The 114,685-nt window shown below is 59.9% G+C and carries 108 protein-coding genes (2 of these 108 running past the window's edge); 59 read left to right on the top strand and 49 right to left on the bottom strand.

Annotation, left to right across the window (positions count from 1 at the left end; all coding sequences use genetic code 11):
* From proP to HF675_RS03520, 4 genes are all read left to right on the top strand, one after another.
* On the top strand, positions 1-1,380 hold the 3' portion of the coding sequence (gene proP, locus HF675_RS03535; protein ID WP_187044055.1) for a glycine betaine/L-proline transporter ProP. It extends 99 nt beyond the left edge of the window; 1,380 of the gene's 1,479 nt are visible here — the last part of the coding sequence; its start codon lies off the left edge, out of view; it ends in the stop codon at positions 1,378-1,380.
* 254 nt (positions 1,381-1,634) lie between these two features.
* Positions 1,635-2,273, top strand: a complete 639-nt coding sequence (locus HF675_RS03530; RefSeq protein WP_105232552.1) for a CatB-related O-acetyltransferase — start codon at positions 1,635-1,637, stop codon at positions 2,271-2,273.
* Between the two features lie 194 nt (positions 2,274-2,467).
* On the top strand, positions 2,468-3,217 hold the full coding sequence (locus HF675_RS03525) for a 3-oxoacyl-ACP reductase family protein (RefSeq protein ID WP_111736394.1): 750 nt from the start codon (positions 2,468-2,470) through the stop codon (positions 3,215-3,217).
* A 199-nt stretch (positions 3,218-3,416) separates the two neighbouring features.
* A complete protein-coding gene (locus tag HF675_RS03520) occupies positions 3,417-4,583 on the top strand; it encodes an MFS transporter (protein ID WP_111736393.1) in 1,167 nt (388 codons plus the stop codon).
* Between the two features lie 121 nt (positions 4,584-4,704).
* Here HF675_RS03520 and HF675_RS03515 read toward each other — a convergent pair whose 3' ends face one another.
* The 10 genes from HF675_RS03515 to HF675_RS03470 all read right to left on the bottom strand — a co-directional run bounded on the left by HF675_RS03515 (position 4,705) and on the right by HF675_RS03470 (position 15,453).
* Entirely contained in the window at positions 4,705-5,082 is a 378-nt protein-coding gene (locus HF675_RS03515; RefSeq protein WP_187044054.1) for a hypothetical protein, read from the bottom strand.
* A 268-nt stretch (positions 5,083-5,350) separates the two neighbouring features.
* Positions 5,351-6,109, bottom strand: a complete 759-nt coding sequence (locus HF675_RS03510) for a hypothetical protein (protein ID WP_158684839.1) — start codon at positions 6,107-6,109, stop codon at positions 5,351-5,353.
* 14 nt (positions 6,110-6,123) lie between these two features.
* Positions 6,124-6,984 (bottom strand): hypothetical protein, encoded by an 861-nt coding sequence (locus tag HF675_RS03505; protein WP_187044053.1) that lies wholly within the window; start codon positions 6,982-6,984, stop codon positions 6,124-6,126.
* 21 nt (positions 6,985-7,005) lie between these two features.
* The gene (locus HF675_RS03500) at positions 7,006-7,821 is read right to left on the bottom strand and encodes a hypothetical protein (protein WP_187044052.1); all 816 of its coding nucleotides are present in this window, start codon (positions 7,819-7,821) and stop codon (positions 7,006-7,008) included.
* A 62-nt stretch (positions 7,822-7,883) separates the two neighbouring features.
* A complete protein-coding gene (locus HF675_RS03495) occupies positions 7,884-8,720 on the bottom strand; it encodes a hypothetical protein (RefSeq protein ID WP_105232559.1) in 837 nt (278 codons plus the stop codon).
* A gap of 182 nt (positions 8,721-8,902) precedes the next feature.
* Positions 8,903-9,820, bottom strand: coding sequence for a hypothetical protein (locus HF675_RS03490; RefSeq protein WP_187044051.1), 918 nt, complete (start codon positions 9,818-9,820; stop codon positions 8,903-8,905).
* Between the two features lie 11 nt (positions 9,821-9,831).
* Positions 9,832-11,007, bottom strand: a complete 1,176-nt coding sequence (locus tag HF675_RS03485; RefSeq protein WP_158684842.1) for a hypothetical protein — start codon at positions 11,005-11,007, stop codon at positions 9,832-9,834.
* Positions 10,998-13,484: a fimbria/pilus outer membrane usher protein gene (locus tag HF675_RS03480; protein ID WP_187044050.1), complete on the bottom strand. Its 2,487-nt coding sequence runs from the start codon at positions 13,482-13,484 to the stop codon at positions 10,998-11,000. The genes HF675_RS03485 and HF675_RS03480 overlap by 10 nt, the downstream gene beginning before the upstream one ends.
* 185 nt (positions 13,485-13,669) lie before the next feature.
* On the bottom strand, positions 13,670-14,380 hold the full coding sequence (locus tag HF675_RS03475) for a molecular chaperone (protein ID WP_187044049.1): 711 nt from the start codon (positions 14,378-14,380) through the stop codon (positions 13,670-13,672).
* Positions 14,381-15,018: 638 nt separating this feature from the next.
* Entirely contained in the window at positions 15,019-15,453 is a 435-nt protein-coding gene (locus tag HF675_RS03470; RefSeq protein ID WP_187044048.1) for a DUF1090 domain-containing protein, read from the bottom strand.
* Positions 15,454-15,811: 358 nt separating this feature from the next.
* Here HF675_RS03470 and HF675_RS03465 point away from each other — a divergent pair, with 358 nt between their 5' ends.
* Positions 15,812-16,603, top strand: coding sequence for an ANT(3'')-I family aminoglycoside adenylyltransferase (locus HF675_RS03465; RefSeq protein ID WP_111738012.1), 792 nt, complete (start codon positions 15,812-15,814; stop codon positions 16,601-16,603).
* Between the two features lie 23 nt (positions 16,604-16,626).
* On the opposite strand, the gene HF675_RS03460 is transcribed toward HF675_RS03465, so the two are convergent.
* Positions 16,627-18,039, bottom strand: a complete 1,413-nt coding sequence (locus HF675_RS03460; protein WP_187044047.1) for a PLP-dependent aminotransferase family protein — start codon at positions 18,037-18,039, stop codon at positions 16,627-16,629.
* 111 nt (positions 18,040-18,150) lie between these two features.
* Here HF675_RS03460 and HF675_RS03455 point away from each other — a divergent pair, with 111 nt between their 5' ends.
* Together HF675_RS03455 and HF675_RS03450 are read left to right on the top strand one after the other, a co-directional pair.
* Positions 18,151-18,585, top strand: a complete 435-nt coding sequence (locus HF675_RS03455; protein WP_187044046.1) for a carboxymuconolactone decarboxylase family protein — start codon at positions 18,151-18,153, stop codon at positions 18,583-18,585.
* Positions 18,586-18,666: 81 nt separating this feature from the next.
* Complete coding sequence (locus HF675_RS03450; RefSeq protein ID WP_187044045.1) at positions 18,667-19,293, top strand: FMN-dependent NADH-azoreductase; 627 nt, start codon at positions 18,667-18,669, stop codon at positions 19,291-19,293.
* Here the strand turns inward: HF675_RS03450 and HF675_RS03445 are convergent.
* Entirely contained in the window at positions 19,265-20,212 is a 948-nt protein-coding gene (locus tag HF675_RS03445) for a zinc-dependent alcohol dehydrogenase family protein (RefSeq protein WP_187044044.1), read from the bottom strand. The genes HF675_RS03450 and HF675_RS03445 overlap by 29 nt on opposite strands.
* Positions 20,213-20,477: 265 nt before the next feature.
* Here HF675_RS03445 and HF675_RS03440 point away from each other — a divergent pair, with 265 nt between their 5' ends.
* Both HF675_RS03440 and HF675_RS03435 read left to right on the top strand, forming a co-directional pair.
* Complete coding sequence (locus tag HF675_RS03440) at positions 20,478-21,173, top strand: hypothetical protein (protein ID WP_105232568.1); 696 nt, start codon at positions 20,478-20,480, stop codon at positions 21,171-21,173.
* Positions 21,170-21,592 (top strand): hypothetical protein, encoded by a 423-nt coding sequence (locus tag HF675_RS03435; protein WP_158684845.1) that lies wholly within the window; start codon positions 21,170-21,172, stop codon positions 21,590-21,592. Before HF675_RS03440 ends, HF675_RS03435 begins: the two co-directional genes overlap by 4 nt.
* A gap of 111 nt (positions 21,593-21,703) precedes the next feature.
* Here HF675_RS03435 and HF675_RS03430 read toward each other — a convergent pair whose 3' ends face one another.
* The gene (locus HF675_RS03430) at positions 21,704-21,970 is read right to left on the bottom strand and encodes a DUF1883 domain-containing protein (RefSeq protein WP_105232570.1); all 267 of its coding nucleotides are present in this window, start codon (positions 21,968-21,970) and stop codon (positions 21,704-21,706) included.
* 244 nt (positions 21,971-22,214) lie between these two features.
* Between HF675_RS03430 and dauA the strand changes: the two genes are divergently transcribed.
* The gene (gene dauA / locus HF675_RS03425) at positions 22,215-23,903 is read left to right on the top strand and encodes a C4-dicarboxylic acid transporter DauA (RefSeq protein WP_105232571.1); all 1,689 of its coding nucleotides are present in this window, start codon (positions 22,215-22,217) and stop codon (positions 23,901-23,903) included.
* Positions 23,904-24,056: 153 nt separating this feature from the next.
* On the opposite strand, the gene HF675_RS03420 is transcribed toward dauA, so the two are convergent.
* Both HF675_RS03420 and HF675_RS03415 read right to left on the bottom strand, forming a co-directional pair.
* Positions 24,057-24,251 carry a ribbon-helix-helix domain-containing protein gene (locus tag HF675_RS03420; protein WP_105232572.1) on the bottom strand — a complete coding sequence of 65 codons (195 nt, stop codon included), beginning with the start codon at positions 24,249-24,251 and terminating at the stop codon, positions 24,057-24,059.
* Between the two features lie 65 nt (positions 24,252-24,316).
* Positions 24,317-25,102 (bottom strand): spermidine synthase, encoded by a 786-nt coding sequence (locus tag HF675_RS03415; RefSeq protein ID WP_105232573.1) that lies wholly within the window; start codon positions 25,100-25,102, stop codon positions 24,317-24,319.
* 312 nt (positions 25,103-25,414) lie between these two features.
* On the opposite strand from HF675_RS03415, the gene HF675_RS03410 reads away from it, so the two are divergent.
* Positions 25,415-25,750, top strand: coding sequence for a zinc ribbon domain-containing protein YjdM (locus HF675_RS03410; protein ID WP_105232574.1), 336 nt, complete (start codon positions 25,415-25,417; stop codon positions 25,748-25,750).
* A 47-nt stretch (positions 25,751-25,797) separates the two neighbouring features.
* On the opposite strand, the gene HF675_RS03405 is transcribed toward HF675_RS03410, so the two are convergent.
* Positions 25,798-26,955, bottom strand: coding sequence for a YbfB/YjiJ family MFS transporter (locus HF675_RS03405; RefSeq protein WP_187044043.1), 1,158 nt, complete (start codon positions 26,953-26,955; stop codon positions 25,798-25,800).
* Entirely contained in the window at positions 26,955-27,572 is a 618-nt protein-coding gene (locus HF675_RS03400; protein ID WP_158684846.1) for an NAD(P)H-binding protein, read from the bottom strand. The genes HF675_RS03405 and HF675_RS03400 overlap by 1 nt, the downstream gene beginning before the upstream one ends.
* Positions 27,573-27,683: 111 nt before the next feature.
* Between HF675_RS03400 and HF675_RS03395 the strand changes: the two genes are divergently transcribed.
* From HF675_RS03395 to HF675_RS03380, 4 genes are all read left to right on the top strand, one after another.
* A complete protein-coding gene (locus HF675_RS03395) occupies positions 27,684-28,472 on the top strand; it encodes a helix-turn-helix transcriptional regulator (RefSeq protein WP_187044042.1) in 789 nt (262 codons plus the stop codon).
* A gap of 76 nt (positions 28,473-28,548) precedes the next feature.
* The gene (locus HF675_RS03390; RefSeq protein WP_105232578.1) at positions 28,549-28,935 is read left to right on the top strand and encodes a thioesterase family protein; all 387 of its coding nucleotides are present in this window, start codon (positions 28,549-28,551) and stop codon (positions 28,933-28,935) included.
* Positions 28,936-29,095: 160 nt separating this feature from the next.
* On the top strand, positions 29,096-30,064 hold the full coding sequence (locus tag HF675_RS03385; RefSeq protein WP_187044041.1) for a hypothetical protein: 969 nt from the start codon (positions 29,096-29,098) through the stop codon (positions 30,062-30,064).
* 75 nt (positions 30,065-30,139) lie between these two features.
* Positions 30,140-31,051, top strand: a complete 912-nt coding sequence (locus tag HF675_RS03380; protein ID WP_111736385.1) for a lytic transglycosylase domain-containing protein — start codon at positions 30,140-30,142, stop codon at positions 31,049-31,051.
* Positions 31,052-31,114: 63 nt separating this feature from the next.
* Here the strand turns inward: HF675_RS03380 and HF675_RS03375 are convergent, their stop codons facing one another.
* Entirely contained in the window at positions 31,115-32,095 is a 981-nt protein-coding gene (locus HF675_RS03375) for a hypothetical protein (RefSeq protein ID WP_187044040.1), read from the bottom strand.
* Positions 32,096-32,099: 4 nt separating this feature from the next.
* Positions 32,100-32,882 (bottom strand): hypothetical protein, encoded by a 783-nt coding sequence (locus HF675_RS03370; protein ID WP_187044039.1) that lies wholly within the window; start codon positions 32,880-32,882, stop codon positions 32,100-32,102.
* 590 nt (positions 32,883-33,472) lie between these two features.
* Between HF675_RS03370 and HF675_RS03365 the strand changes: the two genes are divergently transcribed.
* The 11 genes from HF675_RS03365 (at position 33,473) to HF675_RS03315 (ending at position 45,299) form a co-directional block, all read left to right on the top strand.
* Positions 33,473-34,432, top strand: coding sequence for a sigma 54-interacting transcriptional regulator (locus tag HF675_RS03365; protein WP_232251601.1), 960 nt, complete (start codon positions 33,473-33,475; stop codon positions 34,430-34,432).
* 130 nt (positions 34,433-34,562) lie between these two features.
* Positions 34,563-34,820: a hypothetical protein gene (locus HF675_RS03360; protein ID WP_105232584.1), complete on the top strand. Its 258-nt coding sequence runs from the start codon at positions 34,563-34,565 to the stop codon at positions 34,818-34,820.
* Positions 34,821-34,885: 65 nt separating this feature from the next.
* Positions 34,886-35,239 carry an EscI/YscI/HrpB family type III secretion system inner rod protein gene (locus HF675_RS03355; protein WP_111736382.1) on the top strand — a complete coding sequence of 118 codons (354 nt, stop codon included), beginning with the start codon at positions 34,886-34,888 and terminating at the stop codon, positions 35,237-35,239.
* Positions 35,240-35,244: 5 nt separating this feature from the next.
* Positions 35,245-36,015 (top strand): type III secretion system inner membrane ring lipoprotein SctJ, encoded by a 771-nt coding sequence (gene sctJ, locus HF675_RS03350; RefSeq protein WP_111736381.1) that lies wholly within the window; start codon positions 35,245-35,247, stop codon positions 36,013-36,015.
* Positions 36,012-36,593 (top strand): serine kinase, encoded by a 582-nt coding sequence (locus HF675_RS03345; protein WP_111736380.1) that lies wholly within the window; start codon positions 36,012-36,014, stop codon positions 36,591-36,593. The genes sctJ and HF675_RS03345 overlap by 4 nt, the downstream gene beginning before the upstream one ends.
* Positions 36,580-37,194: a type III secretion system stator protein SctL gene (sctL, locus tag HF675_RS03340; protein ID WP_187044038.1), complete on the top strand. Its 615-nt coding sequence runs from the start codon at positions 36,580-36,582 to the stop codon at positions 37,192-37,194. The genes HF675_RS03345 and sctL overlap by 14 nt, the downstream gene beginning before the upstream one ends.
* 76 nt (positions 37,195-37,270) lie before the next feature.
* Positions 37,271-37,498, top strand: a complete 228-nt coding sequence (locus tag HF675_RS03335; protein ID WP_111736378.1) for an HrpF protein — start codon at positions 37,271-37,273, stop codon at positions 37,496-37,498.
* 78 nt (positions 37,499-37,576) lie between these two features.
* Positions 37,577-39,622: a type III secretion system outer membrane ring subunit SctC gene (gene sctC / locus HF675_RS03330; protein WP_111736377.1), complete on the top strand. Its 2,046-nt coding sequence runs from the start codon at positions 37,577-37,579 to the stop codon at positions 39,620-39,622.
* A 10-nt stretch (positions 39,623-39,632) separates the two neighbouring features.
* On the top strand, positions 39,633-39,821 hold the full coding sequence (hrpT, locus tag HF675_RS03325) for an HrpT family type III secretion system protein (protein ID WP_111736376.1): 189 nt from the start codon (positions 39,633-39,635) through the stop codon (positions 39,819-39,821).
* Between the two features lie 59 nt (positions 39,822-39,880).
* Entirely contained in the window at positions 39,881-44,860 is a 4,980-nt protein-coding gene (locus HF675_RS03320) for an AvrE-family type 3 secretion system effector (RefSeq protein WP_187044037.1), read from the top strand.
* A 16-nt stretch (positions 44,861-44,876) separates the two neighbouring features.
* The gene (locus HF675_RS03315) at positions 44,877-45,299 is read left to right on the top strand and encodes a type III secretion system chaperone (RefSeq protein WP_255427328.1); all 423 of its coding nucleotides are present in this window, start codon (positions 44,877-44,879) and stop codon (positions 45,297-45,299) included.
* Positions 45,300-45,318: 19 nt separating this feature from the next.
* Here the strand turns inward: HF675_RS03315 and sctU are convergent, their stop codons facing one another.
* Genes sctU through sctW form a run of 11 tightly spaced genes read right to left on the bottom strand, consistent with a single transcriptional unit; the run spans position 45,319 to position 55,806 of the window.
* Positions 45,319-46,413 carry a type III secretion system export apparatus subunit SctU gene (gene sctU, locus HF675_RS03310; protein ID WP_111736373.1) on the bottom strand — a complete coding sequence of 365 codons (1,095 nt, stop codon included), beginning with the start codon at positions 46,411-46,413 and terminating at the stop codon, positions 45,319-45,321.
* On the bottom strand, positions 46,406-47,221 hold the full coding sequence (sctT, locus tag HF675_RS03305) for a type III secretion system export apparatus subunit SctT (RefSeq protein WP_187044035.1): 816 nt from the start codon (positions 47,219-47,221) through the stop codon (positions 46,406-46,408). Before sctT ends, sctU begins: the two co-directional genes overlap by 8 nt.
* Positions 47,221-47,481 carry a type III secretion system export apparatus subunit SctS gene (sctS, locus tag HF675_RS03300; protein ID WP_015673951.1) on the bottom strand — a complete coding sequence of 87 codons (261 nt, stop codon included), beginning with the start codon at positions 47,479-47,481 and terminating at the stop codon, positions 47,221-47,223. The genes sctT and sctS overlap by 1 nt, the downstream gene beginning before the upstream one ends.
* Before the next feature lie 7 nt (positions 47,482-47,488).
* Positions 47,489-48,142 (bottom strand): type III secretion system export apparatus subunit SctR, encoded by a 654-nt coding sequence (gene sctR / locus HF675_RS03295; RefSeq protein ID WP_187044034.1) that lies wholly within the window; start codon positions 48,140-48,142, stop codon positions 47,489-47,491.
* Positions 48,143-48,146: 4 nt separating this feature from the next.
* Positions 48,147-49,199 carry a FliM/FliN family flagellar motor switch protein gene (locus tag HF675_RS03290; RefSeq protein WP_187044033.1) on the bottom strand — a complete coding sequence of 351 codons (1,053 nt, stop codon included), beginning with the start codon at positions 49,197-49,199 and terminating at the stop codon, positions 48,147-48,149.
* Complete coding sequence (locus HF675_RS03285; RefSeq protein ID WP_187044032.1) at positions 49,196-49,885, bottom strand: type III secretion system HrpP C-terminal domain-containing protein; 690 nt, start codon at positions 49,883-49,885, stop codon at positions 49,196-49,198. The genes HF675_RS03290 and HF675_RS03285 overlap by 4 nt, the downstream gene beginning before the upstream one ends.
* Positions 49,882-50,343 (bottom strand): type III secretion protein, encoded by a 462-nt coding sequence (locus tag HF675_RS03280; protein WP_160029849.1) that lies wholly within the window; start codon positions 50,341-50,343, stop codon positions 49,882-49,884. Before HF675_RS03280 ends, HF675_RS03285 begins: the two co-directional genes overlap by 4 nt.
* Positions 50,321-51,688, bottom strand: a complete 1,368-nt coding sequence (gene sctN, locus HF675_RS03275; protein WP_370569826.1) for a type III secretion system ATPase SctN — start codon at positions 51,686-51,688, stop codon at positions 50,321-50,323. The genes HF675_RS03280 and sctN overlap by 23 nt, the downstream gene beginning before the upstream one ends.
* On the bottom strand, positions 51,688-52,539 hold the full coding sequence (locus HF675_RS03270; protein ID WP_111736367.1) for an EscD/YscD/HrpQ family type III secretion system periplasmic domain-containing protein: 852 nt from the start codon (positions 52,537-52,539) through the stop codon (positions 51,688-51,690). The genes sctN and HF675_RS03270 overlap by 1 nt, the downstream gene beginning before the upstream one ends.
* A gap of 3 nt (positions 52,540-52,542) precedes the next feature.
* Positions 52,543-54,666: a type III secretion system export apparatus subunit SctV gene (sctV, locus tag HF675_RS03265; RefSeq protein ID WP_187044687.1), complete on the bottom strand. Its 2,124-nt coding sequence runs from the start codon at positions 54,664-54,666 to the stop codon at positions 52,543-52,545.
* 9 nt (positions 54,667-54,675) lie between these two features.
* Entirely contained in the window at positions 54,676-55,806 is a 1,131-nt protein-coding gene (sctW, locus tag HF675_RS03260; RefSeq protein ID WP_187044030.1) for a type III secretion system gatekeeper subunit SctW, read from the bottom strand.
* Between the two features lie 284 nt (positions 55,807-56,090).
* Between sctW and HF675_RS03255 the strand changes: the two genes are divergently transcribed.
* The 3 genes from HF675_RS03255 (at position 56,091) to HF675_RS03245 (ending at position 58,978) form a co-directional block, all read left to right on the top strand.
* Positions 56,091-56,663: an RNA polymerase sigma factor gene (locus HF675_RS03255; RefSeq protein ID WP_111736365.1), complete on the top strand. Its 573-nt coding sequence runs from the start codon at positions 56,091-56,093 to the stop codon at positions 56,661-56,663.
* A gap of 200 nt (positions 56,664-56,863) precedes the next feature.
* Positions 56,864-58,324, top strand: a complete 1,461-nt coding sequence (locus tag HF675_RS03250; protein ID WP_105232604.1) for a PAS domain S-box protein — start codon at positions 56,864-56,866, stop codon at positions 58,322-58,324.
* A gap of 15 nt (positions 58,325-58,339) precedes the next feature.
* Entirely contained in the window at positions 58,340-58,978 is a 639-nt protein-coding gene (locus HF675_RS03245; protein WP_105232605.1) for a response regulator transcription factor, read from the top strand.
* 66 nt (positions 58,979-59,044) lie between these two features.
* Here the strand turns inward: HF675_RS03245 and HF675_RS03240 are convergent, their stop codons facing one another.
* The 7 genes from HF675_RS03240 to HF675_RS03210 all read right to left on the bottom strand — a co-directional run bounded on the left by HF675_RS03240 (position 59,045) and on the right by HF675_RS03210 (position 68,143).
* Positions 59,045-61,546 (bottom strand): heavy metal translocating P-type ATPase, encoded by a 2,502-nt coding sequence (locus HF675_RS03240; RefSeq protein ID WP_111736364.1) that lies wholly within the window; start codon positions 61,544-61,546, stop codon positions 59,045-59,047.
* 55 nt (positions 61,547-61,601) lie between these two features.
* The gene (locus HF675_RS03235; protein ID WP_105232607.1) at positions 61,602-61,811 is read right to left on the bottom strand and encodes a heavy-metal-associated domain-containing protein; all 210 of its coding nucleotides are present in this window, start codon (positions 61,809-61,811) and stop codon (positions 61,602-61,604) included.
* Between the two features lie 234 nt (positions 61,812-62,045).
* On the bottom strand, positions 62,046-63,389 hold the full coding sequence (locus tag HF675_RS03230; protein ID WP_187044029.1) for a pyridoxal phosphate-dependent aminotransferase: 1,344 nt from the start codon (positions 63,387-63,389) through the stop codon (positions 62,046-62,048).
* A 62-nt stretch (positions 63,390-63,451) separates the two neighbouring features.
* The gene (locus HF675_RS03225) at positions 63,452-64,642 is read right to left on the bottom strand and encodes a cysteine desulfurase family protein (protein WP_105232609.1); all 1,191 of its coding nucleotides are present in this window, start codon (positions 64,640-64,642) and stop codon (positions 63,452-63,454) included.
* Positions 64,643-64,677: 35 nt separating this feature from the next.
* Entirely contained in the window at positions 64,678-65,625 is a 948-nt protein-coding gene (locus HF675_RS03220; protein ID WP_222618801.1) for a hypothetical protein, read from the bottom strand.
* Positions 65,626-66,206: 581 nt separating this feature from the next.
* Positions 66,207-67,115: an endonuclease/exonuclease/phosphatase family protein gene (locus tag HF675_RS03215; protein WP_105232610.1), complete on the bottom strand. Its 909-nt coding sequence runs from the start codon at positions 67,113-67,115 to the stop codon at positions 66,207-66,209.
* Between the two features lie 113 nt (positions 67,116-67,228).
* Complete coding sequence (locus HF675_RS03210) at positions 67,229-68,143, bottom strand: LysR family transcriptional regulator (RefSeq protein WP_105232611.1); 915 nt, start codon at positions 68,141-68,143, stop codon at positions 67,229-67,231.
* Between the two features lie 104 nt (positions 68,144-68,247).
* Here HF675_RS03210 and HF675_RS03205 point away from each other — a divergent pair, with 104 nt between their 5' ends.
* The 9 genes from HF675_RS03205 to HF675_RS03165 all read left to right on the top strand — a co-directional run bounded on the left by HF675_RS03205 (position 68,248) and on the right by HF675_RS03165 (position 77,711).
* Positions 68,248-69,276 carry an NAD(P)-dependent alcohol dehydrogenase gene (locus HF675_RS03205; RefSeq protein WP_222618799.1) on the top strand — a complete coding sequence of 343 codons (1,029 nt, stop codon included), beginning with the start codon at positions 68,248-68,250 and terminating at the stop codon, positions 69,274-69,276.
* Positions 69,277-70,239: 963 nt separating this feature from the next.
* Positions 70,240-70,773: a fimbrial protein gene (locus tag HF675_RS03200; protein ID WP_105232613.1), complete on the top strand. Its 534-nt coding sequence runs from the start codon at positions 70,240-70,242 to the stop codon at positions 70,771-70,773.
* Positions 70,774-70,831: 58 nt separating this feature from the next.
* On the top strand, positions 70,832-71,350 hold the full coding sequence (locus HF675_RS03195; protein ID WP_187044028.1) for a hypothetical protein: 519 nt from the start codon (positions 70,832-70,834) through the stop codon (positions 71,348-71,350).
* Between the two features lie 125 nt (positions 71,351-71,475).
* Entirely contained in the window at positions 71,476-73,992 is a 2,517-nt protein-coding gene (locus HF675_RS03190; protein ID WP_187044027.1) for a fimbria/pilus outer membrane usher protein, read from the top strand.
* A gap of 46 nt (positions 73,993-74,038) precedes the next feature.
* Entirely contained in the window at positions 74,039-74,770 is a 732-nt protein-coding gene (locus HF675_RS03185) for a molecular chaperone (protein ID WP_187044026.1), read from the top strand.
* Positions 74,771-74,881: 111 nt separating this feature from the next.
* Positions 74,882-75,355: a fimbrial protein gene (locus HF675_RS03180; protein ID WP_158684849.1), complete on the top strand. Its 474-nt coding sequence runs from the start codon at positions 74,882-74,884 to the stop codon at positions 75,353-75,355.
* A 44-nt stretch (positions 75,356-75,399) separates the two neighbouring features.
* Complete coding sequence (locus HF675_RS03175; RefSeq protein ID WP_370569838.1) at positions 75,400-75,951, top strand: fimbrial protein; 552 nt, start codon at positions 75,400-75,402, stop codon at positions 75,949-75,951.
* Positions 75,952-76,006: 55 nt separating this feature from the next.
* The gene (locus HF675_RS03170; RefSeq protein ID WP_187044024.1) at positions 76,007-76,954 is read left to right on the top strand and encodes a hypothetical protein; all 948 of its coding nucleotides are present in this window, start codon (positions 76,007-76,009) and stop codon (positions 76,952-76,954) included.
* 124 nt (positions 76,955-77,078) lie between these two features.
* Positions 77,079-77,711, top strand: a complete 633-nt coding sequence (locus HF675_RS03165) for a LuxR C-terminal-related transcriptional regulator (protein WP_105232620.1) — start codon at positions 77,079-77,081, stop codon at positions 77,709-77,711.
* Positions 77,712-77,862: 151 nt separating this feature from the next.
* Here HF675_RS03165 and HF675_RS03160 read toward each other — a convergent pair whose 3' ends face one another.
* Both HF675_RS03160 and HF675_RS03155 read right to left on the bottom strand, forming a co-directional pair.
* Positions 77,863-78,249: a hypothetical protein gene (locus tag HF675_RS03160; RefSeq protein ID WP_145961090.1), complete on the bottom strand. Its 387-nt coding sequence runs from the start codon at positions 78,247-78,249 to the stop codon at positions 77,863-77,865.
* A gap of 107 nt (positions 78,250-78,356) precedes the next feature.
* Positions 78,357-79,604 (bottom strand): CynX/NimT family MFS transporter, encoded by a 1,248-nt coding sequence (locus HF675_RS03155; RefSeq protein ID WP_187044023.1) that lies wholly within the window; start codon positions 79,602-79,604, stop codon positions 78,357-78,359.
* Between the two features lie 160 nt (positions 79,605-79,764).
* Between HF675_RS03155 and HF675_RS03150 the strand changes: the two genes are divergently transcribed.
* The gene (locus tag HF675_RS03150; protein WP_105232622.1) at positions 79,765-80,544 is read left to right on the top strand and encodes a helix-turn-helix domain-containing protein; all 780 of its coding nucleotides are present in this window, start codon (positions 79,765-79,767) and stop codon (positions 80,542-80,544) included.
* Here HF675_RS03150 and HF675_RS03145 read toward each other — a convergent pair.
* Together HF675_RS03145 and HF675_RS03140 are read right to left on the bottom strand one after the other, a co-directional pair.
* On the bottom strand, positions 80,541-80,987 hold the full coding sequence (locus tag HF675_RS03145) for a hypothetical protein (protein WP_145961089.1): 447 nt from the start codon (positions 80,985-80,987) through the stop codon (positions 80,541-80,543). The genes HF675_RS03150 and HF675_RS03145 overlap by 4 nt on opposite strands.
* Positions 80,980-81,600 (bottom strand): TetR/AcrR family transcriptional regulator, encoded by a 621-nt coding sequence (locus tag HF675_RS03140; protein WP_105232624.1) that lies wholly within the window; start codon positions 81,598-81,600, stop codon positions 80,980-80,982. The genes HF675_RS03145 and HF675_RS03140 overlap by 8 nt, the downstream gene beginning before the upstream one ends.
* Positions 81,601-81,715: 115 nt before the next feature.
* Between HF675_RS03140 and HF675_RS03135 the strand changes: the two genes are divergently transcribed.
* Entirely contained in the window at positions 81,716-82,303 is a 588-nt protein-coding gene (locus HF675_RS03135; protein WP_105232625.1) for an NAD(P)H-dependent oxidoreductase, read from the top strand.
* A gap of 47 nt (positions 82,304-82,350) precedes the next feature.
* Here the strand turns inward: HF675_RS03135 and cbpM are convergent, their stop codons facing one another.
* The 3 genes from cbpM to HF675_RS03120 all read right to left on the bottom strand — a co-directional run bounded on the left by cbpM (position 82,351) and on the right by HF675_RS03120 (position 84,219).
* The gene (gene cbpM / locus HF675_RS03130; protein WP_105232626.1) at positions 82,351-82,656 is read right to left on the bottom strand and encodes a chaperone modulator CbpM; all 306 of its coding nucleotides are present in this window, start codon (positions 82,654-82,656) and stop codon (positions 82,351-82,353) included.
* A gap of 1 nt (position 82,657) precedes the next feature.
* The gene (gene cbpA, locus HF675_RS03125; RefSeq protein WP_105232627.1) at positions 82,658-83,581 is read right to left on the bottom strand and encodes a curved DNA-binding protein; all 924 of its coding nucleotides are present in this window, start codon (positions 83,579-83,581) and stop codon (positions 82,658-82,660) included.
* A 68-nt stretch (positions 83,582-83,649) separates the two neighbouring features.
* On the bottom strand, positions 83,650-84,219 hold the full coding sequence (locus tag HF675_RS03120; protein WP_187044022.1) for an HdeD family acid-resistance protein: 570 nt from the start codon (positions 84,217-84,219) through the stop codon (positions 83,650-83,652).
* Positions 84,220-84,808: 589 nt separating this feature from the next.
* Here HF675_RS03120 and HF675_RS03115 point away from each other — a divergent pair.
* The 4 genes from HF675_RS03115 (at position 84,809) to HF675_RS03100 (ending at position 91,939) form a co-directional block, all read left to right on the top strand.
* The gene (locus HF675_RS03115) at positions 84,809-86,143 is read left to right on the top strand and encodes a TolC family outer membrane protein (RefSeq protein ID WP_158684851.1); all 1,335 of its coding nucleotides are present in this window, start codon (positions 84,809-84,811) and stop codon (positions 86,141-86,143) included.
* Positions 86,144-86,162: 19 nt separating this feature from the next.
* The gene (locus HF675_RS03110; RefSeq protein ID WP_111736354.1) at positions 86,163-87,416 is read left to right on the top strand and encodes an HlyD family secretion protein; all 1,254 of its coding nucleotides are present in this window, start codon (positions 86,163-86,165) and stop codon (positions 87,414-87,416) included.
* Positions 87,417-87,452: 36 nt separating this feature from the next.
* Complete coding sequence (locus HF675_RS03105) at positions 87,453-89,588, top strand: peptidase domain-containing ABC transporter (RefSeq protein WP_187044021.1); 2,136 nt, start codon at positions 87,453-87,455, stop codon at positions 89,586-89,588.
* 197 nt (positions 89,589-89,785) lie between these two features.
* Positions 89,786-91,939: a phosphocholine-specific phospholipase C gene (locus HF675_RS03100; RefSeq protein ID WP_187044020.1), complete on the top strand. Its 2,154-nt coding sequence runs from the start codon at positions 89,786-89,788 to the stop codon at positions 91,937-91,939.
* Positions 91,940-91,977: 38 nt separating this feature from the next.
* Here HF675_RS03100 and HF675_RS03095 read toward each other — a convergent pair whose 3' ends face one another.
* Positions 91,978-92,526 (bottom strand): Ail/Lom family outer membrane beta-barrel protein, encoded by a 549-nt coding sequence (locus HF675_RS03095; protein ID WP_111736351.1) that lies wholly within the window; start codon positions 92,524-92,526, stop codon positions 91,978-91,980.
* Between the two features lie 643 nt (positions 92,527-93,169).
* Between HF675_RS03095 and HF675_RS03090 the strand changes: the two genes are divergently transcribed.
* The 6 genes from HF675_RS03090 to HF675_RS03065 all read left to right on the top strand — a co-directional run bounded on the left by HF675_RS03090 (position 93,170) and on the right by HF675_RS03065 (position 100,513).
* Positions 93,170-94,105, top strand: coding sequence for an aminoimidazole riboside kinase (locus HF675_RS03090; protein ID WP_187044019.1), 936 nt, complete (start codon positions 93,170-93,172; stop codon positions 94,103-94,105).
* 185 nt (positions 94,106-94,290) lie between these two features.
* Positions 94,291-95,781: a carbohydrate porin gene (locus HF675_RS03085; RefSeq protein ID WP_187044018.1), complete on the top strand. Its 1,491-nt coding sequence runs from the start codon at positions 94,291-94,293 to the stop codon at positions 95,779-95,781.
* Between the two features lie 51 nt (positions 95,782-95,832).
* Entirely contained in the window at positions 95,833-97,203 is a 1,371-nt protein-coding gene (locus HF675_RS03080) for a sucrose-specific PTS transporter subunit IIBC (protein ID WP_105232635.1), read from the top strand.
* On the top strand, positions 97,203-98,612 hold the full coding sequence (locus HF675_RS03075; protein ID WP_187044017.1) for a sucrose-6-phosphate hydrolase: 1,410 nt from the start codon (positions 97,203-97,205) through the stop codon (positions 98,610-98,612). The genes HF675_RS03080 and HF675_RS03075 overlap by 1 nt, the downstream gene beginning before the upstream one ends.
* Before the next feature lie 21 nt (positions 98,613-98,633).
* Positions 98,634-99,677, top strand: coding sequence for a LacI family DNA-binding transcriptional regulator (locus tag HF675_RS03070; RefSeq protein ID WP_105232637.1), 1,044 nt, complete (start codon positions 98,634-98,636; stop codon positions 99,675-99,677).
* A gap of 17 nt (positions 99,678-99,694) precedes the next feature.
* Positions 99,695-100,513 (top strand): shikimate 5-dehydrogenase, encoded by an 819-nt coding sequence (locus tag HF675_RS03065; RefSeq protein WP_187044016.1) that lies wholly within the window; start codon positions 99,695-99,697, stop codon positions 100,511-100,513.
* A 65-nt stretch (positions 100,514-100,578) separates the two neighbouring features.
* Here HF675_RS03065 and exbD read toward each other — a convergent pair whose 3' ends face one another.
* Together exbD and exbB are read right to left on the bottom strand one after the other, a co-directional pair.
* Positions 100,579-101,001 carry a TonB system transport protein ExbD gene (exbD, locus tag HF675_RS03060; protein ID WP_105232639.1) on the bottom strand — a complete coding sequence of 141 codons (423 nt, stop codon included), beginning with the start codon at positions 100,999-101,001 and terminating at the stop codon, positions 100,579-100,581.
* Positions 101,002-101,004: 3 nt separating this feature from the next.
* Positions 101,005-101,982, bottom strand: a complete 978-nt coding sequence (gene exbB, locus HF675_RS03055) for a tol-pal system-associated acyl-CoA thioesterase (RefSeq protein ID WP_105232640.1) — start codon at positions 101,980-101,982, stop codon at positions 101,005-101,007.
* A 445-nt stretch (positions 101,983-102,427) separates the two neighbouring features.
* On the opposite strand from exbB, the gene HF675_RS03050 reads away from it, so the two are divergent.
* From HF675_RS03050 to HF675_RS03030, 5 genes are all read left to right on the top strand, one after another.
* Positions 102,428-103,405: a TRAP transporter substrate-binding protein gene (locus tag HF675_RS03050; RefSeq protein ID WP_187044015.1), complete on the top strand. Its 978-nt coding sequence runs from the start codon at positions 102,428-102,430 to the stop codon at positions 103,403-103,405.
* 33 nt (positions 103,406-103,438) lie between these two features.
* Positions 103,439-103,945 (top strand): TRAP transporter small permease, encoded by a 507-nt coding sequence (locus HF675_RS03045; RefSeq protein ID WP_105232642.1) that lies wholly within the window; start codon positions 103,439-103,441, stop codon positions 103,943-103,945.
* Positions 103,946-103,958: 13 nt separating this feature from the next.
* Positions 103,959-105,251, top strand: coding sequence for a TRAP transporter large permease (locus tag HF675_RS03040; RefSeq protein WP_105232643.1), 1,293 nt, complete (start codon positions 103,959-103,961; stop codon positions 105,249-105,251).
* A 223-nt stretch (positions 105,252-105,474) separates the two neighbouring features.
* The gene (gene metC / locus HF675_RS03035; RefSeq protein ID WP_105232644.1) at positions 105,475-106,668 is read left to right on the top strand and encodes a cystathionine beta-lyase; all 1,194 of its coding nucleotides are present in this window, start codon (positions 105,475-105,477) and stop codon (positions 106,666-106,668) included.
* 158 nt (positions 106,669-106,826) lie between these two features.
* Positions 106,827-107,486 (top strand): DedA family protein, encoded by a 660-nt coding sequence (locus HF675_RS03030; protein ID WP_105232645.1) that lies wholly within the window; start codon positions 106,827-106,829, stop codon positions 107,484-107,486.
* A 29-nt stretch (positions 107,487-107,515) separates the two neighbouring features.
* Here the strand turns inward: HF675_RS03030 and HF675_RS03025 are convergent, their stop codons facing one another.
* Positions 107,516-108,421: an AraC family transcriptional regulator gene (locus HF675_RS03025; RefSeq protein ID WP_105232646.1), complete on the bottom strand. Its 906-nt coding sequence runs from the start codon at positions 108,419-108,421 to the stop codon at positions 107,516-107,518.
* A 311-nt stretch (positions 108,422-108,732) separates the two neighbouring features.
* On the opposite strand from HF675_RS03025, the gene HF675_RS03020 reads away from it, so the two are divergent.
* The 4 genes from HF675_RS03020 (at position 108,733) to HF675_RS03005 (ending at position 112,605) form a co-directional block, all read left to right on the top strand.
* Complete coding sequence (locus tag HF675_RS03020) at positions 108,733-109,473, top strand: NADPH-dependent oxidoreductase (protein ID WP_187044685.1); 741 nt, start codon at positions 108,733-108,735, stop codon at positions 109,471-109,473.
* 3 nt (positions 109,474-109,476) lie between these two features.
* Complete coding sequence (yqhD, locus tag HF675_RS03015; RefSeq protein ID WP_105232648.1) at positions 109,477-110,640, top strand: alcohol dehydrogenase; 1,164 nt, start codon at positions 109,477-109,479, stop codon at positions 110,638-110,640.
* 397 nt (positions 110,641-111,037) lie between these two features.
* Positions 111,038-111,859, top strand: a complete 822-nt coding sequence (gene dkgA / locus HF675_RS03010) for a 2,5-didehydrogluconate reductase DkgA (RefSeq protein WP_105232649.1) — start codon at positions 111,038-111,040, stop codon at positions 111,857-111,859.
* Between the two features lie 143 nt (positions 111,860-112,002).
* Positions 112,003-112,605, top strand: a complete 603-nt coding sequence (locus HF675_RS03005; protein WP_187044014.1) for a transglycosylase SLT domain-containing protein — start codon at positions 112,003-112,005, stop codon at positions 112,603-112,605.
* 63 nt (positions 112,606-112,668) lie between these two features.
* On the opposite strand, the gene HF675_RS03000 is transcribed toward HF675_RS03005, so the two are convergent.
* On the bottom strand, positions 112,669-114,685 hold the 3' portion of the coding sequence (locus HF675_RS03000; RefSeq protein WP_187044013.1) for a YgiQ family radical SAM protein. The gene runs 161 nt beyond the window's last position; the window shows 2,017 of its 2,178 coding nt (coding positions 162-2,178); its start codon lies off the right edge, out of view — the gene reads right to left on this strand; it ends in the stop codon at positions 112,669-112,671.

Here is a 114,685-nt window from a genome sequence, read left to right as displayed (position 1 = left end):
AGTGATATGCTCAAACGAGCCGTCGGCGCAGCCGCGCTGGGCAATGCCATGGAATGGTTTGATTTTGGCGTTTACAGCTACCTGGCGTTAGTCATCGGTAAAGTATTTTTCCCCAACGCCAGTACGGCGGCACAGTTGATCGCCTCCTTCGGTACCTTCGCCGCCGCCTTCCTGATCCGCCCGATCGGCGGCATTGTGTTTGGCAGGATGGGCGACCGGATTGGCCGGCAAAAAGTCCTGGCCATCACCATGATCATGATGGCTATCGGCACCTGCTGCATCGGCCTTATCCCCAGCTACGCCTCCATCGGCATTCTGGCCCCTGTGCTGCTGCTGTTGGCTCGCCTGCTGCAGGGCTTCTCCACCGGCGGTGAATACTCCGGCGCCGCCACCTTTATCGCCGAATACTCGACGGATAAACGCCGCGGCTTTATGGGCAGTTTCCTGGAGTTCGGCACCATCGGCGGCTATCTGCTCGGCGCCAGCCTGGTGACCATCCTTACCTCCACGCTCTCTGAACAGGTGATGCTGGACTGGGGCTGGCGCATACCGTTCTTTATCGCCGCGCCTATGGGGTTAATCGGCTTTTACTTCCGTCTGAAACTGGAAGAGACGCCGGCCTTTCAGCAGCATATGGCGCAGCAGGAGGCGCTGGAGCACAGCAAGCCGCACCTCAGCCTGCTGCAGATGCTGAAGAAGTACCGTTCTTCGATCCTGAAGTGCGTGGGGCTGGTGCTGCTGTTTAACGTGTCCAACTATATGCTGACCTCCTATATGCCAAGCTACCTCAGCGGCATTCTGGGACTGGGGCAGCTTAGCAGCCTGCTGCTGGTGATGGTGATCATGTTCGTCATGATGCCGCTGACGCTGTTCTGGGGTTACACTACCGATCGCATCGGCCGTCGTCCGGTTATCGCGCTGGGCGCCGCCGGGCTGATTCTGCTCTCTATCCCGGCCTTTATGCTGCTGGCTTCCGGCAATCTGGTGGCGGTGTTTGGCGGCCTGGTCATCCTGGGCGTGCTGCACTCTTGCTTCAGCGGCACCATGCCGGCCACGCTGCCCGCGCTGTTCGTCACCGACGTACGCTACAGCGCGCTGGCCATCGGCTTTAACCTGTCGGTTTCGCTGTTCGGCGGCACCACGCCGCTCATCACCGCCTGGCTGGTAGATACCACCGGCAACATCATGATGCCGGCCTACTATATGATGGGCGCCGGAGTTATCGGCATTATCACCGTGCTGACGCTGCGCGAAACGGCCAAAAAGCCGCTGCGCGGTTCCCCGCCGACGGTGGCCAGCAGTAAGGAAGCCCATAATCTGGTGAAAAAACTGCGACTGCGGCGCAAGGCGCAGCGCCAGTCTGAAGCCAGCGCGTCCTGAACGGCGGCTGACCGCTTCCGAGGCTAAAAAAGGCCGCCGATGAACATCGGCGGCCTTTTTATTTCAACCCGGCGGATTATCATAGTAAATCGTGTGGTTACTGCTACAATGCCCGCCGTTTTGGAGGAAGAGATGGTTATTAATCCGCGATTAAAACGAGCGCTTATCGCTTGATCCGGCAGTGTTGGTGAACGGAAACACTGCCACAGACAACACGTTCCGTGGCCTTTTCAATGTATTAATCGAGAAGTCCCATGTTAGAGAAACACTGGTCAAAGACCGAACTTTTACACCAGACGGTGACCAACCCGAATATTATCGTCAAAGGCAGCCACAGTTATTACAGCGACTGCTGGGACAACGGCTTTGAGCGCGATGTGGTGCGCTATCTGCACGGCGACGCCTACAGCCAGCAATGGGAACCGCTGGGCAAGATAGACCGCCTGCTGATTGGCAACTTTGTCTGTATTGCCGCAGAAGCGGTGATTCTGATGGGGGGCAACCACACCCACCGCACCGACTGGCTGAGCCTCTACCCGTTTATGGCAAGCATCCAGGCGTCTTACCAGTCCAGAGGCGATACGCAGCTCGGCGATGGCTGCTGGATTGGCATGCGCGCCATGCTGATGCCCGGCGTCACCATTGGCGAAGGGGCGATCGTCGCCGCCGGCAGCGTGGTAACCGGCGACGTTGCGCCTTACACCGTGGTGGGCGGCAACCCGGCCCGGCCGATCAAGCGGCGTTTTTCTGCCGAGACCATCGCGCGCCTGCTGGCGCTGCGTATTTACGATCTCCCGGAAGAAAAGATCGTCAACATCCAGCCCTGGCTGGCGAGCGATGATATCGCCGCGTTAGAGCTGGCGGTGGCTAACCTCACCGCCGCCGTTGATTAACCCTGCGGGTATCAGCGTCCGATAAAAAAATGCAGGCCTCCGGGCCTGCATGACTCCCCCTCTGCACGACACTACCAGCGAAACCGACCCGACGGAGAGATTTACGCGCGTAGCTCTTTCTGAACTGTCCCCGCCGGCCTCATCTCCGATACTGGCCCACAGTGTGTACGTTCACCCCTTTAAGGAGAAACAGCATGACGGCAACATTTCCTCTGCAAAACAAGGTCGCCTTTATTCAGGGCGGTTCACGCGGCATCGGCGCCGCTATCGCGCTGCGTCTGGCGCGCGACGGTGCGGCAGTAGCGCTGACCTACGTCTCCTCCGCCGATAAGGCCAACGCCGTGGTGGACACCATTACCGCCGCCGGCGGCAAGGCGCTGGCTATCAAGGCCGACAGCGCCGACGCCGAGGCGCTGCGCCAGGCGGTGCAGCAGGCGGTGCAGCACTTTGGCCGGCTGGATATTCTGGTGAACAACGCCGGGGTGTTTGCCATGGGCGGCATCGAAGAACTGACGCTGGACGATCTGGATCGCACGCTGGCGGTTAACGTGCGCAGCGTCTTCATCGCCAGCCAGGAAGCGGCGCGCCATATGAACGACGGCGGCCGCATTATCCATATCGGCAGCACCAACGCCGAACGTATGCCGTTTGGCGGCGGCGCGGCGTATGCCATGAGTAAATCCGCGCTGGTCGGCCTGACCAAAGGTATGGCGCGCGACCTCGGCCCACGCGGTATTACCGTCAATAACGTGCAGCCCGGCCCGGTGGATACGGATATGAACCCGGACGACGGCGAGTTCGCCGAACAGCTGAAGCAGTTGATGGCCATCAACCGCTACGGCAAGGATGAAGAGATCGCCAGCTTTGTCGCCTACCTGGCCGGCCCGGAAGCCGGCTATATCACCGGCGCCAGCCTGACCATCGACGGCGGCTTCGCGGCGTAACGGTCATACACAGCGGCTCGCCCGGGCCGCTGTGCTCCGCCGGTCCATCTTGCGGAAAATGCCCTTTTCTCCTTCTATTGTGCGCAAATAAGCAAAAATCTTTTCGCCCGCCGCCAGCTTATCTTTTTTGTGACCGATGTCATACTTTCGCCCCTTTCCCCTCTTTCCGCGCTTTGGCAGCGGCTAACGGAGTTGTTACATGAAAATTAATTATCCCCTGCTGGCGCTGGCGGTGGGCGCGTTCGGCATCGGCACCACCGAATTCTCGCCGATGGGGTTGCTGCCGGTGATTGCCGAAGGCGTGGACGTCTCGATTCCCAAAGCGGGGATGCTGATCAGCGCCTACGCCATCGGCGTGATGATCGGCGCGCCGCTGATGACCCTGCTGCTATCTCACCGGGCGCGCAGAAACGCGCTGATGTTCCTGATGGCGATTTTTACCCTGGGTAACGTGCTGTCGAGCATTGCGCCGGATTACACCACGCTGCTGCTGTCGCGCATCATCACCAGCATGAACCACGGCGCGTTCTTCGGCCTCGGCTCGGTGGTCGCCGCCAGCGTGGTTGCCAAAGAAAAACGCGCCAGCGCCGTCGCCACCATGTTTATGGGGCTGACCATCGCCAATATCGGCGGCGTGCCGGCAGCCACCTGGCTCGGCGCCACCATCGGCTGGCGCATGTCATTTCTTGCCACCGCGGGGCTGGGGGTGATCGCCATGCTGGGCCTGTGGTTCTCATTACCGAAGGGAGAAGCGGGCGAACGCCCTGACGTGAAGCGTGAACTGTCGGTGCTGATGCGCCCGCAGGTGCTGAGCGCCCTGCTGACCACCGTGCTGGGCGCTGGAGCGATGTTTACCCTCTACACCTACATTGCGCCGGTGCTGCACACGCTGACCGCCGCCACGCCGACGTTCGTCACCCTGATGCTGATGCTGACCGGCGTGGGCTTCTCGATCGGCAACTACCTCGGCGGCAAATTCGCCGACCGTTCGGAAAGTAATACGCTGACAGGTTTTCTGCTGCTGTTGCTGACCGTCATGCTGCTGATGCCGCTGCTGGCGCGCAGCGAGATCGGCGCGGCGCTGGGCATGGTTATCTGGGGCATCGCCACCTTCGGCGTAGTGCCGCCGCTGCAGATGCGCGTGATGCGTGTCGCCAGCGAAGCGCCCGGCCTCTCCTCGTCGGTCAATATCGGCGCATTTAACCTCGGCAACGCCCTGGGCGCGGCCGCCGGCGGCGCCGTCGTCTCCAGCGGGCTGGGCTACGCTTTTGTGCCGGTGACGGGGGCAATCATTGCCGCTCTGGCGCTGTTCGTGGTGCTGCTGAACCGCCGGACGCGGGACGCGGTGGCGTATTCCAACGGCTAAGCGCGTTAAAAAAAGCAGAAGGGGTTGCCCCTTCTGCTTTTTCTTGCCGGTTACCACTGCGCCTTCATCAGGGCGCTTTTTATCACCAGCTCCTGCGCGCTGTGCACGTTAAGCCGCCGCATCACGCTTCTTTATACAGGCTGACCGTCTTCGCCTGAATGCCGAACTCGTGGACGATATCATGCGGGGGACAGCCTTGCAGCAACAGCCCGATGATCTTTCTGGTTCTGACGGAAAATGTCTCAACGCTGGTCAGCCGATATTCGCTGAGCCGCATACAATAAGACCGGCGGCGCAGAATAGATTTAAAACAGCGCGCCATTTCAGCTACCGCGAGCGAGGCATCAATAAAGCACACCCAGCGAATACCGGGAATACCGCACAGCAGGCGATAATAACATTTGTCGCCAATCACCACGCTGCCAGAATTCTCCTGCAACTTTCGGATGCAGCCAAAAAAATATCCCTGACCTCGCTGATAGCCCAGATATTCTGGCATCCACGCTTCCAGATCAGGCTCTTTAATAAATAACCCTGCCAGCAGCGCATTAAGGGCATAAATATAATGGCGATCGTTACCGTTCAGGGGAAAATAACGGGATGAGGCTGGTTATTATTCCCCTACGAATTTGTTAACAGCGTATCCATCGGCAATTTCCATCAGCATTGGCAATCTGTGCAATACACCGTGCATCCGTCGGCCCGCATTCTGGTTATTCAGGTTCATGGTTCCCAGTAAACCTGCCGGTTTATCTTGCCGGCAGGGGTTACAGCCAGGTGGCCGTCACGGTCAGGCTGCTCAGGTAGCGGTTATCCTCCATATCGGCCCGCGGAGCGGTCTGCGGATCGGTATAATTGTCCTCCAGCCAGACGTTAAACGGGTAGCGCCCCAGCTTATGGGCGGGAGCCGCGCCGGGGCGGAACATCAGCCGCATCTCACCGGAATCTCCCAGGCCATGCAACGGCATCACCTGCTCATTACGGTACTGCGCGCTGTCCGGCGGCTGCTCCAGCAGCAGATCGCTGCCGGCCGCCGCCTGCATCACCGACGGCACATAGGTGACGTAATACTCAAAGTAACCGCTCGTCTCTCCGGGTGTCGCCGGCGTCGCTGCGGGTATCAGCCCCATCCGGGCGTCTTTGTGCGGCTGGTTCAGCGTTAGCGGCGTATCCCGCGCGGCAAAGCTGATGCCAACGCCATTGCGCGCCGATGAGCAGTCCACCGGCTCCCCCGTCATCGGATCGACCTGATGCCACTCCGGGTTCTGAAACGCCACCACCACCTGACGACGCAGCGCCGACGGCCCGCCCACCACCCGGGTGCTGCCGTCCGGGCGCACCGTCAGGCCGGCGCGCCAGTTCAACGCCTGCTCGCCGCCGTCCACCGACAGCGTCAGCACGCAGGTCAGCGCCTGTATTTTCGCCTTGGCCGCCACACCTCTGGCCTGCTCGGCGCCGGCCGGCGGCAGAAAGCTGCACAGCACCCCGCCCAACAGTGCCCATCGCCATACTCGAATTCCATTCATCAGTCGCTCCGTGGCTATAAATAAGTGGCGGTTAGCGTCAGTTGGCCGCTAAAGATGGTGCCCGGCGGCGGCGGGTTAGCGCCCCAAAGGGTGGTGATCTCTATCGGGCCAGCAAAGAACATCATGAGCTGGGTGGTTGCAGATTTATCAGGCGTACCTACCCCCATAACTCCATCTGCTCGTATATAGCTATTTGGCCTGGTTCCGCTCGTTACAAAGACTCTTCCATCAGACTGTGCGTTAGAACTTTTTTTCTGCTCACGCCCCCATCCTGTAGGCTCTGCAGTACAATGTAAATATTTCCCATCATGTGTCAAATAGGTGCCATCATGACTGAACATCTCATACCATGCGATAGTGCAGTCCCCGCTATCCTGTGACATATAAAAGCCAACATCATAAGGAAAATAATAGGGGGTGGCGGCCTCACTGCCATCTGCATTCAGACGAGGCGCAGTCAACACCGCCGAAGGGGCTCCTTCCCGTACTTTCGCCCCCGCAAAACCCGCAGTCCCCGGTGTAACATCAAACCCGCCAACCATGACCACCATTTTTCCCTCTTTCGGGCAGTTCGGGTCCGCCGTCACGCTGACGTTAAATGTGGTATTGGTGGATACCTCCCCATTGCCACGCACCGGCGTCAGCATATATTTAGGCGCCGCCGGCGTGCCGATACTGACGTAGGACCATTCGCCAAAATCCAGCGTGGCGCCGTTGGCGCCGCCAAATGAAAAGGCGCAGGTGGACTCCACGATACGCGCCTTCAGGTTCAGCGTGGTGCCGCCATCACTGCCGCCAGCCGGACTCACCAGCACCGTGCCGCCGGTGGCCATCATCAGTGCGGCCAGCAGGGCGCGGCCCGTCAGTTTGCTCATCGTTTCCCTCTCCATTGCTCACTATCCATAGGTCGCCGTTACCACAAAGTGGCTGCGGTACTGGTTAACCCCGCTGTCATCCCCGCTGGTGCCCGTCAGCCGGTGCACGCTGGGTGCCGTCGGCCCCCGGTAATCCCGCCGCAGGTAGACCTCAAACGGGTACTCCCCCAGCGTAAAGGAGGGGGCGGCGCTCTCCGGCGCCCGGCGGATAATCACCTGGTCACCCACGGTACCGTCTACCCGCAGCACCGTCGCGCCGTTCATCGTCCCCAGATTGCTGCTCGGGAAGTCGACCGTAATCTTCTCCTGACCGCCGGCGGCGGTTTCCGCTACCTGACGAAACTGGGCTTCATTCACCGCCACGCCGTAGCTGAACCAGGTGCGGCCGTCGGTACTGAGTATTTTCCCTGGCCAGACGCCGCCGGCCTCTTCACGCACCGCCGCCCGCAGCGACAACGCCAGGCTCTCTGCCGCCAGCCGGCAACCGTTTTCAATCATGCTGCCGTCGCCGGCGGCCGGATTACGAAACCCGACCCTGAACGTGCGCTTTAACGCCGCCGCCGCACGCGTAATGCTGGCCTGATTGTCCCCGGCTCCGGGGTGGCTTTCCGCCTTTTCACTCAATCCCACTGCCCACACCAGCGCGCTGCCGTCGTTGTCACCATGCGCGCCGTCATTGCCCACCGCAAGCTCACAGGTCACCGGGCGGGGCATCACAATCAACTCCACTTCCCCCTGCGCCTGGGTCATCCCCGGCGGCGGCGCGCCGTGAGCGCTGCTGACCAGCCCAGCCGCCAGCAGGCAGCACAGCGGCTTGATTACGGCTCTGTTCATCATTCCTCCACCACCGGCAAAAGGAGAGGGGCTCTCCCCCTCTCCGTTCACTAAGCTGCCAGGGATCAGTTGTAAGATGCGGTCACGGTAAAGTGGCTGCGGTACTGATTCAGGCCGGTATCTTCACCGGTGGTGCCGCTGGAAGCGTGCACGGTCGGCGCACTGATGCCGCTGTAGTCTTTCTGCAGGTAGACTTCAAACGGATACTGGCCCAGACGGAACGAGGCATCGGTGTTGGTGGATGCTTTACGGATGGTCACGGTGGAGTCCGCACCGCCGTCCAGCGTCAGCGCCTTACCGCCGTTCAGCACGGTGGTGCTCGCCGGGAAGTCGATCTCAACTTTGCCGGCGCCGCCCGCAGCGGTTTCCGCCACGTTGGTAAAGGCGTTTTCATTCACGGCGATGCCGTAGTTAAACCACTTCTGGCCATCGCTGCTCTGCACCTTGCCCGGATAGGCGGCGTTAGGTGCCGTAGCGTCCAGCGCGTTGGCGCGCATGGAGATCGTCATGCTGTCTGCTGCCAGGGAACAGTCTTTATCTGCAACGGTGGCAGAGCCATCACCCACGGACGGGTTCTTAAAGCCGATGGAAACCAGACGCTTCAGCTTTGACTGCGCATCGGTGATGCTGGACTGGTTGTCGCCGGCACCGGCCGCCGATTCACCTTTCTCGGTCAGGCCGACGTTCCACACCAGAGCAGTACCGTCGTTATCACCGTGTGCACTGCCGTTGTCGACGCCGATTTCACAGGTAACGGTCGTTGGCACCACCAGCAGATCGATCTGGGATTCAGCAGTAACGCCGGTATTTGGCGTCGAGTCGGCAACCGCCAGGCCAGAGGTGCCCATCAGTGCTGCTACGGCCACGCTCAACGCCAGTTTTTTCATCATGATATTTTCCATTAACTAATTTCCTTTTAGAGTGTGTCAATAAACGGTTTTGCCCGGCTACTTCACTATCATCCCCCGGCCGAACTGCGGGGTAATGTTTTAAAAACATGCAGTTGCCGCTTCCCTACTGCCAATTCAGGCGTAGGCGTCCCCCCTGCGCCAGGCGTCGGCACAGTACGGTTATCTGTTTATGCTCAGTCGAAGCTGAGGGTCAGCGTCAGCGTGGCGGCATACTCCCCGCGCGGCACGTCGGTCTTCGCCTCCGCCCGGGAACCATGGTGCAGGCGGATATGCAGCGGCAGCGTCAGCGAGGTGGCACTCACCAGATTGGAAGGTAAATAGCCTTGCCCCGCCGGCGCCAGGTTCTGAATATCGTTAATCAGCGAGGTGGCATCGCTCCAGGCGCCATCCCACTCGCCGCCGCTCCCATTCACCTTCTCCTGCCCCCATTCATTGCTGAATAAGTAGGTCGAGTTATCCAGCTTCAGCAGGCAGTATTCCGCAGCGGTGCACTGCATAACGCTGCTCTCTTTTTTCAGCCGCAGCCGCCGCGGCGTGCCGGCACCGCCCACCACCGCATCCCCGGCCCCCACGGTGTAATACAGCCAGCGGCTGCTGCTGACGTCCCGCTCATCCCCCCAGCGCGGATCGTCGTTGCCCCAGTCGACCTCCGGCTGGGCGGACGGGATCCCCTGGTAGGTCATCGCCCCGATAAACGCACCGCCGACGCCCGTCTCCGCGCCCGGCGCCGGGTCGCTGTCCGTCTCGCCCGCCTGCAGCTGCAGACGCAGCTGCGACAACGTACAGTTGTTCAGCACCACGTTAATCAGCCCGTCCTGCAGCACCTCACCCGGCGACTTGCGCGCCCAGCGCCCGCCGGACATTTCGGTAAATCGCAGCGTATGGCTTCCCGCCAGAGGGCCGCCGCCGTTCTCCAACAGCCCGCCCTCAATGCGGCTGGTGCTCACCTCACAGGTGGGCACGTACAGGTGGCCGTAAAATGCCATGCCGTTGGCATGCTGTGATACGCCCCCCAGCACTTCCGCCTCCAGCGCCGCCCCCGCCGCCAGCGGCAAAGAACCCATCAGTACCGCCGCTGCTATCCCTTTCATCACATGGCTCCTTACTGGTAACTGAGGGTATACAACCCTCTGGCCGTCACCGGCCCCGCGTCTGCCGCGCTGACGGCCGTATCCGCCGGCCAGGCGTAGCCGGCCCGGAACTTCAGCGCGATATCCGGCGCATCCGCCGGCCGTGGCCTCAGCAACGGCGTACCGCTCAGCAACGATGTCTCGCTGGCGCCATCCCACTGCGCCAGACGCCAGGCGCTGTCGCCGCCGGGCCACTCGCTGGAGCGGTACCACAGCTGAAACCCCATCCGCCCGGGCGTGCCTTGCGCGGACTGCGCCTGCAGGATGCGGTCGCTGTCCAACGTACCGGTCAGCGGCGTGAAACGGATGTCCAGCCGGGTGTTCCCCACGCAGCTGAGGTTCAGGGTTCGTTCCACGCTGTCCGCCGGCGGCGCCGTAGTTATCCGGCTGCTGACGCTGGCCGGCCCGCCGGCAATCAGGCTGCGGGCCGGCAGGTTAAACACCAGCGCGCCAGCGCTGACGTTGCAAGAGGCCATGGTAGTGCTGGCGCTGACGGTAATCGCGTCGCGGTACTCCGCCATCACCCTGTCCCCTTGCCGGAACGTCACCACCCGGGTCAGAAACGGTCGGTTCAGCGTAGCCAACCCGCCCGGCGTTACCGAAGCATTTACCACCATCAGGCCCACCTCGACCGGCACCGCCGGCGTCTCGGAGCCGTTCTTGCCGATGCTGCGGCACTGGTACTCGCCCGGGCCGCCGGTCACCACTTCACAGTCGCGTCCCTGAGTGGGATCCTGCTGACGAATCATCACCGCAATGCCCGAGGACTCCCCTATCGCACGGCTCTGAAACACCCAGGACCGCTGCCTGGCGCCGGCGCCGCTTACCGCCTGCGACAGGCCGGTATCCAACACGCCGCGATCCACCTCCCACACTTCGTCGTAGGTATAGGTTGCAGACGCATCGCTGCAGGAAGGGCAACTTACCGCCGGCAGTGTCACCATCCGCGATACCAGCGGCACGCTGTCGCTCACCCGCAGCGGCGCCGTCAACGCCTGGGTACCAAACGCGACCGTATACAGGCGGGTCGTCGGCGCGGCTGCGCCTTCCGGCACCAGCCCACACAGCAGCAAGGATGTGACCGCCAGCGCCCGCAGGCCCGTCCGAAGCGGATAGCGCTCCGATGTGTAACCCTGATTCATCGACATTGTGCCGTTGCCTCCGCAAAAGTGCCGTTATCCTTCGCCAGACGGAACTCGGCCTGACAGCGTTCATCCTCATAGCGTCCCCAGGTGGCCGTCAGCGTCCCGCTGTCCGGCATCCCCGACAGATAGACCTGCCCGCGATCGGCCACAATGCCCGTTCTGACCGCATCCGGCAGCTGTACCGACACCATGGCGCCAAACGGTACCGGTTTACCGCTGCGCTGCAGCGTAATCAGCACGCGGCGGCCCACTTCGGCATTAAACCGGGCAGAAACCAGCGATCCTTTGGCAGGAATCAGCAGCTTGTTGGTTTCCTTCAGCTCCACGTTATCGTGCAGATCCTGAATATCCGCCGTGATCTCGTTGCGCTCATAAGGGATCAGGTTGGGCACCACCGCGTAGCCAAACCAGTCGGTGCGGATATTGCCGTGGGACACCTTCACCCCGGATGCGCCCGGCATCTCGACCAGCGCGCTGGCCCCTTCCAGCGACAGCGGCTGGGACAGCGTGGCGCCGTGCGGATGCACCACCACGCCGCCGCTCAGGCCATAGTTCCACTGCCGGCTGTTACGCTGCCAGCCATAGCCGCCGTTGATCATGCCGTAAGACGCGGTATACCCCAGGTTGAGGTTGCCGGACGCCCCCTGCCCCTGATTCCCCCAGCCCTGAGCCAGGGAGTAGCTCAGGCTGTCATCCTGTAACAATGACCCGCTGACGCCCATCTGGTGCTGGGTACGGGCGTTCTGCGCCGTGGTGGAGTAGTTCACCGACGACATACCCGAGCCAAACAGCCGGTTCAGCGGCATGGAGAGGCTCAGCGAAAAGCTTTTATCGGCGCGCGACAGATACGGCGAGGTGCTGTATCCGCCGGAAAGCGATACGGAAATGCCTTTCAGGCTGGTGCCGTAGCTCGCCGACCAGTTCTGCCCGTAGCCGGACTTATTCCAGTAATCATCCCGGCTGCCCGACAGGGAGAGCGAACCGTAGCTTCCCAGGCTGTGAGAAGCCGATATCTGCAGACGTGAACGCTGGTGGCCGCGCCGGTATCCCTCTTCCTGCGACAGCGCCTTTTTCGGCATTTGCTGTATATCGTTAAAGGAGTAATAACCACGGGTGGCATAACGGTACGCCATCAGGTTCAGCGATGTGGCGCCAAACCCTCTGGCCCAGGCGAAACGGTAGGCCTGACCCTGACTGCGTCCCCGCCTCGGCAGGTGCGTACTGGCATGGGTAACGTCCGCCGAAAAAGCCCCGAGTCGCGTCAGATATTGCCCAATCCCCAGCACCATGGACTGATAATCACGGGAAAGCAGTGCGCCGCCATACAAGGTGGTATTGACCCCCATGCCCCAGGCGGACGACGCCAGTGCAAAACGGCGTGACACGCCGTTACTGACGTCATTGCCCTGATGATAATCGCCCAGCGCCAGGCTGTAGCGAACCCGCCCCTTCCGTTGCAGCACCGGCACCGTGGCGGATGCCTGGGTAAAACGCCGTATGCTGCCGTCCGCCTCTTTAATCTCTACATCCACGTCACCCGCATAGGCCTGAGAAAAATCTCGTAGCTCGAACGGCCCCGGCGGCACGTTTTTCTGGTACAGCAGTTGACCATTCTGCCGCACCGACACCAGCGCATTGCCGTTGGCAATACCGCGAATCACCGGCGCATTGCCGTTGGCAATACCGCGAATCACCGGCGCAAACGCCCCCATCTCGGCGTTCAGCATGCCGTCATCCGACTGCATCATCACGCCGCGAAAGGGAACGCTGTCCAGAATGCTGCCGTCGGTCGAAGTCTGCCCCAGGGTAAACTGCCCGCCCTGCCAGAACCCATAGTCGTGCTGCAGCCAGCTGTTCAGGCTGTTCCAGCGCCCTTTGGCCCCCGAGCTGCGCGACCAGTTCATATCGTGGCGCAAACGCCAGCCCCACAGGTTCAGCAGCCCGTTAAGACTGACAAAGTCATTCTGGTTGCGGCCGTCTTCGTTGTTCTGCAAGGATCCCGAATAGTCATAATTCAGCAGCAGTGCGGGCATCCCCTGGTCCCACAGCGCCGGCGGCGTGCGCAACCAGCCCGGGGGCGCAACATACGCCTGAGGCACGATAATGCGCAGCTCGCCACTCTGAAAATCAAATGCCTCCTGAGACTGTGGCACCCACTCGCTCAGCGTATAGGCCCTATTTTCTCCGGCCGTTTTCATTTCCGGCGGGCGCACCGCCTGCAGCGCAGAGACAATCTCCGCCTGCGGTTGAATGCCCCAGGCGTTCAAATCCGCAGCGCGGATCGATGCCTGCAGGCGGCCAGCCTCTTGCGTGCGGGAGATAAAATCAACAATCCGGGTATCAACTTTTTTATCGTTAACAAAAACGGTGACTTCATACTGCCCGGGCAACATCCCCCCCGAGCGGGAGAAATAGTCCAGATTAAATGAAGACGAGGATTCTCCATCAGAGAACTTCAGAAACCCGGTATCAAAATTCAACGGTTCATCCTGCTGTGCGGAAACATTTCCGGCCAGCGCGGCCAATATGGCCCCCAGAAGAATATGCCCCTCAGGCTTTTTACGCAGACGCCAATCCCTTCCGATTTTTCCCGGCAGATTATCCATATCACTTTATCCGTTATCCGATCGTTCGTCCTGAAGCGAGAATTATCGTTTTATTTACGTCAGAAGGTTTTATTAATACGCGGCGTCTGACCGCCGTAGTCATTAATAACCTGATAGCTCAACGTGCCGTTCGACACCGACAAGGGTGACGAGATCTTGCCGAATGGCGGAATCATCGGATCGTTAAAGGCCACGCCTTTTCCATTATCGAGCAACACGTTCGTCACCGTCAGATAATAAGGCGTCGGGTTACTGAGCGTCAGCAACGCACCATTGCTTCGCACGGTTATTTTTTTATAAGCCTGCGCCACGGCGCGCTCTTCATTTAATGCATGCGGGCGATAGAATAATTTTATCTGGGTATTCAGCGCAAATTGCACCATGCTGCCTTTCCCCTCTTTAGGCTTTGGCGGAATGGCCAACGCATTAAAATAAAATACGGATTCCCGGTCTTCCGGCAATACGCCGCCAGTTCGGTTAATTCTCAATTGAACCGACCCCTTAGGATCAAGGCGATATAATGGCGGCGTTACCACAAAATGCCCACCCCCTTCGGAACTATCCGCAGAGGCCTCTTTGTTTTTTGATGTATAAGGCGAAACCCAGGAGCGCAACAGCCAGGTATCTTTCTCAGACGAGTTATTTGCGATCACCGTCGTCGTTTTATTTGCCGAATCAAAAATCACGCGGGTGGTGCCAAGATAAACACCGCCTGCAGCCTGCGCCAGGCCCGCAGTAAGTAGCAGCAATGCGCCAAGTGTAAATTTCATTATTTATTTCCCTTTGAAAACTAGCATCTCCGAGATGCCGTCAGAAAATTCTATTAATTACCACCTTATTTACCGAGATAATACTGTACAAAAGAAAAGCAATCAACATCGATAATCAATAAAACCACACTCAAGAGAATAACCAAACCCAAAGATAAGAATTTTCTTTAGGAATATTCGAAATAAAAAACAACTTTGAAATTGGCGAGTGATAAAAAAACCTGATAAATCAGCTCTTCAATAAAAAACCATAGATGAACCTAGAAAAACGCGAAAGAGGCAGGCAGTAAAAATAAAAAACAAAATTTTTCCCATGTTAGTTATTTCTCTACAGAAAAATCTCAGAAACGAGATAAAAAATAACCATAATGGCAAGAAGAAGTCTTGCTGTTAATTCAGCCGTGATAAGAATCAGTGTGGAAAAGGCAAAAGCGGGGGCAAGACGATCGTTGGTTGATACGACGAGGGGAGTTATACATGCTTATGGCGGACCTAGCATCAGAACGGGAATACCACGCAGAGGGGGAGAGACGGTAAGTCCGCCCGCACACGGCGGCGAACTTACCGCTTTCATGCTCCAGACGCCAGTCCGGTCGCTTTTAGCCGGCGGCAATATTTATCAGCAAGCGTGGGTGCCGTTACCAGCGCCGCGCTTCCGCCAGTTCCTGCTTGGCTTCATTCAGCTTATGGGCCTTGTTACGAACCTTTTCCATATCGCCGCTGGCAATCGCCCGATCGAGCTCGATTTCGCGCCGTCTGACTTTATCTTCCTTACCCTGAATTTTATCCTGACGATGACTGGCACCGCTGTAGCCATCAAGACGATGACTCGCCCCGCTATAGCCGTCAAGGCGATAGCTGGCGCCGCTGTAACCATCAGAACACGCCGCCTCAACCCGGGCCAGCGCCCGCTCCAGCCCTGCCAGACGGTTATGGTTGCCGTAGCGCTTGGCATATTCCATCTGCGTTTTGATTTTACTTTTCTTGATTTCACATCCCTGACGTCCCGCCGTTGCATTGGAGGAAAAAACCATCGCAACACAAACTAATAACAAGGAAGAAAGTTTTTTCATTTATCTGTCCTTAAATCCCCATCGGGATATTTATTCCTCGGAATAGTCCTTTTCTAACCTGGTGTTTATTTTTAACGCATAAAACAACGCACCGTAAATTTACTTGCTGACGCATGGATTTATACCCGAAAGTACCGAAAACTGCCAGAGAGCAAACATCACAACCTTCCCCCTGATTCATAAACAGTTATCAGGAACGTATTTATTTTTTATAAATAAACATGTGTTTCATAAAAATAAAATATAAACACTCAAGTAATATAAGGAGCGACGCCCGCCTGCATATCATCAGCAACCAACGCTACAATATTTGAACCAATAACACGTATTGCTAACCAATCCAGACAGGATGAACAGCATGACACTATCCCTGACAGCTCCCGTGCAACAGCAGCTGACCGCCGCCGTCGACCTTCTCACCCGCCAGCTTGACCGTAACCTGATGGCCGTCCACCTGTACGGCTCTGCCGTTGAGGGCGGGCTACGGCCCTACAGCGATCTCGATCTGCTGGTTACGGTGCGTGCGCCGCTGGACGACGCGCAGCGGGCGGCCCTGATGCAGGCGCTGCTGACGCTGTCTGCGCCGCCCGGCGCATCGGATACCAAGCGGGCGCTGGAGGTCACCGTGCTGGTGTATTCACAGCTGGTGCCGTGGCGCTACCCGCCGGTCAGAGAACTGCAGTTCGGCGAGTGGCTGCGCGAGGCTATTGGTGCGGGAATCTATGAACCGGCGCAGCAGGACGCAGATATTGCCATTCTGCTGACCAAAGCGCGCCACGCCAGCGTGGCGCTGGCCGGCGACGAGGCGGCACGGCTGTTTCCCCCTGTACCGCCGCGCGACCTGCGGCAAACCTTTCAGGATACGCTGACGCTGTGGCAGACAACCGCAGACCTGCAGGGCGACGAGCGTAATATCCTCCTGACGCTGGCGCGCATCTGGTACAGCGTTGTCCACGGCGATATTACCGGCAAAGAAGAGGCGGCGGACTGGCTGTTGCCTCGGTTGCCCGCCGACCATGCCGCCACGCTGCAGGCGGCACGGCAGGAGTATCTGGGGCTGGCGACGCAGGACTGGGCAGCGGTCATGCCGGCGGTAGAACGCTTTGTTCACTATGCCCAAGCGCAGATTGGCGCCCGGCTCGACGGATAACTGACGTTTTCGCCGCCCCAGCGCTACACCATCACCGCCTTAAGACGCCGCACCGCCGTATCTGCCTCTGCCGCCGTGGCAAAATTGGCAAACCCCATCAGCAATCCGCCCGCTTCGGAAGGCGTGGCCCGCCAGTCACTCAGCGCCTGCAGCCCCAGCCCGGCTGACTCGGCGGCGGCAACCAACGCCTTATCATCCTGTCCGGCCGGCAGATGCGCCAACACGTGGATACCGCCGGCCTGCGGCTGGATATGCAGCCGCTCGCCCAGCGTCTGCCGCAGGGCATCCACCAGATAGCCGCGCCGTGCGGCGTACAGCGCACGCATCTTGCGCAGATGGCGGCCAAAGTGCCCCTGTTCCATAAAGTCGGCCACCATTGCCTGCGGCAGAATGGAGCCGGGGCCGGGCAGATGGTTGACGCTGTCCCGAAAGCGGCTGACCAGCCCGGCAGGCGCCACCAGATACGCCAGCCGCAGGCCGGGGAACAACACTTTGCTGAAGGTGCCGGTATAAAGCACGCGCCCGTCGCGATCCAGGCTTTTCAACGCCGGCAGCGGCCGACCGTGGTAGCGGAACTCGCTGTCGTAGTCGTCTTCAATAATCCACGCCCGGCGGCGGCGCGCCCATTCCAGCAATTCCAACCGCCGCGGCAGCGACAGCGCCACGCCCGTCGGGCTTTGGTGAGTCGGCGTTACCACCGCGAAACGCGCGTCATCCGAGCGCAGCCGCCCGGCGGCCACGTTCAGCCCCTCCGCATCCACCGGCACCGCTGCCAGCCGCAGGCCGGCACGCTCCAGATACTGCCGGGCAAACAGGTAACCGGGGTCCTCAAACCAGCCGACGTCGCCCGCCTGCAGCAATGTATGGCGCACCAGCTCCAGCGCCCCGTGATAGCCTGCGGTAACAAACACCTGTTCATGCGTGCAGGCAATGCCGCGCGAGATGCCCAGATAGGCGGCAATAGCCTGCCGCAGCGGCGCATAGCCCGCCGGATCGGGGTAATACATCGCCTGCATCTCCCGCGAACGCAGGCTGCGCCCCGCCAGACGGGCCCAGACTTTGCGCGGAAACGTGTCCAACGCCGGCAGCCCCATCTGGAACGACAGCGAATCGCCGGTGACGGCATGCGGATGAGGCGAAGCGACAACCGGCGGTGCAGTGACCGCCAGCGGTTCGGCCAGCGTCCCCAGCCCCGGCGACACTACGGTGCCGGCCGCGCCGCGTGCGACGAAATAGCCCTCGTTCGCCAACATCTGGTAGGCGGTTTCCACCGTGCCGCGCGCCAGATTCAGTTCACTGGCGAGGCTGCGCACCGACGGCACGCGGTCCCCCGGGCGCAGCTTGCCGGCGGCAATCGCCTCGCGGTAGCGCCGGTACAGCTGCAGGTAGAGCGGTGCATCATGCTGCTGGTCAGGCCGCAACTGCTGTATATCCATCGCTAATGCCCCATCAATTCAGTCAATTCTTGCACCTATGTTATAGGCCATTGGTCACTTACAGTAGCGGCTATACCGTAAAGCGACGAGACTTTTTATCAGGAGACCACCATGAGCACACCAAAACGTCTGCCGTACCACACCCTTTCTCCCGACGCCTATCAGGGCCTGATCGCCACCAAGAACGCGCTGGAAAACAGCCCGCTGGGCAAAACGCTGATCGAGCTGGTCTGGCTGCGCATGTCGCAGATCAACGGCTGCGCTTTTTGCCTGGAGATGCACGCCAAAGCGCTGCGCGCCGGCGGCATGGCGGAGACCAAACTGGACGGGGTGGCAGGCTGGCGCGTCAGCGAACGCTTCAGCGCCCGCGAACGCGCCGCGCTGGCCTGGACGGAATCGCTGACGCACGTAGATACCACCCACGCCTCCGACGGCGACTTCGAACCGCTCCGTGCGCACTTCAGCGAAGTGGAAATCTCCGACCTGACCTTCGCCATCGCCCTGATGAGCGCCTTTAACCGTCTGGCGATCGGTATGCGCCAGTAACGCCGGGCACGGCTCTACGGCAGAGCCGGACAGAACTATGCTGATTAACGGGCGCTGCTGCTCACGATGGGAGAAGATACGATGAATATACTGCACATTGACTGCAGCCCGCGGCACGATTCGCACAGCCGCCGGCTTTCCGCCGCCCTGCTCGCGCGCCTGCGGGCCGCCACTCCTGACGCCGGCGTGACGCGCCGCGACTTGGGCCGCGAGCCGATAGCGCATGCCGACGCCGACTACGCCAGCGTTTTATCCTCACCCGGCGCGCTGGCGGCCGGCGCGACGGAAAGCGCGCTGCGGCTGTCGGAAACCTTGATTCAGGAAGTCGAGCGGGCCGACGCGCTGGTGCTGGGCACGCCGATGAACAATTTCACCGTGCCTTCGGTGCTGAAGGCGTGGCTCGATCAGATTCTGCGTATGGGGCGCACTATCACCACAACCCCCGACGGCGAGAAACTCGGCCTGCTGCAGGACAAGCCGGTTTATATCGCCATCGCCGCCGGCGGCGTGTTCAGCGGCGAACGTGCCAGACAGCCGGACTTTCTCACCCCTTACCTCACCGCCGCCTTTGGCTGCATCGGCCTGCATTCCCTGCAATTTTTTCCCCTGCAGGCAACGGCGTTTCTCGACCATGAGCAATTGGCGGCCGCGCAGGAGGCGCTGCTCGCCACCCTGACGCTCAAGGCTGCAGACTCATCACGGGCTTAATCTGTCGGCCCGGCTGGCGGTACAGCGCCAGCGCCTCCCGCCAGTCGGCCTGCGGAAAGATGTGCGCCTCGCCGCAGCGGCTTTCCGCCAGCAGCGGCCATATCCGCCCGAACAGCGCGTGCCACTGCGCCGCAGCGATGTCGGCCAGATAGTTGCGGATATGAAACCAGCGCACCGGCGGATAGTGGCGTTTCAGCGCGAATGTCTGACCGGAGAGCAGCCCGTAACAGACAAACAGCCCGTCCGGCCGCATCGCTTCCAGCAACTGCTGTGCCAGCACGCCGCCGGTGGCGTCAAACACGATATCCGCCGTAGCGGCCAGTTGGTCGATGCGCGCCCGCTCGCTCTGCGCCACGGGGGTAATGCCGCAGGCCGCCAGGCTGTCGGCATGCACCGGGGAACGGCAGATGCCCACCACCGCCGTCGCGCCACGCTGCAGCGCCCACTGGCCGAGCAGCCTGGCGCAGTCGGAACCGGCGGCGGTCAGCAGCACGCGGCGCCCCGCCGGGTTATACAGATCCAACATCAACAGCGCGGCCAGCGGATTGATATAGGCGCGGGACGCCAGCGGGTCCGCGATAGCCTCCGGCACCGGCACCGCCAGCGCCGCCGGGCAACTGACATAGCGCTGCCAGGTTCCCTCCCCCCGCAGCGGCAATACCCGTTTGCCCAGCAGATGCTCCGCCCCCGGCGTCGCCTCCGTCACCACGCCGATGCCCTCATAGCCCGCGACGGCGGGCGGCGTAACCCGGTGGCGGTAAGCGCCGGTGAGCGGAATCAAATCAGAGGCGTTCACCGGCGCAAGCCGCATTTCTACCCGCACGCTTCCCGCCGTCAGCGCGGCCGGCGGCGCGTGTTCCAGCCGGAGCACCTCTTCCGGTACGCCAAACTCCCGGTACCACAGCGCGCTGTTTACCATTCTTCACCTCAGTGATTAATCCTGTCGCCGGCCCTGCCGTCGTTGCGCCGCATCCTTCCACAGATTGAGCGGTCGGGCAATGGCGTTGCGCGTTCACTCTGTCGCAAAATAGGAATACAAGGCTAGTAAGTTCCGGACAAAAAACGGAAAATAAATTCGTCTCCTCCGGGTGCAAGGAATCACACTCAGACAATGTAGAGAGGATGCGTACTGAAACGTCGTAAGGCATAAGGAAGTTCGTGCAACAAGAAAAGGACATTCAAGAATGAGTAAGAGAAGTGAGATTATTGATGGCTATAAAGCCTCCACGGCAAATAGAGGTTTAATTTACACCGAAGTACTCGGTTGGATCGATCTAGGCCATGCTCGAGGTGATGACGTTAAAAAACTAATGGGTAAGTTGAGGGAAGGGGAAGCATCAGGTAAAAAGTATTATGATGTTAAATACATCCAGTCAATGCTGGCGCGCGGCGTTCTTCGTACTGGAAAGTATATTGAATGGCGCATAAAACGGGGAAGAACCTATTATGAGCAACAAAGTATTACGCTCGCAATGATGATGACGTGCGCACGAAAATTCGAAGCATTCCAGTCAGCATTCCCGAACAACCTTGTTACTGATAGTGGGTTCAGCGGTGAGGATTTAGTATCTGACTTATTGGGTTTCTACCGTGTAATGTCTATCCATAACCCATTCCATATTCTCCGCCCACTCAACAAGGATGAAGCCTTAAGACGTTGGGATCACTATGGTCCGATAGGCTCTTTTAAGAATGAGAGTTTTACACCGCTATTGTTTCCTGATCCGGCTAGATTTCCTCACGCCAAGCCATATTGGTCGGAACTCCCACCTTTTATGAAAACCATCATGCCTTACGGTGACTTTTCATCTGGGAATGTCTCTGTGTCTACAAATGACGGTACTTACATAAAAATAGGGAAAGTAGAGTCAAGACTATGAAAATATCAAAAAAAATAATCCTGAGTGTTGCTACCGTTGCTGCCCTATTTGCCTACTATTGGCCCACGATAACCATGAATTTCGCCAGCAGCGCGCAATATACCGAACAGGATGAAAGAGAATATGCGTTTTACACCCCTGAATTGCTCAAGAAAATGCCACGCATATCGGAGCGTTATCAGTTTGATTATACCAACGTCTCCGGGCCGCAGGCCCTGATATATACGGTGACATTTTATGGCGCCGATGACACCCGAAAAATCAGCGACTATCTGACCGCCGCCGGTTATCAACGGCAGCCTGAATGCCTTTTTGCCGGTGAATGCTGGACATCGGCTCACACCCATTATGCGGTAAGCGTAGTAAAGCCCGACGGTGCCAAAGAAGTCACGGTACAGGTCGAAGACAGCTCGCAGTAAACCATCAAGCCGGCCATATACAAGGGGCCGGCCCTCATGCCAAACCTTGCACTACTCCACAGGCCTGCACCACAGGAAAGGGAAGCGCCCTCGCGGTGCGAAGGCGCACGACTAATTAACCGGATAAATATTGATGCTGTGGGTAAGTGCGGAGTTAAACTGGCCGGCATCAATTGCGATGTGCCATACGCCGTCGTCAGGCGCGGTGAAGCGCGCCGGCAGTTCATCGAAATGGCCGCCATGATGACGTCCCGGCTGCCCGTGGGTATAGCGCGCAAACTCCGCATCATCCATCAGCAGGATGATGCACGGCCGGTCGCAGTGCACTTCCACCACGTCGCCCGTTTTCAGGTGTAACTGCGCATGCAAAAAATCCATACGTTCTCCTCATTCAGGGTAACCAGCCTTTTTTGGCTGTTTATTTCCCCCAACAATTAATAAGGATGCCCTTTACTTCCTCACTGCTTAGGTTGATCATAGCAGCGCAATATGCGAATAGCATTATAATAAAATTAACATATTGATTTCATTGCGGAGAACTATACACCCGATCGCCTGCAACCGAGACGGACCCCATCCGGCCCGCCATGTCGCTTTATTTTTGATTTGGCCATTACCTGAGATGAATACACACAAGATCAACCGCGTACGCCCCTTCAGCGCCCTTATTGCCGCCTGCTGGCAGGAACCCTACTCACGCCAGCGTCTGCTAAAAGACGTCATTGCCGGCGTTACCGTCGGCATTATCGCCATCCCGCTGGCCATGGCGCTGGCTATCGCCAGCGGCGTACCGCCGCAGTACGGTCTGTACACCTCAGCGGTTGCCGGCATCGTGATCGCCGTCACCGGCGGGTCGCGCTACAGCGTCTCGGGGCCGACGGCCGCCTTTGTGGTGATCCTGTATCCGGTTGCCCAACAGTTCGGCCTGGCCGGCCTGCTGCTGGCTACTCTGCTCTCCGGCATGTTTTTAGTGGTGATGGGGCTGACCCGCGTCGGCCGGCTGATTGAATATATTCCGCTGCCGGTCACGCTTGGTTTTACCTCGGGGATCGCCATCACCATCGCCACGCTGCAGGTGAAAGATTTTTTCGGCTTGCCGCTCGCGGCGCTGCCGGCCGGCTATGTGGATAAACTGGCCGCCTTGCTGCAGGCGCTGCCCGCCGCGGATATTGGCGATACGCTGATTGGCGGCGTGACGCTGCTGGTGTTGGTTGTCTGGCCACGGCTGGGGCTGCGCGTGCCCGGCCATCTGCCGGCGTTAGCGGCCGGCGCGGCGGTCATGGGGTTACTTAATCTGGCCGGTCATCAGGTCGCCACCATCGGCTCCAGCTTCAGCTACCAGCTGGCCGATGGCAGCCAGGGCGCCGGCATCCCCGCCATTTTGCCTCAGCTGCAGCTGCCCTGGACACTGCCGGCGGCGGACGGTCAGCCGATGACGCTAAGCTGGCAGACGCTGTCCGCACTGCTCCCCGCAGCCTTCTCCATGGCAATGCTGGGCGCCATTGAATCCTTACTGTGCGCCGTGGTGCTGGACGGCATGACCGGCAAAAAACACAGCGCCAACGGCGAGCTTCTGGGACAGGGGATCGGCAATATTATTGCGCCGTTCTTTGGCGGTATTACCGCCACCGCCGCCATCGCCCGCTCGGCGGCCAACGTGCGCGCCGGCGCCACCTCGCCGCTGGCCGCCGTGATTCACGCGCTGCTGGTGCTGCTGGCCCTGCTGCTGCTGGCGCCCTGGCTCTCCTTCCTGCCGCTGGCCGCTATGGCCGCCCTGCTGCTGCTCGTCGCCTGGAATATGAGCGAGGCCCACAAGGTAGTCGATCTGCTGCGCCGGGCGCCCAAGGATGACATTATCGTCATGCTGCTGTGCATGGCGCTGACGGTGCTGTTCGACATGGTGATCGCCATTACCGTTGGCATCGTACTGGCCTCGCTGCTGTTTATGCGCCGCATCGCGCGGATGACGCGCCTGAGCACGCTCAGCGATGACGCGGATGTATTGGTGCTGCGCGTGAACGGCCCGCTGTTTTTTGCCGCCGCCGAGCGCGTGTTCGATGAGGTGCTGGCACGCAGTACCGCGTATCAGACGGTAATCCTGCAGTGGGATGCGGTGCCGGTGCTGGACGCCGGCGGACTCAGCGCCCTGCAGCGCTTTATTGATGCATTGCCGCAGGGTAAGCAGCTGATCGTCACCGACATTCCATTTCAGCCGCTGAAAACGCTGGCGCGGGCACGCATACGGCCGATTGACGGCCGGCTCGCCTTCTATTCAACGCTGCCGGAGGCGCTGGCCGACGGGCAGAAATAATCACGGCGGCGGGGATGATAATACCGGATAAGAGAGGCCGCGCAGCGCCATGCGGGTGCAACAGGCAATCTGACAGCGCGTAACGGGCTACGGCGCCGACTGCGGCAGGCAGACGGAATCTCCCCTGCCGATCGGCGTAGGTTACCCGGACTATCAGCGCGTCTCGACCTTGGGGTTGGCCTGAGAAGTCTGGGAAGGGTAGTCAACGTGATGCTTGTGCAGGTAATCCCGGATCAATTGCCGGACCACCTGCGAGGGGGTAACATCTTGCTGTTGGCAAAGCGTCTCCAGAGCTTTCTTCTTCTCCGGATCGATCAAAACGGTTAAACGCGCGGTCTTCTTTTCCATGGTGTTATCATCCTGATTATGATAATCCAATTATAATACCATCCCGGCCAAACTTCGCCAGAAAACTACAGCCGCGTCAGATAACGCGCCAGATGGCCCACCTCCGCCACGCCGTCGCATCCCAAACGCGCCGCCTGCGTCCGCAGCGCTTTAAGCCGGTAAGCATTGGTGGCGCAGGTGGCGTAAATCACCACGTTGCCGCTGCCGGTTTCGCAGAAAAAGACGTCGGTAAACACCCGGTACAGGGCATGGTACAGCAGCGTCTGGCCGTGCGGCATTTCCAGGTAGTTGAGCACCAGCCAGCCGCCGTCGCACAGCGCGTCCCGGCAGCGTTCGAGAAACGCTTCGGTGCCCTGCAGCGGCGACATGCTGAATGCCGAATAAAGATCGGAGAAAATGACCCCGTAGCGTCGGCCCTGCGCCTGCTGCAAATAGCGCTCGGCATCGTCAATATGGTAGTTCACACAGCTTGTATCAGGCAGCGTGAAATAACTACGGGCAACCGCCAGCACGCGCGGACGCAGCTCCACCACATCAAGCCGCCTGGCGGGGTTGTAGGCATGCAGCGCCCGCAGCAGGCTGCCGCCGCCCAGCCCCAGCAACAGCACGTCGCCCTCTTCCTGCCAGCTAATCGCCATCAACATCGCTTGAATATAGTGATGTATCGGCACCTCAGGAGAACGCATGTTCACCTTGCTCTGCTCGTACAGATCGTCAAAACGCAGGATGCGATACTGTTTGTGTTCGGCAACGATAATATCGCCGTACTCATCCGCTTCGCGGTGGATTTCCTGCCCTGGCGGATCCCTGTCCAGCAGCGTTTGTAAAATATCGTCGACAATGCGAGTCACGGGGCCCTCTGATACTGCGCGCCCAACCGCCGGCGCAAAATAAACTCAGCCACGCAGAGACGTAAAAGATTCAACCCGACAAAAACCCGGTCAATCGATGCCGAACGGGTAGTCGCCGTCGTTACGCTGCCTGGCTCACGCTTACCTTTAAAGCACGCATGATAATACCAATAACATTATAATGTCATACACATTTAATGTTACCATTGCGCACATTATCTCCTGGTGCTGAAGATAACGATCGCAGCCAGAGAGAGTTACCCATTAACATATTGATTAGACTTATAATTAACGAAAATTGAGGCCATAACTATGCAACTTCCAGCCTGCCCGCAATGCCAGTCTGAATATACCTACGTCGATAACGGCCTGTATGTCTGCCCTGAGTGTGCACACGAATGGAACGACGACGAGCCTGCGGCCGATAACGATGCGCTGGTGGTGAAAGACGCCAATGGCAACCTGCTGGCCGACGGCGATGCGGTGACGGTGATTAAAGACCTGAAGGTGAAAGGCAGCTCATCCACGCTGAAAATCGGCACCCGTGTGAAAAGCATCCGCCTGGTCGAAGGCGACCACAATATCGACTGCAAAATTGACGGGTTCGGCCAGATGAAACTGAAGTCCGAGTTTGTGAAGAAAAGCTGATTACTCTCGGGCGGATAAAGGCGTACGCCGCTATCCGCCCGCGGCCATCAGTTCCGCTCAGCCGGGCGTCGTATCAGGGTCACCACGCCGATCCCACCGAGAACCAGCCCTGCCGCCGCCAGAAGAATCGCCTCATGCAGCGAGCCGAACAGCGCCACGCTGGCGGATGACACCAGCGGGCCAACCAGCTGACCGGTCGCATAGCCGGAGGTCAGAAGCCCTACATTTTTTGCCAGCGAACCGGAGGAGATTTCACGCGCAAACCTCATGGTCAGCTGCATAATCGACAAAAAGCCCAGGCCGGTCAGCACCGTCGAACACAGCAATCCCACGGCCCCCGGTAATACCACCGCCGCAGCCACGCCAAGCCCCTGCAGCACCATCATCGCCGCCAGGCTGATTTGCGTATTGAAGCGCGCCGCAAACAGGATCACCATCACCACGCCGGCCACCGCCGACAGGCCGAACAGCGGCCAGAAAAACGCCGCCAAATCGCCGCCCGGAAAGGCGCTGTGTGCCATCTGCGCCAGAAACGTCGCCGGTAATATGTAGCCGAACCCGGCCAGCGTATAGATAGCCACCAGTTTTTTCAGCTCGCTGCCAACCGGCTTCTCGCTTTCGCCCGCTCCCTGAGCCGGGCCGAATGTCGCCGGCAGATAGCGAAACGTCATCAGGCTGATAAGCAGGGCCACCGCGCCGTAGACATACCATGCGCTGGCAGAATCCAGATGCAGCAACCCCATGGCCCATGCCAATATCCCGCTGAGCGTAATGCCAACGCCCGGGCCGGTAAATACTGCGGCGGACAGGCGCGGAGCACGGTTGCCCGCCAGCGTCAGCTGCGTCCAGGAGGTGACGATGATCAGCGCCCAGGCGCCGCCGATGCCGGCGACCAGACGGAACAGACACTGCAGGACGAACGACGAGGTCGCGCCGGACAGTAAGGTCACCAGCACGGTGGCGCAGATGCCGGCCTTCAGATAGCCCGCATGCCCGCTCTTCATACGGCTGACGTGCAGCGCCCCGGCCAGATAGCCGATATAGTTCATCGCCGCCAGAATCCCGGCGCTTGAAAGCGTCAGGTAGCCGTCCCCGATCATCACCGGGATCTGCGGCGTCAGCGAAAAGCGCCCGATGCCCATTACGGTGACCAACGTCAGCAGGCCGGTGAGCATGATTTTAATATTATGTTGTCTGCTGCTCATTACACCGCACCGGTCACTTCGACAATCGCCTGTGGGTAGGCGCCGCGGCGGATCGCATCTGCCACAAACGCGGCGAAATCCGCGCGCGGAATCTCGCCGTACGGCAGCGCCGGCGCAGCCTGTACGCGTCCGGTCGGCTCGGCTTCCGTCAGTCTGCCCGGGCGGAGAATGGTCCACGCCAGCGTGCTGTTGACCAGCCAGGCGTCGGCCAGTTTTTTATAGTGCATATAGCACTCAAATCCCGGGGTGGTTTCCCGGCGGCGCCCCGCTTCGGGGAAAGCGGAAACCAGCACATAGGCGCCGACGCCGGCATGCATGGCCGCCTGCGCGGAATGAATCACCGCCTGATAGTCGACGGCGCGGATTTTCGCCTCATCGTCCGACTTCGCCCCGGCGGTGAACAGCACCACATCCACCCCCTCAAGCCACGCCTGATGCGTCTGTGCGCTGGCGGACGCCACGTCGCCCAGCACCACGTTAATGCCTTGATCGATTAACGGCCGGGCCTTATCCTCGCTTCTGGCCACGCCCGATACGCGGTGGCCGGCCTCATTGAGCAGGCGTGCCGTACGCTGGCCGATATCGCCGGTAATACCGTATATAAAGATAGATTTCATAAGGCTCCTGAGATTGCTGACGGTCTGTCTTACAGTAAGCATAAAAGCGCTGCCGGCCATGAAAAAGAGGGCCAGTTATCCTATGATAATTGGTCATACCCAGGAGTCAGCATGTCCAGAAACGCCGCCGTCAAAGATTTTCTTGTTAAACACCGCGCCAAACTGAATCCGAGCGATTACGGCTTCAGTCCGCTTAACCGGCGCGTCAGCGGATTGCGCCGGGAAGAAGTGGCGCAGCTGGCGGCGGTCAGCGTCAGTTGGTACACCTGGCTGGAGCAGGGTCGGGAGATCAGCATCTCGCCGGCGGCGCTTCAGCGTATCGGCAGAGTGCTGAAACTGTCGCCGGTAGAGCAGCAGTACCTGAATACCATGGTATTTGGCAACGATGCCCCCCATCAGGCGCCGATGCAGCTCCCCGCCGAGGTGATGGCGATGGTCGATGCGCTCAATCCCCATCCGGCCTTTGTCCGCCGCGATAATATGGACATTCTGTACTGGAATCAGGCCGCGCAAACGCAGATTTTTGACTGGTCCGCCATTGCCGAGGCGGATCGCAACTCGTTGAAGCTGATGTTCGTCTGCCCGGAGTACAAACAAAAGATTTATCAATGGGAGCAGGCCGCCAGACATACGATCGCTGCGTTCCGCGCCTATCAGGCCGCCGGCAATAACCGTGATGATTTCAGCGCGGTGATCGACGATCTGACGGCGAGAAGCAGCGAATTTCGCACCATGTGGGATTATCATGACGTCCGGAAAATCGGCACCGGCAACAAAGCCATTATCAATGACGATGGCCGCATCAGCCATTACACCTACACCTCCCTGGAGATCGAACACTCGCCGGGGCTCTACCTGATTTTCTATCTGGCAGCCGGCCCCACCGCTGATGCAGGTTAACGCCGCCGCTAAATCGTGATTTAATCCGGTAAAATCGCTTATATCCATTCCACATCAGGCACTAAGGGACTATTCAATGTATGTAAAACACTACGAAGTTGACGCAGCACACATCGATTTTCAGGGCGTGGTTGACGGTCTTTACTACCCCTTCTATATGGAGTGGACCCGCCACGCCTTTATGAAAGAGGCGCTGGGCATCGATATCGAAGAGGAGTTTAAGCAGGGACGGCTGTATATGGTGCTGGAGTACAACCTGCGCTTTCGCAAAAGCCTGACCAAGGGCGACAAGATGGAAGTCACCTGTGAGCTGGCGAAAAACGACAAGCGCAACCGGGTGAATTTCGTGCAGCAAATCCGCGTTGACGGCCAGGTCTACGCCGACGCCACCTTCGTCGCCACCTGCCTGGAGAACGGCCGCCCCAGCGTACCTGCGGTCATCGCCGAGTTTATCAACGCCTGATCCTCTGAAACCACGTAGCCGCAGACACGCCCTGCGGCCTCACGCTTCCCCGCCAACCCGGCTTCGCCCTGAATCATACCCGCAATTTCAGCCCGCCTCGGGAACCCGCCCCCGGTTTGCCGCCACTCACTATGGCCATTTACCAACCGAGGATCTCACCATGTCTGTCGATATCTCTTCCTTCTACCGCCCGGCAGCCGGATGGCAGAGCGGCCCGGCAATGGACGATGCCTGGACATCCGCCGAGCTTCCCCGGCAGTCCGCCGGCGGCGGCGCGGTGCAGTTCGCCACGCCGGGCGCCGGGAGCAGCGTCAATTTCGGTGCGCCGCTGACTGATGCCCTGCCGACGTCAACGGACGGGCAGCCCAACCCCGGCGACCCGCTCAGCCAGTTGATCGGCGCGCTGCTCAGTCAGGTGATGGCGGAGCTGGCGCGGAGGATGCAGGGCCAGAACGGCAGCGGGCAGGAAACAGCGCCGCAGAATACCGATACTGCCGCCCCGTCCGGCGGCGCGATGCCGCTGAATGAAACCAACGCCGCCAAACCGACGGCCCATGCTGCAAGCGCCGCCGACGGTCCGTCGGCCGGCAGCGGGCCGCGCACCTTCAATATCACCAATACGCAGGATCACGACATCAATATCGGCCAGTTTGATCAGCACAATCAGTTGGTCGGCGAGATCACCCTGAAGCCCGGAGAAAGCGGCCAGATGCGTTATCAGAATGACTTTACCGGCCTGCTGAAGCAGGCCGACGCCGACGGCAACTATCGGGACGACGCCAGCCGCCTGGAGTTCTATAACGGCTTCGTCAATACCAGCGATATCGATGGCCGCAACGCCGCCATTCACGCCACCGATCATCAGGGATTTGAAATCGGCGATCGGCAGAGCATTGCCGACCGCGCGCCGGCAGACATTGTCAGCACCGATTCTGCCGGGAATAAAACCATTGCCGGCTACTACGACGGCTCCAGCGAGACCATGCGCAAGGGCGGCCAGTTTATGACCGACATGCTCGGTACCGGCATGACCTATATGCACCCGGACGACGACCGGCTGCCGGAGGGCCAGAACCCGATGCGCCATACCGACGCCATGACGCTGGACGTCACCTTCGGCAAGGCCTGACGCACCGCCGGGCGGGACCCCGCGTCCCACGGCGGCCACTCAACCACGATACCCACCCGCACCAAGGAGACACCGATGCTCTCTGTATCATCCAACCCCGTCCCGCAGCCCTTCGGGCAGAGCGGAGACTTCAGCAACCTGAGCGATAATCTGTCGCAGAAACCCGTGCTTAACGCCTCAGACAGCGGCGCGCCATTGCCGATCAGCTACGGCGGCGCCCAAGGCACCAACATGGACAGCCTGCTCGGCGGCGGCGATATCCAACAGCAGCTGCAAAGCGCCATTTCCGGCACCCTGATGCAAATGCTGTTCAGTCAGCTCATGCCGCAGTTTATGCAGCTGGCGCAGCAACTGCTGTCCAACGGCCAGAACGGCGGGTCGCAGACGCCGCAGCAGCAGGGCAGCGCGTCAACGCCGGGCGTTACCCCGCAAAGCACGCCGGAGACAGCCAGCGGCCAGCCGACAACCGGCGCAACGGAGAACAGCACGCCGGCTGCCGGCAGCGGCAGTCTGCACCTGCCCGACGCGCTGAAGCCGTATGAAGCGGATATCCAGAACGCCGCCGATAAGACCGGCGTGCCGGCGGAAGTGTTAGCGGCGCAAATCTGGCAGGAGTCGCGCGGCAACCTGGGCGCCAGCACGGTGAACGGCGGCAACGGCCTGCAGGACAGCGGGCTGATGCAGGTCAACAGCAATACCTTTGCCGATCTGCAAAGCAAGAACCCCGGGCTGCTGGGGCCGGACGCCAACCCGAACAGTACCCGGGACAACATTATGGCCGGCGCGCTGTATATGAAAGAGCAGTTGAACGCCTTTGACGGCAACATGGGTGCGGCGCTGCGCGCCTACAATTCCGGCCCGAACAACGTCAACCTCAACGACCTGAGCGATATCTCCAAAACCGGCACCGGCGACGCCACCTACGTCGATAAGGTGCTGAACTTCGCCAATATCATCAAAACCGGCCAGGGCGAACTGCCGGCCTGATGCACGCAAAAAAAAGCCCCTGCACGTTGCCGTACAGGGGCGCTTTCCCCGGTGCCTTAACGGCTATTTCTTATTTTTCACGTTATCTATCACAATCTGCGCGGTGTCCGTCGCCGCCGTCATCGCCCAGCCGACCGGGCCACGAGCGGCGCTCATCGCCCCCTCGCCAATCCCCTTCAGCGCACCGGTAAACACATCACCCAGGCCACGGGCCTCGCCCATATTGTTGAACATCGGCGCCAGCACGGACTTCAGGATCGGAATATTGGACAGCGCCTTGCCGATCTCGCCCATCGCCCACTGGAAGTTATCCTTGTTGGTGCCGTCCAGCCGCACGTGACTGTCATTGGTCTGCGGCAGGTTGCCGTTGCTCGGCAAAGCCTTCAGCCCCTGTTCGGCGATATCTTTCAACACGCCGGCTTCGGTGCCGTGGCGGGCGTCGCCGTCCTTGGTGATACCGTCAATCTTGCCGTTGTCCGCCAAGTCGCCGCGGGAGCCGCCCTCGCGGTTATTCAGCCCTTTGATGCTGTTCAGCACCCGCGCCATATTGTAAGCGGCGTCGGCGCGGCTGGCGGGATCCGGGTTATCCTCGGTCCAGTCGCCAAAACGCTGCTTCAGCTCATCGCGCTTGATATCCTTCTGGTCACCGAGGTTCTTCAGCACCGGGTTGGCATCGATAATCTCCTGCGCGCTACGAGTATCCCCCGGCGGCCGTCCCTGCAGGTTGTCATCGGTCGGCGGCACGCTGGTGTCCTTTTCCGTCTCGCTGACGCCCTGGCCGCCAAACATCGCCGACATATCCGCCTGCGGGCCCTGCAGCAGCGACTGCAGACCGATCAGCATCAGCAACTGCTGGAACAGCCCGCCGCTCTGCGACATCGCTTCCGGCTGCTCCGCCTGCTGCGCCGGCGCATTGCCGAAATTCACCGTCCCGATGCGCAGCTGCGGCGTCTGCAGCGTTTCACTCAGGCCCTCTGCCGGGTTCTCCAGCGATTGGCCGGCCTGACGGGGAAACACCCCCTGGCCGGAGATATTGCTCACCATAACGTTAGCCTCCGTTGTTCTGCGTGCCGCCCAGTTTCGACATCAGCGCGTCCAACCCGACCATCTGCAGCACCGAACCCAGCAGTTTGCTCAGCATATTGCCGTCGCCCTGCTGCTGTGCCGGCTGAGCGGATCCGCCAGACTCTGCGTTGCCGTTCTCACCTGACGGCGCGGCCTTCTGCCCGCCGCCCGCCAGCTGCTGCATAATCTGCATCAGTTGCTGCATCATCTGCATCAGCTGCTGAACCAGGCCGCTCACGCCGCCCTGAGACTGCCCGCCGGAGGCCGGCGTCTCCGGCTGACTGCGGGCCGGCTGCGTTTGTCCACCGTTCTGACCGTTCTGCACGCCGTCAGCGCTCTGCGCGCCTTTGCCGCCCGTCAGTTGCTGGATCATCTGCATCAGCTGCTGCATCATTTGCATCACCTGCTGGATCACCCCGCCCACGCCGCCTGACGCTGACGACTGCCCGGCAGGCGCGCTGTTTTCCGACTGGCGCGGCGACTGCTCGGCCGGCTGCGTCCCATTGCCGCCCAACAGCTGCTGCAGCCCGATCAGCATCAGCAGTTTCTGCATCAGCCCGCCCTGCTGCGCGGGCTGCGCCTCTTCCCCGAGCGCCGGCATCTGCTGCATAAACGCCGCATTGTTGGCATTGCTGAATTTCACCGCACTGTTTTGCTGCGGCAGCGAGATGGCCTGTTCAATTTTTTCTACGTTTTCGTTGGCACGTTCGATCAGATTCCCCACCAGCGGCATGCCAACGCCTGAACCGGATATATTGAGTGTCATCAGGTTACCCTCCTCTGTTTTGCATCAAACCGGCACCGCCCGTTGCGGGCGCGCGGACGTTCCGTTCTCCAGCCATACTGCCAGTCAACCTCGCGTTCATAAGACCTCCGGTTAATCATTAAAACTGCAAAAGTATCGAGCTTTCCCCGCCAGAACATACTTACAATTTCCTGACATTTTTGGCGATTGATGGGCTGAGGCTCGCTAGCTGAGTGTCACGACGCCGGCTTGGGTTCCCTATTTGCCGAATTTCGGCGTGACGCAGGACGCAGACATAAAAAATTCATCTGACAGCGCAGTGATGGCGGGGCATACGCTCAAGCAGCGTACTCACGGGCGTTTCTGCGCCCCCTGTAGGGAAATGACTACAAAAAGCAGGAAAAGGACTACCGAACAATCATCCTGGACTGATAGCTGTAGGGGAAGGCAATAGAGGAAAGTAGCCAAACGCTAATACTTTGTAATGTTTTGTCAGTCTTGCGTCGTCAAAAAAAGATTCAGGAAGCTCAACAATTAAACCAGCGTAACCTGCGGGATCGCGCTGGTTTAGAATAATCGGAGAAGTTATGGTTAAGCCTGTTGATTCCAGAATGCCCGCTCGGGCACCGGCCGATTGCGCCAGGGAAAATCACGCCTCACACGCGTCCGCCTCCGGCGCGACGCCGCACGCGGCCGACGATATTCACAGTTACCTGCATAAGTTAACCAAAATCGTCGCCCCGCTGCACGTGGATATCCTGCTCGAAGGGGAAACCGGCACCGGCAAAGACACGCTGGCCCGGCGTATTTATGAACTCTCAGGCTGCAACGGACCGCTGGTTCCCGTCAACTGCGGCGCCATTCCGGAAAATCTGGCCGAAAGCGAGCTGTTCGGCGTCGAACCCGGCGCCTACACCGGCGCCAGTCACGCCCGCGCCGGCTATATCGAAACGGCGAACAACGGCATTTTATTCCTCGATGAAATCGACAGCATGCCGCCGACGGTACAGGCCAAACTGCTGCGCGTGCTGGAAACCCGCACCATTACGCGCCTCGGCAGCACCAAACAAATCAGCCTCAATCTGCGCGTGATCGCCGCCTCACAGACGCCGCTGGAGCAGTTGGTGGAGAGCGGCCGTTTCCGCCGCGATCTCTGCTTCCGCCTGAACACCATCAAGCTGGAAACACCCACGCTGCGCTCGCGTCCCGAACTGATTATTCCGCTGTTCCGCCGCTTCGCTCTCGAGTCGGCGCTGCGGCTCGGCATGCCGCACCCGCCGCGCAGCACCGCGCTGGACGAAGCGCTGCTGCTGCACTGCTGGCCCGGCAACCTGCGCGAGCTGAAGGCGGCGGCCGAACGCTTTATCCTCGGCCTGCCGCCGCTCAATCAGGCGCTGCCGCAGGAGAGCGGCACGGTCTTGCTGAAAGAGCGCCTCAAGCGCATCGAACGCAGCCTGATCCACGACTGTCTGAACCGCCACGACCACCGCATCGACGACGTGGTGCACGAGCTGGGCATCCCGCGCCGCACGCTCTATCACCGCCTGAAACAGCTCAATATTCACGCCTGACGAACCACGCCGCCGTCGCGCGGCGGGTCGCCGGAAAAAAAATCGCTCGCCGCCGGAACCGCCTCCTCTCTTCCGCCACTCAATCCGTGAAGTACCCGTATTATCATCCAATGATATGAGAGGAAACGTTATGAAATTGATGTCATTACCATCGCTCGGCACCACTCTGGCCAACGGCATTACCGGCGGCGCCGGCTTCGCCACCAAACTCGCCGGCGCCAGCAGCGGCAGCAGCTTTATGAGCCAGATGCAGGGCGTGCAGGCGGAAATGCAGCAAAACCAGGTCGACAAGGCCAAACTGGATGCGGAAAACCAGCGCATCAACGGCATCGCCGACAGCGCGGCCCAGGCTGGCTCCGCCGCCGCGCAGGTCAAAATTCAGTACTGATGCCGCGCCGGGAGGGCGCAGCCGCGTCCTCCTGCTTTTCCCCTCTTGCTACAGGCGAATCTGCGATGAAAATATCCCATAACGGCCCGTCACTGACCGGCGCCCCGCTCACCTCTCCGGCCGCCGACACCGCCGACGCCAATCAGGACGATATCCACGCCTTCAGCGCCGCGCTCAACGCGCCGGCCGGCGACGGCCAGGAGAGCCTGCTGAGCGGCCTCGGCGGCGCCATCAGCGATAACCAGCGCGCGCAGCAGCAGGCGTTCCGCAACCTGGAAGTCGCGTCCCGCTCCAGCAACCCGACGGACTTCAGCCAAGCGAACGCCGCGCTGTCCGATTACTACATTCAGAGCCTGATGAACGCCAAGATCATCGCCAAGGGCACGCAAACCCTGGATAAACTCACTAACCTACAGTAACGGCTATGGGACAATCACTGGTGAAATACCTGCTGGCAGCCGCGCTCGCCCTGCTGCTTAGCGGCTGCGGCGATGAAACCGTGCTCAACAGCAACCTGTCCGAGAGCGATGCCAACGACATTGTCGCCGCGCTGAATCACTACCATATCGCCGCCGACAAACGCGTAGAAAAAAGCGGCGTGTCCGTACTGGTCGCGGCGGCGGATATCGAACGCTCGGTGAACATCCTTGATGCCGCCGGCCTGCCGCGCAAGGCGCGCACCAACCTGGGCGAGGTATTTCAGAAAAGCGGCGTGATCTCCAGCCCGATGGAAGAGCGCGCCCGCTATATCTACGCCCTGTCGCAGGAGGTGGAGTCGACGCTGGCGCAGATTGACGGCGTGGTGGTCGCCCGGGTGCACGTGGTGCTGCCGGAGCGCATCGCGCCGGGAGAGCCGGTGCAGCCGGCCTCGGCGTCGGTGTTTATCAAATACGCCGATTCTCTGGATCCCGACAGCATTGAACCGCGTATCCGCCGTCTGGTGGCCACCAGCATTCCCGGCCTGGTGGGGCGGGACGATAAAGACCTGGCGATCGTCTTCGTACCCGCCAGGGCCTGGCGTGACCAGACGCCGGTGGTCAACCTCGGCCCCTTCGCCCTGACGCCCGGCCAGTATTCGCTGGTGAAAACGCTGTTCAGCGTGCTGAGCCTGCTGCTGCTGATCGGCCTCGGCATCGTCGCGCTGCGGCGCTCGGCGAAAAAAGGCGCAACGCCGAACGCGGGCAAAGCCTCATGAGCGACATCGATGCCACGCTGCGCTGGCTCGACTGGTGGCACAGCGGCTTCTGGCGCGACGCACACCCCAGCTGGCGTCAGGCGCTGCCGTTCCCCGCACCGGCCGCCGCTCTGGCGCGGGTGCGCGGCGCGGCGCTGCGTCGGCGGCTCGGGGTGGCGGACGCGGCGCTGCCTCGGCCGCAGCCGCAGTTGCTGACGCTGCTCGCCCTTGACGACGACGCCCGCTCGCTGCTGCTGGCGCTGGTTGCTGAAATCTGCACCGGCGGGACGGCGCTGCCCGGCGAACTGAAAATCTGGTGTCGCCGGCTGGCCAAAGGGCTGCGGCCGGAAAGCTGGCTGCCGACGCCGTCCGTCGGCCAGACGCCGGCGGTCACCAGCCTGACGCTGCTGCAGGCGCGCTACCCCGACTGCTGGCCGCGCCTGCGCATGGCGTTTGACCATCACGACGTCTGCCGCTGCCCGCCGTCATCGCCGGCGCTGGAACCCCGGCGGCTGCAGCCGCTGTGGGAGGCGGCGCTGTGGCAGTGTCAGCGCACGCTGACGGAAGACGGCGAGGAGCATCCGCATGTGGCAACTTAGAAAAATCTCTCTGCGCCAGCCGCCTGAGCCGCAGGTCGCCCTGCTCAGCCGCGACGCGCTGGCCATTAACCATCAGGCCGAAACGCTGATCGCCGACGCCGAACGCCAGGCGCAGGCCCTGCTAGACGCGGCGCAGACGCAGGCCGAAGCGCTGCAGCAACAGGCAGCGGCAGAGCGCGACGCATTACTGGCGGGCGCACAGGAGACCTTCTGGCAGCAGGCCCGGACGCTGTTCGCCGACTGGCAGCAGCAGCGCCGCGCCGAGCAGCAGCAGTTGCTCGACGCCGCCGACGCGCTGCTGGCGCAGGCGCTCGGCCGCCTGCTGGAGCAGGTGCCGCCGGCCGGGCAGCTGGACATTCTGCTGGAGCAGTTGCGCGCCAAACAGCCGTCCGCCGTCGCCGCCACGCTGTACAGCCATGGCGAACGACACGCGGCGGTGGCGCACTGGCTGACGCAGCGGCCGGAACTGCGCTGGCATCCGGCGATCGACGACTCGCTGCCGCCGGACACCCTGCTGCTGACCACCGAACAGGGCGAGCTGCATATCAGCTGGCAGGCGCTGCGTCAGGCGCTGGGTGCGGCGGAGAGCGTGGCCGGCTGAAGAATTTTTTGAAGGATGGAACCGCCGCGCGGCGTGTGCCACTCAACGAGGAACCTTACATCCAGAGGAGCCCGTTATGTATTCCGACGATTTACTGCAGCGCCGCCTGAGCAGCACCGCCAGCCGCAGCCACAACGAGACTTACCAGTTCGCCAAAGAGATGTCGGGCGAGCCTTACAGCCTCAGCGATATGTATGCCTTCCAGAACCAACTGCAGGATATGTCCAACACCAGCTGGGCCAGTTCGCAGTACACGCAGTTCAAATTCGGCATGCGTAAAGCGATTATCGACGCCATTAATTAACCCACACCCCGGCAGCGCCATGCTGCCGTTTTTTTATCGTCAGAGATCATCTCAACCATGGACTGCAAGGAGTAAGGAGTGGTGCTAACCCTGCCCGCGATACCTAACCTGCGACGTCTGGCGCTGGCGGCGCTGCTGCTGTGCGCCGGCCTCAATGCCGCACTGGCCGCTACGCCCGGCGAGTGGAAGAACGGCGCTTACGCCTATTCCGCCGACAACACGCCGCTGAGCATCATCCTGGAAGACTTTGCCGACAGCTTCGGCGTCACGCTGTATGACAGCTCCCTGCCCGAAGCCAATATCACCGGCAAGCTGCGCTCCGGCAGCCCGGAGGCGTTTCTTAACCGGCTGGCGCTGGAGTACCGTTTTCAATGGTTTGTCTATAACGACACGCTCTACGTCAGCGCGCAGTCGGCGCAGGTGTCGCGACGGCTGGAAATCTCCCCCGATGCGGCGCCGGATATCAAACAGGCGCTGAAAGGCGTCGGCCTGCTCGATCCGCGCTTCGGCTGGGGCGAACTGCCGGACGAAGGCGTGGTGCTGGTCACCGGGCCGCCGGAATATGTCGCCATGATCGCCGACTTCACCAAAAAATCGGAAAAGCCCAAGGACGATAATAAAGAGATGATGTCGTTCCCGCTGAAGTACGCCTCGGTGGCCGACCGCACCATCAAATACCGCGATCAGACCCTGCTGGTGCCGGGGGTGGCCACCATCCTCAATGAACTGCTGGGGCAAAACAGCAGCCCGAGCGCCAGCGGCATGAACAGCACTCAGGGCGGCGAAAGCGAAATGGACCAGATGCGCAGCCAGTCGCAGAGCATTCTGAACCAGCTGGTGGGGCGCGGCACCGGCCACGGCCGCGCCGGTGATAAAAATCCGCTCGGCAACATGGCGGGCAAAGTCTCGGCAGACGTGCGCAACAACGCCCTGCTGGTGCGCGATAAGCCGGCGTACCGCAGCGCCTATCAGTCGCTGGTCAGCATGATCGACGTGCCGCAGAAACTGATCGAGATCGATGCGCTGATCGTCGATATCGATCGCAGCGAGATGGCGCGGCTGTCGAGCAGCTGGGCCGGCCAGTTCGGCAACGTCACCGGCGGTTCGACGCTGCTCTCCGGCCCCAGCACGCTGTTCGTCACCGATTTTCGCCGCTTCTTTGCCGATATCCAGGCGCTGGAGGGGGAAGGCACCGCGTCGATTATCGCCAACCCGTCGATCATGACGCTGGAAAACCAGCCGGCGGTGATCGATTTCAGCGACACCGCCTTTGTGCGCGCCATCGGCGAGCGGGTGGCGGATATCCAGGCGGTCACCGCCGGCACCAGCCTGCGCGTCACGCCGCGCGCCATCGGCGGGAAGAGCAGCGCCAGCTCGTCGGTGCAGCTGATCGTCGACGTCGAAGACGGCAAGCTGAACAAAAACGACGACGGCGACGCCGAAGGCACCCGCAACGGCGCCATCAGCACCCAGGCGCTGGTGCAGGCGAAACGTTCGCTGGTGATGGGCGGTTTCCACACCAAAGAGAGCGGCGATCATGAACGGCGCATTCCGATCCTCGGCAGCATTCCGCTGATCGGCAAACTGTTCACCACCTCGCAGCATGAAACCTCGCAGCGCGAGCGGCTGTTTATCATCACGCCGCATCTGGTGGGCGATCAGGTGGATCCTTCCCGCTATATCGCCAGCGAAAACCGCGATCAGCTGAACAACGCCATGGGTGAGATCAACCGCCGCCACAAGTACACCGATATGAAGGGCATGCTGGAGTCTGCCCTGCGCGATCTGGCGGAAAACCGTCAGCCCAGCGGCATGACGGCCGGCGGCAGCGGCCAGACGCTGAGCACGCTGTGCCGCATCCCGTCCGGCTTCAGCAACGATGCGCAGCGCCACCAGTGGTACGGCAACCGTTCGGTGCAGATCGCCGTCGGGGTGATCACCAATACCAGCAACGTCACCCGACGCTTTGATGAAGCCGCCTGCCGCAGCGACCGCACCCTCGCCGTCGCCGCCTGGCCGCATTCACAGCTGCGCCCCGGCGAGTCGGTCGAGGTGTACGTCGCGTTTGAAAAAAATGCCGTGGTCAGGCCGGGACGCACCTCCCTGATCGCCAGCGCCCGCTAAGGAGAAGAACATGGTTATCCGATTTATCGCCGTCCTGCTGGCGGCCATGCTGCTCGCCGCCTGCGCCCCGAAAGCGCCGCCAGGCTGCGCCAGCGTCGACTGCCGGCCGCAGTCCGGCGACAACAGTCTGACCATCTGGTGGCAGCCGGACCTGCGCAACGGTCCGACGGATTACACCCGGGTACAGGTTAACCCCTGACGGCGGTTGCGGAGGCCCGCCCTCCGCACTCGGCGACTATCTGCGATAAAGGAGAGGCTATGACGACGTCAATCAGCGGCAGCATCGGCGCTTTATTCAATCGGGTGCGGCGGACGGGCGACGAAAACGCCGCCCGCAGCGGCGGCAACACCGTCCGCGGTAGCACCGCGCCGTCAACGCAGCGCGCGCCCCTGTCTTCACCATCCCGCCCTCCGGCCGGCCTGCGCCAGCGCCAGAACGCCGCGCCGCAGCTCCCTCAACTCTCCCGTGAGTCCGGCAACTGGGCGGTGCAGCTCAACGGTCGGCTCGGCGGCATCGACGGCGCCAGTGAAGAACCGCCGGCCGTCACACCGGAGGAGCAGACGACGCTGGCGCAAAAGCAGGCGCAGCGCCGGCGGCTGGAGCGCAGCACTCAACACCAGTGGCAGTCTCAGGCGCCCACCGCCCAGCTGACGGGGCTAAGCCGCCGGGATAACGGCACGCTGGATATCAACGCCGGCGAAGCCTTAGGCCCGCTGCTGGAAAACACCCTCAACGCCAATAACCAGCGCTACCGCTGGCATGGCAACGGTAATGAGCACGGCCATACGCTGCTCGACCGGCAAAACCGGCTGATTCATCTGCACGAAGATCCGCTGGCGTTTACCGCCTTCACCCACCGGCTATCGGTACCGCCGCAGCAGACGCCCGTCGCCGGCAATAACGGCAGCGTCAGCTGGGGCGGCGACGAGCCGAAGACGGTCGCCAAGCCGGCGCAGGCGCTGCGGGAAAAACTCACCGGTATCTACCACACCGGCCAGGACGAGCAAGCGTTGCGCCTGTACGGCGATCGTCTATACCAATACACATCGGAACTCCCTGCCGAATGGCAGCCGATGCATGGTATCGACGCCAAACCTTTCAGCCAGCTCAGCCGCCAGGGCAACGGCCAGCTGTTTGCGCTGCAGGACGATAAACAGCTGCTGAACCTCAGCACCGGCCGCACCGAACATACATTCAGTCAGAAAGTTTCCGCCTATGCGCTCAACCGCCACGGTGCGCTGCTGGCGCTGACGGCGGACAAAGCCGCCGGCAAACAACAGCTGCTGTTTCGCCCGGCGGGCGCGGACGGCGCGCCGCAGCCGCTGCAGTTGCAGCTGGCTCGCGAAGGCAGCGGCGAACCGCAGCCGTTTTATCCTGCCGCCATCGCCCTGCGCGGCAATGAACTGCTGGCGTTCGACGACGGCGGTCGCCTGCACCGCGCCGCGCTGCCGGACGGTGAAATACCGCCGACTCTGGAGCTGGAACAAGACGGCCGCGATACCCAAATTCGCCATCTGTTCTCCGACCCCGACGCACAGCTGACCGCGCTGCTGAACGACGGCGATGATCGCATCCACGCCGTGGTGAAGAACCGTCACAATCACGAATTCAGCTGCCAGCTGGACGACACCGGCGTCACCCCCGGCTGGAACCTGAGCGACAGCATGGTGATGGATTATCAGAAAGGGCTGCGCCTCAGCACACCGCTGCCGCACAACGTCGTCGATCTGGGCCGGCTCGGCAAGCTGGCGCTGATTGAAGGCAAGGTGCACTTTCGCGATGAAGTTACCGGCCACTGGGAGGCCAGCGGCGAAAAGGCCGAGCGTCTGATCCGCGGCCACGACGGCCAGGCGTATAAAGTGGAGGACGGCGAAGTCAAACCGCTGAAGATCAATCAGGCCGGCAACAAGGCTTCCCTCCAGAACAACCTGTTTCACCTTACGCGGGTACGTAACAGCGTGGAGGCCGATCTCGCCCTGACCGGGCTGGACAAAAACAGCAAGACCCAAACCGTCACGTCGCTGGGCAACGGACGTCTGGCCTCGCTGAACGAAGACGGCCGGGTGCAGCTGCACCAAATCATCCCCGGTCTGCGCCGCGAGCGCATGCCGCCGCGGCCGATTGGCAGCGAGGGACTGCCCGACGCCCGGACGCCGGACAACAGGCTGAAAGATCTGGCCGGCAATGCCAGCCATCAGCTGTTCGGCCTGACCGGCGGCGGACAGCTGTTCAGTCTGGCGCCGGGCAGCTGGCTGCCGCCGGCGCTGCGTCCGGGAGGCGGCCAACAGAATGAGGGCGCTACCGCCTGGCAGCCGGTGACGCCACCGCCGGATCTCGGCCGGCTCACCAGTCTGCACAACGATGCACAGGGCCGGCTGGTGGCGGCGGATGACAGCGGCCACTCCGCCACCTGGCACAACGGCAGCTGGCAGACCACCGACGATACCGCGCCGGCCTCCTACCAAAACGACGCCTCGCAGCAGACCTTCGACCGGCTGGACGCCAGCGGCAAAAGCGGCCGCATCCCCAAAACCGGCATTACCTATAAGCGAGAATATGAGGTGTTCGGCGCCAGCGGCAACAATACGCGCCAGGTGAACAATCCGTTTAAAAAGCGCATGCAGGCCTTCTTGTTCAAGCCGCAAGGCAAAATGCCGCGACCGCTGAAAAACCTCGGCAATGAAATTATCCACCGCGCCAGCGGCCGTGACGGGCTGAGACCCTGCTACCGGGCCCAGCAGCAGCTCTCCGTCGAGATCGCCGGCAAACCGGCGCCGTCCGCAGGCAGCACCACCGAACTCAACAGCCTGCCAACGTTGGAGACGCGCCTCGACGCGCTGGGGCTGGGACAGAGCGCCGATGCACAACACCAGCAGTTGCACAAAGAGATCGCCGGCTTCGGCGAGATGCTCGGGCGCAGTCTGAACCTGCACAGCGCCGCGGTGGGCAAACATTACGGCGTAGTGGATGAACACAACCGGGTGATCGACAACCCGCAAAAACTGCAGCACACCCGCAGCGGCCAGTTCAACCGCCACAGCCAGCGCGATCCGCAGTTGGCCGGCACCCTGCGGCATCTGCTGGGCAACCACGGTTCGCAATCGGCGCAGGACGCGCTGCAAACCCTGAGCGCCATGGAGAATAACCGCGTGGTGATCAACCACCTGAAGGACGAACGCGACTACCACGACGATATCGGCCTGCTGAAATCACGCCTGTTTCTCGATCTGCTGACGCAGGAAAAGCTGTACCAGGCGCTGAGCGACTGTCAGTCCGCCCCGGCGTCCGACCCGCAGCGCCTGAACACCCTGCGCGACACCGTGCGTAACCTCCGCGACGAACAGTGGGATCAGCACCCGGTGAAGAAACTGTCCGATCAGGGCTTCCAGAATACCCGCCAGCTTGAGGCCTATTACGACGGCATGAAAAGAACGGTCAAGGCCTTCTCCAAGCAGCACCACGGCACCTACGTCACCGCCAGCACGCTGTTCCAGACCGGCAACCGCGAGGAGCTGACGCAGCGGCTCGGCAAGGAGCTGCTGGCGCTGAAAAACGGCGAAGCGCTGACCTTCGGCAACGGCCACAGCGGCTTTGTCTCCAGCGTCACCCTTCCCGGCGACCAGATCATCGGCTCGGTCGGCGCGCGGGTGAATCTTGACCGCGACTACAGCCTGGCTTTTACCCGTGAAGAAACGGGACTGACGGTGACCGTCGCCCGCAACGGCGGCGGCAGCCTGAACGTGTTCGGCGCCGCCGGGGTCAACGTGCTGACCGGCCACCTGAATGAAGACAGCCTGAATTTCGGCCCGGACGGCAACCACAAACTGTCGCCGGTGGTGCGCTTCGGCGCATCGCTGCCGCTGAACCTGCAGCGCCAGTCGCAAAACAGCATGACCTTCAGCCTGAGCGATAACGAGCTGCCGCAGTTTCTGGAGCAGCTGACCACCAACCAGCTCAGGCCGATGGATATGCTGGACAAGGCCATCGATCACAAGGTGAAAAACGGCAACGTCTGGAACCTGAGTCTGGATATCAACGCCTCGGCGCAGGCCAGTCTCGGCCTGCCGATGACCAACAAAAACGAGACCGCCAACGTCGCCAGCGCGCGCCTCGGCGGCGGTCTGGCGGCGGGCGCCAATCTGCTGCACGGCCAGCGCGAACGCAGCGATGCGCACAATGCGGAGGGCAGCAAAGTCAGCCACAGCGACAACCGGGTACGCTATCTGAATCAGGGCAATCTGGACGCCCGCATTATGGTGCCCGTCGGCGTCAGCAGCAAAACCGAACATGCGCGCGAGCCGATTATGGCAACCAGTGCGCTGGCGGCGCGCTACACCTTTGACGGCCGCACCAAAAAGAAAATCAATATGGAGCTGGCGGAACCGCATACGCTGGATCACACCCATATCGACAAGATTGCGGAAACCCTCGGCAAGGCCTTCACCGGCCCGGCCGACGCCCGGGTGCTGGCCACGGTGCAGGACAGCGCCGGTGACACCTCGCCAAAGGCCAAGCTGGCGGTGTTGAACGACCACTTCCTCCAACATTTGCTTGGCGCCAAAACGCTGAACAACAGCCAGCATGCGGCGATCCGCGATCTGCAGAAACTGATCCACCAGCGCGAAGCCATGGATAACAAGGTGCCGCTGCCCGGCGCGCTGGAGTATCAATCCACCTACAACAACCTGGCCAAGCTGGACAGCAACAGCCTGCCGCACTGGATCCATGATGCTTTCCGCTTTGAGATGCAGGACGACAACCACGCCAACAGTAACGCCAACCGCATCGGCGCCATGATGGCGCAGGATCCGCGCCTCGCCGGGTTGATCGGCCAGATGCAGCTCAGCACCGACACCAAGGCGGAGGTGACGCTGGAACTGAAAGATGAAGACCGCAGAGAGCTGGTGGAAAGCTGGCTGCACGGCAATATCCAGCGCCAGGATCTCGAACGGCAGCTGCAGGATCGCAGCAAGATGCGCATCAAATCCATCGCTTTTGTCGAAAGTAAATCCAAGGGCGACGGCATCATGTCCCCACGCTTTCTGATCGGCGGCGGCAGTAATGTCAGCATCGAGAAAGAGCGCAAGCTGGGCAAGATCAGCTTCAGCTACGGCGTCGATCAAAGCGCGCCGCTGAGCTACAGCCTTGAAGGCGAACTCGCCGACCGTCAGAACGCTGCGTTAAGCGAACCGCTCAACCGGGCGTGGGCGCAGGGGCGACTGTTGAAAGATGCATAAACCCGAGGAGAGATCTGTGGAAACGCACTACATACAAAAACTGCTGGCCCGCTACGGCGCGAGCCTGCACACCGAACTGCACATGGAAAACGGCGTCTGCGCCCTGCAGGATGAGCGCGGCCGGGAGCTGGCGGTATTGGAACTGCCGCCGCCGGGCGAGATGCTGATGCTGCACTGCCAGATTCTGCCCGCCGATCCGGCCTGGCAAACGCCGGCCATGCTGCAGACGCTGCTGACGATGAACTTTGAGATCGGCGCGATGGACGGCTGCTGGCTGGCGCTGGATCAAGAGCGTAACCTGCGCCTGTGCGGCCGCAGCGCGCTGAGCCAGCTGGATCACGCCGGTTTTGCCCTGCTGCTCAACGGTTTTATCGAACGCGGCCACCAGGTGCGCGACTTTATACCGGATCTGCTGGAACGCCTGCGCCCCGTCGCCTGACCCCTGCCCCGGGGAGCCGTTACGGAAACGGCTCCTCTTCCAGCTCAATCACTTCGTTCAGGTAACTGTCCTCCAGCTCACGCAGCAGGCGGTAGACCTGCGCCACCGCCTTCAGCGTCTCACGCGGGATCCAGCTGCCTTCCGGCGTGGTGCGGTACAGCGTGCGCGTCAGCCAGATATAGCGCACCACCGGAATATGCGCGCGCTGCGCCTGATCCACCAGATAGTGCGCATCGTCACCGTGCGCCTTGAACACCAGACGCGGTAGCGGCGTTTCGCCGGGACGGTAATAAAGCCCGACCGCGTAGTGGGTCGGATTGACCAGCAGCACGTCGGCCTCTTCCACCGCCACGTTGCGCGCCGCGCTCGGCTCTTCGTTCAGGATATCCTGCGCCACCTGACGCCGGTGCCCTTTCATATGCGGGTCGCCTTCGTTCTGCTTATATTCGTTGCGGATATCTTCGTGGCTCATCCGCTGCTGCTTGAGGAAGAAGAAGCGCTGCACGCCGAAATCCATCAGGCTGAGCGCCAACAGCACCAGCAGCACCCGGCGCGCGCAGCTGATAAACAGCTGCAGCACGCCGTGCCAGAAACCGTCCAGCGTGCTCTGCGCCAGGCGCGCCAGGTTGCCCATCTCCGGCGCCAGCGACAGCCACAGCACCAGGCCGATGGCGGCCGCCTTGATAATGCTGGTCAGCAACTGCGCCATCTGCCGGCCGGAAAACATATTCTTGAATTGGTTCACCGGGTTGAGCGATTCGGGCTTCGGCAGCAGCGCCTCCACCGAGAACAGCGGGCCGAACTGGATCCAGCCCCCCAGCACCCGCAGCAGCAGCGCGATGCTGCAGACGATGGCGGAAAACAGCGCCAACACCAGCAGCGAGTCGGCGATCACCTCCTCCATCGCATGGCCGAACGGGTCACGCAGACGCAACAGCGGCAGCAGCATCATCGACTCCATGCGCTGCATGCCGCTCTCCACCAGCGCAAAGATCGTCTCCAGAATGCCGATCGAGATCAGCAGCTTCGGGATATCCTGACTCTGGCCGACCTGTCCCTTTTTCCGCGACTCCTGCAGCTTCTGCGGCGTGGCCTGTTCGGTTTTTTCAGCCATCGGATCCTCCCGCCGGTTGCAGCAGCGTGCCGAGAATGGCGCTCAGATCGCGCAGTTCAAACAGACGTTCGCCCGCCAGGTGGTTGAGCACCGGCAGGTACAAGACGAAAAACAGCAGCCCCAGCAGGCACTTCACCGGAATGGTCAGCACCGTGGCCTGAATCTGCGGGCTGTAGATGCTGATGATGCCGACGGCGAAATCCATCAGCAGCAGCAGCGCCACCAGCGGGCCGGCGTACAGCACCATATCGACAAAGGTGGTTTTCAGCAGGCCGAGCCAGACGCCCCAGCCCTGTTCGCCCGGCAGCGGCATCCACGCCAGCGCCGGCCACAGGCGGTAGCTGTCCCACAGCACCTGGGTGATGGTGCCCAGCCCCGGCCCCACCATCAGCAGCAGGATCATCGACTGCTGCATCAGGTGGCCCAGCGGCGTCACGTCCGCCCCCAACAGCGGGTTGAGCTGGCCGCCCATCAGCGCGCCGCGCTGGTTGTCAAACAGCGCCCCGACCGACTCCATCATCCAGAACGGCAGCCCGAGCACCAGCCCGAGCAGCGCGCCGAGGATCATCTCTTTCAGCCCCAGCGCCGTCAGCGTCAGCAGCGGCGGCGGGCCGGCGGCGATCTCGGCCTGCAGCGCCGGCGCGATAAACAGCGCCAACGCCGCCACGATCGCCGCGCGCGGCACGCCTTTGATCACGTTGAAGGAGAAGATCGGCGTCAGCAACACGCAGGGAAAGATGCGCGCCATGCCCAACAGCAGCGCCAGCAGATACTGAAACAGCTGATCCAGCAGGTCGCCCCACAGCATCAGCCGCCGACCCGCGACATCATGGCAAAGGCGTTCTGCGTCAGCTGCAGCAGCTCCACCCCGAGCCAGCGCCCGGTCAGCGCCAGCGTCACCCCTACCGCCACCAGCTTCAGGCAGAACGGCAGCGTCTGATCCTGCAGCTGCATCGCCGCCTGCAGCAGCGAAGTGATCACCCCCACCAGCACCGCGACGATCAGCGGCGGCGCGGAGAGCAGCACCACCAGCAGCATCGCCTGACGAAAAAAGCTCAGTATATCCATCGCCGCCTCACAGATAGCTATAAAACAGGCCGTCCAGCAGCCGGGTCCAGCCGCTGACCAGAACAAACAGCAGGATCTTCAGCGGCAACGAGACCGTCATCGGCGACACCATCTGCATCCCCAGCGCCAGCAGCACGTTGGAGACGATCAGATCCAGCACCAGGAAGGGAATAAAGATCAGAAAGCCGATCTTGAAGCCGTTCTGCAGTTCGGACAGCACGAACGCCGGGATCACCAGCAGCGGGCTTTGCGGCGTCAGCGACTGCGCCATCTCTTTCGGCCACATGCGCGCGGCGTTCTCCTGCAGGTGCGTCAGAATATCCGGGTCGGTATTGCGCGTCATAAACGCCTTCAGCGGTTCGGCGCCGTTGCCGAAGGTGTACTCCAGCCGCTCCATATTGCTGAAATCGAGCGGCATCGCCTTAAGCCGCTGGCTCATATCGTTAAACACCGGCGCCATCACAAACAGCGTCGCGGCGAGGGCGATGCCGTACAGCGCCATATTCGGCGGCACCTGCTGCACGCCCATCGCGTTGCGCGTCAGCAGCAGCACCATGGAAATCTTGAGAAAACAGGTACAGACGATCATCAGCATCGGCACCAGCGACAGCGCTCCCAGAAACAGCGCCAGCATCATCGGATTGAGCGACTGCGCTTCCATAGCCTTAGTGCCCCTGCCCCAGCGGATTGACGCTGCCCGGCAGCATATGGGTAATCTGCAGCCCCAGCCGCCCCTCCACATCCACCAGTTCGCCTTTCGCCAGCGGGTAGTCGCCGTGACACAGCAGCGCTTCGCCGGGCTGGACGTGATCCACCATAATGGTGGCGCCGGGCGCCAGACGCTGCAGATCGCCCACGGTCAGATGCAGATGCCCACAGCGCACGGTCAGCGCCAGCGGCAGGGGGTCGAGCGTCACGCCGGCCGGCTCCGCATCAATACGCCGTTCCATGCCGCTCTCGTCCTGTACGTCGCTTTCTGTCTCGTTGTCGTTGTAGGGAAATGTCACGGATGTTGTCTCCAGATCGGTAAGATAAAAACCAGTGCTTCGCCCTTCCGCGCCAACCAGTTCGCCCTGGGCCCGGAAGTGCGCAAAGCGCAGCGTCCCCGCACCGTGCGGGGTGAATGTGTCCTCGCGCGGCAGCAGCACATCGTCCGGCTGCAGGCGCGTCAGTTCCGCGAGGGAAAGCGTCAGCGCACCGACGCAAAACGGTAAGGTCAGCGGCAGCGCCGTCAGGGCGTCGTTGACGATGCCCTGCCAGCCCGGCGCCGCCAGCAGGGCGCACAACACCTCGGGCGCCGCCGTCAGCGCGCTCTGCGCCCGCAGGTCGCCCAGCGTCACCGTCAGCCGTACGCCAAACGCACCGGCGGGCGGTGCGCCGTCGGCGGCGTTCAGTTCACCGAACAGCGCACGGATTTGCGCGCTCAGCGCGTGATTGAACAGCGGCCAGTACCAGAGGTCGTCCTCGTCGCTGGCGGTTGGTAGTGCCGGGCAGTCGGACAGCAGCGCGCAGACGCCTTCCGCGTCGCTCAGCCACAGCGGGCCGGCCATACAGCGCAGCGCCGTTTCCGCCGCCTGCCGCTCGCCGGCGGCCGGCTCAATACGCAGTTCGCCGACGCTCTCGCCCAGCTGAAAAGCCAGGCGCAGCCCGTGGCCGAGAAGGCCGCGTAGCCGAGCCTCGGCGGCGCTCTGCCGCCGCAGCTTCAGCGGCGTGCTCATGGCTGATACCCCCGCTGCTCAAAGCGCAGGCGCACCCGGCACGCCAGACGGCGGCGCAGCGAGTGGCGGCAGCGCTCCTCATGGGCCGCCAGCGCCTCCAGCGCCGCCGGCGCAAAGCGCAGCGCGATGTCCCAGCCGCCCGCCGGCAGCGCCTGCAAACGGGCGTCCACATCCCCCAAGCGCGGCAATAGCAGCGTGACGGAGACCGGGCCGGCCGGCGGATTGACCAACGCCCGGTCCAGCTCATTCTCCAGCGGCTGCCACAGCGCCATCGGCGCGCCAGAGGCGGCGCTTTCCGGCGTCGCCGCAGCATGCGGGGTGGCGGCGGCGTGCGGCGCAACGTGCAGCGCACCGGGAAATGCCGGCGTATCGTGTTCCATCAGCATGCTGAACAGGTTGCCGTCCGGCGTCGGCGCGGAATTCTCTTCATCGCGCCTGGCCGCCGGCAGCCCGCCGCTCACCGGCCGTTCCGCCGTGGCGCGGCCGCGCTCGGCCACGTTCTTCGCCCCCGGACGCGCCTTGCGCAGCGGATGATGCACATCATGGGCCGGCCCGTGCTCGTCGCGCGGCTGGCGTGCCGCCGCATCCTGCCGCCGCTGCGCCGCCGGCCGCTGCGGTTCGCGCTCCCGCTCTTTTTCGCGTGCGCGGGCTGAAGCACGGTGTTCATGCTGCGTCGGGGAAATCATGGCGCGCCCCCCTCTTCCCGCAGCAGACACTCCAGTTTCTCCAGCTCGCGCTGGCGACGGCGCGTCTCGGCCTGCGCCGCCTGCAGTTTCTGCTGTTGCTCGTCACTGCGCCGCTGGTCTGCCAGCAGCTGCTGCCGGCCGGCGTCCACCGACGCCGCCGCGCTGCGTTCGTCCTCAAGGCCGTGCTGCAGACGCTCCAGCGGCTGCCTGCCTAAATAACGCTGGTCGAACTGCGCCCGTCGCTGCTGATAATCCTGCCGCGTGGCTTCCAGTTGGTGCTGCGTCTGCTGCAGCTGCCGCCGGCAGGCGCTGAGCTGCTGCTCTTCCCGCCGCTGCCGGCGCTCGCTGCGCTGCAAACGCTGGCGGCGGATCGGCAGCATCAGTTCCAGCGCCTGGCCAAGCGCCCGATCGCCGTCGTCCGGCGGCGGCGAGTGATCACTGTTTCTGTTCTGGCGCATAGCCGCTTACCTCCGTCAGTTGCTGCAAAGTCTCTTCCCAGTCGCAGGGATCGCGCGTCTCCTGGCGTAAAAAACCGTTGATCGCGCCCTGCGCCTCCACCGCGGCGTCGGTCATCGCGTCATGCCCCGGCTCGTATTCCCCCAGCCGGATCAGCATCTCCACCTGCTGCCAGGCGGACATCAGGCGGCGCAGCCGGGTGGCGTCGGCGATCTGCGCCCGCTCAGCCACGTTGCTCATGGTGCGACTGAGGCTGGCCAGCACGTCGATGGCCGGATAGTGGCCGCGCTCCGCCAGCCGGCGGGTCAGCACGATATGGCCGTCGATCAGCGAACGCACTTCGTCCGCCACCGGGTCGTTCATCGAATCTGCTTCAATCAGGACCGAATACAGGGCGGTAATGCTGCCCGTCATGGTCTGCCCCGCCCGCTCCAGCAGTCCGGGCAGCAGGGTATAAACCGACGGCGGCAGCCCGCCGCGTCCCGGCGGCTCGCCCAGCGCCAGACCAATTTCGCGCTGGGCGCGGGCAAAGCGGGTCAGCGAGTCCAGGATCAGCAGCACGCTTTTCCCCTGCGCGCGGAACGCTTCGGCAATCGCCGTGGCGGTAAAGGCCGCACGCGCACGTTCCATGCTGCTGCGGTCCGAGGTGGCGCACACCAGCACCGTGCGACTGCGCAGCGTCTCATCCAGCTCGTGGTCAAGGAACTCGCGCAGTTCACGGCCGCGTTCGCCGATCAGGCCGAAGACAATCGCGTCGCAGGGCGTGTTGCGCGCCAGCTCCGCCAGCAGCGTGGTTTTGCCGCAGCCGGCGCCGGCAAACACCCCGACCCGCTGGCCGACGCCAAGGGTCAGCAGCCCGTCGATGGCGCGCACGCCGGTAGGCAGCGCCCGGGCAATACGCGGACGCGCGGTCGGCGGCGGCGCATCGCTCACCACCGGCACGGTATCAACGCCCGTCCCCGGCAGCGCAAAGGCGCCAACGCTCTGTTCATCCAGCGGGCGGCCGAAGCCGTCCAGCACGCTGCCGAGCAGCGCATCGGACACGCTGATGCTGTGCGGCAGCCACAGCGGCGTCACCCGTGCGCCGCGGGCGATGCCGTCCAGCGGCCCCAGCGCCGACAGCAGCGTATGCTGCGGATTAAAGCCCACCACTTCCGCCAGCACGCTCTCCTGCGCGCTGCGCGTGATACGGCACAGATCGCCGATGCGCGCGCGCGGCAGGCTGCACTCAAGCAGGATGCCGCTGATGCCGGTCACCCGGCCGTAGGCCGTTACCGCATCCGCCTGCTGCAGACGCCGCCGCTGACGATCGGCCCATGCGGCGATCCCGCCAGAAAAATCCGTCATCACCATTTCACCGTCAGCGGATCGCGGCCGCTGAATTCGATCCGATCGTCGGTGATCGCCGCCAGCCGCAGGCCGGCGACCTCATCGCCGATAAACACCCGCTGGCCGTCTTCGGTGACGATATTGGCCCGCTGGCCGGTGGTGATCTGCACGATGCGGAACGGCAGTTTTTTCTCCTGCGGCCGCACCGCGGTTTTCACCGGCGCCGCCGCGCCGTAGTGCGCATAAAAGCGCGCCATCATGCGTTCGAACACCGCCATCTGCGGCTTGCTTAATTCGCCGCTCAGCAGCAGACCGTCGCCCTGCTTGCTGATGCGGACCTGTTTGAGCAGTTCGCGTTCGCGCAGCTGTTGCTGCAGCGGCGCGCGCAGCTCCTCCACGCTGTTCCAACTGGCGGTGCGCCCCTCGCCGGCGGAGGTCTGCGCCATCGTCGGCTGCAGGATCCAGCTGGCGACCGTGATGCTCAGCAGCAGGAACAGCCCCAGCACCAGCCCGCGCATCGCGCCGGACAGGCGGCGACGAGCCACCGGCGGTGGCGCGGAGTTTTCCTCCGGCGGGGCGGGCAGCGCCGCCGCCTCATGCCACGGCGTTTCGGCGCGGGCCACGCACAGCCAGACATCGGCCAGTTGGAACGGCGTATCCGCCTCCAGCGTCCGGCTCTCCTGCGACGCCGGCTCCGCAGCCAGCCGCCACTGCTCATCATCACGGCTCAGGAGGTAACTCAGGCCGGCCAGATCCACGCCGTCGAGGCGCAGATCGGCCTGCGGATCGCCGCCGATGCGCCACGACGCGCCGCTGAGAGGCAAGGCGGCGCCACAGTGGTAGCCGGACAGTACGCGCAGCTCAAACATCCGTTAATCCTCCCAGGGGGTAAGTGAATAGAATGCCGGATCGACGTCGAGACGCCCCAGCACCTGAACCGCCAGCGCCGGCTCCAGCTCGGCGAACGAGAGCACCGGCACCGCGTGGAAACGCTCCTGAATCAGCGCCCGCAGCGGCCCGCGCAGATCCTGCGCCGCCAGCAGCACCGCCTGTCTGTCCTGCCCCGGCGCGTAGGCCTGCTTCACCTCCTGATGAATCAGCTGGATCTGCTGCTGGCTCAGGGCGAAGAAAATATCGTTCTGGGTCTGGCGCAGGCTGTCGCGCAGCGCCTCTTCCAGCTCCGGCGTCAGCAGCCAGGCGTGAATGCCGTCCGGCTGGCCGTACTGATGGCAAAGGTGGGTCTTCAGCGTGACGCGCACCTGCTCCGTCAGCAGGTTGACGTCGCGTTCGTGCTGGCCGTGTTCGATCAGCGCCTCGCCGATGGCGCGTACCGAGCGCAGCGGGATGCGCTCCGCCACCAGCTTTTGCAGCACGCCGGAGAAACGCGTCAGCGGCATCACCCGCTGCAGCTCCTGCGCCAGCTCCGGCTGCTCGGCGTCCAGCCAGCTCATCAGCGCCCGCGTCTCCTGCAGGCCGATAAAGTGCGGGCTGCTGGCGTGGATGGCGTCTTCCATACGCGTCAGCAGCAGCTCACCGGCGCTGTGGCGCGCCAGATCCTCACGCGCCAGCAGCGGGTGGTCCGCCGCCAGCCACAGATAATCTTCCTCGCCGCGCGCCTCATCGCCGGGGGTCGCCCCGTCACGCTCCGCCTCGCTCAGGCTCTCCAGCTGACGAACGTCCAACGCCGTTAACGCGGTATTGAAGGTGCCGACCACTTTCGGGATCTCATACACCGAGAAGCGGAACTCATCGGTCGGCTGCTTATCGGTAAATTCGATATCAAACGCCGGCAGGGTAAAACCGAAGTGGTAAACAATGCGGTTGCGCAGCCGGCGGATCTCCTGCACCAGATCCAGCGTCTCCGCCGTGCCGCGCCGCGAAGTATGGAACTGGATCAGCCAGGGGCGCGTCGGGTTGAACTGGCGCAGATCCTCGCGGCCGTTCAGCTCCGGCGGGATCACTTCGTTTTCGATCTGCGGCTTCGCCAGCAGCATTTCCTGCCGCGCGCGCCACACCTGAAAACCGCCGCCGCCAAGGGTGATCAGCGCCAGCAGCGAAAACACCACGCCCGGCATGCCGGGCACCAGCGCGAAGCCGATCATCCCCATCGAGGCCAGGATCCACGCCTTGGGCTGGCTGGTCAGCTGCTCGGCGATCTCGCGGCCGACGTTCGGCGTTTCCGTACTGTCGCCTTCTGAGGAGACGCGGGTGATGATCATGCCGGCGGTCAGGGAGATCAGCAGCGCCGGGATCTGGGCGATCAGGCCGTCGCCGATGGTCAGGATCGAGTAGGTGTGCATGGCATCGCCGGGCGCCATATCCAGCTGCAGTACGCCGATGCTGAAGCCGCCGATCAGGTTGATACACAGGATCACCAGCCCGGCGATGGCGTCGCCTTTGACGAATTTCATCGCCCCGTCCATCGCGCCGAACAGCTGGCTCTCTTTCGCCAGTTCATTGCGGCGGTTGCGCGCCTGATGCACGTCAATCAGTCCGGCGCGCAGATCGCTGTCAATCGACATCTGCTTACCCGGCATGGCGTCCAGCGTAAAGCGTGCCGCCACTTCCGCCACGCGCTCCGATCCTTTGGTGATCACCAGAAAGTTCACCACCGTCAGGATCAGAAACATCACCATCCCCACCGCCAGGTTGCCGCCCACCACAAAGTTGCCGAACGCCTCAACGATATGGCCGGCGTCCTGCTGGATCAGGATCTGGCGGGTGACCGAGATCGACAGCGCCAGGCGGAACATGGTAGTCAGCAGCAGCACCGCCGGAAAGGTGGAGAACGCCAGCGGTTTGGGCAGATACATCGCCAGCACGATCAGCAATGAAGAGAGACAGATGTTGACGGCGATCAGCATGTCGATCAGCCCCAGCGGCAGCGGGACGATCAGCATAAACACCAGCGCCAGGGCGAACGCCGCGCCGACGATCTCCGAGCGCTGCATCGCGCTGATGGCGATTTTGTTGAGGATGGCAAATAGGCTGTTCATCATGCTCCCTTACGGCTTCGCTTCGCGCCTGGCCTGCCGGCGCTCATTCTTCAGCAGTTCCGTGTTGTGATTCGCCAGCAGCGTCAGCGCCGTCTGCCGACCGTCCTTGATCTTCCACAGTCCTATCGGCAGATCGCGCACCAGCGGCAGCACGCCGTTAAAGAAAATGGAGAGGTTGCGCGGCAGCGCATCGGTCACCACCTCGTGTCCGAGCTGGCTGAAGTCCTGCTGGAAAGCGCCGTTGTGGCAGATATGCAGCAGACGCCGCGCCAGTTCCACATGGTCCATATCGCCCAGCGCCATTTTGCCCGCCATCCGATCCAGCAGCGTCCGGCTCTCTTCCAGGGTGTGATTGACCTGTCCGGCCTCGAACAGCCCGGTCTGAATGTGGCGCAACGCCCCGGCGCCGATTGACGAGGCCAGCGCGGCGATATCGTCGGCCAGCGCGCGCTGCAGCGTGCGCAGCCCGATGCTGAAATCCTGCGGTTCGAAATGGCTCAGCAGCAGATCCACCATCGCCATCGCCGACTGCTGATGCACGATGCTGTCATAGTAAATATTGCGCAGGCTCTGTTTATGCTGCGGATTATCGGTCAGTTCGGCGATCGACCAGGCGGTATTCAGCCCGGCCCGCAGCCGTTCGCCGTGGTGTTGTTCCAGCGCCTCCAGATGCTGCTCCACCGTCTGTCGCAGCTCCTCATCGCCGTCGCTGCGCGCCTCGCGCTCCATCACCCGCAGCAGCAGGTCACAGCGCGCCGGATCGTCGTCCAGCATGGCAAGCAGATCGTCGGTTTCCGCCTTGCGCTTTAAGGCGTCGCGCAGCCGCTGCAGCGACGCCTGCTGGCGTCCCGCATCGCGCGCATCGAGCATCGCGTACATTTTATGCAGCTCGACCTTGTTCAGCAGATGGCGGTGACGCACGTGATGCTGGTTCTGCCGGCGCTGGTCCGCCTTCTTTTTACTTTCCGCCTTTTCGCCAAACATCAGCCCGGCTTCTTCTTTGATATCGTCGGCGCTGGCCGCGCCCGCAGCGACATGACCGGCGGCCCTGCCGCTGTTTTTATTCTGTCCGACCTCTCCCTGCTTCAGCAGGGCGCGCAGCGGGTTCGGCGTAAAGGCCAGGCTGGAGGATTTCAACATTGCCGGTTCCTCATCAAGATGACTCTCTTTCTGTGGAGCCGGAGCGCTTCAGGTTCCGAAAAAAATAAAAGAATTGAGTTATTGGAAATTCAAATAATAACCAAATGAAATTAGTGCCACTCTTTGCACAAATAATTTTGTTTTTTTGCACCTTTTTTCTCAGAACATTCTGAACATAAAAATAAAGACAAATAAAAACAACACACTATTTACGGAATAAGAGTGGCACAGCGCTTGCTATTTAAGAGTGAACTCACTGCGATTTTATTTAAGGAGAAATAAAAATGATGAATTCATTCACTGCAAACGCAATACCAACCAGCGCCATGGATATACCGGTGGACTGGGAAGGTATTTTCAAACAATCGAACAAAAAGCTGATTAATTTCATTCGAAGGAGAGTCGCCAGTACGGAGGATGTGGAAGACATCGCGCAAATGACCTGCCTGGAGGTGTTGCGTAACCGGCATAAATTTACCGGCGCCTCGCTGCCCGAAACCTGGATGTTCGGCATCGCCATTAATCTGATCCGTAACCACTACAAGCGTCAGCAAAACCGTTATCTGTTTGATACGCTGAACGACGAGGTGCTGGAAAACCTGCTGCACGACGACGATCCGAGCGAACTGACCGAACAACAGCGGCTGCTCAACCTGACCCTGACGTCAATTGACAGGCTGCCGGAGGAGATTAAACGCATGCTGACGATTTTGATCGGCGACGACGGCAGCTATCAGGATATCGCCATGCAGATGAACATCCCGATCGGCACCGTGCGTTCGCGCCTGTCGCGCGCCAGAGAAACGCTGAAAACCCAGGTATTCCACCGATCGCCGCCGATACGTCAGGGAAAATAGGCGCAGAAAATAACGTTCAAATAAAAATAATGAAAATCCGAACTAAAATAAATAACCACCGCGCGCCGGTTTAAAAGGGTGTGTATGGCGCGGCAGACCCTATTTTTTCAGAAACTGCTACGTTACTCTGCGTTTTAATACACGGCATTAGCCGCGCTTTCGTCATTACGGCAACGGCGCAATAACAAGGAGATGATCTATTGCAGCGTTTTTTCCACTGGCTCGATCCCTCGCTGACGGCAACGGAGTCTTTATCATCCATCGCGCTTAATCGCATTCACGATGCGATTTACCTGCTCGATCAGGATTTAACCGTAAAATACGTCAATGAACGTGCCTGCAATCTGATGGGATATAGCAAAAAGGCGCTGCTCAGCAGCAACTTTGCCGCCATCGCCCCCGAACTGGCGGATAAAGACGTCGCCGCGCTGTGGTGGAAACTGACGATGCGCCCGGAGGGCATCACCTTTACCTCCCAGCACCGGCATCGCAACGGCGAAATCATCGCCGTCCAGGTCAGTTCCAGCCGCTATCAGCACGGCGGCCGCCCGCATGCGCTGTGCATCGTCAGCGATGTCCGCGAACTGAAGAAGAAGGAGGCGATACAGCACCTGCGGGAGAAGCAGTTCCGCGCGCTGGTCGAGAACTCGCCGGATATGGTGGCGCGCTTCGATCTCTCCTTCCGCTGTATTTACGTCAATCCGCGCGTGCTGACGTGGTTTAACCGCACGGAGAGCCAGATTTCCGGCTGGCAGCTGACCGAAAGCGTGCCGCACCACAACGCCGGCATGGAGCTGCTGCGCCTGATCGCCCACACCATGAGCAGCTCCACCCCGACCGACGGGGAAATCGCGTTAGAGCATCAGAATCAGCAACGCGTGCTGCACGTGCGCAGCGTGCCGGAGTTTAATCTGGAGGGCGAACTGGAGAGCGTGCTGGCCATCGGCCGCGATATCACCGGCATCCGGCTGGCGGAGAAAGAGCTGCGCGACGCACACCAGCAGCTGCGCCTGCTGGCGCGCAATCAGGAGGCGCGGCGCGAGGCGGAACGCAAATATCTGGCCAGCGAAATCCATGACGAACTGGGCCAGCACCTGACCTCGCTGCGGGTCGGGCTGTCGCTGATCCGCATGCAGTCGCCGGAAAATAACGCCGCCGTGCATCTGCAGGTGGAAAATCTGATGCGTCTGGTGGACAGCACCATTCAGGTGGTGCGCGACGTCTCCACCCGCCTGCGGCCGAATATGCTCAATATGGGCCTGCTGCCGGCGCTGGAGTGGCTGCGCGATGAGTTTAACCGCCAGCAGAAGTGCCGCTGCATTCTGATCGCCACCACGGAGAAAAAACTGCAGCTGGATGACCCCAGCACCACCGCCGCCTTCCGCGTGGTGCAGGAGTCGCTGACCAACGTCACCCGCCACGCCAGGGCCAGCAGCGTCTATATCTTTGTGCGCCAGCGCGGCGAAAAGCTGGAGATCGAAGTAGTGGACAACGGCCGCGGCTTCGATCAGCAGCGCGTGCGCTCCAACGCCTGGGGGCTGCCGGGCATGAAAGAGCGTGCGGAAATGCTGCAGGGCTGGCTGACCATCGACAGCAAACCGGGCGAAGGCACCCGCGTACGGCTCAACTTCCCGCTCAACCGACAAAATTTTAATGAATAATAAAGCGAGAAATACATGACCCAGCCAATACGTTTAATGATTGCCGAAGACCACGCCATTATGCGTGAAGGCCTGAAGCAGCTGTTCCTGCTGGACGCCGGCATCAAGGTAGTCGCCGAAGCCGCGGACGGCGGTCGGGTGCTGGAACGCCTGCGCGCCGGCGATGTCGATCTGCTGCTGCTGGATATCTCCATGCCGGGGATCAGCGGCGAGGATCTGATCAACCGCATCAGCAGCCAGCACCCCGGGCTGAAGATCCTGGTGCTCAGTATGTTTAATGAGCCGCAGATCGCCCAGCGCATGCTGGAGCACGGCGCGCTGGGCTATATCACCAAAGATCGCAATCCGGAAGCGCTGCTGAACGCCATCCGCAGCGTCGCCAGCGGCGCGCGCTATATCGATCACGAGCTGGCGCAGAAGATCGTATTCGCCCAGTATCAGAGTAACAGCGCGCCCCACGAGAACCTGACCCTGCGCGAACGGCAGATTATGATTATGCTGGCCCACGGCGAATCAATTAACGCCATCGCCGACACCCTGGCCATCAGCAATAAGACGGTCAGCACCTACAAATCTCGCCTAATGAAGAAGATGGGCTTCACCGCCAATGCCGATATCGTCAAATATGCCATCAGCTACAACCTGGTGCAGTAGGACGCGGCAGAAAAAAATAAGGCACGCTGTCGCCAGCGTGCCTTTTGTTTGCCGTTATTGCCGGGTTCAGTGCCCGTCCGCCTGACGCAGCGGCGGCGTAAAGCGGCGCAGCCGCAGCGCGTTGCTCACCACGAACACGCTGGATAACGCCATGGCGCTGGCGGCAAATACCGGCGACAGCAGGGTGCCGTTCAGCGGATACAGTATGCCCGCCGCCACCGGAATCAACGCCACGTTATAGGCAAAGGCCCAGAACAGGTTCTGTTTGATATTCACCAGCGTGGCTTTCGACAGCGCAATCGCGCTGGAGACGCCGCCCAAATCGCCGGACATCAGCACCACGTCGGCAGCCTCGATGGCGATATCCGTCCCGGTGCCGATGGCGATGCCCACGTGCGCGGCGGCCAGAGCCGGCGCATCGTTGATGCCGTCGCCGACGTAGGCCACCGGCCCATACTCGGCGGCAAGGCGCTCAATGGCCGCGACTTTGCCGTCCGGCAGCACCTCGGCCACCACTTCATCAATCCCCAGCTGACGCGCAATCGCCTGCGCGGTGCGGCGGTTGTCGCCGGTGATCATTGCCACCTTCAGCCCCAGCTCGTGCAGCGCCTTAATCGCCGGCAGGGTGGTGTCTTTGATCGGGTCAGCCACCGCGATCATCGCCGCCAGCCGGCCATCGATGGCGACATACAGCGGCGTTTTGCCCTCATCGCCCAGCCGCGCGGCATCTTCCGCCATCTGCGCCACGTCCAGCCCCAACTGCTGCATATAGCGATCCGCGCCCACCGCGACGGTTATTCCCTCGATATCGGCGTTCACGCCAAAACCGGTAACCGACTCAAAGCGCGTAATGGTCGACAGCGGCACGTTTTCCTGCTGTGCGGCATCGACAATGGCACGGGCGATAGGGTGTTCCGATTTGTTTTCCACGGTCGCCACCAGCCCCAGCACCTGTGCGCGCTCAAAGCCGTTCGCCAGCACCAGATCGGTCAGCTCCGGGCGCCCTTTGGTGAGGGTGCCGGTTTTATCTACCGCCACCACGGCCGCATCCCGCAGCGACTGCAGCGCTTCCCCTTTGCGGAACAGCACGCCCAGCTGTGCGGCACGCCCGGTGCCCACCATAATGGAGGTCGGCGTCGCCAGCCCCATGGCGCACGGACAGGCAATAATCAGCACCACCACCGCATTCACCAGCGCAAACGACAGCGCTGGCGACGGCCCGAAGAACAGCCAGACCAGAAACGTCAGCAGCGCCACGGTCATCACCGCCGGCACAAACCACATGGTGATGCGATCCACCAGCGCCTGGATCGGCAGCTTGGCGCCCTGCGCCTGCTCCACCATGCGGATAATCTGCGCCAGCATGGTGTCGCTGCCGACTTTGGTCGCCTTAAACGTCAGCGAGCCATTCTGGTTGACGGTGCCGCCGACCACTTCGGCGCCGCTTTTTTTCTCTACCGGTACCGGTTCGCCGCTGATCATCGACTCGTCGACAAAGCTTTCGCCCTCCAGCACTTCGCCATCCACCGGGATGCGTTCGCCGGGACGGACTTCAATAATGTCCTCACGTTTGACCTCAGCGATATCCACCTCCGCCGCCTTACCGTCACGCAGCACGCGGGCGGTTTTGGCCTGCAGGCCGATCAGCCGTTTAATCGCCTCCGAGGTATTGCCCTTGGCGCGGGCTTCAAAGTAGCGCCCGAGTAAAATCAGCGCGACGATCACCGCCGCAGCTTCGTAGTAGACGTTGACCGTGCCGGCCGGCAGCCACTGCGGCGCAAAGGTAGCCACCAGCGAATAACCGTAAGCGGCGCTGACCCCGGTCGCCACCAGCGAGTTCATGTCGGGCGCACCGCGCAGCAGGGCCGGAATACCCTTCTGGAAGAAACGTAAGCCGGGGCCGAACAGCACGATCGTGGTCAGCACAAACTGCAGGTACCAGCTGTTCTGCGTGCCGATGGTGCGGTCGATCAGGGCATGCATGCCCGGCACCAGATGCGAACCCATCTCCAGGATGAAAACCGGCAGCGCGAAACAGACGGCCACCAGCAACGCCTTTTTCAGCGAGCGCAGTTCTGCCGCCTGACGCACCGCCTGATCGGCGGTATCGCTCTTATCGGCGGCGATCGTCTGCGCCTCGTAACCCGCCTGCGCGACGGCGGCGATCAGGTCGTCGGGATTCACCCCGGCGGCCACCTGCACCTGCGCCCGTTCGGTCGCCAGATTGACCGTGGCCTGCTCCACGCCGTCTACCGCAGCCAGCGCGCGTTCAACCCTGCCTACACACGATGCGCAGGTCATGCCGGTCACCGACAGGTTGATGGTTTCCAGCTCCACCGTGTAGCCCGCGTCATTAACCGCCTTGACCGCCGCCGCCACATCGGGCGCGCCGTTAAAGGTGACGAATGCGCGTTCGGTGGCCAGATTGACGCTGGCATCGGCAACGCCGGGCACCGCTTTGAGCGCGCGTTCCACGCGCCCCACGCACGAGGCGCAGGTCATGCCTACGACGGGGAAATTGATTGCCGTTGACGCTTTAGACTGGGATGCCGTCGAATGCGTGTTCATAAAAACTCCTCCTGCGACAGCGCCCTGTCATACCACAGGGCGCTCCTTTTACTGTTCAGTCAGACTCGACGCTGGCGTGGAAACCGGCCGCGGCCAGCTCGGCCATCAGTTCGGCGTCGTCAACGCGGCTTGCGATGATCACCCGCTTCGTCGCCGGATCGGCATCGACCTGCGCCTGCGGATCCCGCGCTTTGACGGTTTTGGCGATCGAGGCGGCGCAGCCGCCGCACTTCATCGTCGGAATATGCAGCTGTAGATGATTCATAAATGGCTCCTTGCGTAAGTTGATCTCCATCGTCAACCTTGACCTAACGTCAAGGTCAATCCTTTTTTACAAAGTATTTCTTTTTTTATTTGACGCGGCGGCGCTCAGAGAAATCAGCGCCGCGCGGGAGAGTGGCGTTACCAAACGATCCGTTGTTCGGCCGCAGCGATGTGCTCCTGCACTGCGGCCCATATTATTGAATGGATTAAACGTCAGCGGGCGTTATTCCCGCAGCTACTGCGCGTTTCTCAAGGCAATAATAGCATCTCTGACTCTGGGCAAAGCGTTTTCTATCTGTTCCGGCAGCACGGCGCATACTGCAGCCCTGAACCACCATTCGGCGCGCGTCATGCCAAAATAGCTAAAAGGCACAACCGCCAGGCCCGCATGGTCGATAAGATACCGGCTCACATCCTCGGGCGTGCGCAGTACCTGACCTGCAGGCGTAACCCGGCCCGCCAGATTAAACTGCATCGACAGATAAATGCCCCCCATCGGCGCCATAGCGTCTACCGGCAGCCCTTCCTCTTTCATCCGTTGCATGCCGCCATGCAGTAACTGCAGAAAGTTAAATATCCGGGGTTTAAACGTTGCCAGGTGATCCTGCAACAGCGCGTGATTATGCAACAATGCCGCCATGGCCAATTGTTCCGCCTTTGGTGCAATGGCGCCGATATGCTCAATCATTAATTTCATTTTATCAATGACGTCCGCCGGCCCCATTCCCCACCCCACGCGCAGCCCCGTCGCGGCGAAGGCCTTGGAACCGCCGTCGACCACGATCGTATACTCTTTTAACTCGGGCCTGAGCTGCGCCGGCTGATAATGCGGCAACGTCTGATAGGTCAGCATCCAGTAGACCTGGTCAAACACCATGTACAGCGGCTTCTGCCGGCCGCGGCGCCGTCGGTTTTCCGCCACCACCAGATCGCAAATCTCCTCCAGCGCCTGCCGGGAGAACATCGTCCCCACCGGGTTTTGCGGCGAACACAGGGCGATCGCCCGCGCATCCTGTATATGGGGCGCAAAATCCTGCGCCGTCGGCAGGAACTGATTTTCCGCCGTGGTTTCCACCGCCACGCCCCGAGCGCCGCACAGGGTCGCATAGTACATATTGTTCCAGGAGGGCGCGGGATAAATCACCGTGTCGCCGGGATCGGCCACCGCCAACAGCGCCAGATACAGTAAAGGACGCGCGCCGCCGGAAATAATAATTTCACTGTCGGGATCATAATCGACCTGGAAACAGCGTTTGGTCAGGCCGGCGATCGCCTCACGCAGCGGCAGTACGCCTTCTAACGGCGGGTAATCATGCTGATTATCCGCGTAGGCCTGATAAATGGCCTGACGCAAGACGCCGGGCAGCGGGAAGCGCGCGGGGTCAAAATCGCCGATAATCAGGTCGCAGATCGGCCGGCCGTCGTCAATCTGCCGCTGCACATAGGACGCCAGCTTGATAATGCCGGAATAGTCCAGCTCCAGCGCCAGACGCGACAGGCGCCCGGCGGACGCTTCGCACAGCCCCTGCCCGCCGGCGACATCGTCAATATTCGCGGGTTGGCTTAATATCTCATTCATAGATATGACCTTTATACTCGTGACAACCAATGACTCTTATTGCCTGATACGGGAGTGTGGAATTAATCGGCATAGGCTGACGACAGCATGCGCAGCGCCTGATTAACCGCCGCCAGAGCGACGTCGATATCTTCGTCCCTGGTCGGCCAGCCCAGACTGAAGCGCAGGGTAGCCTGAGCCAGCTCTTCTGACAGCCCCAGCGCGGTCAGCACATGGCTGGGTGACAGGCTGCTGGATGAACAGGCCGATCCGGTACTGACCGAAACGCTCTTTTTCAGAAGATTAAGCAGCCTGGCGCCGTCCACCTGTTTGAAAGAGATATTCGAGACGTGGGGCAGACGGGGAGAGCTTCCCCCGTTTATCTGGACGTTCTCCCACTGCGCCAGCGCCCTTTCCAGCCGGTCACGCTGGGACTGCGCCTTTGCCATCGCCTGCGGCAGACGCTCGGCCGCCAGTTCCGCCGCCTTGCCAAACCCGACGATGCCCGGCACATTCAGCGTGCCACCCCGAATACCCTGCTCGCTATTGCCGCCGGTAATCTGCGGATGAAGGTCGACAATTTTTTTGCCGTTTTTCCGCCGCAGATATAACGCGCCGATCCCTTTCGGCCCGTATATCTTGTGCGCGGAACAGGTAAGAATATCGATCGGGCACTGCTGCACATCGATCGGGATTTTGCCCGCGGCCTGCGTCGCATCTGACATAAAGAGAATGTTGTGCCGTTCGGCGATGGTGGCAATGTCTGCTATCGGGTTAATTACCCCCAGCTCATTATTGGCGTACATCACGCCGATCAGGATGGTTTCCGGCGTAATCAATGCCTCGAGCGCAGCGAGGTCGAAACGGCCATCCTGCAAAGGCTTGATTAAAGACACCCGGGCACCTTCACGCTCCAGATCCTTCAGGGTTGCCAGCGTTGCAGGATGTTCTATCGAGGAGGAAATAATATGATTGCCACGGGATTTGCAGGCCGCATACGCGCCGCGCAGCCCCAGATTATTACTTTCGGTGGCGCCGGAGGTAAAAATAATCTCGTTCGCCCGCGCATGAAGCAATTTCGCAATCTGCTCACGGCTGCGCTCGACCGCCAAGTGCGCTTTAAACCCCTGCTGGCTGGAAATACTGGCGGCGTTGCCAAAGTGATGACAAAAAAACGGCAGCATTTCCGCCAGGACTAACTCATCGCAGGGCGTGGTCGCGTTGTAATCGAGATACAGCGGCATATTCTGTGGGTGTGGTTTGTTTACAGACATCGACGTTTCCTTTTATTGATTATCGGGTGAAACGATCACGCTTCTGCCGCCAGCCGTTCGGCGCAGTGAGACGTCGAGTGGATGATGTAATCGTCGTCATCAAACGATGAAAGGAAGATGTTGGTAATTTTCACCGCTCTGTCGCCGATGCGCTCATTACGCAGAAACAGCTTCATCGCCACGTCTGCGCCGTTGATCACTTTGTTGTAGTCATCGGTTTCCGAAAAATCGATAATATGCAGCGCGTGGGCCTGCGGATGCAGTTTTGCCACGCGGTCATAAACGTCGCTGTAGTGCTGGGCCATGATCACCGGGCACTTTGCCGTCCATACGTCTTTTGATTTCGACTCGGCAAGCAGTACGCGCTGCCCTTCCTGATTAACAAAAAAGATTTTCGTCAGCGATTCCGCCTCTTCTATCTCCAGTTCAGGCAACGGCGTGGTTCGATGAAGATCGAGAATACGCCTTAGCGTCTGTATGCCGCGGTTTTTACAGGTTCTTTCACCCTGTATCATCATCCGTTCCCGCTTGACGATTTTAGACTGCGCCAAAATAGCGTCCAATTCCTTGGGTAACTCCCCGCTTTCCTCCGCATCATCCGTATTATTTAACTGCGTCGGGAGTATTTCACATGACTCGGCGCCGCATTGCAGCCCAAGGTCGTCGATTAAAATACCAAGAGAGATCTTCAAATTCTTTTTATGATTGACGATCGCATTACTGGCGATATCTAAAGCATGATGCAATGACTTTTTTGCGAACTCATTAACAGGGTAGCGGGGATCGTAATGGCCGCCTTCGAGATAAAATGCCGGTATTTTCGGCGTATAGTGATTAACTTCACGATGAATAACGCCAAGGATCTTATCTTCTAAATCACTTAATGTAAGATCGTTCATTTTCATTACCTTGCCCTTAATAAATTTAACGACAAACCCTGAGACAGCAAGCATATTGCCGCTGACGAATAATATAAAATCCATATCAAAACAATGATTTCCATTCATATACCAAATAGTAAATGACAGATATATCATTGACATACATATCGCATAGCGAATGTAAGTTTTAGCTTCCCTTTCTACGCGCCAACGTAAACCTTCCCCCTAGTGGAAGGTCAACAGGTTTAATCTTATGGAATCTAATATCATTAACCATTTGAAAGCCAAGGGGATATTAAAAAAATAAAAAATGACTCTTAAAAATATGTGATCAAGGCCAAATTAAATGCGTAATAAATTCATTGGGTCTACAAATTTTTTAACTCACAAAAAATCAAATAAAACCGTTAGTTAGATTAACACTCACCGCATAGCGATTGTTTTTTACCCTTTTATTAGGAATATTCGTAATTTTTATATCTTTAACGATCTTCTATCCATAAATACGGAAAGATCGCCGTCGGATAGATCAGGAATGGGGAGATAATGAAGACGCACAGCAAGACGGGTAAACCAATTCTGACGGGGCATAAATACATTCGGCATACAGAACGCAAACAGCGGGCGACAGCTTCGCCCGCTCACTACAAACACCGCTCTTCAGGCGTTTCAGAGCAGACCGCTTAGCGGTTGTTAATGATCATCTGCACCGGATAGTGATCTGAATATTGGTCGGTAAACGCATCGCGCAGCACTTTTACCTCCGCCACGTCGTTCTTCAACGCCGGGGAGACGTAAATGTAGTCATAGCGCAGCGGCGTCTTGGCCTGGTCATAGAAAATTTTCGTCGGCGCGGTGGCGATGAACGTATCCGGATACTTCTGCTTCAGCACGTCAATAAAGCCGCGCGACAGGATATTTTGCTGCACGGTGTAGTCCATTTTGCCGTTCACCAGGTTTTGCAGCACCGGCCGTTTGGCCTCTTTGTCCTGCAAATCCTTCACCATCTCGCTCTCGTTATAGCCGCTTTTATCCAGCGGTGAGAAGGCGTTGAGGTCGCCGGCGATAATCCACTTTCCGTTCGGGTCCGCACCGTATTTGATGGAATCCAGAATCAGGTTCATCTCATCAATCCGCTGTGAGGTGCGGAACGGGTTCATATGGGTGACCACAAAGTGATAGTGACCCACATCAGCAAACAGCGCGCCGTGCCAGAGGTTATCCACCACCTTGCGTACGTTGACGATCGGGTATTTGGCGGTGATCGCCGTCGGGAAAAATTCATCGTCGCCCGCCACCTTCGGCTCTTTCAGCAGCACCGCATAGCGGTGCCCGTAGCTCTGGGCGAAGGCTTCCAGCGTCTCGCGGGTAAAGTGGTTCATCTCCTGCCAGGCGATAATATCGGCATCCTGCTGCCTGGCCCATTCGGCAAACTTCTGTTTCCCCTTCGAGGTGTCGGACTTCATCCCCCAGTAGGCGTTATAGCTGATAATTTTCAGCTGCTGTTGTTGCTCCAACGTCTGCGCGGCACAGACCGGCAGTGAGCCGCCGAGTAAACCCAATGCGACCGCTGCGCTGATTATCGTTCTCATACTACGCTCCTTGTTGTTATATCAACATCACATTCCGTTAATGCCCACCTTCAGAAAGGCGATGATTTTCCACTCTATATACCACGCTACGTCTTTTTGTTTTGTGATACGCATTACTCTTGCCGCGTTTCTGCGGCCGTATCCAGCCGCATAAAATCAACAAACGCCCGCATCTGCGGCGTCATAAACCCATTACGCGGGTAGTACAGGTGAAACCCCGCGACCGGTTTACACCACTGCGGCAGCACCCGCACCAGCGTGCCCCGGTGCAGCGACGGCGCCACGCACTGCGCCTCCAGTAACGCCAGCCCCGCGCCCTGCTCGGCGGCAGCCAGCAGCAGATCGATATCGTTGGCCGTCAGGGCGGGGTCAATGTCCACCTCGACGTGCTCGCCGGCGCGACTGAGACGCCAGCGATACTGAGCGCCGTTGCCGCTCCAGCGGTAGTTGATGCAGCGGTGGCGGACAATCTCCTCCGGCGTCGCCGGCGGCGGCTGGGTCTGAAAACAGCCCGGCGCGGCCACCACCACCATCTGCAGATCCGCCGTCAGCCTGACCGCGATCATATCCCTCGGCACCCGGTCGCCCGAACGGATGCCGGCATCGAATCCCGCAGCGACAATATCCTGCAGGTTGTCATCCAGCAGCATCTCCAGCCGGATATCCGGATAGCGCGCCATAAAGCGTTCAATCGCCGGCACGATCGCCAGATGCCCGGCCAGACGCGGCATACTGATGCGCAGCGTACCGCGCGGCGTCAGCTGCGTCTCTCCCGCCCCCTGCACCGCACTTTCCAGCGCCGCCATCGCCGGCTCCAGCTGCGCCATCAGCCGTGAACCGGCCTCCGTCAGCGCGACGCTGCGCGTGGTGCGGTTAAACAGCCTGACGTGCAGCCGCTGTTCCAACGCGCGGATCGCATGGCTCGCCGCCGACGGCGACAGCCCTAGCCGCTGTGCCGCCCGACGGAAACTCCTCTCTTTAGCCACCGCCATAAAGACGGCCAGTTCAGCGTAATCGGCCCCTTTCATATTGCTGTGCCTTATTCATCAGTTCATGCGGATTATAGGGTATTAATTCACCTTTCTGTCTGCGACACAATGAATGCCTCAATCATCAGAGGAGGAAACAACTTGTGAACACTATGCGACGTTGGGAAATGAACGGCTTCGGGCGCCAGTCACTGACGCTGCAGACGGCGGCAGTGCCCCGCCCTGCAGACGACGAGGTGCTGGTGCAGGTGATGTCGGTCGCCCTGAATCACCGCGATAATTGGGTGATCGACAGCGGACGCGGCTTACCGCTGCGCTTTCCGTTTACTCCCGGCTCCGACCTTTCGGGGCGCGTGGTGGCGGCCGGCAGCCAGGTCAGCCGCTTCGCGCCGGGGGATGAGGTCATCTCAGTCTTTGCCCCGGAGTGGCTCGACGGCGCTCGCCCCGGCAACGCGCGCGAGCTGGCTTACCGCACTCTGGGCGGCTTTTACCCCGGCGTACTGGCGGAATATGTGGCGATGAAAGCAGACTGGCTGGTGGCTAAACCCGCCTCGCTCAGCCACGCTGCCGCCAGCACGCTGCCCTGCGCGGCGCTGACCGCCTGGTTTGCCCTGGTGGAGCGCGGCAACCTGCAGCCGGGAGACAGCGTGCTGATTGAAGGCAGCGGCGGCGTAGCGCTGTTTGGTCTGCAAATCGCCAACATGCTGGGCGCCAAAACCCTTGTCGCCACCAGCGCCGGCAAAATGGCGGGGGTAAAACAGCTGGGAGCCGATGCGGTTATCGATCGTAACGCGCAGGGCATGGTCGACGCCGTCCTGCAACTGACCGCCGATCGGGGAGTCGATCACATTCTTGAGCTGGCGGGCGGCGCGCACCTGGGACAGGCGGCGGCGATGTGCGCCATCGGCGGAAAAATCCATCTGATCGGCGCGCTGGAAGGCTTTACCGTGTCGTCGCCGCTGGAGCCGATTCTGTTTAAGGATCTGGCGATTTACGGCATCGGCACCGGCCATCGCCGGGCGTTGAGCGAAATGTGCGCCGCCTTCGACGCCAACGGCCTCACGCCGGTTATCGACAGCGTGTACCCGCTGGAAGCATTGCCTCTGGCGCTGGCGCGTGTGGAAAGCGGCGCCTTCGGTAAAGTAGTGGTAAACATTGGTGAGGTGGCGTAGGGCGCCCGTATTTTTCGTCCCTGATGGCCGCGTGCTTAAACATGGCCAATTCAGAAAAACCGCTGCGGTTAATCCTTGAATATATGTCATCGGTAAAAGTCAGCGTAACACTGAAACCGCAGCTCTGCCTGCGGCTTTCATATCCAACAACCAAGATAATTCCCAATTTATAATACAACTAACAATAACACGTTACACAAACTACTCCTTTTTAATGAGTAAGAAATCCCAAACATCATACTTAATAGAAATATGAGATAAATAAAATTAAGAAATAACCAAACAAAAGATCACGCTTCATTCAAAATAAAATCAAATATTTTTTATTTCGACAATGAATTTAAAAGCCAATAAAACAAAAAATCATAAAATATAAAACCAAAAAGTGATTGTAACTCAGAATAAAACACTACATCATCAATAAAATAAAGAACTAACATCCATTGTTAATATAAAAAATAGCACAATAATTAATAGGGGATATAAATAGAAAAGTAAAAAAAAGGATCGCGCAACCAATTAATAGATATAGGAAAAATGAAAAGACAAAATTATTTTACAAAGAAAAAAAACGTTCAGGTAACAAAACAGGTTAAAAACCGTAAAGTTGCAAGGATAAATCTTAGTCAATATAATCTCGCTCACTCGAAAAAAATAAAAAACCACAAACAAATATCATGAATACATATAGATAGATAAATAATAAGACAAATACGACAAATCCCACTATCACCATATGGGTATCTAGGAGAAATCTAATTCATCGGTCGATAATTAGATAATGTATAAAACGGCGTTTATAAAAACGACGCAGGGAATTTGTGCCTATCAGCCAGGAATGCATGCTGATGCGCTGCCACAAATAAATATCTCTCTTACCGCTGCCCGGCTGCGAGATATTTACCTGTGGGAGTGCCAACCCGTGCGGTTAGCACATTTATAAAAAGGAAAAGGAAGTTAAACATGAAATTATCACACATCTCTCTGGCTGCTCTGATGGCTGCAGCAACCCTGTCTTTCGGCGCAAACGCTGCTTCTTACGAAGGTAACTCCGGTAAAGTTACGTTCCACGGCCAGGTTGTTGATGCCCCATGTAACCTGGCGCCAGGCCAGGACGGTATGGACGTTAAGGTTGATTTCGGCCAGCTGTCTCAGTCTCAGCTGAACAAAAACGTAACCACCGCTCAGACTTTTGAACTCAAACTGCAGAACTGCAGCCTGGCGAACGATGACGGTTCCAAGAAAACCGCTGAAATTACCTTCAACAGTGCCGACCAGATCGCCAATAAAAACCTGCTGAAAACTAACGGTCTGGCTACCGGTCTGGCCATCGGTATCAACAACATTACCCTCGGCACCCCAGCGGCTATCGCCGGCCTGGTTGACGGCGACAACACCCTGGTTTACACCGCGGTTGCTCAGAAAGCTGACATCGCCACTGACGTTACCCCGGGTGACTTCAGCGCATCAACCAACTTCCTGATTAGCTACAAGTAATAGTCAGGTATAGCCGGAGGGCTCGGTCTCCCCTCTGGCTATCTCAAAGGGGGATCCTATGCAACGCTGGTTGGGAAGTTTTGTACTGTTGCTCGCCGCATCCAACGGTTATGCCGATGTGTTGGCGCTAAGCCGGCAGGATGACGGTTACCTCCTGCCTCTGCGCAGGCGGGCAACGCTCAGCGGTACCGTATTGGCTGCAGGATGCACCATTGCATTGGATACCCCATCCCAATCTCTGGATTTAGACCCGCGCCCATTAGACAACCGCCAACGATCGTTAATTTATCATTTATCTATTCGTTTCGATCATTGTGCGCTCCCGGGACAAAACAGTGGGTACGGTGAAGATAAAGCAATCAAAATCAACTTCAAAAACAAATCAGCATCAGGGAATATTTTTATTATTAAAGATGCGGACAATAAAACGCTAAAAAGCGGGGAAGATCACCCGATCAATTATCGCAAAGCGGAGCAAAACAGTGCCCATCCGGCAACCGCAGATTACCGCGTAGAACTGACGCCGAAAGCGCCACCCTATTACGCCATATTGGGGCTGAACATGCGCTACGAATAACGCCGGCCGGGCGCTGAATGGAAGAGTGACGCCCGCTTCAGAAAATCGTGAATGCCTACCGGAATCCCGCTATTCCCCTGCTAACAACGCCCGCGATTTTCGCTTTTTAATCAGGATGATTAATTATGTCTCAGCAACGTTTTATCATCAGTCGCATAGCATCCGCCATCATTGCCGTTTTGGTAAGTTGGGAAGCTAACGCTGTTGAGTTTAATACGGACGTATTAGATCTGGAAGATAGAGCGAATATTGATTTCTCCCGCTTTTCGCAGGCCGGCTATATTATGCCCGGCGTTTATCATATGACGCTGCGAATTAACGGTGAGAGCGTCGGTTATGAGGGGGATATTCCGTTTTATCCACGCGATTACGCACCATCAGACAATAACACCTCCCCCGCACAGCCTGAAGCCTGTCTGCCGCAGGAGGTTGTCGACCGCCTGGGATTAACGGATAAAGCAGCCCAACAGCTGGCCCGCTGGCATAACGGCCAGTGCGTGGATTTCAGCCCGCTGCCCGGAGTGGCGTTAACGCCAAACCTCGGCAGCGCGGCGCTGAATATCAACGTCCCTCAGGCGCTGCTGGAGTATACCGACGCGTCCTGGCTGCCGCCTTCCCGCTGGGATCACGGCCTGCCCGGTTTTCTGCTGGATTACAACATCACCGGCACCTTTACCAGCAACCGTCACTCGGGGCGTCGGCAGACCCTCAGCGCCAACGGCACGCTCGGCATGAACCTGGGCGCCTGGCGCCTGCGCGGGGATTATCAGGGCCGTTTCAGCCGTAGCAGCTCGCAGCAAAAAAGTCGTCATACCCTCGATTTTAGCCGCGTCTATCTGTATCGGCCGATTCCCAGCCTGAGTTCAACGCTGACCATCGGTGAAAACTACGTCAACTCGCCGATGTTCGATTCCTGGCGCTATGCGGGCATCGCCATGGCCAGCGACGAACGTATGCTGCCGCCGCGACTGCGTGGCTACGCGCCGGAGATCATTGGCATCGCCAAAACCAACGCCAAAGTGACCGTTACGCAGCAGGATCGCGTTATCTATGAAACCACCGTCGCAGCCGGGCCGTTCCGCATTCAGAACCTGGACAGCGCTATCCGCGGCACGATGGACGTTAAAGTCACCGAGCAGGACGGCGAAGAGCACACCTTCAGCCTCTCCACCGCGGCGGTGCCTTATCTGACGCGTCCGGGCCAGCTGCGCTACCAGGCGATCGTCGGCCGCCCCACCACCTGGGAACACGATCTGGAAGGGCAGCTGTTTGCCTCGGGCGAAGCCTCCTGGGGGCTGTCCAATATCTGGACGCTGTACGGCGGCTCAACGCTCTCCGCCGATTATCAGGCGCTGGCGCTGGGCAGCGGGCGCGATCTGTTCGGGCTCGGCACCGTGGCCGTCGACGTCACCCAGTCCGTTGCCAAGGTACGCGATAACAGTAAGAAACAGGGGAAGTCCTGGCGTCTGAGCTACTCCAAATTCTTCGACGAGATGAAAGCCGACGTCACCTTCGCCGGCTACCGCTTCTCGGAAAAGAACTATATGAGCATGCAGCAGTTTCTCGACCAGCGCCGTCTCGATTACGACCCTAACCACCAAAAAGAGCGCTACCAGATCAACGTCAACAAGAGCTTTGACAACGTCTCTCTGGGGCTGAATTACGAGCATCAGACCTACTGGGATCGCGGCAGCACCAAACAGTATGGCGCCAATATCGGCACCACGTTTGATCTGCCGGCGCTGAAAATGCGCAGCGCTTCGCTGACCGCCACGGCCATGCGCAGCCAATACCGCGGGCAAGATGAGAACAGATTCAGCCTGATGCTATCGCTGCCGATGGGCACCGGCACCGTCAGCTACAACAGCAGCTATAACCGGGGGCAATACGGGCACCGGATCGGCTATTACGACCGGCTGGGGCTGGACAGCTACAACATCAACGCCGGCGTCGATCACGGCGGTAACCAGGAATCACGCGCCCAGGTCAGCGGTATGTATACCCATAACGGCGCGCGCAGCAAGCTGAGCGTCAACGGTGCGATCGACGGCGCGCAGTACCGTTCGCTGGGGCTCAGCGCCACGGGCGGCATCACCGCCACGCCGCGCGGCGTGGCGATGCACGCCGGCGGCAACAACGGCAGCACCCGGCTGATGGTGGATACCGACGGCATCGGCGGCGTACCGATCAACGGCGGCCGCGTGGTCAGCAACGCCTGGGGGATCGGCGTGGTGAGCGACGTCAACAGTTACTACCGCACCACCACCCGCATCGATGTCAGCACGCTTGCTGACGATGTCGAAGCGAAGAAAAGCGTGGTGGAAACCGCGCTGACCGACGGCGCCATCGGCTACCAGCGCTTTGGCCTGCTGCAAGGCAGCAAGGCGTTCGCCACCTTCCGGCTGGCAGACGGCGGTTCGCCGCCATTTGGCGCCGTGGTGCGCAATAGCAAAAACCAGGAAGTCGGCATTGTCGGTGACGCGGGCATCGCCTGGCTGAGCGGCATTACGCCGAAAGAGACGCTGAGCCTGGTCTGGAACGACAGCGTCCAGTGTCTAGCGGTTCTGCCGTCTGCCATTAACGAGCAAAACCTGTTGCTGCCCTGTCGGCGGACTGCCGCCGCTGGCGCTGTAACTAAATAATTTATTTACGGTTTTTACCGTCAACCCATGGAGTAAAGAAGTCAATATGCAAACACTGAACAAACAGGTTGCCGGCATCACCCTGATTCTCGGCCTTTTATTTACCACGGCTAACGCGCAGGCCGCCGTCGCTCTGGACAGAACCCGGGTGGTGTTTAACGGCGATCAAAAGGCCATCAGCCTGAACATCAGCAATGAAAACAAAAATCTGCCTTACCTGGCTCAGGCCTGGCTGGAAGATGAGCAGCAGAAAAAGATGACCACCGGCGCGCTGGTGATGACGCCGCCGGTACAAAGGCTGGAGCCGGGCGCCAAAAGTATGCTGCGCATCTCCGCCACGCCATTGGCACAGCAACTGCCGCAGGACCGGGAGTCACTGTTCTATGTGAACCTGCGTGAAGTGCCGCCGCGCAGCGATAAGCCCAACGTACTGCAGATCGCGCTGCAGTCGAAGATCAAACTGTTCTACCGCCCGAAGGGGATCATCACCGCGCCGAACGCGGTCTGGCAGGAAAAACTGGTGCTGCACGCCGAAAGCGGCGGCTACCGGGTTGAAAACCCGACGCCGTACTACATCACGATTATCGGCCTGGGCGGCTCTAAAGAACAGTCCGTCAAAGGCGAATTCAAATCGGTGATGATCGCGCCGAAAAGCAGCGTCAAGGTCGCCGGCCAGCACTACGCCACGCCTTATCTGACCTATATCAACGATTACGGCGGCCGCCCTACGCTGACATTCAGCTGCAGCGCCGCGCAGTGCACGGTGAAAAACAGTTAACGATCGCGGCGGGATCCCCGCCCGGCAAGAGTGTAAGGAGGACCGGCCATGAACCGGTATCTGGGAATATGTATCGCGCTGTTATCTGCTATCGGTTCTATGGGGGACGCAATGGCGAAAAACCCAATCGATCTGACATTCAGCGGCACGCTGCTGGAGAAACAGTGTATCCACGACTCGGCGGAGGACGCGCAGCTCGTCGAGCTGCCGCTGCTGTCGATCAAATATTTCCAGCACTACGGCCGCGGCCCGGCCACCCGCTTCGCCCTACGCTTCAAAGACTGCAGCGCCGCGACGCTGAACAAACAGGTGCAAATGGTGTTTCACAGCCCGCAGACCGTGAATATCGACGGCCTGACCATGCTCGCCACCGACGGCGGCACCGGTCTGGTGCTGGGGCTGAATAATGCCGACGGCCAGCCGATCGTGCCGGAAGTGCCGTTCAAGGCGGGCGTTATTACCCAGACGGGCATCGGCAGCACCAACGAGCTGTTGTTTGATGTCTACCCGCAGGCCGTCGATCGCAACGCCGTCAATCCCGGGGACTACAGCGCCACGGTGACGTTTGAAATGAGCTATCTGTGATGATGGCAAGGAGCAACAGCATGTAAGGAAAGGACAATTCTCGTATCAGGCATCCTCTCGGGTGGTACGGCATCGGGCTGCTTTTCTGGTGCGCCGGCTGCCTGGCAGACGTACCGATTACGGTCAAAGCGACACTCGTCAAACCGGCATGTTACATCATGGCAGGTATGGGGGAATGGACAGAGGGACTGCATGACGACCTGTTAGCCGTCGATTTCGGTGAAGTGCCTACCGCCGATTTGGACACAGCCAATGCGGCAAAAAACGTGAATTTATGGTTTGCATGCAACAACAAAGTCACCCCAGGAAAAATATTGAATCTTTATGTTAAACCAAGCGGTTATGGCGTGCTGTCAGCGATGGGTAGCCATGTGCTGGCAACTTCGAAGGAAAATTTGGGCATTGCCATCCTTGTCGACAGCAACCCCGTCACGCTGAACCAATGGGTGCCCGTTTCCCAATGGCTCCAACAGGGTGATGGAATCGCAGATGCCAAATTGATTCTGACGGCGCAACTGGTCGCTCAGGGCGATAAAAATGAGCTGGAAGGCGGGTATTTTCAGGCCTCGGCCAACGTCATCTTGCACTATTTGTAACGGCCGCGCACAAGCGCAGCGCTAATCAGTTAATTCGCTGGAGTCACCACAATCTATGCCATTGTTTAATCCTCGCGCCGTCGTTGCGCACGCCCTGCTGCTGGGTGCCAGCTTCACCGCCGGCGCCGCCTACGATGTTACCGCCATTGACGCTGCATCCAACGTGACCATTGACACGACGGGCGATGTAACACTAGGACATATCGCCAGCTTTGCTATCGATGCGACGACTGTCACCGGTACGGTGCATTGCGGCGATCGCAACTTGCATAACGCCTTTGGCAGACAACGGATATTTATCGACTTACCGCAAGACTCCGCGACCGGGCGCTTCAAAATAAACAACAACCTCTCGGTAGAGGTAAGCTCCACCGTGCCTACATCAAACTGGGGAGACGGGCTTACAACTGTTTGTGATCTGAATTCACCGAATGATGCCTATCCCGCCAGCTCTCTGACCAATGCTTTTCCAATAAAGCTGGATTTTTACTTGGACAGGGAAACCATTGACGGGGTAATTACGATACCAGCCTTTCAATTGGGGGGATACTCACGCCGATTTGACACCACCGAACCTGGGAATTACAAGCCGGCAAAATATACTATTCCGATAAACTTAACCGGCGGTCAAATTACCATACCAGCGTATTGTAATACCTACCCAAACGCGATAGAATTAGATCACGGAATGTTGTCGTCGGATAATACTTACGATAAAGCGTTTGCCGAACTTACCTATACCTGCTTAAACCCGGTTAATACGACAATAACCATCAACTATCAAGAAAATGCCGACGGAGATTTAAATCTCTTTCATACAGATGGCAGCGTTGGCGCCAGCAGTAAATTAACCATTAGCGATACCAGCAGCGGATTGCAGGGGAAAGAAATTTCCACAAATATCGATACCAGTAAAACTTTCCGTATCACCAGTGAACTGAGTAACCTCAGCGGTGAAGGAACGATAAAAGGTACGGCCTGGATTATCGCCTATCTGGATTAAATGGAAAGCATGAATTAAAGGACTACGCCAGTGGTAAAGCCACGGCGTAGTTTCCCGTATGTCACAGACAGGACGTGACATATTTATCAGTTTGTTAATTTAATGATATGGAGCAAATTCCACGATGAAGAATATCTTAATCTTTGATGAGAACAGTTACTTCCGGCAAGCCGTCAGGCAATTATTATTAGCCAAGGGAACCATGCCGCAATCTATTCTGGAAGCCGGCAATAAAACAGAACTGGAAAATATTCTGGCGACGACCAACGTCGATACGCTGCTGCTCTCACCGGCCGGCAGCCAGGCGGATATTCAGGACAGCTTTATCCTGATCAGAGAGTGCCTGAAGCATTGCCGCAGGCTGAGCATCGACCTTTGGCTGATGGTGGAACAAGCCACTGATTTTTATCATCAACTTTGCTGCAGCCACCCACACTACAAAGGGGTTATCAGCAAACGGCAGCCGCTGGAGCAGCTAAGCTACTATATTTTCAATACGCTGAAAGAGGAACTGAGCTGGAAATCACCACCGAAAGGTACGCTGTCTTACCGTGAAAGCCAAATATTGCTTGATGTGCTGTGCGGTGATTCCAGTAACAGGCTGACAATACGCTATGGCATTCAATCTAAAACCATCAGCGCGCATAAACTTAATGCGTTAGCAAAACTGGGGCTGAAAAATATCAGTGACATTTTCAAAAGAATGAAAGGCGTTCAAGAACTGCCGGTAAAAGGTGAACTAATAGGCGTATATTAAATACGCCTAATATAAAAAGGATTTTTCTAACCGAACCGATAAATCTATATCAGCTGATATACCACCTGTAATTACAGGCGTGCAATAACACATAACAATCAGGAAAAAAAAGCGCCCGATAGTATCGCGCGCTCAGAGAAAGCAAAAGATATTATTTACTGTTTAAACGATGCTCTGCTTGTACTTTACAGGCTTCAATCTGCGAAACCAGCGCGCGATTAAACTCGTCCTGTTGATTATGATAGGCAGACTTATTATCACGCACGCCGGCAATGGCCGTTTTCACGTCACGCGTATATTCTTCCTTATCAATACCAAAATCCGCTAACTGATAACCCTTCTGTTCCAGCTGGGCGATAGAGCGTGCAATATTTTCATCGTCATTGCTCTCCGACCAGGCACTCTTTACCACTGTAAATTGCGCATCGCAATAAGCCGCCGCCGCGTCCTTGTTTTTTTGCAATGAAGAAGCCGAAGACATTGCCAGAGAAGAAAACGGTAATAACAGTGCACACGTCAATAAAACATATTTCCTCATACAACCTCCATGACTGATGTATTCCGAGAAAGTGAAGCGGCGTCAGTCAACAGCCGCCCTGCCAACATAGCACACCGCATATTATTTCACCGAGTCATGGCCGCGATTTATCTTTCCTCTTCGGATAAACAGCCTTCGTTCAACGACGCCGCTGCCGTGGTATCAGCCTGTGCCAAACAGCGATCGCGCCCGGCCAGGTAGCCCACCAACGCCATCACCAGCGCCAGCGCCGCGCAGATCAACAGCGGGCCATGCCAGCTGTGGGTGGCGTCATACAGCAGCCCGACGCCGGGCGGCCCGCCGACGGCCAGCAGGTAACCGACGCACTGCGCCATACCGGAGAGCGCCGCGGCCTGTGCCGGCGTGCCGGAACGCAGACCGATAAACGCCAGCCCCAGAATAATGGTGCTGCCGGCACCGATACCGAATAACACCACCCACAGCGTCGCGAAAGCAGGCAGCGCCAGCAGCCCCAACAGACCGGCAGCGGCCAGCAGCGATACCGTGACGGCAATCGCCCGCTGGTCCTTCATCCGCGCCAGCAAATGACCGGTAAACAGCCCCGGGACGGCAGTCGCCAACTGCAGGACACCGTGCAGCGATCCCGCCTGCTCAGCACTGAAGCCCTGATAACGTAAAATCGACGGCAGCCAGGCGACCACCACATAATAAATCAGCGAGTTAAGCCCCAGGAACAGCGTCACCTGCCAGGCCAGCGCGGCACGCCATACCCCGCCGGACCGCTGCGGCGGCTCCCCACCGCTCTGCGCCAGCCGCGCTGCGCCGTGGGAAAGCTGAGGAAACCAGACCACCACCGCCAACAGCGGGAACAGCAGCATGGCGAACAATGCGCCGTTCCAGCCCAGCGCCGGTACCTGCGACAGCGGCACCACGGCCGCCGAGCCTAACGCGGCGCCAACCCCCATAATCAGGGCGTACAACCCGGTCATGCTCGCTACCCGCTGGGGAAAGTCGCGTTTTAACAGGCTGGGCAGCAATACGTTGCCCATGGCGATACCCAGACCGATCAGCACCGTGCCGCCATACACGCCGAACAGACCGCCGTAAGAACGGTAACCGATACCGGCGGCAATCAGCAGCAGCGCCACAAAAATCACCCGTTCAATGCCATACTTAACGGCAATGCTGCCGGCCAGCGGCGAAAACAGCGCGAATGCCAGCAGCGGCAGGGTTTGTATCAGGCCCGCCTGTACCGCACTCAGGGAAAAATCGAGGCGGATGGCGTCCAGCAACGGCGCCAGGCTGGTGAAAGGCGCCCGCAGGTTGGCGGCCACCAGCAGTATGCCCACTAGCAGAAGATGGGACTTTTTCACACGAAAGGATAATAATTTCATAATGTTATTCGCTGAGTTGATTTCCAGCATGACGTCTTGCTCGCGTAACGCATCGCTAGGATTACAGGCCCTGTAACTGGAGTAGAAGTATTATAAAATTTTGATAATGAGTGGTGATATTTATATAACTGCAATTAATCTCTAAATTTGGCCATTTACCATGTCGCTACTGCAAAGCTACGAAGAGTTCGATCCTGACACCAACACCAGCCAGGCGGTGGCGCTCCACATCTCCGCCACGGAAACGCGTCGGGCTATGCCGTTTCATCATCACCGCAAGGGCCAGTTGATCCTGCCGCTGCGCGGCGGCCTGGTGTGTGAGGTCGCCAAAGCCTACTGGATGGTGCCGACCGGCCACGCCGTCTGGATCCCTGGCGGGATGGAGCACAGCAACCGGGCAATGGGCGATGTAGATATTTATCTGCTGTTCGTCGAGCCAAACTATCCCGGCATGCCGGACGAGTGCTGTACGCTGCAAATCAGCCCGATGCTGCGTGAAATCATCAAACACTTCGCCACACTACCGGCGGACTACGTCACCGACAGCCCCACCGGCCGTCTGGCGGCGGTGATGATGCACGAACTGGCGCAAATGCCGGTCGGGCATCTGCATGTGCCAATCAGCGGCAATGCCAAGATCAAACAGCTGGCGGATGAAATCATGCTGGCGCCCGGCAGCCGCAGTACGCTGCACGAGTGGGCGCAGAAGATGGCGATGAGCGACCGCAGCTTTGAGCGGTTTATTCGGCGGGAAACGGGCATGACGTTCGGCAAGTGGCGCCATCAGCTGCAGCTGATGGTCGCCGTACGGATGCTGGTGCTGGGAGAATCGGTACAGAACGTCGCTTATGAACTCGGTTACGACTCCCCCACCGCCTTTATCACCATGTTTAAAAAAGCGTTAGGTAAAACGCCGGGGCGTTACCTGGTGCAGGATTAGCGCCGGCTTTCACGCCAGAACGCGTAGCCGCAGGCTGCAATCGTCAACGCGACGACCAGCATGCTGCTCAGCCAGCCGATATTCAGCATGCGCAGCATCATGGCCGACAGCCCCTCGGAATACGGCGGTACGTTGCCGCTTTTCACGGCGATAAAATAGAACAGTACAATCAGTATCACATGGCTGGCCAGCCAGGCGACCATCGGCAGGATAACCACCGCCAGCCAGCGCTCCGCCGCCGTCGTGCGTAATGCGAGAAAGCAGCCCAGCGGCGCCAGCGCGGGCAGCAGCGGCATCAGCACACTGACGACCAGTTGCATCACCGGAATGTCATACTGCCGGAAAACCTGCCACGACATCATCACACCCGCCGGCAAGGTGCGATAGAGCAGGATGGCGCACAGACCTCCCCACACCAGTGCAGCTTTTGTCGACTTATTCATCCCGCTCACCTCCCTCAGCCAGAGTGCAGCAACGCTGCACCATGGCGATAATCACCTGAAACAGCTCATCTTTGGCCTGCTGCTCGCTCACCACGCCGTTCACCACGGCATCGGACAACCCTTCCGCGGCGCCGAGCATCCCCCGCAGCGCCGCGTCGCGCAGCGGCTGACCGTCACAGAATGGGGCAAACAGTGCACGGCATTTTTCCGTAAAGCCGGCGGCGTATTCCTGCCGGATCTGCGCCAGCTCCGGCGTGCCGGTCAGCGCCGCCATCACGCTGGGCATCTCACGCCCCTGCTGCAGGACGCACTCGATATAGGACGCGGCGACCACCGCCGCCCGCGGTTCCAGCGTCGGTGCCGCCCGGCAGATATTATCATCCATCAGCGCCGTCTGACGGCGATCGAACTCTTTGTACAACATGGCGAACAAACCGGAACGGTTGGTAAAATGGTCGTAGACCACCGGCTTGGTGACGCCGGCCTGTTGCGCCAGATGACCGAGGGTCAGCGCTGCCGTCCCTTCTTCACGAATAATCCGCCATGCCACGTCTATCAGCTGGGCGTGACGCTCTTCCCGCGATAGACGCCGGCGTGCAGGCTCTGTGGCCATACGGTGGCTCCTGTTGTCGACGGCACTATATACTAAAAGTAACTTACCATTGGTAGGTTACCGTGAGACTTCAACACTACGACCGTTCCCGTTTCATGGCAACAGGAGTCTTCCTATGCATGCACTGATCGTCGTTTCTCACCCTTTGCAGCACTCCCTGACGCACGGCAGCGCCGCCGCCATTGCCCAGGGCATCACCGCGGCCGATCCGGCGCACACCGTTGACATCGCCGACCTGACGCAGGAAGGCTTCAACCCGACGTTTTCCGCCGCGGATATGGCGGCGTTTCAGCAAACCGGCGCCGTCCCGCCCGACGTGCTCGCCGAACAGGCGCGTATCGACCGCGCCGATGCGCTGGTACTGGTGTTCCCCGTTTACTGGTGGTCGATGCCGGGCCTGCTGAAAGGCTGGATCGATCGCGTATTTACCAACGGCTGGGCCTATGACGACACCTCCGGCGACACCGTGGTGAAGAAACTGACGCACCTGCCGGTGCATCTGGTGGCGTTGGGGGCGGTTAACCGGCAGACCTTTGTCAAACGCGGCTACGCCGACGCTTTCAACACCCAGATAGGCCACGGTATTTTCGATTATTGCGGCGCGCCGCTGCTGACCCGCGAAGTACTGCTGATGCCGGAAATGGGCAGCCCGGAAGCCTGTCTGGAAAGGGCGCAGGCTATCGGCCGCGCCATTTTCCGCTAACTCATGTTATCAACCTGCCAGCGTGGCGTGCCGCGCCGGCGGGTTATTCAAACATTTTCCGTAAAACGCGCCAGCCGCTGCCGCAGCTGCAGATTCTCCCTGCGCAGCTGTTCGACTTCATCCAGCAACGTCAGCGCCACCGCAATCCCCGGCCAGTCCAGCGCCAGTTCGTGATGCAGCCGCTGCGCGCGATGAAATTCCGCCAGCGCGCCATCGTCAAACAGCCACTCGTCGTCGGCCGGCTGACAAGGTTCGATCACCCCCAACCCGACGATTTCGACCAGTTCATCCTGCGATACGCCGGCGTGCAGACAAAACTCCGTCAGCGTAAACGTGATATTTACTTTGGTCATATTACTTACCCCACTCTTTACGCGGATCGAAATCTGACTGCGCTTCCGCCAACTGCTGCCACAGCGCTGCGCTCTGCGCGTCTGGCTTCGGCGGCATTACCACTTTCACCACCGCGTACAGGTCGCCGCTCGCCGTCTGTCCTTTGCCCGGCAGGCCTTTGCCTTTAATGCGCAGACGCTGCCCGCTCTGCGTGCCGGCGGGAATAGTCAGCAGAATCTGCTGCTGGACGGTCGGCACGGAAACTTTGGCCCCCAACGCGGCTTCCCACGGCGACAGCGGCAAGACGATTTCCAAATTGTCGCCGACGATATCAAAGCGCGGATGCGGCGCGATACGTACGATCAGATAGAGATCGCCGCTCGCACCGCCATCGATCCCCGGCGATCCCTGCCCCTTCAGGCGAATACGCTCCCCTTCCCTGACCCCGGCCGGTATTTTCACGTTGAGCGTTTTCGGGATCTCCTGCTCGACCAGACCAAACACGTTATATACCGGCACGTGATAGCTGATAGTGCGTGTCTGTTCGGCAAAGATATCCTCCAGGAATACCGCCACTTCAATCTCCAGATTCTGGCCGCGCATGGCATGGTGCTGGCGCTGCTGACGCGCGCGCGCACGTTCGCCGAACATTGAGGAGAAGATGTCGGAGAAGTCTTCTGCGTTGTAATTGTCGTTGTGCTGCGCCTGCCGGCCGAAATGCGGATCGTTACGGTGCTGGCGCAGTCGATCGTATTCCGCGCGGCTTTCTTCGTCCTTCAGCACCTCATAGGCTTCGGCAACTTGCTTAAACTTTGCCTCGGCGTCCGGCTCTTTGCTGACGTCAGGATGGTATTTGCGCGCCAGGCGGCGATAGGCCGTTTTTATCGCCTTGAGATCGTCTTCAGGCTTAACGCCCAAAATGGCATAATAATCCTTGAATTCCATAATATTATCATCTCGTTACGGTCTTTTATCAGACACTGTGGCAGCTTCTTGTTACCGCTGATATTTGCTCACCTGGCGCTGAAACGGCGGGTGACCATAAACAGGCCAAAGGCGCTGAACAGCATTTCAATCCCGACAATGGTGGTCACCAGCACCACCGAGGTGGCCGCATCGGCGCTCAGCAACATCCAGGCGATCGCCAGATCCAACACGCCGATCGCGTACTGGATCCCGTTGCCCGGGAGCGCACGCAGCTGATAACCGGCCAGCAGGCGAAATACGCCCCCCAACGCAAACAGCGCCGCCAGATAAATCGCCATGGTAAAGATGCCGACGGCAGGGCTGGTGATAAACACGTAGCCAATAATCAGATAGGCGATACCCAATAGAATACCGCCGATCATTGGCCAGGTATTTTGCGCTCGGTTAACAATCATGCCGACGATCATGCCGATCCCGCTCAGCAGCAAGAAGACCCCCATCACCACGCTGAGCGCCGCACCAGACGCGAAAGGACTGAACAAACAGAACAGCCCCGCCACCAGCAACAGCAGCGAGAGCGCCAGCAGCAGCCGGCGCTGTTTTTTCACCAACAGCGGATCGAGCGCGGATAAATGATTATTTCCTATATTCAACATAGGCTAACTCCTTTTTATCGATGAGGTTTCAAGCAACCCCTGAAATTATAGCCGGATAACACCGCCCATGATGAACGATCCGGGGCGTTGGCGCACCGCGCTGTCGTTATGGATAAATCACATGCCGCCCTTCTCTTTTTCACCGATAAAAAACGCACTAAAACCAGAAACAACCCATCACAACGCGTAAGTGACAATAAACAAAACAAATATAAAAACAGAAATAGAACGGATGTTTCTTATGAAAAATAAGAGCTTTACGGTTAAAAGTGCAGGTTATTGACAGCGTTGTTTTTTTAGTATTATTCTCTGCGCAACAAATCAGTAGAACACACTGAAAATAAAACAAAAATCAGCAAGCCGCCTTTATCAACGGCGGAGATACTCGCATGGCTTGAACATATTTAAAATATTTATACATAACACGATAAATATCAATCAAGTTATTAATAAGCGTTTGGTAAGACGTTAATTTTATGACCAAAGCAACGTCGGCGCGCTTATTTTCTCTATTTATCTCATTCGAATGAATATCTTCGGTGATTACTTAAATCTATGCACGGACTGCACGATTAACATGGACTACGATATGCATTTAATCAAAGGATTGTTCCGCCTTAAACCGCTGTTATTGGCTTCCGCTTTATTACCCTTCGGCGTGAGCGCCACCACCCTGCTGGAGGCCATCCGCAACGCCGGCGCCGTCAACCCGGAACTGCAGGCGGCAATGTATCGCCAGCTGGCAGGTAATGAAAAAAGCAGCCAGGGCCTGGCCGGCCTGCTGCCGACCATCCAGCTGGACGGCGGCTACAACCAGCAGGACCAGCCTAAAGCAACCTACGCCGCCAAAGTCTCGCGCCATAATTACGCCATCTCGCTCAATCAGCCGCTGTTCGACCTGTCCAAATATGCCGACTACCTGCGCGGCAAGGCAATAGCCGACAGCGCCGATATTGAGCTGCTGCGTGCGCAGGAAACGCTGGCCTATGACGTAGCGGACGCATATGCCGCCGTGCTGTATCAGAACGAGGTTTATCAGGCCGCGCGGGCGGCCACGCAGGTGTATGAAAACGAGCTGCAGCAGACCACGCTGGCGGTATCGCTGGGCAACGCCACCCGCGTCGACGCCGATGAAGCGCAGGCTAACCGCGATCTGTTCCGCGCCAAGGAAATTGAGGCGCACAATAATCTGAGCGCCGCTGCCACCAAGTACCGACGACTGACCGGCCTGGAGCACGACGCCATCGCCCCGATTAGCGCCGCCTGCCTGCTGCAGGGCGCGCAGACGGGGAAAGAGCCGGATCTCTACCAGCACGCGCTGGCCCGCAACAGCCAGATCCGCAGCGCGCGCGCCCAGTGGGAAATCGCCAAAACCGGCGTCTATCAGGCGCACAGCGCCCATATGCCGACGGTCAATTTCCAGGCTTCTTACGGCACCAACTGGAGCCGGGCCGAAGACAGCAACCTGCTCGACGAGATGTTCGGCAGTACCTCAAAAACCACCAATACCAACCTCGGTATCTCCGTCTCCGTGCCGATTTTCAGCGGCGGCCGGCAGATGTCGCAATCACGAGAGGCGGTCTATACCCGCGAGCAGGCGCGCTACAGCCTGATCGATGCCCAGCAGAAAGTGAAGGAAGAGCTGCACAACGCCCTGTTGAACGTGACCAACAGCCGCTCGCTGGTGACCTCTACCCAGCGGATGATCCAGTCGGAACAGAGCAAAATCCGCTCTACCGCCACCGGAAAAAAACTGGGACTGCGCACCAAAATGGATGAACTGAACGCCTACCAAAGTTACTACGAAGCGGTAAAAAACAACGCCGAGGCGCGTTACAAACTGCTGATGGCCAAGGTTGCTCAGGCCAGGGCAACCGGCGAACTCGGCCATAACGCCATCGCGCAGATTAGCTGCTCGCAATAACTTTTCGCCAGGATTCAGGATGACACAGTCACTTTTTCGCCAGGAAGCGCTGGATGCCAATAACAACAAGGTCATGGGGACCGTTTCTCTCTATTCACCGCCATACCGCTGGCTGGTTATCTCCCTGGCGAGCTGCCTGGTTACCCTGATCGTCCTGTTTATCGTGTTCGGCAGTTACACCAAGAAAGAGACCGCGATAGGCAGCCTGCTGCCCAGCAAAGGTATTTACAACATTACCGCGCCGGTTGCCGGTACCATCACCGACATGCAGGTGGAAAAAGGCAGCGAGGTCATCCAACACAGCGTATTGATGACCATTTCCTCGGAGCTGTCCACCGCCATGGGGCAGACCCGCCTGTTCGTTCACGACCAGCTGACGCTGCAAAATGAACGGCTGCAGTCTGAACGGGAGAGCGAATACCGCATGCATGCCGAAACCATGGGCGGCCTGAAAAAACAGCTGGGCTCGCTGGAGTCGCAGGTCGAGCTGTTGCAAAAGCAGCAGGCCAAGCGCAGGCAGCAGTTGAACCTGGCCAGCAGCCAGATGCATAAGCTGCAGCAGATGCGCAATCAGGGCTTTGCCTCTAACCAGCAGGTGGATGAACAGCAGAACACCGTGCTGGAAGTCGGTGCCCGGCTGCAGGACGCCGACCGGCTGGTGATGGATCTGGAACAGAAGATTATCGCCCTGCGCCAGCAGCTGCGGGAGCTGCCGCTCGCCCTCTCCAAACGGCAAAATGAAATCGACCGCAGTCAGGCGGAGGTGGATCGCGCCCTGGCGGAGAACGAGTCGCATCGCGCCGTCTATATCAAGGCGACGGAAACCGGCACCATCGGCGCCACGCTGGTCAAACAGGGGCAGGTGGTCGCCAGCGGCCAGCCGCTGCTCTACATCCTGCCGCAAGGCAGCCGGCTGCAGGCCAGAATCATGGTCAGTAGCCGCGCCATCGGCTTTATCAATCCGGGGCAACAGGTGATGTTGCGCTATGAAGCCTACCCCTATCAAAAATTCGGCGTCCAGCGCGGGCGGGTGCTCGAAGTGTCGACCGCTGCGCTCTCTCCGCAGGAAGTGATGGCCATCACCGGCGACTCAAACGTGCACGAGCGGCTGTATCAGGTGGTGGTCGAACTCGACAAACAATCCATCAACCTGTACGGCAAGGACGTTGCGCTGCGCTCGGGCATCAAGCTGGAGGCAGATTTTTTGATTGAGAAGCGACGGATCATCGAGTGGGTATTTGAGCCTCTCTACGCTTTGGGCCACCGCTTGTAATCACTGCGCTTTTTAACAGGGAGTCATATTTTTCCAATGGAATTTTTAAAGAACCTTCACTTCGGCTTCGGCCGACGGCTGCCGGTGATCCAGCAGTCGCAGGCGGCCGAATGCGGCCTGGCCTGCGTCGCGATGGTGGTGAATTACTATAAATACAACATCGACATGATCAGCCTGCGCCGTCGCTTCTCTACTTCAATGAAAGGCGCCACGCTGGCCGACGTGATGCGCGTTGCCGGCAGCCTGGGCATGGCCGGCCGCGCACTGCGTCTGGAGATCGAAGAGCTGGATAAGCTGCGCCGCCCCTGCATTCTGCACTGGAACCTGAACCACTTTGTGGTGCTGAAAAAGGTGAAGAAAAACGCCATCATCATTCACGACCCCGCCAGCGGGGTGCGCGTGGTTTCAATGAAGGAGGTGTCCAACTGCTTCACCGGCGTGGCGCTGGAACTGTTGCCGTCCGCATCGTTCAAGCCGGCGGTGGAGAAACAGTCGCTGTCGATGTTCCGCCTGATCGGCAGCGTCACCGGCATCGGCGCCGCGTTAACCCAGATATTACTGCTGTCCGTGGCGCTGGAGGTGTTCGGCGTGATTACGCCGTTCTATATGCAGTGGGTGATGGATCAGGTGCTGGTCTCCGACGACCGCGATCTGCTGACGCTGCTGAGCGTCGGCTTTATTTTCGTCTTCCTGTTCCAAAACCTGATCACCGCCCTGCGCTCCTGGGTGATGACCTGGTTCTCCAGCCTGCTGAACGTACAGTGGACCACCAACGTTTGCTCGCATCTGCTGGGGCTGCCGCTGTCGTTTTTCGAATCGCGCCACGTGGGCGATATCATCTCCCGCTTCGGCTCGGTCAGCACCATTCAAGAGACGCTGACGACGCGCTTTATCAGCTCGGTGCTGGACGGCATCATGGCGATCGTCACGCTCGGCGTGTTGTTCACCTATAACAGAATGCTCACCGCGGTGGTGGTGCTGCAGTTCCTGCTGTATGCCGCCATCCGCTGGATTGCCTATCGCCCGTTTCGCAACGCCAACGAAGACCACATCATCACCGCCGCCAAGGCGCAGTCGATCCTGCTGGAATCGGTGCGCGGTGCCAAAACCCTGAAGCTGAATAACCGGCAGGATATCCGCGTCAGCAGCTACGCCAATGCGCTGGTAGAAACCACCAACAAGAATATCGTCGTGCAGCGTCTGAGCATCGGCTTCAGCACCATCCACGGCATTATCGCCAGCATCGGCCGTATCGCGCTGGTCTGGCTGGCCGCGCTGCAGGTGCTGGACGGCAACTTCTCCGCCGGTATGCTGATAGGCTTTATGTCATTCGCCGACCAGTTCATCTCACGCGGCTCTGGCCTGGTGGACGCCTGGATCGATTTTCGCATGCTGCGGCTGCACGGCGAACGTCTGGCGGATATCGTGCTGACCGAGCAGGAAAAAGATGGCCGTCACGAGGCGGAAGGTCCTGGCAACGTCTCACCCCAGCCACCGACGATCACGCTGGATAACGTGTCGTTCCGCTATGCCGAGACCGAACCGATGATTCTGGATAGCTGCTCGTTCGAAATCGGATCGGGGGAATCGGTCGCGCTGATCGGGCCGTCCGGCCAGGGTAAAACCACGCTGGCCAAGCTGCTGCTGGGGCTGCTCCAGCCGGTCTCCGGCCGTATTCTGATCGATGGCGTCGATATTCAGGACGTCGGGCTGTACCAATACCGCGAACGCATCGGCTGCGTGATGCAGGATGACATTCTGTTTGCCGGTTCGATCGCCGATAATATCTGTTTCTTCAGTCAGGAAGCCGATCAGGAACGTATCGAACAGGCGGCTAAAATTGCGCAAATCCATGATGATATTATGAAAATGCCGATGACCTATCAAAGTCTGGTCGGCGACATGGGTTCATCGCTGTCCGGCGGGCAAAACCAGCGCGTACTGCTGGCGCGAGCGCTGTACCGTAATCCGTCGATACTGGTGCTGGATGAGGCCTCCAGCCACCTGGATGTAGAAAGGGAAATGCGCATCAACGACGCCATCCGCAATATGGCGATCACCCGCATCATCATCGCCCACCGTCCGGAAACCATCCGCAGCGCCGGGCGCATCGTGATGCTGTCTGACGGTAAGGCGCAGCCGGTCAACCCGGAAACGCTGGCGCCGTTTTAACCCCCGTCCTCTCTGTGCGGTGCGCGGCGACGCGCACCGTCACAATTTTGTCAAAAAAACAACACTTCCCTTTATTAATCAGCAGATAAGCTAAACTTACCACCGATAGCCCAGCGCCGGCGCCGCTGATGTCGTCAGCCCGTCATGCCGCCAGCAAATACCGGCCTTACCGTCACTTTCAGGGAGTCTACTGACGCATGCCCACCCTTTCGCGCAGAAAACTGTTACAGGCGGCAGCCGTTGGCTCGGCGTTTTCGCTGCTGCCGGCCTCGATTCGCAAAGCGCTGGCGATCCCCGCCAATAACCGCACCGGCAGCATTCAGGATGTGGAGCACGTGGTGATTCTGATGCAGGAAAACCGCGCCTTCGACCACTATTTTGGTACGCTGCCCGGCGTCCGCGGCTTTAGCGACCGCTTTACCATTCCGCTGCCGGACGGCCGCAGCGTGTGGCAGCAGCAAGGGACGGAGCGGCTGGTGTTGCCTTATCATCTCGATGCACAACGCGGCAACGCCCAGCGCGTCAGCGGGACTCCGCACACCTGGCCTGACGCGCACGCCGCCTGGGATAGCGGCCGGATGCGCGCCTGGCCCAGCCACAAAACGCCAACGTCAATGGGCTATTACCGCGAGCCGGAACTGCCGTTTCAGTTCGCGCTGGCCAACGCCTTTACGCTGTGCGATGCCTATCACTGCTCAATGCACGCCGGCACCAACCCTAACCGGCTTTTCCTGTGGACCGGCAGCAACGGCCCCGGCCCGGATAACAGCGCCGTCGTGGTAAACGAGTGGGATCATCCCGGCAGCGCAGACAAAGGCTACCGCTGGAAAACCTACCCGGAACGTCTGGAAGAAAGCGGCGTCAGTTGGAAGGTCTATCAATACCTGCCGGATAACTTCGGCGATAACCCGCTGGCCGGTTTTCGCCAGTACCGTGCTGCCAGCATCAAGGCCGGCAATCCGGCCAACCCGCCGAAAGAATTCACGGATTTTGCGCCGTACAGTGAACAACTCAATGCTGTCGCACCGCTGTATAAAGGCAATGGCAACACCCTGCCGGCCGGCGGCAGCGGCGATCTGGAGGCGATGCTGGCCGGGTTCCGCAACGACGTACAGCAGGACAAACTGCCGCAGGTAAGCTGGCTGATCGCGCCGGCGGCCTACTCTGAACATCCCGACCCTTCCAGCCCGGTACAGGGCGGATGGTTTACTCAGGAAGTGCTTAATGCGTTAACCGAACGGCCGGAGGTGTGGAGCAAAACCGTGCTGTTCGTCACCTACGATGAAAACGACGGCTTTTTCGATCATATGCCTTCCCCGTCAGCGCCGTCGCTGCGCAGCGACGGCAGCTTTGCCGGTAAATCCACCGTGCCTTTTGAAACGGAAATCTTCCAGCACCCGGCGCCGCCGGGCAGCACGGATCAGCCACCGCCGGATTCCGGCATTTACGGCCCCGGCCCGCGGGTGCCGATGCTGGTGCTTTCGCCGTGGAGCCGCGGCGGCTGGGTGAACTCTCAGGCCTTCGACCACACCTCCGTGCTGCAATTTCTGGAAAAACGCTTCCAGGTGCATGAACCCAATATCAGCGACTGGCGACGGGCGGTCTGCGGCGACCTGACCTCAGCCTTTAACTTTATCGATCCCAACAATGAAAAACTGCCGGCGCTGCACACCACCACCCGCCATGCTGCCGACGCGCTGCGTCTGCGACAAGAGAAACTGCCCCAGGTGCCGCTGCCCGCCGCCGAGCAGCAGCAGCAGCCACAACAAAAACGCCAGGCCCGCCCGTCACGCGCGCTGCCCTATCAGCTACAGGTGGAGGCAAGCGGCTATCCCCGCCAGCAGTTGCTGACGCTGAATATGATCAATAACGGCAGTCAGGGGGCGGTGCTCCACGTTTACGACCGACAACGTCTGGATGAAATACCGCGCCGCTTTACCATCGAGGCGGGCAAAGCGCTGAGCGACGACTGGCACGCTGCGGAGGATTACGATCTGTGGTTGCTGGGGCCGAATGGGTTTCACCGTGCGCTGCGCGGCAACCTGCAGCGTTCACAGGCGGAGGTGCGTCTAGAGGCAGTACCGGAGACAGTGAGCGTCCGCCTGGTCTTACTCAACCCCGGAACACAGCCGCAGAACGTGACTCTGGCGCGCTGCCCCTATACCCACCGGGAAGCGCAGCATATCTCGCTGCCGGCCGGCGCAACGCGCTCGCTGTTGCTTGACCTCAGCCGCAGCGGCGGTTGGTATGATATTAGCGTAACGGATGAACAAGGCTGGCTACGCCGGCTGGCCGGGCGGCTTGAGAATGGCCGACATAGCATCAGCGATCCGCTGATGGGCCAGCCCTGAGATACGCTGCTTCTTCTAGTTTATCGCCAGGCTCACGCTCAGAAACGGTAGCCAACGCCGACGGTAAACAGATTGACGTCACGGTTCAGGCCGCCGATATCAATCTGTGAGCCTTCATAACCCACGTCCAGCACGATATTTTCTCTGGGGGTAAACAGCAGGCCGGCGCCGTAGGCAAAGGCCGAGCCGGAGCTGGCACCGCGGCTGCCGCGCCGGCCGCCGTTACTCTGCTCCACCACCCAGGCGGCGGAGTTTTTCACATTGCTGTGGCTTAGCCCCACCAGCCCGTACATCACTATATAACGGTTTAGGTAGTAGGCCGGCCCTACGCTGTAGGCATAATAATTCAGCTCGGTTTTACCGCCGTTCACGCTGTGGTTATCGCCGCCCAGCGCGGTGAAAGAGTTCATCAGGCTCAGGGCGGACCCCCACTCGTAACGATATTTAATATTAATGCCGTCCAGGTCGCTGAAATTATCAAGCTGAGCGCGCGCATAATCAAAAATCACGGTGTGACGTTCTGCCTGCGCCGGCATAAGCGTAGATAAAGCGACAACGATAACGCCAAGCAATGCTGATTTTTTCATTCCATCATCCTTAAATAACCATTCGCTACCTGACCAATGTCATTTTTCCATTCAATCAGACAAATAGCGGTTGGCGAACGGCCATCACGGCACGAAAACGCCCTATACCTATCAGCCTGAAGGGTCAGCAAAGGGGATGATAGCCAATCAGCGCCCGGATTTCATGCGGGTAAACGCTAAAAGAAAGGGACAAAGCAACAAACGAGAATATTCATGAAAAATAAAAAGAAATCACTTAGATTAATAACAAGGCAATGTCTAAAAAACGCGTCACAGTAAAGATAAAAACTTATAAGCCATCACGAAATAAATACGAGAAGCACACAAAATAGATAAACACCCAAAACAACGCATAAAAACAGAAAATAAAAATAATGAATCACAGGGAAATTTATATTTTTCTCACTTAAAATTAAAAATACCTCTTTATTATCCTCACAGATGCGTCACATTTTATTTTCATCCTTACGGCTTACGGCAAACGGGTTTGACGCCACCCGGTCGTTCTCACACACGCTTTCACTGCCCCGCTACCTCCCTCTGCAGCGGGCGTTCCGGCACGACATCGATTTTTTCTGTTGCATAGCTAAACCGGTTCTTCTATTTTAGCTCGCCATCAACCACAGCAATAACGGGGTAAAACATGGCAAACCGTGTCTGGGTTCTGGGAGATGCCGTTGTCGATCTGGTTCCTGAAAATTCAAACAGTTATCTTAAGTGCCCCGGCGGCGCACCGGCCAATGTCGCCGTCGGCATCGCCCGCCTGGGCGGCGACAGCGGTTTTATCGGCCGCGTCGGCGACGACAGCTTTGGCGCATTTCTCCGCCAGGTGCTGAGCAGTGAAGGGGTGGATACCACCCGGATGTTCGCAGACGCCGAGCACCATACCTCAACCGTAGTGGTGGATCTGACCAACGACGGCGAGCGCTCCTTCACCTTTATGGTCACCCCCAGTGCCGACCTGTTTTTACAGCCGGCCGATCTGCCGGCCTTTCAAGCCGGCGAATGGCTGCACGCCTGCTCGATCGCCCTGTCGCAGGAGCCAAGCCGCAGCACCACGCTGGCGGCCATGGCCGCCATCCGCGCCGCCGGCGGCTGGGTCAGCTTCGACCCCAATATCCGCGAAGACGTCTGGCGACAGCCGGAGGAATTACGCCCCTGTCTGATGCAGGCGCTGTTGCTGGCCGACGTGGTGAAAATCTCGCTGGACGAGCTGTTCTTTATCAGCAATCTCAATGAGATGGATGCGGCCATCGACTGGATACTCGCCCACTTCCCCCTGCGTCTGCTGTTGGTGACGCAGGGCGGAGACGGCGTTTGCGTCCATGACGGCCGTGAACTGCGCCACTTCCCCGCTACGCCGGTAGTGCCGGTGGACACCACCGGCGCCGGCGACGCCTTCGTGGCCGGTTTGCTGGCCGCGCTGTCCGCGCTCGGCCGCCTGCCGCAGGCAGACGAATGGCCGGCAGTTATTGCCCAGGCGCAGGCCTGCGGCGCGCTGGCGACCACCGCTAAAGGGGCAATGACCGCCCTGCCGCACGCCGGTGAACTGGCCGCTTTTCTGTTGCACCCCGCCTGACGATCGCGGGGTGGGCACTCGCCCGCCCCCGCATCCCGTGATAAATGCGCGCTCGATCACAATAGCTGAATCGGGTTAGCCAACTTCATTGCCATCCTCTCCTCTTCTCGATTATCGTTCCGCCAGAAAAACCGGTTTAGCAATTTAGCAAACAATAATAATGACCTTTCTGGATGATAGAACCCATGAAAAACCTACGCTATCTGGCTGTAACGACAGGATTATTCATCGCCGGCCCGGCGCTGGCCGCCAACGACAGTATTGAGGCCCGCCTCAACGCACTGGAGCAGCGCCTGCAACAGGCGGAACTGCGGGCTACGCAGGCCGAAAAACGCGCCGCCGCCGCCGAGCGGCAAGCCCAGCGCCTGGAGCAGCGCACCGAACATGCCGAACGGCAGGCCCGGAGCCTGGAGCAGCGCACCGAACACGCCGAACGGCAGGCCCGGAGCCTGGAGCAACGCACCGCGCACGTCGAGCAGCAAAGCACGCAGCTGGCGAAGCGCAGCTCCGCAGTGCAGGACGACGCTACGCCGCCGGCCGCCGGCCTCCAGCTCACCCATTTCAGCGATCTGAAACTGTACGGCGATGTGGAGTTCAATCTCGACGGCGCCAGCCGCAGCGGCCAGCTCACCTCGCTGAAAACCCGCGACAACAAAAACTGGAAACCCGGCGATCACGAGCGCTGGGATATTAACGGTCGCATTCTGGTCGGGCTGGACGGCTACCGCCGCAACCCGGACGGCCGCTTCTCCGGCTTCCGCGTCCAGCCGCTGGCGGATATGAGCGGCAAAATGAATCTGGACGACGCCGCGTTCTTCTTCGGTAAAGAACAGGACTGGCAGGCCAAGGTCGGCCGTTTTGAAGCCTACGATATGTTCCCGCTCAACCAGGACACCTTTATCGAGTATTCCGGCAACACCGCCAACGATCTGTACGCCGACGGCTTCGGCTATATCTACATGATGAAAGAGGGACGCGGTCGCAGCAGCAGCGGCGGCAACCTGATGCTGAGCAAATACGCCGGCGACTGGTATTTCGAGCTCAACACCCTGGTGGAAGACGGCACCTCGCTGTTCCAGGAAAACAGCTATCACGGCAACACGCTGGAAAACAAAAAGAACGTCGCCTATCTGCGCCCGGTCATCGCCTGGAAAAAAGATCGCTTCAGCGCCGCGCTGGCGATGGAAAGTAACGTGGTCAACAACGCCTACGGCTACCAGAACGCCCGCGGTCAGTGGGTCGACCAGTCCAAGCGTAACGGCTACGGCATGACGCTCAGCTGGAACAGTCTGGCGGACGACGCCGAAAACGGCATCGTCGCCAACCTCAGCACCGCCTATCTGGATGCGGCCGGCGAGCAGGACTTCTCCGCCGGCGCCAACGTGCTGTGGCGCCGCTTCGAGCTGGGCTATATCTACGCCCATAACAATATCAAAGAGTTTTCCACCGACGGCATGACGGCGCAGATCGACAACCCGCTCAGCGAACCGGGACGCTATGACATTCACACCATTCATGCGTCGTACCAAATCCCCAACGTCATGAACATGCCGAACTTTAATCTGTATCTTGGCGCCTATGCCTCCATGCTGGAGGCCGACGCCGACAACAAGATCGCCAACGGCGATAACGACAAACGCTACGGCCTGCGCGCCAGATTCAAATACTTTTTCTGAACCACCGGCCGCGCGGCGGCCGGCATTGTTAGCATTTAAACGGGAGAGAACATGAACGTCACCGCAACCGCACAGGCGCTGTTGCCATTACTCGGCGGCAAAGACAATATCGCCAGCGCGGCCCACTGCGCCACGCGTCTGCGCCTGGTTCTGCTGGACGACAGCAAGATAGATAAAGCCGCCATCGAACAGCTGGAAGGGGTGAAAGGCTGCTTTAGCAACGCCGGGCAGATTCAGGTGATCTTCGGCACCGGCCTGGTGAACAAGGTGCATGCCGAATTTATCAAGGCGGCGGGCGTCAATGAATCCAGCAAAGCGGAAGCCGCCGATATCGCGGCGAAAAAACTTAACCCGCTGCAGCGCATCGCCCGCCTGCTGTCGAATATTTTCGTGCCGATCATTCCTGCCATCGTCGCCTCCGGTCTGCTGATGGGGCTGCTCGGCATGATGAAAACCTACGGCTGGGCCAGCCCCGACAATGCGCTGTTTGTGATGCTCGATATGTTCAGCTCGGCGGCGTTTATCATTCTGCCGATCCTGATCGGCTTCACCGCCGCGCGCGAATTTGGCGGCAACCCTTACCTCGGCGCCACGCTGGGCGGTATTCTGACCCATCCGGCGCTGACCAACGCCTGGGGCGTGGCCGAAGGCTTCTCCACCATGAACTTCTTCGGGCTGGAGATCGCCATGATCGGCTATCAGGGCACGGTATTCCCGGTGCTGCTGGCAGTGTGGTTTATGAGCATGCTGGAAAAACAGCTGCGCAAAGTGATCCCCAACTCACTCGACCTGATCCTGACGCCGTTCCTGACGGTGATTATCTCCGGTTTTGTCGCCATGCTGTTTATCGGCCCGGCAGGGCGCGCGCTCGGGGACGGCATTTCGCTGCTGCTCAGCACGCTGATCGCCCATGCCGGCTGGCTGGCGGGGCTGCTGTTCGGCGGTCTGTATTCGGTGATCGTCATCACCGGCATCCACCACAGCTTCCACGCCATTGAGGCCGGGCTGCTGGGCAACCCGAATATCGGCGTCAACTTCCTGCTGCCGATCTGGTCGATGGCCAATATCGCGCAGGGCGGCGCCTGCCTGGCGGTGTATTTCAAAACCCGCGACGCCAAAATCAAGGCGATCGCCGTGCCTTCCGGTTTCTCCGCCATGCTCGGCATCACCGAAGCGGCGCTGTTCGGCATCAACCTGCGCTTTGTCAAACCCTTCCTCGCCGCGCTGGCCGGCGGCGCGCTCGGCGGCGCCTGGGTGGTCGCCAATCATGTCGGCATGAGCGCCGTCGGTTTGACCGCCATCCCCGGCATGGCCATCGTGCAGGCTAACGCGCTGCTCAGCTATGTCATCGGGCTGGCGATCGCCTTCGGCAGCGCCTTTGTCATTTCCCTGCTGCTGAAATACCAAACGGACGATAAATAATGGACGCGTTAAGCCTGATGAAACACACCGCACTGGCGCTGATGCAGGGCCAGACGCGCGCCGCCGCGGATCCCCACCGCCCGCTGTGGCACCTGGCGCCCAGCGTCGGGCTGCTCAACGACCCCAACGGCTTTATCCAGCACAACGGCGTGTACCATCTGTTCTATCAGTGGAACCCGTTGGCCTGCGACCACAGCCGCAAATGCTGGGGCCACTGGCAGTCCCGCGATCTGCTGCACTGGCAGCACCAGCCGGTGGCGCTGCTGCCCGACGCCTGTTACGACAGCCACGGCTGCTACTCCGGCTCGGCGGTGGCGACGGACGACAAGATCATGCTGGTCTATACCGGCAATGTGAAATTCCCCGACGGTTCGCGCACCGCCTATCAGTGCCTGGCGCAGGAAGATGAGCGCGGTGAATACCGCAAGCTCGGCCCGGTGCTGCCGCTGCCCGACGGTTACAGCGGCCACGTGCGCGACCCGAAGGTCTGGCGCCATGGGCAGCACTGGTACATGGTGCTGGGCGCGCGCGATCTGCAGGATCGCGGCAAGGTGCTGCTGCTGCGTGCCGATGATTTACGTCAGTGGACGCTGCTGGGGGAGATCGCCGGCTCCCAACTGAACGGCCTGGGCGACTTCGGCTATATGTGGGAGTGTCCGGATCTGTTCCCTCTTGCCCAGCGCGACGTGCTGATCTGCTGCCCGCAGGGGCTGGCGGCGCAGCAGGAGCGCTATCTGAACGTCTATCAGGCCGGCTACTTCGTCGGCGAGCTGGATTACTCGACGGCGCGCTTCAGCCACGGCGAGTTTCACGAACTGGACGCCGGCTTCGAGTTTTATGCGCCGCAAACCACGCTGGCGGCAGACGGCCGCCGGCTGCTGGTGGGCTGGATGGGCGTGCCGGATCAGGACGAACAACAACAGCCGACGACGCGCTACGGCTGGCTGCACACCATGACCTTCCTGCGCGAGCTTACGCTGCGTGACGGCAAACTGTATCAGCAGCCGGTCGCCGAACTGCAGCAGCTGCGCGGGGAACTCAGCCGCTGGCAGGGTGCGGCTGACGATGCGCCGCCGCTGGCGATTGACAGCGCCGAACTGCGGCTAACGCCGCACGGCCCGTTCCGCGCCGGCTTCGGCGACGCCATGCAGCTGACGTGGGACGGCGAGCGTTTGACGCTGACGCGCAATAACCTGCGCAGCGGCGCGCCGGAACACCGCTACTGGCGCGGCGGACTCAGGGAACTGCAATTGCTGTTCGACCGCTCCAGCGTGGAGATTTTTATCAACCAGGGCGAAGCGGTGATGAGCTCGCGCTACTTCCCCGGCGAGCCGCCGATCCTGCAACTGCACGGCGACGCGCCGCTGGCGCTGCAATACTGGCCGCTGCGGCCATGCATGTTAGAATAAGGCATCCTACGATGAACATAGATGCCGTTAGTGAAAAAGAATAAACGCATAACCATCAGTGATATTGCCGGGCTGGCAGGCGTGTCGAAATCGACCGCCAGCCTGGTGCTTAATGGCCGCAGCAAGCAATACCGCGTCTCTGACGATACCCGCGATCGTATTTTGGCGCTGGCTAACGAGCACCACTACCAACCCAGCATTCACGCCCGCTCGCTGCGCTCTACCCGCAGCCATACGCTGGGATTGGTGGTGCCGGAAATGACCAACTACGGCTTTGCGGTTATCGCCCGCGAACTGGAAACCCTGTGCCGCGAAGCCGGTTTGCAGCTGTTGATTGCCTGCTCGGATGAAAACCCGGCGCAGGAGATGATGGCGGTGAACAATCTGGTACAGCGCCAGGTCGACGGGCTGATCGTCGCCTCCAGCCAGTTGAACGATGCGGAATACCAGAAGATTAACGCCAGCCTGCCGGTGGTGCAGATGGACCGGGTCATTAACGGCTCGTCGCTGCCGCTGGTGATCACCGACTCGGTGTCATCGACCGCGCAGCTGGTGGAGACGGTCGCCCGACAGCATCCCGACGAGTTCTATTTTCTCGGCGGCCAGCCGCGCCTGTCGCCGACGCGCGATCGCCTTGCCGGCTTCCGCCAGGGCCTGGAAAATGCCGGCGTCAGCGCCCGGGACGCGTGGATAATCAGCGGCAACTATCACCCCAGTTCCGGCTATGAGATGATCGCCGGCCTGTGCGCACGCCTCGGCCGTCCGCCGAAGGCGCTGTTTACCGCCGCCTGCGGCCTGCTGGAAGGAGTGCTGCGTTACCTCACCCAGCATCAGCTGATGGACAGCGATATCCACCTGTGCAGCTTTGACGACCACTACCTGTTCGACTGCATGACGCTGAAAATCGACACCGTGGCGCAAGACTGCCGCGGACTGGCGCAACACAGTTTTGATCTGGTGACGCAGTTGATCGACGAACGGCCGCCGGAACACAACGCCCTCTACCTGCCCGGCAGCATTCACTGGCGCCACGCCGGCTCGCTGGCGCTGCTCGGCCAACGCTAATCACCAAGGAGCGCTCCATGCCGCAAAACATTAATAAAGATACCCAGCTGTGCATGTCGCTGGCCGGCCGTCCCGGCAACTTCGGCACCCGCTTCCACAATTACCTGTATCAGGAGCTGGGGCTGAACTTCATCTACAAGGCGTTCACCACCAACGATATTCAGGCGGCGGTCGGCGGCGTACGCGCGCTGGGCATCCGCGGCTGCGCGGTATCCATGCCGTTCAAAGAGAGCTGCATCCCGTTCCTGGATGAGCTGGATCCGTCCGCCACGGCCATCGATTCGGTCAACACCATCGTCAACGACGGCGGCTTTCTGCGTGCCTATAACACCGACTACATTGCCGTCGCCAAACTGCTGGCGCAGCACCAGGTGTCGCCGGACACCTCGTTCGCCCTGCGCGGCAGCGGCGGCATGGCCAAAGCGGTGACCGCCGCGCTGCGCGACGCCGGCCTGCGTAACGGACATATTATCGCGCGTAATGAGACCGCCGGCCGGGCGCTGGCGCAGCAATACGGTTATGAGTGGCAAGCAGAGATGGGTAGTCTGCAGCCGCAGATGCTGATTAACGTCACGCCGATCGGCATGGCGGGCGGCGCCGAAGCGCAGCAGCTGGCCTTTGAGCCGGGCTGTATCGCCGTCGCCGAGCGGGTGTTTGACGTGGTGGCGCTGCCGGCGGAAACGCCGCTGATTCGCCACGCCCGCCAGCAGGGTAAAGCGGTGATTACCGGCGCGGAAGTGATTGCGCTGCAGGCGCTGGAGCAGTTTGTTCTGTACACCGGCGTGCGGCCGAGCGATGAACAGGTCGCCCGCGCGGCGGCGCATGCGCGCGGCTGAGCGCCGCAGATAGCAGATAAAAGAAAGGCCGGGCAATGCCCGGCCTTTTACGCTTTCTCAGGAAGTTACTTGGCAGCCCCTTCCATCCCCACCAGCCCCACCTTCAGGTAGCCGGCGTTGCGCAGCGTATCCATCACGCTCATCAGCGTGGCGTAATCCACACTCTTGTCCGCCTGGAAGAAAATGGTGGTTTCCTTGTTGGACTGGGTGCGGCTGTCCAGTACCGAGGTCAGCTGCTCCGCCGTCACCGGCTGGTCGCCGACGTACAGCTGTTTGTCAGCCTTCACCGACAGGAATACCGGTTTTTCCGGACGCGGCTGCGGCTTGGCCGTCGAAGCCGGCAAGTCGACACGGATATCCACCGTAGCCAGAGGCGCCGCCACCATAAAGATGATCAACAGCACCAGCATAACGTCGATAAACGGCGTTACGTTGATTTCGTGCAGTTCGCCGCTGTCGTCCAGATCTTCATTTAAGCGCATCGCCATAGATCACCCCGCCCGCAGCTGGTGTGCGTGCTGTGCGCGTTTGGCTTCCGCCGTCGCCGCCAGATCCAGGTCACGGCTCAGCAGCAGCAGCACCTGCGCCGCCACGTCGCCAACCTGCGCACGGTGGCCGCCGATCACGCGGGCGAAGATGTTGTAAATCACCACCGCCGGGATGGCGGCAACCAGGCCCAGCGCGGTAGCCAGCAGCGCTTCTGCGATGCCCGGTGCGACCACCGCCAGGTTGGTGGTCTGCGAGTGCGCGATGCCGATAAAGCTGTTCATAATGCCCCAAACGGTGCCGAACAGGCCGACAAACGGCGAGATTGCACCGATGGTGGCAAGGAAGCCGTTACCTTTGCCCAGCTGACGCCCGTAGGCCGCCACCCGGCGTTCAAAGCGGAAGCCGGCGCGCTCTTTAATGCCGTTGTTGTCGTTGGATTCCGCCGACAGCTCCAGTTCGTTCTGCGCGTCATTCAGCAGTACGGCGCTGATGCTCTCCGGCTGGAAGCCTTGCGCCATCTGGCTGGCTTCATCCAGCGAGCGGGCCTCGGCCAGCTGCTGATGCTCACGGCGCAGGCGACGCTTGGCGCGTGTCAGTTCGCTGCCTTTGGCAAACAGAATGGTCCAGGTGATGATCGATGCCAGCACCAGGCCGATCATTACGGTTTTCACCACCGCATCGGCGTGCTGATACATGCCCCAGACGGACAAGTCCATACCGCGCGTTTCCGGCGGCTGGACGGTCGGCGCCGGGTTGACCGGCGTCACTGACTGCGGCGCGGCGCTCGCCGGAGCCGGCGTTGCCGGCGCAGAGGCGCTCTCGGTAGCGGCCGGCTGAGTTTCCGGCGCGGCCTGCGCGCTGCCGGCCAGCCCGGCCACCAGCACCATGGACGCGATCAAACCGCGCCCGAATACGGCGCCCCACTGTCCCCGGCCAGCGCCGCGGGCTCTTTGATTCATAGTCTTGCCAGCCGTTTTCACGCTGCGCCTCCAACCATTACCGATCAAAATTAAACGAGAATTCAGCGTGCGATCATATCAAACAAATCACGGATTGATAGTAGTTATCATTATTATTTACTCAATAACGCATCCCTGGTCCAAAAAACCGTTAACCCGCGCCAGCCGCAGCTTTATCAGACGCCGCTGTGTAACATTTACCCAGTCAAACGCCAACAAACCCGTCACCGTTCAGCCGTTTTTTTAACCTCATCACGAAACACGACGGCTTTTACGTCATCACAGTGATGGCGATCAATTATTTTTAAAACGGCTTTTCAATTATGTAGCAAGCAGGTTTCAACTGTGTTTATCTTTTGTACTGACGCAGCGCGAACCCGGCCTGACGCGCCCCTTTCCGTTCCCGCTGCGTGCCTGGGATGATGAACAACAATAACCCCGATGCCCGACACTCTGGAGATCCGCGATGAAACTGCCCCACGCCCTATCAGGTTTGTGCCTCTCCCTCTGCACATTGCTGTGCAGCCAGGCCGTACTGGCGCAACAAATCAAAGCCGCCGACGTCCACCCGGAAGGTTACCCCAATGTCGTGGCGGTGCAGCATATGGGAGACAAGCTGAAAACCGCCACGCAGGGCCGCCTGGAGCTGAAAACCTTCCCCGGCGGCATGCTCGGCGACGAAAAGCAGATGATCGAGCAGGCGCAGATCGGCGCCATTGACGTTATCCGCGTATCCATGGCGCCGGTGGCGGCGATTTTACCGGAGATCGATGTGTTCACCCTGCCGTACATCTTCCGCGACGAGGCGCATCTGCATAAGGTTCTGGACGGTGAAATCGGCAAGGAGATCGGCGACAAAATCACCAACGACCCGGCCTCACGGCTGGTGTTTCTCGGCTGGATGGATTCCGGCACCCGCAATCTGATCACCAAAAAACCGGTGGTGAAGCCGCAGGATCTGCAGGGGATGAAAATCCGCGTTCAGGGCAGCCCAATCGCGCTGGCAACGCTGAAAGCCATGGGCGCCAACGCCGTCAGTATGGGCGTCAGCGAAGTGTTCAGCGGCCTGCAGACCGGCGTTATCGACGGCGCGGAAAACAACCCGCCGACCTTTATCGCCCACAACTATCTGCCGGTAACCAAAAACTACACCCTGAGCCGCCACTTTATTATTCCTGAGCTGTTTCTCTATTCCAAAGTCAAATGGGACAAGCTGACCCCGGAAGACCAGCAGCTAATCCTCAAACTGGCGAAAGAGGCGCAGGCCGAGCAGCGCACCCTGTGGGCCGCCTATAACCAGCAGGCGCTGGAAAAAATGAAGGCCGGCGGCGTGCAGTTCCATGAGATCGATCGTGAAGCGTTCTATAAGATGACCCAGCCGGTGCGCGACCAGTACGGCAAGGCGCATCAGGCGCTGATCGACCGCATCAACGCGGTGCAGTAACCCGCTCTTTTTCCCGTTTTTCGGAGGTTGGTTATGGCACATGCTTATCATCAGGCGATGGATCTGCTGTACCGTATCGCCATGTGGCTGGCCGGCGCGGCGCTGCTGGTGATGGTCGCCGTCATACCGGTCGGCATCTTCAGCCGCTACGTGCTCAATGAGGGCGCCGCCTGGCCGGAGCCGATCGCCATCTTGTGCATGGTGACCTTTACCTTTATCGGCGCCGCCGTCAGCTACCGCGCCGGCGCGCATATCGCCGTCAATATGCTGACCGACCGTCTGCCGCCGGTCTGGCAGCGTCTGTGTGGCCGGCTGGCGGACCTGCTGATGACGGTGATTAGCCTGTTTATTCTTTATTACGGCTACGGCCTGTGCAGCCAGCTGTGGCAGCAGCCGATGGCGGAATTCCCGCTGCTGAGCGCCGGCCAGGCCTACCTGCCGCTGCCGCTGGGCTCGGCCGTCACCCTGCTGTTCGTGATTGAGCGGCTACTCTTCGGCCCGCAGCACCACCGCCCGGTGGTGATGCTCGGCAATACCTGACGGAGCCCGTGCTATGGACGCCTTTATCCTGCTTGCTTCTCTCGCCCTGCTGCTGGCCATCGGCGTGCCGGTGGCCTACGCCGTGGGGCTGAGCGCCATCGCCGGCGCGCTGTGGATCGACCTGCCGCTGGAAGCGCTGATGATCCAGATGACCAGCGGCGTCAACAAGTTCTCCCTGCTGGCGATCCCGTTCTTTATCCTGGCCGGCGCCATTATGGCGGAAGGCGGCATCGCCCGCCGGCTGGTCAGTTTCGCCTATATCTTCGTCGGTTTTGTACGCGGCGGCCTGTCGCTGGTCAATATCGTCGCCTCCACCTTCTTCGGCGCGATCTCCGGCTCTTCGGTGGCGGATACCGCGTCGATAGGCTCGGTGATGGTGCCGGAAATGGAGAAAAAGGGTTACCCGCGCGACTACGCCGCCTCGGTCACCGCCAGCGGTTCGGTGCAGGCGATTCTGATCCCGCCAAGCCATAACGCGGTGATCTATTCGCTGGCCGCCGGCGGTACGGTGTCGATCGCCTCACTGTTCGTTGCCGGCATCCTGCCAGGGCTGCTGCTGTGCGTCTCGCTGATGGTGATGTGCGTCGCTTTCGCCCACAAGCGCGGCTACCCGAAAGGGGAAGTCATACCGCTGCGTCAGGCGCTGAAAATCTGCCTCGACACGCTGTGGGGTCTGATGACCGTGGTGATCATCATGGGCGGCATCATGTCCGGCATTTTTACCGCCACCGAGTCCGCGGCGGTGGCCTGCCTGTGGGCGTTCTTCGTCACCATGTTTATTTACCGCGACTATCGCTGGTCCGAACTGCCCAACCTGATGTACCGCACCATCAAGACCGTCACCATTGTGATGATCCTGATCGGCTTCGCCGCCTGCTTCGGCGCGGTAATGACCTATATGCAGCTGCCGCTGCGCATCACCGAGTTCTTCACCGCCATTTCGCAGAACAAATACGTCATTCTGATCTGCATCAACATCATGCTGCTGGCGCTCGGCACGCTGATGGATATGGCGCCGCTGATTCTGATCCTCACGCCGGTGCTGCTGCCGGTGACCAACGCGCTGGGCATCGATCCGGTGCATTTCGGCATGATCATGATGGTGAACCTGGGTATCGGCCTGATCACTCCGCCGGTCGGCTCGGTGCTGTTCGTCGCCAGCGCGGTCAGCAAGCAGAAAATTGAGGCGGTGGTCAAAACCATGCTGCCGTTTTACTGCGTGCTGTTTATGGTGCTGCTGCTGATTACCTATATCCCCGCTATTTCGCTGTGGTTGCCGCATCTGTTTGGCGTAATGGGCGGCTGAACTGCGTCTCTGCCGCCTTTTTCACGTTGCCTGTTTGCCCGTTTGCCGATAAACGGGCTTTTTTTCGCCGTTAGCACAGCGTATTCCACCTTGCGGTAGCGCAAAGGCAGTGAATAACCGTCACTTTCAATCATAGAAGTAAAAACGTCTGGATGGCTATTTCGCGACATGATACCGTAATACGCATCAAATTTTCGCAGTGAACAACCCGCAGGTAAGCCGTATGACGTCCAAAAATCTCGATACCGCGCTGATCGGCGCCGGCCGCAGCAAACGCTACACCCACGGCGCGGTCAACCCGGTGACGCAACGTGCCTCCTCGCTGGTGTTCGACACCGTGGCCGATAAAAAACACGCGACGGCACAGCGCGCCCACGGCGAACTGTTTTACGGCCGCCGCGGCACCCTGACCCATTTTGCCTTCCAGGAGGCGATGACCGAGCTGGAGGGCGGCGCCGGCTGCGTTCTTTACCCCTGCGGCGCCGCCGCGGTCTCCAACGCCATCCTGTCGTTCGTCAGCGCTGGCGACCACGTGCTGATGACCGGTTCCGTGTATGAGCCGACGCAGGATTTCTGCACGCATATTCTGGGCCGGATGAATATCGCCACCACCTATTTTGACCCGCTGATTGGCGAGGCCATCGCCGAGCTGATCCAGCCGAACACCCGCGTGGTGTTTCTGGAGTCGCCTGGCTCAATCACGCTGGAAGTGCAGGATATTCCGGCCATCGTGCGCGCCGTGCGTGCGGTAAACCCGGAGATTGTCATTATGATCGACAATACCTGGGCCGCCGGCGTACTGTTCAAGGCGCTGGAGTTCGACATTGATATTTCCATTCAGGCCGGCACCAAATACATTATCGGCCACTCCGATTACATGCTCGGCACCGCGGTTGCCAACGCCCGTTGCTGGGACCAGCTGCGTGAGTACTCCTACCTGATGGGCCAGATGGTGGATGCCGATACCGCCTATATGGCAGGCCGCGGCCTGCGCACGCTGAACGTACGGCTTAAACAGCATGAACAGAGCAGCATCGCCGTCGCCCGCTGGCTGGCCGAGCGGCCGGAAGTCGCCCGCGTCAACCATCCGGCGTTGCCTGAATGTAAAGGGCATGAATTCTATCAGCGCGATTTCAGCGGCTGTAACGGGCTGTTCTCCTTTATCCTGAAACAGCGCCTGAGCGAGGCGCAGCTGGCCGACTATCTCGACCACTTCAGCCATTTCACCATGGCCTACTCCTGGGGCGGCTATGAATCCCTGATCCTGGCGAATCAGCCGGAGGAACTGGAGGCGATCCGTCCGGCCGGCGGCGTCGACTTTTCCGGCACGCTGGTGCGGCTGCATATCGGTCTGGAGAACGTACAGGACCTGATCGACGATCTGGCGGCGGGTTTTGCGCGCCTGCAGGCCGGCTGATTTACCGGCAACCGATAAAAATCGGGCAGACAATGGGGAAAATTCTCCATCGCAAGCATATTTCTATGCGTCATTTAATGTCCGGTTACGCTAATAGAGGTACACTAATCACCATCATATTTGCTTCGTAAGGTGAACCTGGCGCAACGGGACAGAAAATGGATGTATTGAAAGAGATTGTTCACGCGCTTTGGCAACAGGATTTTACGGCTCTGGCCGATCCCAGCGTGATTTGGGTGGTTTATGCGGTGCTTTTTATCACCCTGTTTTTGGAAAACGGACTGCTGCCGGCGTCTTTTCTACCCGGCGACAGCCTGCTGCTGCTGGCGGGCGCCTTAATCGCCAAAGGCGTGATGTCCTTCGTACCGACCCTGATTATTCTGACGCTGGCCGCCAGCCTCGGCTGCTGGCTCAGCTATCTGCAGGGGCGCTGGCTGGGGCATACCAATCTGGTCAAGGGATGGCTGCTGCAACTGCCCGCGCAGTACCACCAGCGCGCACACGTGCTGTTTCACCGTCACGGTCTGACGGCGCTGCTGGTTGGACGCTTTCTGGCGTTTGTCCGCACGCTGCTGCCCACCATGGCGGGCATCTCCGGCCTGAGCAATATGCGCTTTCAGTTTTTCAACTGGCTGAGCGCCCTGCTGTGGGTGGTGTCGGTGGTCGGCCTGGGTTACGCCTTCAGCCAAATCCCCCTCGTCAAACGCTATGAAGACCAGGTGATGGCCGGCCTGATGATCCTGCCGCTGGCGTTGCTGGTGTTCGGGCTGCTCGGCGCCATGCTGGTGATTTGGCGTAAAAAACGTCAGGCCTCCTGAACCTCGCCTGACGGCCGCGCAGCCGGCCGTCAGGCGGCGTAGTTATCCCGCACCCGCGCCACTTCATCGCTCGGCGTCACGCCGAAGAAACGCTTAAACTCACGGCTGAACTGCGAGGCGCTCTCATAGCCCACCCGCATCGCCGCCGTACTGGCCTTCAGACCGTCGTGCAGCATCAGCAGCCGCGCCTTATGCAGACGGTAGGATTTCACGTACTGCAGCGGCGAGGTGTTGGTCACCGCCTTAAAGTTATGGTGGAACGCCGACACGCTCATATTCACCTCGCTGGCCAGCGCCTCGACGCTCAGGCTCTCCGCATACTGCTTTTCAATACGCCGCAGCGCCTTGGCGATCTGGCTGAAGTGCGTATGCCGGCTGACCAGCTCCTGCAGCGAGGCGCCGCTGTGGCCGCACAGCACGTAATAGAGAATTTCACGCACGATCTGCGGCCCCAGCACCCGCGCATCCAGCGGCTTGCTCATCACGTCCAGCAGCCGCTCGGTGGCGCACAGCATCTCGTCATGCAACGATGCGCAGTTGATGCCGCTGCTCTCGCCGTGCGGCGCCGTCAGATAGTCATCATCGCCGATATCAATCAGCAGATCCTGCAGCATCTGGGTATCAATGCGCACCGAGATCCCCACCAGCGGCTGCTCAGGGTTGGCGAAGGTTTCGCACTCAAACGGCAGCGGCAGCGTCATCAGCAGATAGTTGCGCGGATCGTAACGGAACACCTTGCTGCCGCAGAAGCCGACCTTGTGCCCCTGAAAAATGATGACAATACTGGGGTCATACATCACCGGCTGGCGCGGATAATGCCGGTCAGCGTACAGAATGTTTACCTGCGGCACCGGCGACGGCGTATAGCCGTTACCCACGGCAAAGCGCGCCGCCTGCTGCGCCATCCGGTACCGAAGCTCGTCAATGTCGCTCATCCCGCCTCCGATTTGGTTAAGATTTACGCCTCACAAATAGTAATAAAACAGCGCTTATTTCTACAGAGTTTTGTAGAAATAGGCAAACACCAGGCAGAAATGTGCATTGTTAAGCCGCCGGGCGTCGCTGACAATAGTCCCTACAAATTAGCGGGCGCCATCTTCCCTATAGGTTTAGGCAAGCCGTCGCCTCGTCGTCAATCTGAAACGCCCCTTCTTCTTCTCGGCAATCTTCGTTTTCTCCGGCCCGTTAAGGCACGGACGACGGCGCAATGCTGACCAGAAGCAAAACCGGATAAGGCAGCATGACCATGAACCAGACCATTGACCTGCTGACGTCGCATCGCAGCGAGCGCAGCTATCTCGACCAGCCGATCGCCGATGAGGTGCTCGACAGCATTATCGCCGCCGCCCATCTGGCGCCGACGTCGGTCAACTCCCAGCAGGTTTCGCTGGTTGTCACCCGCGACCCTGCCCAGCGTGCGCGCATCGCCGAGATTGCCGGCGGGCAGGCGTGGATCGCCAAAGCGCCGGTGTTTATCACCGTGGTGCTGGATATGCACAAAACCCGGCTGGGCATCGCCATGGGCGGCCAGCAGCAAACCGCGCACCAAAGTATTGAGAGCCTGATCTCCGGCAGCACCGACGTCGGCATCGCGCTGGGCGCGCTGATGACCGCCGCCCGCTCGCACGGGCTGGGCATCGTGCCGATCGGCGGCATCCGCCGCGACCCTCAGGCGCTGATTGAACTGCTGCAGCTGCCGGAGCTGACCTTCCCGGTCGCCGGGCTGGTGATCGGCCATGTCGATCAGGGCGCACAGCAGAAACCGCGCCTGCCGATCGACAGTTTCCGCCATGAAGAACGCTATCAGCGCGAAAATCTGCCGGACGCCATCAAGGCCTATAACCAGACGCTGAGCGACTACTGGCAGCAGACCGGTCGCGCGGACGGCGACGACTGGAGCCGCAACACCGCCAGCTATTACCAGCATATCTATTTCCCGAATGTGCTTCCCGCCATTCAGCAACAAGGCTTTAAACTGGACAAATAAACCATGCAAAACTTTATTCTCCACACCCCAACCAAAATTCTGTTCGGTAAAGATCAAATTGCCGAGCTGGGCCAGCAAATCCCGGCCGACGCCCGTATTCTGATTACCTACGGCGGCGGCAGCGTGAAGAAAAACGGCGTCCTGGATCAGGTGCACGCCGCGCTGCAGGGGCGCAGCGTCACCGAGTTCGGCGGTATTGAGCCGAACCCGACCTTTGAAACGCTGATGAAAGCGGTCGAGGTCGTGCGTGCCGAGAAGATTGATTATCTGCTGGCGGTCGGCGGCGGTTCCGTAGTGGACGGCACCAAATTTATCGCCGCTGCGGCGGACTACAGCGCCTCGTCTGACGCCTGGCACATCATGCAGACCGTCGGCAGCGAAATTACCCGCGCGGTGCCGATGGGCTGCGTGCTGACCCTGCCGGCCACCGGCTCGGAATCCAACAGCGGCGCGGTGATTACCCGTAAAAGCAGCGGCGACAAACAGCACTTCTTCTCGCCGCTGGTACAGCCGCAGTTTGCCGTTCTGGACCCGCAGGTCACCTACTCGCTGCCGCCGCGGCAGATCGCCAACGGCGTGGTTGACGCCTTTGTCCACACGCTGGAGCAGTATCTGACCTACCCGGTTGACGGCAAAGTGCAGGACCGCTTCGCCGAAGGTCTGCTGCTGACGCTGCTGGAAGACGGCCCGCGCGCGCTGGCGGAACCGGAAAACTATGCGGTGCGCGCCAACGTGATGTGGAGCGCCACCATGGCGCTGAACGGTCTGATCGGCGCCGGCGTGCCGCAGGACTGGGCGACCCACATGCTCGGCCACGAGCTGACGGCGATGCACGGCCTGGATCACGCACAGACGCTGGCGATCGTCCTGCCGTCGCTGCTGCGGGAGAAAAAGGCGCAAAAACGCGACAAACTGCTGCAGTACGCCGAGCGCGTCTGGGGTCTGCGCGACGGCGATGACGACCAGCGCATCGAAGCCGCCATTGCCGCCACCGCCGAGTTCTTCGAAAAAATGGGCGTGCCGACCCGCATGGCCGACTACCAGCTCGACGGTAGCAGCATTCCCGCGCTGTTGGAAAAGCTGCGCGAACACGGCATGACCGCACTGGGCGAGCATCAGGACATCACGCTTGACGTCAGCGAACGCATCTATCAGGCAGCGCGTTAATCGCACCCCGTCGATTTCCTGCTAGGCTTATAGGCCGGGCCGATCAATTTGCTGCGCCGTTGTCGTATGCCGTTGGCCGCCCGGTCTCACAATAACGTATTGCCTGCGCCCGGACATCCCGGGCGCTTTTCCCCGCGCCGACGGCGCCTCCGTCAGTCCCATTTTCGCCATTTGGCTTATTTACCGGAGGAGACGTATGACAACAGGTTCCGCAGGATCGCCGACGCACCGCTAACCCTCGGCCATTCTGAGAATTGCCAACGACCCCCGACGTATTGCCGTTGCGGCCAGGCCCGCACGCCGTTTACGCGCTGCAACTTCAACCGTGCAGGGTCTAAAATTAAAGCAAGCTTTCCGACGTAATGAACGTCGGCAATCAGGTCAAAAGGAGATACGCATGACAACGCAACCCATCATCAAACTCCACGATGGTAATCTGATGCCGCAGTTGGGTCTCGGCGTTTGGCAGGCGAGCATTGAAGAGACAGCCAACGCCGTGACGAAAGCGCTGGAGGTTGGTTATCGCTCCATTGATACCGCTGCCATTTACAAAAACGAGGAAGGCGTCGGCAGTGCGCTGCAGTCAGCCTCGTTGCCGCGCAGTGAACTGTTTATCACCACCAAACTGTGGAACGACGATCAGGGCGATCCGCAGGCCGCGCTGGAAACCAGCCTGAAGAAGCTGGGGCTGGACTATGTCGACCTGTACCTGATCCACTGGCCGCGGCCGTCGCAGGATCAGTATGTCGACGCCTGGCGCAGCCTCATCAAACTGCGCGAGCAGGGCCTGACGAAAAGTATCGGCGTCTGTAACTTCAATGTGCCGCACCTGCAGCGCCTGCAGGATGAAACCGGCGTCACGCCGGTGATCAACCAGATCGAACTGCATCCGCTGCTGCAACAGCGCCAGCTGCACGCCTGGAACGCCATGCACAACATCGCCACCGAATCCTGGAGCCCGCTGGCGCAAGGCGGCGAAGGCGTGTTCGATCAGACGGTGATCAAACATCTGGCGGAGAAGTATGAAAAAACCCCGGCGCAGATCGTGGTGCGCTGGCACCTGGACAACGGTCTGATCGTCATTCCGAAATCGGTCACGCCGTCGCGCATCCGCGAAAACTTTGCGGTGTTCGACTTTAAGCTGGATAAGGACGAGCTGGGCCAGATTGCCAAACTGGATATCAGCAAACGTCTGGGGCCGGATCCCGCCACTCTGTAAGACGCCCTCCCTCCTCGGCCCGCTGTATGCGGGCCTATTTTCGCCCCCGCGCACGTCATGCGGCTTTTGGTCAAAATCTTTGCCTGCCCGCCGGCGATGATGGCACTATCAATGTCTGACACTTTTCCACCGCACGGAGCACTATGAAATTTTCGATCGCCGCCTGTACGCGTCTGGCCATCCCGCTGGCGCTACTGATCCTCGCCGGCTGTTCCAGCAAGCACAAATCCGTCAGCTACGACCGCCACAGTTTTGATAGCGCCATCGCCGACGCCGCCGACGAGTACGACGTCGACGCCAAACTGATCGCCGCGATGATCCAGGTGGAGTCCGGCTTTAACCCGGAAGCGGTCAGCCGCTCCAATGCCGTCGGCCTGATGCAGCTGAAAGCCTCCACCGCCGGCTGCGACGCCTACCAGTTTAAAGGGAAAAGCGGCTGCCCGGACGATGACGACCTGCTCGACCCGGAGACCAATATCGATCTGGGCGCCGCCTACCTGGCTTCGCTGCAGCGGCAGCTGCGGGGGATTGATAACCCGGTGACGCTGCGCTACGCCACCGAAGTGGCCTACGTCAACGGCGCCGGCGCGCTGCTGCGCACCTTCTCCAGCAACCGCCGTCAGGCGGTCAGCATGATTAACAGCCTGTCTCCCGAGGCGTTCTGGTGGCACGTGCGCCAGCATCATCCGTCGGCGCAGGCGCCGCGCTATCTGGCGAAGGTGGAAGCGGCCTACGCCCAGCTGTAATCCGGCGAAAAAATGCCGGTCAGCCTGCGCCGACCGGCATGATTAGCCCGTCCCGAACGGCGGTTACGCCTTGCCTTTGGCGCCGCCGTTACGGATCGCCTTGCGCGGCGGCCTGTTGGACGGTGAGCGCTGGCGCTGAATATCGCTGTGCCTGGTCAGCGCCGGACGCGCGCGGCGCTGCAGACGCTTGCCCTCGCGCTGTTCGTCAATGCTCGGCGCGGGCACCAGGCAGTCGCGGCGGCTGCCGATCAGGTTCTTCAGCCCCATCTCTTCCAGCGCGCCGCGGATCAGCGGCCAGTTGGCCGGATCGTGGTAGCGCAGCAGCGCCTTGTGCAGACGGCGCTGACGATCGCCGCGCGGGATAAAGACCTCTTCCGATTTATAGCCCACTTTACCCAGCGGATTCTTGCCGCTGTAATACATGGTGGTGGAGTTCGCCATCGGCGACGGATAGAAGTTCTGCACCTGGTCGAGACGGAAGCGGTTTTTCTTCAGCCACAGCGCCAGATTGACCATGTCCTCATCCCGCGTGCCCGGATGTGAGGAGATAAAATACGGGATCAGATACTGCTCTTTGCCGGCCTGCTTGGAGTAATGATCGAACAGCTGCTTGAAGCGGTCGTAGCTGCCCATGCCCGGCTTCATCATTTTCGACAGCGGGCCGGTTTCGGTATGTTCCGGCGCAATCTTCAGATAGCCGCCCACGTGATGGCTCGCCAGCTCTTTGATGTAGCGCGGGTCTTCCACCGCCAGATCGTAACGCACCCCGGAGGCGATCAGGAGCTTCTTTACCCCTTCCAGCTCGCGCGCGCGGCGGTACAGCTTGATGGTCGGCTCATGGTTGGTATCCATATAGGTGCAGATTTCCGGATACACGCAGGAGGCGCGGCGGCAGGTCTGTTCGGCGCGCGGGTTGGTGCAGCGCAGCATATACATATTGGCGGTCGGGCCGCCCAGATCGGAAATCACGCCGGTAAAGCCGGGCACCTTGTCACGGATTTCCTCAATTTCACGGATGATCGAATCTTCGGAGCGGCTCTGGATAATCCGCCCTTCGTGCTCGGTGATCGAGCAGAACGAACAGCCGCCGTAGCAGCCGCGCATGATATTCACCGAGAAGCGAATCATGTCGTACGCCGGGATGCGCGCCTCGCCGTAGGACGGGTGCGGCACCCGCTGGTACGGCAGCGCGAACACGCTGTCCATCTCGTCGGTTTTCAGCGGAATCGCCGGCGGGTTGATCCACACGTAGCGGTCGCCGTGCTTCTGCATCAGAGCGCGGGCGCAGCCCGGGTTGGTTTCATGGTGCAAAATGCGCGAAGCATGGGCGTACAGAACTTTATCCGCCTTCACCTTTTCAAAGGACGGCAGCAGCACATAGGTTTTTTCCCACGGCTTCGGCTTAGCGGCGCGCACGGTGACCGGCTTGGCTTCCGGCTCCGGCTGAGCGCCGTCGGCACAGGGCAGATCCTCACCGTAAGGGTTGGGAATCGGTTCAATGCGCCCCGGCTTATCCAGACGGGTGGAATCCACCCCGCTCCAGCCCGGCAGCGGCGCCTTGCGCATCACCGCGGTGTTGCGAATATCGTGAATATCGGCGATCTTCTCGCCGGCGGCCAGGCGGTGCGCCACCTCCACCAGCGGACGTTCACCGTTGCCGTAGATCAGCATATCGGCCTTGGAGTCCACCAGCACCGAGCGGCGTACGGTATCCGACCAGTAATCATAATGGGCGATGCGGCGCAGGCTGGCCTCAATGCCGCCAAGTACGATCGGCACGTCCTTATAGGCCTCTTTACAACGCTGGGTATATACCAGCGTGGCGCGGTCGGGACGCTTACCGCCGACATTGCCCGGCGTGTAGGCATCGTCGTGGCGCAGTTTACGATCGGCGGTATAGCGGTTGATCATTGAATCCATATTGCCGGCGGTGATGCCGAAAAACAGGTTCGGCCTGCCGAGGCGCATAAAGTCCTCTTTATTGCCCCAGTCCGGCTGGGCGATAATCCCGACGCGAAACCCCTGCGCTTCCAGCATGCGACCGATAATCGCCATGCCGAAGCTGGGGTGGTCGACGTAA

Source organism: Serratia sp. JUb9 (assembly GCF_014298095.1).
Taxonomy (GTDB): Bacteria; Pseudomonadota; Gammaproteobacteria; order Enterobacterales; family Enterobacteriaceae; genus Serratia_B; species Serratia_B rhizosphaerae.
Note: the sequence above shows the minus strand (reverse complement) of the source record. Positions and strands in the feature narration are given on the sequence as shown.

What these genes read in the sequence shown, in the direction of transcription:
- HF675_RS03530 (WP_105232552.1), top strand. Translation starts at nt 1,635, where the DNA reads ATGTTAGAGAAACACTGGTCAAAGACCGAACTTTTACACCAGACGGTG.
- HF675_RS03525 (WP_111736394.1), top strand. Translation starts at nt 2,468, where the DNA reads ATGACGGCAACATTTCCTCTGCAAAACAAGGTCGCCTTTATTCAGGGC.
- HF675_RS03520 (WP_111736393.1), top strand. Translation starts at nt 3,417, where the DNA reads ATGAAAATTAATTATCCCCTGCTGGCGCTGGCGGTGGGCGCGTTCGGC.
- HF675_RS03515 (WP_187044054.1), bottom strand. Translation starts at nt 5,082, where the DNA reads ATGCCAGAATATCTGGGCTATCAGCGAGGTCAGGGATATTTTTTTGGC.
- HF675_RS03510 (WP_158684839.1), bottom strand. Translation starts at nt 6,109, where the DNA reads ATGAATGGAATTCGAGTATGGCGATGGGCACTGTTGGGCGGGGTGCTG.
- HF675_RS03505 (WP_187044053.1), bottom strand. Translation starts at nt 6,984, where the DNA reads ATGAGCAAACTGACGGGCCGCGCCCTGCTGGCCGCACTGATGATGGCC.
- HF675_RS03500 (WP_187044052.1), bottom strand. Translation starts at nt 7,821, where the DNA reads ATGATGAACAGAGCCGTAATCAAGCCGCTGTGCTGCCTGCTGGCGGCT.
- HF675_RS03495 (WP_105232559.1), bottom strand. Translation starts at nt 8,720, where the DNA reads ATGGAAAATATCATGATGAAAAAACTGGCGTTGAGCGTGGCCGTAGCA.
- HF675_RS03490 (WP_187044051.1), bottom strand. Translation starts at nt 9,820, where the DNA reads ATGAAAGGGATAGCAGCGGCGGTACTGATGGGTTCTTTGCCGCTGGCG.
- HF675_RS03485 (WP_158684842.1), bottom strand. Translation starts at nt 11,007, where the DNA reads ATGTCGATGAATCAGGGTTACACATCGGAGCGCTATCCGCTTCGGACG.
- HF675_RS03475 (WP_187044049.1), bottom strand. Translation starts at nt 14,380, where the DNA reads ATGAAATTTACACTTGGCGCATTGCTGCTACTTACTGCGGGCCTGGCG.
- HF675_RS03470 (WP_187044048.1), bottom strand. Translation starts at nt 15,453, where the DNA reads ATGAAAAAACTTTCTTCCTTGTTATTAGTTTGTGTTGCGATGGTTTTT.
- HF675_RS03465 (WP_111738012.1), top strand. Translation starts at nt 15,812, where the DNA reads ATGACACTATCCCTGACAGCTCCCGTGCAACAGCAGCTGACCGCCGCC.
- HF675_RS03460 (WP_187044047.1), bottom strand. Translation starts at nt 18,039, where the DNA reads ATGGATATACAGCAGTTGCGGCCTGACCAGCAGCATGATGCACCGCTC.
- HF675_RS03455 (WP_187044046.1), top strand. Translation starts at nt 18,151, where the DNA reads ATGAGCACACCAAAACGTCTGCCGTACCACACCCTTTCTCCCGACGCC.
- HF675_RS03450 (WP_187044045.1), top strand. Translation starts at nt 18,667, where the DNA reads ATGAATATACTGCACATTGACTGCAGCCCGCGGCACGATTCGCACAGC.
- HF675_RS03445 (WP_187044044.1), bottom strand. Translation starts at nt 20,212, where the DNA reads ATGGTAAACAGCGCGCTGTGGTACCGGGAGTTTGGCGTACCGGAAGAG.
- HF675_RS03440 (WP_105232568.1), top strand. Translation starts at nt 20,478, where the DNA reads ATGAGTAAGAGAAGTGAGATTATTGATGGCTATAAAGCCTCCACGGCA.
- HF675_RS03435 (WP_158684845.1), top strand. Translation starts at nt 21,170, where the DNA reads ATGAAAATATCAAAAAAAATAATCCTGAGTGTTGCTACCGTTGCTGCC.
- HF675_RS03430 (WP_105232570.1), bottom strand. Translation starts at nt 21,970, where the DNA reads ATGGATTTTTTGCATGCGCAGTTACACCTGAAAACGGGCGACGTGGTG.
- dauA (WP_105232571.1), top strand. Translation starts at nt 22,215, where the DNA reads ATGAATACACACAAGATCAACCGCGTACGCCCCTTCAGCGCCCTTATT.
- HF675_RS03420 (WP_105232572.1), bottom strand. Translation starts at nt 24,251, where the DNA reads ATGGAAAAGAAGACCGCGCGTTTAACCGTTTTGATCGATCCGGAGAAG.
- HF675_RS03410 (WP_105232574.1), top strand. Translation starts at nt 25,415, where the DNA reads ATGCAACTTCCAGCCTGCCCGCAATGCCAGTCTGAATATACCTACGTC.
- HF675_RS03405 (WP_187044043.1), bottom strand. Translation starts at nt 26,955, where the DNA reads ATGAGCAGCAGACAACATAATATTAAAATCATGCTCACCGGCCTGCTG.
- HF675_RS03400 (WP_158684846.1), bottom strand. Translation starts at nt 27,572, where the DNA reads ATGAAATCTATCTTTATATACGGTATTACCGGCGATATCGGCCAGCGT.
- HF675_RS03395 (WP_187044042.1), top strand. Translation starts at nt 27,684, where the DNA reads ATGTCCAGAAACGCCGCCGTCAAAGATTTTCTTGTTAAACACCGCGCC.
- HF675_RS03390 (WP_105232578.1), top strand. Translation starts at nt 28,549, where the DNA reads ATGTATGTAAAACACTACGAAGTTGACGCAGCACACATCGATTTTCAG.
- HF675_RS03385 (WP_187044041.1), top strand. Translation starts at nt 29,096, where the DNA reads ATGTCTGTCGATATCTCTTCCTTCTACCGCCCGGCAGCCGGATGGCAG.
- HF675_RS03380 (WP_111736385.1), top strand. Translation starts at nt 30,140, where the DNA reads ATGCTCTCTGTATCATCCAACCCCGTCCCGCAGCCCTTCGGGCAGAGC.
- HF675_RS03375 (WP_187044040.1), bottom strand. Translation starts at nt 32,095, where the DNA reads ATGGTGAGCAATATCTCCGGCCAGGGGGTGTTTCCCCGTCAGGCCGGC.
- HF675_RS03370 (WP_187044039.1), bottom strand. Translation starts at nt 32,882, where the DNA reads ATGACACTCAATATATCCGGTTCAGGCGTTGGCATGCCGCTGGTGGGG.
- HF675_RS03365 (WP_232251601.1), top strand. Translation starts at nt 33,473, where the DNA reads ATGCCCGCTCGGGCACCGGCCGATTGCGCCAGGGAAAATCACGCCTCA.
- HF675_RS03360 (WP_105232584.1), top strand. Translation starts at nt 34,563, where the DNA reads ATGAAATTGATGTCATTACCATCGCTCGGCACCACTCTGGCCAACGGC.
- HF675_RS03355 (WP_111736382.1), top strand. Translation starts at nt 34,886, where the DNA reads ATGAAAATATCCCATAACGGCCCGTCACTGACCGGCGCCCCGCTCACC.
- sctJ (WP_111736381.1), top strand. Translation starts at nt 35,245, where the DNA reads ATGGGACAATCACTGGTGAAATACCTGCTGGCAGCCGCGCTCGCCCTG.
- HF675_RS03345 (WP_111736380.1), top strand. Translation starts at nt 36,012, where the DNA reads ATGAGCGACATCGATGCCACGCTGCGCTGGCTCGACTGGTGGCACAGC.
- sctL (WP_187044038.1), top strand. Translation starts at nt 36,580, where the DNA reads ATGTGGCAACTTAGAAAAATCTCTCTGCGCCAGCCGCCTGAGCCGCAG.
- HF675_RS03335 (WP_111736378.1), top strand. Translation starts at nt 37,271, where the DNA reads ATGTATTCCGACGATTTACTGCAGCGCCGCCTGAGCAGCACCGCCAGC.
- hrpT (WP_111736376.1), top strand. Translation starts at nt 39,633, where the DNA reads ATGGTTATCCGATTTATCGCCGTCCTGCTGGCGGCCATGCTGCTCGCC.
- HF675_RS03320 (WP_187044037.1), top strand. Translation starts at nt 39,881, where the DNA reads ATGACGACGTCAATCAGCGGCAGCATCGGCGCTTTATTCAATCGGGTG.
- sctU (WP_111736373.1), bottom strand. Translation starts at nt 46,413, where the DNA reads ATGGCTGAAAAAACCGAACAGGCCACGCCGCAGAAGCTGCAGGAGTCG.
- sctT (WP_187044035.1), bottom strand. Translation starts at nt 47,221, where the DNA reads ATGCTGTGGGGCGACCTGCTGGATCAGCTGTTTCAGTATCTGCTGGCG.
- sctS (WP_015673951.1), bottom strand. Translation starts at nt 47,481, where the DNA reads ATGGATATACTGAGCTTTTTTCGTCAGGCGATGCTGCTGGTGGTGCTG.
- sctR (WP_187044034.1), bottom strand. Translation starts at nt 48,142, where the DNA reads ATGGAAGCGCAGTCGCTCAATCCGATGATGCTGGCGCTGTTTCTGGGA.
- HF675_RS03290 (WP_187044033.1), bottom strand. Translation starts at nt 49,199, where the DNA reads ATGAGCACGCCGCTGAAGCTGCGGCGGCAGAGCGCCGCCGAGGCTCGG.
- HF675_RS03285 (WP_187044032.1), bottom strand. Translation starts at nt 49,885, where the DNA reads ATGATTTCCCCGACGCAGCATGAACACCGTGCTTCAGCCCGCGCACGC.
- HF675_RS03280 (WP_160029849.1), bottom strand. Translation starts at nt 50,343, where the DNA reads ATGCGCCAGAACAGAAACAGTGATCACTCGCCGCCGCCGGACGACGGC.
- sctN (WP_370569826.1), bottom strand. Translation starts at nt 51,688, where the DNA reads ATGACGGATTTTTCTGGCGGGATCGCCGCATGGGCCGATCGTCAGCGG.
- HF675_RS03270 (WP_111736367.1), bottom strand. Translation starts at nt 52,539, where the DNA reads ATGTTTGAGCTGCGCGTACTGTCCGGCTACCACTGTGGCGCCGCCTTG.
- sctV (WP_187044687.1), bottom strand. Translation starts at nt 54,666, where the DNA reads ATGAACAGCCTATTTGCCATCCTCAACAAAATCGCCATCAGCGCGATG.
- sctW (WP_187044030.1), bottom strand. Translation starts at nt 55,806, where the DNA reads ATGTTGAAATCCTCCAGCCTGGCCTTTACGCCGAACCCGCTGCGCGCC.
- HF675_RS03255 (WP_111736365.1), top strand. Translation starts at nt 56,091, where the DNA reads ATGATGAATTCATTCACTGCAAACGCAATACCAACCAGCGCCATGGAT.
- HF675_RS03245 (WP_105232605.1), top strand. Translation starts at nt 58,340, where the DNA reads ATGACCCAGCCAATACGTTTAATGATTGCCGAAGACCACGCCATTATG.
- HF675_RS03240 (WP_111736364.1), bottom strand. Translation starts at nt 61,546, where the DNA reads ATGAACACGCATTCGACGGCATCCCAGTCTAAAGCGTCAACGGCAATC.
- HF675_RS03235 (WP_105232607.1), bottom strand. Translation starts at nt 61,811, where the DNA reads ATGAATCATCTACAGCTGCATATTCCGACGATGAAGTGCGGCGGCTGC.
- HF675_RS03230 (WP_187044029.1), bottom strand. Translation starts at nt 63,389, where the DNA reads ATGAATGAGATATTAAGCCAACCCGCGAATATTGACGATGTCGCCGGC.
- HF675_RS03225 (WP_105232609.1), bottom strand. Translation starts at nt 64,642, where the DNA reads ATGTCTGTAAACAAACCACACCCACAGAATATGCCGCTGTATCTCGAT.
- HF675_RS03220 (WP_222618801.1), bottom strand. Translation starts at nt 65,625, where the DNA reads ATGGATTTTATATTATTCGTCAGCGGCAATATGCTTGCTGTCTCAGGG.
- HF675_RS03215 (WP_105232610.1), bottom strand. Translation starts at nt 67,115, where the DNA reads ATGAGAACGATAATCAGCGCAGCGGTCGCATTGGGTTTACTCGGCGGC.
- HF675_RS03210 (WP_105232611.1), bottom strand. Translation starts at nt 68,143, where the DNA reads ATGAAAGGGGCCGATTACGCTGAACTGGCCGTCTTTATGGCGGTGGCT.
- HF675_RS03200 (WP_105232613.1), top strand. Translation starts at nt 70,240, where the DNA reads ATGAAATTATCACACATCTCTCTGGCTGCTCTGATGGCTGCAGCAACC.
- HF675_RS03195 (WP_187044028.1), top strand. Translation starts at nt 70,832, where the DNA reads ATGCAACGCTGGTTGGGAAGTTTTGTACTGTTGCTCGCCGCATCCAAC.
- HF675_RS03190 (WP_187044027.1), top strand. Translation starts at nt 71,476, where the DNA reads ATGTCTCAGCAACGTTTTATCATCAGTCGCATAGCATCCGCCATCATT.
- HF675_RS03185 (WP_187044026.1), top strand. Translation starts at nt 74,039, where the DNA reads ATGCAAACACTGAACAAACAGGTTGCCGGCATCACCCTGATTCTCGGC.
- HF675_RS03180 (WP_158684849.1), top strand. Translation starts at nt 74,882, where the DNA reads ATGGCGAAAAACCCAATCGATCTGACATTCAGCGGCACGCTGCTGGAG.
- HF675_RS03170 (WP_187044024.1), top strand. Translation starts at nt 76,007, where the DNA reads ATGCCATTGTTTAATCCTCGCGCCGTCGTTGCGCACGCCCTGCTGCTG.
- HF675_RS03165 (WP_105232620.1), top strand. Translation starts at nt 77,079, where the DNA reads ATGAAGAATATCTTAATCTTTGATGAGAACAGTTACTTCCGGCAAGCC.
- HF675_RS03160 (WP_145961090.1), bottom strand. Translation starts at nt 78,249, where the DNA reads ATGAGGAAATATGTTTTATTGACGTGTGCACTGTTATTACCGTTTTCT.
- HF675_RS03155 (WP_187044023.1), bottom strand. Translation starts at nt 79,604, where the DNA reads ATGAAATTATTATCCTTTCGTGTGAAAAAGTCCCATCTTCTGCTAGTG.
- HF675_RS03150 (WP_105232622.1), top strand. Translation starts at nt 79,765, where the DNA reads ATGTCGCTACTGCAAAGCTACGAAGAGTTCGATCCTGACACCAACACC.
- HF675_RS03145 (WP_145961089.1), bottom strand. Translation starts at nt 80,987, where the DNA reads ATGAATAAGTCGACAAAAGCTGCACTGGTGTGGGGAGGTCTGTGCGCC.
- HF675_RS03140 (WP_105232624.1), bottom strand. Translation starts at nt 81,600, where the DNA reads ATGGCCACAGAGCCTGCACGCCGGCGTCTATCGCGGGAAGAGCGTCAC.
- HF675_RS03135 (WP_105232625.1), top strand. Translation starts at nt 81,716, where the DNA reads ATGCATGCACTGATCGTCGTTTCTCACCCTTTGCAGCACTCCCTGACG.
- cbpM (WP_105232626.1), bottom strand. Translation starts at nt 82,656, where the DNA reads ATGACCAAAGTAAATATCACGTTTACGCTGACGGAGTTTTGTCTGCAC.
- cbpA (WP_105232627.1), bottom strand. Translation starts at nt 83,581, where the DNA reads ATGGAATTCAAGGATTATTATGCCATTTTGGGCGTTAAGCCTGAAGAC.
- HF675_RS03120 (WP_187044022.1), bottom strand. Translation starts at nt 84,219, where the DNA reads ATGTTGAATATAGGAAATAATCATTTATCCGCGCTCGATCCGCTGTTG.
- HF675_RS03115 (WP_158684851.1), top strand. Translation starts at nt 84,809, where the DNA reads ATGCATTTAATCAAAGGATTGTTCCGCCTTAAACCGCTGTTATTGGCT.
- HF675_RS03110 (WP_111736354.1), top strand. Translation starts at nt 86,163, where the DNA reads ATGACACAGTCACTTTTTCGCCAGGAAGCGCTGGATGCCAATAACAAC.
- HF675_RS03105 (WP_187044021.1), top strand. Translation starts at nt 87,453, where the DNA reads ATGGAATTTTTAAAGAACCTTCACTTCGGCTTCGGCCGACGGCTGCCG.
- HF675_RS03100 (WP_187044020.1), top strand. Translation starts at nt 89,786, where the DNA reads ATGCCCACCCTTTCGCGCAGAAAACTGTTACAGGCGGCAGCCGTTGGC.
- HF675_RS03095 (WP_111736351.1), bottom strand. Translation starts at nt 92,526, where the DNA reads ATGAAAAAATCAGCATTGCTTGGCGTTATCGTTGTCGCTTTATCTACG.
- HF675_RS03090 (WP_187044019.1), top strand. Translation starts at nt 93,170, where the DNA reads ATGGCAAACCGTGTCTGGGTTCTGGGAGATGCCGTTGTCGATCTGGTT.
- HF675_RS03085 (WP_187044018.1), top strand. Translation starts at nt 94,291, where the DNA reads ATGAAAAACCTACGCTATCTGGCTGTAACGACAGGATTATTCATCGCC.
- HF675_RS03080 (WP_105232635.1), top strand. Translation starts at nt 95,833, where the DNA reads ATGAACGTCACCGCAACCGCACAGGCGCTGTTGCCATTACTCGGCGGC.
- HF675_RS03075 (WP_187044017.1), top strand. Translation starts at nt 97,203, where the DNA reads ATGGACGCGTTAAGCCTGATGAAACACACCGCACTGGCGCTGATGCAG.
- HF675_RS03070 (WP_105232637.1), top strand. Translation starts at nt 98,634, where the DNA reads ATGCCGTTAGTGAAAAAGAATAAACGCATAACCATCAGTGATATTGCC.
- HF675_RS03065 (WP_187044016.1), top strand. Translation starts at nt 99,695, where the DNA reads ATGCCGCAAAACATTAATAAAGATACCCAGCTGTGCATGTCGCTGGCC.
- exbD (WP_105232639.1), bottom strand. Translation starts at nt 101,001, where the DNA reads ATGGCGATGCGCTTAAATGAAGATCTGGACGACAGCGGCGAACTGCAC.
- HF675_RS03050 (WP_187044015.1), top strand. Translation starts at nt 102,428, where the DNA reads ATGAAACTGCCCCACGCCCTATCAGGTTTGTGCCTCTCCCTCTGCACA.
- HF675_RS03045 (WP_105232642.1), top strand. Translation starts at nt 103,439, where the DNA reads ATGGCACATGCTTATCATCAGGCGATGGATCTGCTGTACCGTATCGCC.
- HF675_RS03040 (WP_105232643.1), top strand. Translation starts at nt 103,959, where the DNA reads ATGGACGCCTTTATCCTGCTTGCTTCTCTCGCCCTGCTGCTGGCCATC.
- metC (WP_105232644.1), top strand. Translation starts at nt 105,475, where the DNA reads ATGACGTCCAAAAATCTCGATACCGCGCTGATCGGCGCCGGCCGCAGC.
- HF675_RS03030 (WP_105232645.1), top strand. Translation starts at nt 106,827, where the DNA reads ATGGATGTATTGAAAGAGATTGTTCACGCGCTTTGGCAACAGGATTTT.
- HF675_RS03025 (WP_105232646.1), bottom strand. Translation starts at nt 108,421, where the DNA reads ATGAGCGACATTGACGAGCTTCGGTACCGGATGGCGCAGCAGGCGGCG.
- HF675_RS03020 (WP_187044685.1), top strand. Translation starts at nt 108,733, where the DNA reads ATGAACCAGACCATTGACCTGCTGACGTCGCATCGCAGCGAGCGCAGC.
- yqhD (WP_105232648.1), top strand. Translation starts at nt 109,477, where the DNA reads ATGCAAAACTTTATTCTCCACACCCCAACCAAAATTCTGTTCGGTAAA.
- dkgA (WP_105232649.1), top strand. Translation starts at nt 111,038, where the DNA reads ATGACAACGCAACCCATCATCAAACTCCACGATGGTAATCTGATGCCG.
- HF675_RS03005 (WP_187044014.1), top strand. Translation starts at nt 112,003, where the DNA reads ATGAAATTTTCGATCGCCGCCTGTACGCGTCTGGCCATCCCGCTGGCG.